A 110,600-nucleotide genomic window follows, 5' to 3' on the forward strand; every position below is an offset into this window, starting at 1 on the left:
CGTCATGGCGCCGCTCACAGCGCCAGCCCCCGGCGCGCCAGCTCGGCGCTGGCCTGCGACACGCGGTCGATGGCGGCCTGGCCTTCGAGCCAGGCGGCCAGCTCGGTCAGGCCGCCGCTCAGGTCGACCTGCGGTGCATAGCCCAGCACCCGCCTGGCCTTGTCGATGTCGGCATAGCAGTGGCGGATGTCGCCGGTGCGGTACTTGCCGGTGATCTCGGGCGCGATGTCCTCGCGGCCCACGGCGCGGGCCACGCGCTCGGCCACCTCGCGCACGGTGTAGGGCACGCCGCTGCCGAGGTTGAACACCTCGCCGGCGGCGGCCTCGCTCTCCATCGCCAGGCGGCAGCCGCGTGCGATGTCGTACACGCTCACGAAGTCGCGTTGCTGCAGCCCGTCCTCGAAGATCTGCGGCGCATTGCCGTTGAGCAGCCGCGCCGCGAAGATGGCCAGCACGCCGGTGTAGGGATTGGAGAGCGCCTGCCGCGGCCCGTAGGCATTGAAGAAGCGCAGCGCCACGGTCTTGAAGCCGTAGGCGCGGCCGGTCATCAGGCACAGCCGCTCCTGGTCGTACTTGGACAGCGCATAGACCGAGGCCAGGGCCGGCGCCTTGCTCTCGGGCGTGGGGGCCGGCACCAGGGCGCGACCCTGCGCGTCCTGCCACTCCCACTGGCCGGCACGCAACTGCGCCAAGGGCCGCTCGCCCATGTCGCGCACCTGGCCGTCGGCATCGCGGTACAGGCCTTCGCCGTACAGGCTCATGCTGGAGGCCACGATGAGCTGCTCCACCGGCTTCTCGATCAGCGCCTCCAGCAGCACCGCGGTGCCCAGGTTGTTGGTGCGCGTGTAGTGCGCGATCTCGTACATGCTCTGGCCCACGCCCACCGCGGCGGCGAAGTGGTAGACGGTGTCGATGCCCTGCAGCGCCGCGCGCACGGCCTGCGGGTCGGTCACGTCGCCCACCCTCAGCTCCACCGCGGCGTCCAGGTACTCGGGCCGTCCCCCGCCGTCGCCATGCACCTGCGGCACGAGGCTGTCGAGCACCCGCACATGGTGGCCGCGGGCGAGCAGCTCGTCCGCGAGGTGGGAACCGATGAAACCGGCGCCGCCGGTGATCAGCACGTTCTTGGGCATGAAGGCCTTTCTCGTCGTCTTGCCCCGCTGGAAACGGCGACGGCGCCGAAGGGCGCCGCGGCAGGCGGGCCGGGTGCGTGCCCCCACTGCGAAAGCCAGCGTGGAGCGGGGGGCGCGCGCGGCCTTGTCGGCCAACTTCCGGGGTGCCGTAGGTGGGACGCTGGACCGCCCCGCAGCCCGCGCAGCCAGGTAGAAGCCGGCGCTAATCTGGCCGCGAGCCCAGGTCGCCGTGCGCGCCCTGACGGCTTGCATTGCGCAGCGCGCACAACCAACCAGGCACATCGCAAATGGACCCCAACTCGAAGATCCGCGTCGCCATCGTCGGCGCGGGCAACTGCGCCTCGTCGCTGGTGCAGGGCGTGCAGTTCTATGGCGGCATCGAGCCCGCGGGCTTCGTGCCCGGCCTCATGCATCCGGTGCTGGGCGGCTGGCGGGCGCAGGACATCGAATTCAGCGCGGCCTTCGACGTCAGCGCCCACAAGGTGGGGCTGGACCTGTCGGAGGCCCTGGCCGCGCCACCCAACAACACGATCCGCTTCGCCGAGCTGCCGTGGCTGGGCGTGCCCGTGCACCGCGGCCCGGTGGCCGACGGCATCGGCGCCTACCTGGCCGACGAGGTGCCGGTGGCCCCGGGCCAGCCGGCCGACGTGGCCCAGGTGCTGCGCGACACGCGCACGCAGGTCGTCGTTTCCTACCTGCCGGTAGGATCGGAACAGGCCACGCGCTGGTATGCCCAGCAGGCGCTGGATGCGGGCTGTGCCTTCGTCAACTGCGTGCCGGTGTTCCTGGCCTCCGACCCGCTGTGGCAGGCCCGCTTCGCGGCCAAGGGCCTGCCGCTCATCGGCGACGACATCAAGTCGCAGGTGGGCGCGACCATCGTGCACCGCGTGCTCACCGACCTGTTCCGCAAGCGCGGCGTGCGGCTGGACCGCACCTACCAGCTGAACTTCGGCGGCAATGCCGACTTCCTCAACATGCTCGAGCGCGAGCGGCTGGTGTCCAAGAAGATCTCCAAGACCCGCGCGGTGACCAGCCAGCTGGGCAATCCCATGGAAGGCCGCAACGTGCATGTGGGCCCCAGCGACCATGTGCCCTGGCTGGAAGACCGCAAGTGGTGCCACATCCGCATGGAGGGCACGGCCTTCGGCAACGTGCCGCTGACCTGCGAGGTCAAGCTGGAGGTGTGGGACTCGCCCAACTCGGCCGGTGTGGTGATCGACGCCGTGCGCTGCGCGCGCCTGGCGCTGGACCGTGGCATCGGCGGCGCGCTCATCGCGCCGGCGGCCTGCTTCATGAAGTCGCCGCCGCAGCAGTTCACCGACGACGAGGCGCACGAGCTGGTCGAGGCCTTCATCCGCGGGCAGGCGGCCGGATGCGGCGCGGCGCGCGGCGATGTGCCGGCCCTCGCCACCGACGATGCCGCGGCGCCCGCGGCCCAGCCGGAGGGCGTGCAGCCGTGATCGAAGCCGTCAAGTTCTGGAACGAGCCCAACAACAAGTCGCACTGGGACCTGGAGCTGGACCCGCAGTGGCGGGCCTTCTCGGCCATGGTGCGCGCCGCCGCGCCCGCGGTGCGGGCCGAGAACCCGGCCCTCACGCGCGTGCTGGGCGGCATCTCGCCCATCGACCCCGGCTTCATGTCGCACCTGGTGGGCATGGGCACGATGGAAGACCTGGACGCGGTGGCCGTGCACGGCTTTCCGCTGGACTGGAACCACTGGCCGCTGGATGCCTGGCCCGAGCGCCTGGCCGAGATCCAGGCCGTGGTGCCGCTGCCGGTGTGGGTGACCGAGGTGGGCGTCTCCAGCTTCGGCGCGGAAGAGGTGCAGGCCTTCGGCCTGGCGCGCACGGCGCAGCTGCTGGCGGGCCGCAGCCCGCGCATCTTCTGGTATTCGCTCTACGACCTGCCCAGGGCCTGGCCCGCCACCACGCGCCACCGCGAGGCGGAAGGCTCCAGCTACTACCGCCACTTCCACATGGGCCTGCTGCGCGAGGACGGCAGTCCCAAGCCCTCGGCCGCGATCTTTCCGGCCTACACGCCCGAGTTCGGCATCTGCCAGTGGTTCCACTTCGAGGACCACCGGCTGGACGATGCGGTGCGCTGGCTGCGCCGCCTGGGCGTGCGGCGGCTGCGCACGGGCCTGAGCTGGGCCGACAGCTTCCGGCCCGGGGCCGATGCCTGGTTCGACCGGCAGATGCGGGCGCTGGAGGAGTTCGAGCTGACGATCACCTTCTGCTTCACGCCCGAGCACCGCGGCGTGGCGCCGCACCACAGCAGCCCGCCGCTGGAGGCGGGCGAGTACGCCGAGTTCTGCGCCCGGATGGTCAAGCGCTATGCGCCCGGCATGCGCATGGCGGGCAGCGGGCCGAGCGCCGTCGCGCCCGCGCTGCGGCTCGCCGGCTCGGCCTGAAGGGTTCGCGCATCGGACGCCGCCCCGGCCGGCGCGGGGCGGCCCAGGCGCTGGGCGAAGTGGCCGATGGTGCGCTGCAGGCCTTCGGCCAGCGCCACCTGCGGCTGCCAGCCCAGCAGCTCCTGCGCGCGGGCGATGTCGGGCTTGCGCTGCAGCGGGTCGTCCACGGGCAGGGGCCGTTCCACCAGCGGCGAGTGCGAGCCCGTGAGCTGCAGCACCTGCAGTGCCAGGTCGCGCACGCGGAACTCGCCGGGGTTGCCCAGGTTGACCGGCGCAGGTCCGCAGTCGTCGCAGTCCATCAGCCGCATCAGGCCTTCCACCAGATCGTCCACGTAGCAGAAGCTGCGCGTCTGCGAGCCGTCGCCATGCAGCGTGATCGGCTCGCCGCGCAGGGCCTGCACGATGAAGTTGGACACGACGCGCCCGTCGTCCGGCTGCATGCGCGGGCCGTAGGTGTTGAAGATGCGGGCGATCCGCACGTCCACGCCGCGATGGCGGTGGTGGTCCATGAACAGCGTCTCGGCCGCGCGCTTGCCCTCGTCGTAGCAGCTGCGCGGGCCGATGGGATTGACGTGGCCCCAGTAGGCCTCGGGCTGCGGATGCACCTGTGGATCGCCGTACACCTCGCTGGTGGAGGCCTGCAGGATGCGGGCGCCCTGGCGGCCGGCCAGGGCCAGCAGGTGGCGCGCGCCCAGCACGCTGGTCTCCAGCGTGCGCACCGGGTCCTCCTGGTAGGCGGGCGGCGAGGCGGGACAGGCCAGGTTGAAGATGCGGTCCACCTCCAGCTGCAGTGGCTCGCGCACGTCGTGCTGCATGAGCTCGAAGCGCGGATGTGCGAGCGCCCACGCGATGTTGGCGCGGCGGCCGGTGCTGAAGTCGTCGGCGCAGACCACGCGGTGGCCCTGGCGCAGCAGCCGCTCGCACAGGTGGCTGCCGAGGAAGCCGGCGCCGCCGGTCACGAGGATGCGAAGGGACGGATCGGGTCGCGAGGGCGTGGCGTCGGGCAGCGGCATGGAGGAGGGGCGATGGAAGGTGGCGTGGAGCCGGGCGGGTCAGCGGCCGATGGCCAGGTAGTCGAAGCCTTCGCTGCGGATGGAGGGCTCGTACAGGTTGCGGCCGTCGAAGATCAGCGGCTGGCGCAGCGCGGCCTTGAGCGCGCTCAGGCTCAGGCTGCGGAAGATGCGCCATTCGGTCAGCACCAGCAGCGCATCGGCACCGCTGGCCGCCTGCATCGGGTCGTCGGCGAAGTGCAGCTGCGCCAGCAGCTCGGGCCGGTCGGCCAGGTCCTCGGCGATGGCGCGGCGGGCCTGCTCGGTGGCCACGGGGTCGTAGGCCACCACGCGGGCGCCGCGGGCCAGCAGCGCGACGATCACGCAGCGGCTGGGCGCCTCGCGCATGTCGTCGGTGTTGGGCTTGAAGGAGAGGCCCCACACCGCGAAGCTGCGGCCCGTGAGGTCGGGGCCGAAGCGCTGCAGCACCTTGGCCACCAGGATCTGCTTCTGCGCCTCGTTGACCTGGCCCACGGCCTCGAGGATGCGTAGGCGCTGGCCGTGGTCGGCGGCGGTGCGCAGCAGCGCCCGCACGTCCTTAGGAAAGCAGCTGCCGCCATAGCCGAGGCCGGGGTAGAGGAAGGCATAGCCGATGCGCGGATCGGCGCCGATGCCGCGGCGCACCTGCTCGATGTCCACGCCCACGCGCTCGGCCAGGTTGGCCAGCTCGTTCATGAAGCTGATGCGCGTGGCCAGCATGGCGTTGGCCGCGTACTTGGTGAACTCGGCCGCGCGCAGGTCCATGGGCAGGATGCGCTCGCGCTGGCGGTTGAAGGGCGCGTACATCTCGCGCATCGCGGCGAGGGCCCGTTCGCCCGCCGTGCCTGGCTCCACGCCGATGACGATGCGGTCGGGCCGCATGAAGTCGTCCACCGCCGTGCCCTCCTTGAGGAACTCGGGGTTGGCCACCATGGCAAAGGGCACATGGTCGATGGCGCTGCCCGCGGCCGCGTCGCCCTTCTCGCGCCGGGCCTCCAGCTGCTCCAGCACGGCGGCGCGCACGCGCTGGGCGGTGCCCACCGGCACGGTGGACTTCTGCACCACCACCTTCCAGCTGCGCATGTGCCGGCCGATGGCGCGGGCCGCGGCCAGCACGTACTGCAGGTCGGCGGCGCCGCTCTCGTCGGGCGGCGTGCCCACCGCGATGAAGACGACGTCGCCATGGTGCACCGCCTCGGCCTCGTCCTGCGTGAAGCGCAGCCGGCCACCGGCCAGGTTGCGCGCCAGCATCTCGGGCAGGCCCTTCTCGTGGATGCAGGGCTCGCCGCGCGAGAGGCGTTCGATCTTGCCGGCATCGACGTCGAAGCACAGCAACTGGTGCCCGGCTTCGGCCAGGCAGGTGGCAGTGACCAGTCCCACATAGCCCGTTCCCAGGACCGTGATGTTCATGTTGTTGTGCGTGTGGTGAGGTGAGAAGAAGCTGCACCGCAAGGCGGTACGCCGGCCACGCTAGGACGGGGCTGCGGCGCGCATGTGGGACAAAGCTGACCACCTTGTGGGTCGCCAGTGCTTGCGCATGCATGGGCCCGCCCGCCAAGATCGGCGCCATGGATTCGCTGCGCCCTTCTCCTCATTTCGACTGGATCACGCCCCAACTGGCCGTGGGCGGCCACGTCCCGGTCGGCTTCTATTCCGAGCTCGCGAGCACCCATGGCGTGCGTGCCGTGATCGACCTGCGCGAGGAAGACCGCGATGACGAGGAAGCACTCACGCGGCACGGCGTGCGGCTGCTGCACCTGCCCACGCCCGACATGTGCAGCGTGGGCGATGCGCACCTGGACCACGGCATCCGCTTCGCCCAGGCCAGCCTCGATGCGGGCGAGCGCCTGTTGATCCACTGCCAGTGGGGCATCGGCCGTTCGGCCACGCTGGCGCTGTGCGTGCTGGTGGCGCGTGGCATGCCGCCGCTGCAGGCGCTGGCGGACATGAAGTCGCGGCGCGCGGTGGTCTCGCCATCGCCCGCGCAACTGGGCTGCTGGATCGCGTGGATGGAACGCCATCGCGACGTCGCGCCCGAGCCCTTCGCGGTGCCCACCATGGCGCAGTGCCAGCGCATCGCCTATGCGCACCTGATGGGCGGCACGGGCACCGGCACGGCCGACGCCGCGACGCGCGGCGCCCCCGACCGGTGAGGCGCCCGGCCCGGCCATGATCGTCTACGGCGACGGGCGGCGGAAGGAGCGTTCCGGGGCCAAGCTGGCGCGCGTGTGCATCGGCCTGCGCCGTGCACGCGCATTGCCGCCGGGCATCGTGCGGCATGCGCGGCTGGTGGAGGCGCTGATCGAGGCCGGTGAGCTGCTGCAGGGCGTGGCCGATGCGGTGGGCGACGAGGCGATGTCCCATGGCATGCCTCCGGGCGTGGCCAGCGCCACCCAGCTCACGCTGGCCCTGGCGCGCTGCTGTCTGCACAGCTGGTGCTACGGCTTTGCGCTGGCCCATGAGGACGCGGTGGAGGACGCCGTGCGCGACTGCGCCCGCCAGCCGCTGCCGGCCTGGATCACCGTGCACCGCTGCGAGGGCTATGCCTTCTATGGGCTCTACCCCGAGGGCCACGGCATGGCGGCGCTGCAGGTGCGCGAGTCCGGCGCGCTCTCGGGCGAGCGCACGCGCGTGGTGGGGCTGCGCAGCATCGGCACCAGCCTCGCTGCCATGGTGGCGGCCGGCCTGCGTGCGCCGGGCTTCGAGACACTGCGGCCGCAGGGCCATCCGTTCGACCGCCAGGCCGGTGCCTTGCCGCCGGCCGGCTGGGCCCCCGATGCCGCCCTGGTCGACGAGGGGCCGGGCCTGTCGGGCAGCAGCTTCCTGGCCGGCGTGGAGGCGCTGCGGCGCGCGGGCGTGCCGCCGCCGCGGGTGCATCTCTTTCCTTCTCACGGCCATGGCCCGGGTCCGGCGGCAAGCCCGCCGGCACGCCAGCTCTGGCGCGAGCAGCCGGTGCACTACCTGGGCTTCGACGACGTGGCCGGCGCCGCCGCCATGCCGCCGCACCGTGTGCTGGACTGGGTGCGCGACCCACTGCAGGGCGTGAAGGGGCTGGAGGGGGTGAAGGGCGACATGATCGACCTGTCGGGCGGCGCCTGGCGGGCCTGGCACGGCGAGGGGGCCGAGGCGCTGCCCGCGCAGGTGCACATGGAGCGGCTCAAGTTCCTGCTGCCGGCTGACGGTGGCGACTGGCTGCTGCGCTTTGCGGGCCTGGGCCGTGGCAGCCGCCTGGCCTGCGCGCGGCGGCACCTGCTGGCCCGGCATGGCTTCTGCCCGCCGGTGCAAGGCTTGTGGCATGGCTTCACGGCCGAGCGCTGGCTGGCCCATGCACCGCCGCTGCCGCTGTGGCCGGCGGCGCAGCAGCCCACCCGCGGCCTGCTGCTGGAGCGGCTGGCCGAGTACCTGGCCTTCCGCGGCACACGGCTGCCGGCACCTGCCACAGCCGGCGCCACGCGCGAGGTGCTGCTCGACATGGCGGGCCACAACATCGCCAAGGGCCTGGGCGACGAGGGCGCGCGCGCCTGGCAGGCCTGGCGCGGCGCACTGCCGACCGCCGCCCTGGCGATGCCGTTGCGCCGCGTGCTCACCGACAACCGGCTGCATGCGTGGGAATGGCTGTGGGACGGCCGCACGCTGCGCAAGACCGATGCGGTGGACCATGCCGTGGCCCATGACCTGGTGGGCAGCCAGCCGCTGGAGTGGGACGTGGCCGGTGCCACGGTGGAGTTCGGGCTAGATGCCGGTGAGCGGCACTGGCTGATGGGGCGATTGCGGGCGGCCGGGATGGCCGTGCAATCGACACTGCTGGCGCTGTACCTGCCGCTGTATGCGGCCTTCCAGCTGGGTGCGTTCACCATGGCCCTTCAGGCCGCGCCCGACGCGGAGAAGGCCGCGCTCGCGCGCGAGGTGCGCCGCTATGGGCAATGGGTGCGGCGCGTGCTGGGCTGATGCGGGTGCGTCCGCGCCTGCTCAACCCGCAGCGAGCATCCCGCGTTCCTCGATGAAGCGCACCACCTGGGCCAAGCCGTCCTGCGTCTTGAGGTTGGTCATCACGAAGGGCTTGCCCTTGCGCATGCGCACCGTGTCCGCTTCCATCACGCCCAGGTCGGCGCCCACGTGCGGCGCCAGGTCGGTCTTGTTGATGACGAACAGGTCGCTCTTGGTGATGCCGGGGCCGCCCTTGCGCGGGATCTTCTCGCCGGCGGCCACGTCGATCACGTAGATGGTCAGGTCCGACAGCTCGGGGCTGAAGGTGGCGGCCAGGTTGTCGCCGCCGCTTTCCACGAACACCACGTCGGCATCGGGAAAGTCGCCCAGCATGCGGTCGATGGCCTCGAGGTTGATGGAGGCGTCCTCGCGGATGGCGGTGTGCGGGCAGCCGCCCGTCTCCACGCCCAGGATGCGCTCGGCCGGCAGCGCGCCGGCCACGGTGAGCAGGCGCTGGTCTTCCTTGGTGTAGATGTCGTTGGTGATGGCGATCAGGTCGTACTGCGCGCGCATCGCCTTGCAGAGCATCTCCAGCAGGGTGGTCTTGCCCGAGCCCACCGGGCCGCCGATGCCCACGCGCAGGGGCGGCAGTTTCTTGGTGCGGTTCGGAACGTGGTGCAGGGCGGTCATGGTCTTGTTGCGTGAAGGTGGGGAAGGGCCGTCGGGCCTAGCTGCGGAACAGCCGTGAATACTGCGTCTCGTGCCGCGCCGACAGGATGGCCAGCATGGGCGAGAAGGACTGGCGCCGTTCGTCGGGCAGGACCATCGCGGCCTCGACCGCGGCGGGGATCTCCTTCGCCAGCCGCGCCAGGATGCGCTGGCCGGCGCTCTGGCCCAGCGGCACGGCCTTGATGGCGGCGGCGCTCATGTTCTCGGCCCAGCCGAAGGCGAAGGCCAGACAGCCGTCCTGGGCGCTGGCACCCGCGCGCGCGGCCGCGAAGGCGAAGGCCACGGGGTAGGTGGGCGGCAGCTCGGCGAAGCAGGCGGCGGCATCGGCATGGTGCAGCTTGAGCCATTCGACGAAGGAGCGGCCCATCTGCTCGGTCTGCAGCAGGAACTCGGCGGATTCGCGCGTCTGCCTCACCCAGTCGTTGAGCGACTGCACGCGGGCCAGGTCGCCCGCCGACCAGGCGGCGATGGCCTGGGCCACCACCGACAGGTCGCCGCGCGCGAGGCTCAGGTGCAGCTGGCCTGCCAGCCAATCGGCCGCGGTGGCCTCGTCCTTGACGCCGGCCCATTCGATGGCGGCCTCGAGCCCTTCGGAATACGAGAAGCCACCCACGGGCAGCGCGGGCGAGGCGAGCCAGATCAGTTGCAGAAGGCTGTGTGGGGCGAGCGGCATCATGGCGTGACGATGGCCTGCTTCGAAGGCCCAGCGCCGTTGGCTGTTTCTCCCTCTCCCCTCGTGGGAGAGGGCCGGGGAGAGGGGGCGGCCCGCACGAGGGGGCTGCGTGGGTGGGGCGCGGGCCGCCCCCTCTCCCCAACCCCTCTCCCACGAGGGGAGAGGGGCGCGAACGGGGGCTGGCTGCGGCGCACGTGCGCCTCAGTGCGAATGGTCATGGCCGCAACCGGGCCCATGCACATGGCCGCCCTGTGCCTTGCCGTGGTCGTGGCCTTGGCCGTGCTCGTGGTCATGGTCATGGTCATGGTCATGACCGCCGTGCGCATGCGCATGGTCGTGGTCGTGGTCGTGCCCACCCCCGTGCGCATGCCCATGGTGATGGTGCGAATGCCCATCGTTGGTCACATGCCCGCCATAGGCGCCGCCCTCGGGCTCGAAGCTTTCTTGCACCTCGTTCACGATCAGGTGCATGGCGCGCAGCATGTCGGCCAGCACATGGTCGGGCTCGATCTTGAGGTGGTCGGGCTGCAGCTCGATGGGCACATGGCGGTTGCCCAGGTGGTAGGCGGCGCGCACCAGGTCGAAGGGCGTGCCGTGGGCCGTGCAATGGGTGATGCGCAGCACCGTCTGCGGCGCCGCGATCACGCGCACCAGCGAGCCGTCTTCCACCACCAGGATGTCGCCGCCGCGCACGGCCGTGCCGCGCGGCAGAAAGACGCCGATGCGCCGGCCCTGCGAGTCGGTGGTGTCGAAGCGGCTCTTCTGGCGCACATCCCAGTCGAGTTCGATCGTGGCGGCGCGCTTGACTAGCACGGGCGCGAGGCCGCGGCCCTGGGGCATGAGTTTGTTGGCGGTGAGCATGGTGGTGTGGAGAATGCCGTCCGATCAACGGACACAGGCAGTGAACGTGTACGAAACGCGCATTGTCGAAGTGAACGGCGAAATGATCGTGCCGCTGCCGCAGGAGATGATCGGACGCTGGAATCTGGAGCCAGGCATGGCCCTGGAGTACACCTGGGAGGGTCGCTCGCTTCTGCTCAAGCCGCCCAGCAGCGAGGCGCCCGCCGAAACCTCACAGACATGAGGCCGCGCCTGGTCTGCGCTGGGCCGGCCCCGAAAGCGGGCAGGGCGCCGAGCGGCCCCTTGCCTGCGCCTTCTCTTCAGAACAGGAAGTAGCGCTGCGCCATCGGCAGCACCTTGGCCGGTTCGCAGGTCAGCAGCACGCCGTCGGCGCGTACGGCGTAGGTCTGGTGGTCGATCTCCATCACCGGCGTCAGGCCGTTGTGGATCAAGTCCTTCTTGCGGATGTTGCGGATGTTCTTGACCACGCCCAGCGTCTTGGCCAGGCCGTAGCGACGGCCGACGTCGGCGTCGTAGGCGGCCTGCGATACGAAGGTCAGGCTGCTCCTGGCCAGGTTGCCGCCGAAGGCGCCGAACATGGGCCGGTAGTGCACCGGCTGCGGCGTCGGGATGCTGGCGTTGGGGTCGCCCATCGCCGCCATGGCGATGCTGCCTCCCTTGATGATGCAGAAGGGCTTCACGCCGAAGAAGGCCGGCTTCCAGATCACGATGTCGGCCCACTTGCCCAGTTCGAGGCTGCCCACCTCGTGGCTGATGCCGTGCGAGATGGCCGGGTTGATCGTGTACTTGGCGACGTAGCGCTTGGCGCGGAAGTTGTCGTTGCGCGCGCTGTCCTCGGGCAGGCTGCCGCGCTGCGCCTTCATCTTGTGCGCCGTCTGCCAGGTGCGGATGATGACCTCGCCCACGCGGCCCATGGCCTGCGAGTCGCTGCTCATCATGCTGATGGCGCCCATGTCGTGCAGGATGTCCTCGGCCGCGATGGTTTCCTTGCGGATGCGCGATTCTGCAAAGGCCAGGTCCTCGGCGATGGCGGCGTCCAGGTGGTGGCACACCATCAGCATGTCCACGTGCTCGTCCAGCGTGTTCTGCGTGTACGGCATGGTGGGGTTGGTGGACGAGGGCAAAAAGTTGGCCTCGCCCACCACGCGCAGGATGTCCGGCGCATGGCCGCCGCCCGCACCCTCGGTGTGGAAGGCGCACAGCGCGCGGCCCTTGGTGGCGGCGATGGTGTCCTCGACGAAGCCCGACTCGTTGAGCGTGTCCGAATGGATGGCCACCTGCGTGTCGGTGGCCTCGGCCACCTCCAGGCAGTGGTCGATGGCCGAGGGCGTGGTGCCCCAGTCCTCGTGCAGCTTCAGGCCGATGACGCCGGCCTCGATCTGCTCGTGCAGCGGGCCGGTGCGGCTGGCGTTGCCCTTGCCCAGGAAGCCCAGGTTCATCGGAAAGGCGTCGGCCGCCTGCAGCATGCGCTCGATGTGCCAGGGGCCGGGCGTGCAGGTGGTGGCGAAGGTGCCGGTGGCCGGGCCGGTGCCGCCGCCGAGCATGGTGGTCACGCCGCTGGCCAGCGCCTCTTCGATCTGCTGCGGGCAGATGAAGTGGATGTGGCTGTCGATGCCGCCCGCGGTGACGATGTTGCCTTCGCAGCTGATGACCTCGGTGCCCGGGCCGATGACGATGTCCACGCCCGGCTGGGTGTCGGGGTTGCCGGCCTTGCCGATGGCGGCGATGCGGCCGTCCTTGAGGCCGATGTCGGCCTTGACGATGCCCCAGTGGTCGAGGATGAGCGCATTGGTCAGCACCGTGTCGACGGCGCCTTCGGCGCGCGTGCGCTGGCTCTGGGCCATGCCGTCGCGGATGGTCTTGCCGCCGCCGAACTTGACTTCTTCGCCGTAGCCGCCGGCACGCAGCGTGTAGTCCTGCTCGACCTCGATCACGAGGCCGGTGTCGGCCAGGCGCACGCGGTCGCCGACGGTGGGGCCGAAGATTTCCGCGTAGGCGCGGCGCGAAATGTGGGCCATCAGAGTTTTCCTTGCACCAGGCCGCGGAAGCCGTAGACGATGCGGTCGCCCGCGAAGTCGACCAGCTCAACGGTGCGCTGCTGGCCGGGCTCGAAGCGCACGGCGGTGCCCGAGGCGATGTTCAGCCGCATGCCGCGCGCGGCCTCGCGGTCGAAGTCGAGGGCGCCGTTGGTTTCGGCGAAGTGGTAGTGGGAGCCGACCTGGATCGGCCGGTCCGAGCCGTTCTTGACGACGACGGTGAGCGTGCGGCGACCGGGGTTGAGGTCGTGGTCGCCCGCGTCGATGAGCAGTTCGCCCGGGATCATGGGTGTGCCCTTTCGATCAGGCGACGCCGCCCAGCAGGGCCAGGCCGAACAGGCCGACGGCGGCACCGGCGATGCGCGGCAGCCAGCGGGTGGCATGGCGCAGCGCCAGGCCCAGGCCGATGCCCGCGGCATGCAGGCCGACGGTGGCCAGCAGCATGCCGGCCAGCGTGGCGACGGCGCCGCCGTGCTCGGCCAGCTCGCGGCCATGGGCGATGCCGTGGAACACGGCGAACACGCCCACCAGCGCGGCGGCGGCCGGTGCCGGCAGGCGGCGCTGCGTGGCCACCAGCAGGCCCAGCACCAGCAGCGAGGCGGCGATCATGGGCTCCACCGCCGGCAGCGAGAGGCCAGCCAGGCCTGCCAGCGCGCCGGCCAGCAGCATGCCGGCAAAGCCGATGGGCGCGGCCAGCAGCTCGCGGCGGCTGTTGGCGGCCAGGGCGCTCCACAGGCCCACGGCCACCATGGCGGCCAGGTGGTCCAGGCCGGTCAGCGGATGCACGAAGCCGGCGACGAAGCCGTGGTGCGCGCCGGCATCGGCGCCGGTGTGGGCCAGCGCGGGCAGGGCGGCCGTGGCGGCCAGGGCGGTGGCAATGCGAAGGAGCAGGGGGCGGGCAGTGCGCATGGGCGTCTTTCGGAGGAATCGGGGAAGAAGAGCGGGTCGGGCCGGGCAGTGCAGGGCGGGCCGGGGGCTCATTCGATGGGCTGGTGCACCGTCACGAGCTTGGTGCCGTCGGGGAAGGTGGCCTCGACCTGGATGTCCGGGATCATCTCGGGCACGCCTTCCATCACGTCGGCGCGGGTCAGCACCTCGCGGCCTTCGCTCATGAGCTGGGCCACCGTCTTGCCGTCGCGGGCGCCTTCCATCACGGCCGCCGAGATCAGCGCGACGGCTTCGGGGTAGTTGAGCTTCAAGCCGCGGCCCTTGCGCCGCTCCGCCAGCAGGGCGGCGGTGAAGATCAGCAGCTTGTCTTTTTCTCTGGGCGTGAGTTCCATGGTTCGCTTTGCTCTGGTGTCCGTGCGGCGACGGGCGGCCGCATGCCGGCAGGAAGGGCCGGGCGCCGCATGATAGGCAGCGTCAACGCGTTGCAACAGTCGTGCCTTGCTCGGCATGAAAGCTGCACTCTGCCGCCTGTGAACGCCGACGCCTCACCCCTGCCCGCCGCGCCCGACGCCGACGACGCGCCCCAGCGCATCGTCAAGGTCCGCCGCGACTACAACAGCTGGGTCGGCAGCGAGACGCTGGAGGACTACGCCCTGCGCTTCACGCCGCAGCGCTTTCGCAAGTGGTCCGAATGGCGGGTGGCCAACACGGCCTTCGGCGCCGCCTCCTTCCTGATCCTGGAGGCCGTGGGCGCCACGCTGCTGGTGCAGTTCGGCTTTGCCAATGCCTTCTGGGCCATCGTGGCGACGGGGCTCATCATCTTCCTGGCCGGCCTGCCGATCAGCGCCTATGCGGCCCGCTACGGCGTGGACATGGACCTGCTGACCCGCGGCGCCGGCTTCGGCTACATCGGCTCGACCATCACTTCGCTGATCTACGCGAGCTTCACCTTCATCTTCTTCGCGCTCGAAGCCGCGGTCATGGCCTATGCGCTGGAGCTGGCGCTGGGCATTCCGCCGGCCTGGGGCTACCTGGTGTGCGCGCTGGTGGTGATTCCGCTGGTGACGCACGGCGTCTCGGCCATCAGCCGCCTGCAGGTCTGGACGCAGGCCATCTGGCTGCTCATGCTCGTGGTGCCCTTCGCCTTCGTGCTGGCGCGCGATCCTGGTGCATTTTCGGGCATCACGCACTATGGTGGTGATCGTGGTGGCGCTTCCAGCTTTGGATTGCACGGATTTGGTGCCGCATTGACCGTGGGCATCGCCCTCATCACCCAGATGGGGGAGCAGGCCGACTACCTGCGCTTCATGCCGGCGCGCACCGCCGCCAACCGCGGGCGGTGGTGGGCGGCCGTGGTGGCCGGCGGCCCGGGCTGGGTGGTGCTGGGCGTGGCCAAGATGCTGGGCGGCGCCCTGCTGGCCTACCTGGCCATCACCCACATGGTGCCCACCGAGCGGGCGGTGGACCCGAACCAGATGTACCTGGCCGCCTACGAATACGTCTTTCCGCAGTACGGCTGGGCGGTGGCGGCCACGGCGCTGTTCGTGGTCATCTCGCAGCTCAAGATCAACGTCACCAATGCCTATGCCGGCTCGCTGGCCTGGAGCAACTTCTTCTCGCGCGTGACGCACAGCCACCCGGGCCGGGTGGTGTGGGTGGTGTTCAACGCCTTGATCGCCTTCATGCTGATGGAGATGAACGTCTTCGAGGCCCTGGGCGACGTGCTGGGCCTGTACGCCAACATCGCCATCGCCTGGATGATGGCCGTGGTGGCCGACCTGGTCATCAACAAGCCGCTGGGCCTGTCGCCGCCGGGCATCGAGTTCAAGCGGGCCTACCTGTGGGACATCAACCCGGTGGGCGTGGGCGCCATGGTGCTGGCCTCGGGCGTGTCGATCACGGCGCACCTGGGCGTGTTCGGGCCGATGGCGCAGGCCTTCTCGGCCGTGATCGCGCTGGGCACGGCGCTGGTCGCCTCGCCGCTGATCGCCTGGGCCACGGGCGGGCGCTTCTACCTGGCGCGGCATCCGGGGGCGCCTGCCGCCGCTGCGCCCGCTCCCTCCAGCGGCGCCAAGGCTGTTCCCCCCTCCCCCCCTGGGGGTGGGCAGGGGTGGGGGCCAGCTCAGGCGCAGCGCTCATCACTGGGCGCAGTGGCCCCCATCCCCGCCTTCCCCCAGCGGGGGAAGGCGCAACAGCCATCGGCGTCGCGGCAGCGGGCCCATCGCATCCACTGGGTCGCCCCCGAAGCCACCTACCAGCGCCTGGCCCCCCGCCGCTGCGTCATCTGCGAGCGCGAGTACGAAGGCCCCGACATGGCCCATTGCCCGGCCTACCAGGGCGACATCTGCTCGCTGTGCTGCACCCTCGACGCCCGCTGCGGCGACCTGTGCAAGCCGCATGCGGGCCTGTCGGCGCAGTGGTCGGCCGTGCTGCGCTGGCTGCTGCCCCGGCGCGTGTGGCCCTACCTCGACACGGGCCTGGGCCACTTCCTCATGCTGATGCTGATCGTGGTGCCGCTGCTGGCCGCCGTCTTCGGCGTGCTCTACCAGCAGGAGCTGCGCGGCATCGGCGACTGGATCGACAGCGGCGGCGCGCCCTCGGTGGCCGCGGGTCGGGCCGCCGGCAGCGAGGCCGCGCAGGCCCTGGGCTCGGGCTTTCTCAAGGCCTACATGGCGCTGCTGCTCATCGCCGGCATCGTGGCCTGGTGGCTGGTGCTGGCGCACCAGAGCCGCAAGGTGGCGCAGGAGGAATCGAACCGCCAGACCCGCCTGCTGATGCGCGAGATCGAGCTGCACCGCCAGACCGACCGTGCCCTGCAGGCCTCGCGCCAGGCCGCCGACGAGGCGCGCCAGACCGCCGAGGCCGCCAACCAGGCCAAGAGCCGCTACATCAGCGCCATCAGCCACGAGCTGCGCACGCCGCTCAACAGCATCCTGGGCTACGCGCAGCTGATGGGGCAGGACCCGTCGGTGCCGCCGCACCGCCAGCAGGCCGTGGCCGTCATCAAGCGCGGCGGCGAGCACCTGCTCTCGCTCATCGAGGGCACGCTCGACCTGGCCCACATCGAGGCCGGCAAGCTCACGCTGCAGGCCCGGCCCATGGCCTTCGGCGACATGCTGCAGTCGCTGGCCGACATGTTCGAGCTGCAGGCCGCGGACAAGGGCCTGCGCTTCGTCTTCGAGCCGGCCGCGCAGTTGCCGGCCGTGGTGCGCGCGGACGAGCGCCGCGTGCGGCAGATCCTCATCAACCTGCTGGGCAACGCCATCAAGTTCACGGCCCGGGGCCAGGTCACGCTGCGCGCCGCCTATGCCCGCGAGTTCGCCACGCTGGAGGTGGAAGACACCGGCCCTGGCCTGAGCGCGGACGAGATGGACCGCATCTTCGAGCCCTTCGCCCGCGGCGATTCCCGCGGCAGCGCCCCCGGCGCCGGCCTGGGCCTGACCATGGCCAAGATGCTCACCGACCTGATGGGCGGCGAGATGAAGGTCAGCAGCACGCCGGGGCAGGGTGCGCTGTTCCGCGTGCGGCTGTTCCTGCCGCGGGTGCACGAGGCCATGGCCGGCACGCTGGGCCACGGCGCCGCCATCGGCAGCACCAGCCTGGCGGCGGGACCGGCGACCGAGCTGCCGACGCCGCGCCGTGGCTACGAAGGCCCGCGCCGCCAGCTGCTGGTGATCGACAACGAAGAGGCCGACCGCGACCTGCTGGTGCACCTGCTGCAGCCCCTGGGCTTCGAGCTGCGCACCGCCGCCAGCGGCCACGACGCGCTCGACCTGCTGGCCGCCGGCTACCGGCCGCACGCCGTCTTCGTGGACCTGGCCATGCCGGGCATCGACGGCTGGGAGACCATCCGGCGCGCGCGTGCACTGCTGGCGGCCGGGCGCGGCGCCGGCCATGACGCCCAGTTCGCCATCGTCTCGGCCAACGCCTTCGACAAGCGCCTGGAGAACGACGTCGGCATCACGCCCGAGGACTTCTTCGTCAAGCCGGTGCGCCACAGCGAGCTGCTCGACTGGATCGGCCGCCGGCTCGACCTGCGCTGGACGGCCGACCCGGCCACGGCCGCCGCGGCGCAGCCCGCCGTGCCGGCCGCCATCGTCGCCCCGGCGCCCGGGCGCCTGCGCGCCCTGGAAGAGGCCGTCCAACTCGGCTACCTTCGCGGGATCATGACCAAGCTCGACGACATCGACGCCGCCCAGCCCGAATGCGCGGCCTGGACGGCGCAGCAGCGCACGCTGGCGCGGCAGTTCCGCTTCGACGACATGGGCCGCGCCCTGGCCGAAGCGCTGGAAGCTTCCTGAGACCATGAACGGCATCGGCATCGACGACCTCTCCGACGGCGGCAGCGCCTCCGCGCCCGCCATCTCCCCCCTGGCCGCCAGCCTGCGCGAGAACACCGCCCGCGGCGACCTCGTGCTGGTGGTCGACGACGTGCCCGACAACCTGGCCGTGCTGCACGACGCGCTGGACGAATCGGGCTACACCGTGCTCGTGGCCACCGACGGCCCCACCGCGCTGGCCCGTGCGGCGCAGGCCCATCCGGACATCGTGCTGCTCGACGCCATGATGCCGGGCATGGACGGCTTCGAGGTGGCACGCCGCCTCAAGGCCGATGCGGCCACGGCCGACATCCCCATCGTCTTCATGACCGGCCTGACCGAGACCGAGCACCTGGTCGCGGCGCTGGAGTCGGGCGGCGTGGACTACGTCACCAAGCCCATCAAGCCCAAGGAAGTGCTGGCCCGCATGAACGTGCACCTGCAGGGCGCCCGCCGCGCGCGCCAGCAGGCCCAGCAGGCCGGCCAGGCCCGCAACGCCCTGGACGCCTTCGGCTACGCCAGCATCACCGTGCGCATGCCCGAGGGGCGGCTGATCTGGCAGACCTCCTTGGCGCGCGAACTGCTGATGCGCTACTGCGGCACCGAGGCGCCCGCCACGCCCGCCGCCATCGTGGCCTGGCTGCAGCGCCACCTGCCCCAGGCCCAGCAGGCCGGCGCCGAACCTCCGCCCCTGGAGATTGGCCAGCAGGCCGCCAGCCGCCTGCAACTGCGCGTGCACCGCCAGACCGGCGACGCGGACGGCACCGCCAGCGCGACGGTGCCCGGCGCGGGCGACTGGCTCATCATCATCCGGGAGCTGTCCGATACGGCGGTGATCGAGGCCATGAGCCTGGCCCTGAAGCTCACCGCCCGCGAGGCCGAGGTGCTGTACTGGGTGGTCAAGGGCAAGACCAACAAGGACATCGGCGAGATCCTGGGCGCCAGCCCAGCCACCGCCAAGAAGCACCTGGAGCGGGTGTATGTGAAGTTAGGCGTGGAGACCCGCACCGCGGCGGCGGGGGTGGCGATCAAGCGGATTCGGGAGATTCAGCCGCATTTTGAGGTGTGAGGCTATCAAGATGCTCTCCACACCAATCTATGCGCCATGCTGAAGTACGTTCAAAGGCCTTGGTGGTCGAAGGCCCTAGTTGCACCGCAGATGATTTGCTGAGTTCGGCAAGCGGAACTGGACGGGTAATGTAGCCGGTGAAAATAGAGAGAGCGAGACAAGAAATGTTGACGAATATCGTTGCCGTCCCGGCGCCGTTCGGGGTCGGAAGCTGGGGTAAGAACAGAATAATATAAATTATCGCAGTGGCAAAGGTCATTGCGATAAATAACGACGGTGGAAGCCTGAGAAATATTGCAAGCGCTGGGAGTGTGAAAAGAGCGGATACAAATGGGCTTTGTCGACTACCGCCGGAGCAAAGTATCAAATAACTCACCAAGAGTATATCTAAAAAAATACCAAGGCGATCGAAGTGGTAGCCGATACAGTATTGATTCCAACGCCCTGAAAAATCGGGCTCCAGATTGAGTAAAGTTCCTCCGACACCAACAATGTCGCAAGAGAAAATAAGGCGATGAAAAGGAGCGGTGATCGACGAAGGCCGCGGGCGGCTAAACCAGAAAACCTATCGCTCATCCCAGCCGAATAATTTGACCTGCGGTCATGAAGTGATGCAGCTACAGCAAGGAGAGAAATAAAAAGTAGCTGTATCAGTATCGTCGCAGCGGCAACGTTGAGTGGTTTGATTGTTTGTTCAAGTTGCATTAACGTTCCCCTCCGTTGTAAGATAATTCTTAGAAAACAGGGGTCAGCGTTAGGTATTGACCAAATTTAGTTTAGGTAGCTTCCATGCACTAAATCGCGTCATTTTTAGGGAGAGATTTCGCTTCAATTTATCCAAAAATGGTTTCACGCGCAGTTCATTTCTTGCATTCGATGAGCCATCATCTGTGCTAATTATATTGATTGCGATCTCGGCGTAAAGTTCGATTGCCTTTCGCGCATATTTGGCGAGCGCCGATTTAAAGTCCGGTGACGTCATCCTCTTCAGCGTTAACTTGCTCATGTCAGACCCGGAGTTCTCGATAAGCACATTAGCGACATATATGCCCCAAGGTGTGCCGTGTATTCCCAGTATTGCACGCATTACCGGATCATCTTTTGCCTCTGTTGCCGACAGCATGTGAGAGCGCTCGGCCTCGATCTCTTGAGCTATTAACCAAGCAAGCAAAACCCGCTCCGGCTTCAGGCTTCGTGGGAATATGCTCTTATATGAGCGATCGAAAAGTTCTGCCTTTTTTGCGACCGCTTCTAATATTGTTTCATCCGACATCGCAGCCAGATATTGTGTAATTCTGTCGAGTTCGATGCGTTTGGAATTTTTTACCGTTTTCGCCCCTTCCTGCTTTGGGGCGTATAAATAGTCAATTGTCGCTAATGCAGTACGAAGACTTTCTTGTATTGGGTCTAAAAGACGTACGGCGGCAAGTTTTACCGGGTTCTGAGTATTGTTATACCTAACAATATCAGTTAATAATGCCTTTTTCGCACCGACAATTCTGACAAGGACTTGAGATTTTCCGGCATCAGTGGAACCTTCGATTGCCTTGGATAAACTTACGGTGGTCTGGCAGCCGTTAACAATTGAGAATCTTGTAATAGCGTATCTCGTAGAAGTTTCGCTTTCAAAATCATCTGCCACAATGGTGATCCCATTATTCAGGGCCCAAAATTCGCCCGGGCGTTCCCTGGCAGTCTCAACTATTTTTTCGTTAATGCCTCCTTTTCTTTGACCAATAAACAGGCGCACATTGCCTTCGAAGAGTTGGTTCTTATATTTGGCATGCAGTCGTACTAGTTCTGAAGCCGGAACTGCCCCAACTATTGCGTGGCCAAATTCCCCTTTGACGTCTACTACTGGACCATTGAAGGTTATAGTGTCACGACCGACATTTCGATCTGCCGCTCGCGCGACAACAAATTTATCGTATAGTGACTCCTGATATTCATAGAAAAAATTTGAATCGTTGTAAACTCTAGACCGTGTGGTGGACTCAAGATGGCGAGCGATTTGATCAGATTTAGATGCTAGCGTAACTAAACCAAAAACTAGAGAAAAAGATTTAACGTCGACTTCACTTAGACGCTCGAAAATATCTTGTCGGCCGCTGTGCTTGAACGATACTGGGTCTTTGATACTTGAAACTGCTGCTAGCAGGGCGTTCCACTTTTTTATGCCAGCTGTTCTTTCTGGCCGGTCAGAAACGTAGCCCTGCAAGACATAAACAGTCTCTTGATCCTCATCAATATAAATAAAGTCGCAGCCGCCATCTTCTGGCCCGTCTACTGATGCAGCGTCGATCGCTTCATCTTCATCAATGCCGAGCAGCGTAGATGCATACCAAGCGGTAATTGCTTTATCACGAGGGATGCCGCCGCGCTTTGCTACGGAATCGACGGCTTGAAGTAGCTCTTTCCGCGGGTCTGAGCTTGATGTGCCTGAGACTCCGCCGTAAGTAGTTGCCATTTCGTCCTCCGAACTGCTAGATGCTGAGGAGTCTAACCAAAAATCCAGCTGTTTCTGTAGCGCAAGTAGAGCAAATAGGCTAGTGCAGCAGACCCTGGCAAGGGAATGCAGTATTGGCAGCGCTGGCTATCTCTGCTAGAGGCAGGGTCTTGCATCCCGATTACATCCACTGACCGCCGACGCCCTCATCACGTGGCGATCTCATATTGCCCCGAGCGCGTTCTGGATTGAATCCTGTGCAGTCAGTTACCGCCAAGTCGAATTCTCCAAGTGCCTAATAGTCCCCTGCCGCGGCTGACAGCGCAACTGCCAAGGTGGACTATGTATGGTTACACGGCGTCGGTCCTCGGATTAAGAGCCGGGTTGCGCGCCCGAGCCACTTTAACTTCACCGACTACAGGCAAAAATTGAAAGACGACGTGGGTGCAGGATCAGCCCGAGGCTTATGCAGAAGTGGCCGTAGTGAGCGGAGTGCTGAGTTCCATCGCGACCCGCTGGATTTCTAAGTCATGCATGCCGAGGCTAGCCAACGCATCGACCGTGTGCTGAAAGTAATCCCTGCAGGTCCCCAAAGCTCCCCGCCCACTGGCGATATACCGCGCCACCTCCCCCGGCTCCATCCGCCCCGCATACCGCGGATGCGCCCGGTTCGCGACAAAGGTCAGCATCCGCCGCCGCTCCCCCTGGCACTCGGCCGTCACCCAGCGCGCGGCATAGGCCCCCGACAGCATCTCCCGCCGCCACACCAACTGCAGCTCGCTGCGCACCTGCTCGGCCGCGATGCGCAGGGCGATGCCGCGGCAGGCGCCGCCGCGGTCCAGGGCCAGCATCAGGCCGGGGTGTTCGACGGAGCCGCGGGCCATGTACAGCCACAGGCAGAAGCGCCGGCCCCAGCCGCGCACCAGGGCGGGCGCGGCGTCGATGTGGTGGATGGCGGGGTTCCACATCAGCGAGCCGTAGCCGAAGAGGTAGAGGTCGTCGGCCGGGTCGTGGCTCGCCAGGGTGGCGTCCAGGCAGGCGTCCAGCTCTTCCTGGGTGCGCAGCCGCACGTCGGGCGGGGCGCAGGCCTTCAGGGCGGCCATCACGGAGCCGTCGAACAGGCTCTCGCGGGTGAAGGGTTGACCGGCAGGCGCCGGAGGCAGCGGGCTGAGGCTGGCGGGCATGGCGTTCGATTGTGCGACGGGCGGGCTGACCGCCAGCATGTTTCGTGCGCGCCCGCCCGCCCGTTTGCTCACTCCAGCTTGACGCCGGCGTCAGTCACCACCTTGGTCCACTTGGGAATCTCCTTGGCCAGCAGCTCGCCGAAGGCCTCGGGCGTGCTGGCGACCACCTCGACGCCCTGGTCGCGGAACAGCTTGACCACCTCCGGGTCCTTCAGCACGGCCACGATGTCGCGGTTGGCGCGCTCGACGATGGGCTTGGGCACGCCCGCCGGCATCTGCATGCCGAACCACACGATCACTTCGTAGCCGGGCACGCCGGCCTCCTGCACCGTGGGCACCTCGGGCAGCAGCGCCGCGCGGCTGGCGCCGGTCACGCCGATGGGCTTGAGCTTGCCGGCCTTGATCTGCTGCATCAGGTTGGGCACGTTGTCGAACAGCACGTCGATCTCGCCGCCCAGCATGGCCATCACCGCCGGGGCGCTGCCCTTGTAGGGCACGTGGGTCATCTTCGTGCCCGTCATGCTCATGAAGAGCTCCATCGACAGATGGTTGGACGAGCCCGAGCCGGTGGAGCCGTAGTTGAGCTTGCCGGGGTTCTTCTTGGCGTAGGCGATGAGTTCGCGCACGTTGGTCACGCCCTGCAGGTCGGGCCGCACGACCAGCGCGTTCTGCGTGGAGCCGGCCCACACCAGCGGCTGGAAGTCGGCCGTGGCGTTGTAGGGCAGCTTGTTGCCGTACAGCGCGGGCAGGGCCGAGAAGGGAAGGGGCGTGATGAGGATGGTGTAGCCGTCCGCCGGCGACTTGGCGGCCAGGTTGTTGCCCAGCACGGTGTTGCCGCCCGGGCGGTTGTCCACCACCACCGACTGCTTCCAGGTGCGATTGAGGCGGTCGCTCACGGTGCGCGCGAGCGTGTCGTTGAAGCCGCCCGGCGTGTACGGCACGATGATCCGCGTGGGCTTGCTCGGGTAGTCGTCGTTGGCCCAGGCGTGGCCCACGGCCAGGGTCAGGGGGGCTGCGGCCATGGCCCGCAGCAGTTGGCGCTTGTCGAATTGCATGGCTTGTCTCCGTTGTTCGTCGTCGTTGTCGTGATGCCGGTTGCGCACCGGCGGGCGGGGTGGCGGCTGCGGCGTGGGTCAGAACTTCACGACATAGCCCGGGCCGTCGACCATGGGGTACTTGTCGAAGATCGACTCGTCTACCTCGATGCCGATGCCGTGGCCGCGCGGCGGTTCGACGCAGCCGTCGTCGCCGATCTGGAAGGTGCTGCCGAACATGTCGCGGAAGGGGTTGAAGTGCGACACACAAGCCTCGAAGTAGCCGGCGTTCTCGGTGGCCGCTAGGAAGTGCAGCGTGGCCGCATGGTTGAGCCCGGTGGCCGAGCTGTGGGCATGCAGCGGAATGCGGTAGGCCGAGGCCATGGCCGCGATGCGCACGCCTTCGGTGATGCCACCGCTCTTCGACAGGTCGGGCTGCCACACCTGCACGGCGCGCGCGTCGAGCATCTGGCCGAACTCGAAACGGGTGAAGTGGTTCTCGCCGGCCGCAATGGGCACCAGCGGCGAGATCTTGGCGGCTTCGCGGTACGAGGCGAAGTCGTTGCAGGCGAAGGGCTCCTCCAGCCAGCCCGCCTGGATCTCGGCCAGCACGGGCATCACGCGACGCACGTCGGCGATGGTGTAGGCGGTGTTGGCATCGGTGAGGATGTCGATGTCGTCGCCGAGCACCGCGCGCACCTTGCGCAGGCGCGCGACGTCGTTCTTGACGGTGTCGCCGATGCGCAGCTTGACGGCCTTGTAGCCCTGCGCCACATAGGACTGCGCTTCTTGGGCCAGCGATTCCGGGCTCTGGTAGCCCAGCGCGATGCCGCCCGCGTAGGCCGGAATGCGGCGGTGCGAGCCGCCGAGCAACTCGTACAGCGGCATCTTGGCGGCCTTGCCGCGGATGTCCCACAGCGCCATGTCGATGCCCGACAGCGCCAGGCAGGTGCCGGCGCCCAGCCCGTGGCTGGACAGCTGCATGCGGTGCACCCGCTGCCAGGCGCCCACCACGTCGGTGGCGTTCATGCCCACCAGCAGCGGCTGCAGCGTGTTGTGGATCAGGCTCACGATGGCGCCGGGGCTGCGGCCGGGATGCGCCTCGCCGTAGCCGGTGATGCCCTCCGAGGTCTCCACGCGCACGATGATGCAGTCGCGCTTGAGCGTGCTGCCGATGCCCATGGTGACGGTCTTGCCCTCGGGCAGCCGGTACGACAGTGGAATGGCGGTGATGCGGGTGATCTTCATCGGTTGTCTCCTGTTCTGGATTGGGGTGGGCGGCTTCAGCGGCCGGCCTGGGGCTCGGCGTCGAAGGCCGCGGGATTGACGATGTTGGGTGGCCGCTCGCCGCGCAGCAGCACGGCGGCCAGGGTGTCCACGGCCATCAGGCCCATGGCCCGCTCGGCCTCCTGCGTGATGCCCGCCAGGTGCGGCGTCAGCAGCACGCGGGGGTGATGGCGCAGGCCACTGTCGGCGGGCAGTGGCTGGGTCTCGAAGACGTCGAGCACGGCACCGCCAAGGGGGCCATGGGCCAGCGCCTGCACCAGGTCTTCCTCACGCACGACGGGGCCGCGGCCCACGTTGACCAGCACTGCGCCGGGCCGCGCATGGGCCAGAACGTCGGCGTCGACCATGCCGCGGGTCTGCGGCGTGAGCGGGCACGCCACCACCACGAAGTCGCTGGCCTCGAACAGCGCCGGCAGCGACAGCGCCTGCATGCCCGCAGGCACCTTGGCGGGCGTGCCGGTGCACACCGCCACCGCCATGCCGAAGCCCTGCTGTGCGATGGCGGCGATGCGCTGGCCGATGGCGCCAAAGCCGATCAGGCCCAGCGTGCGGCCCCGCAGTTCGAAGGTCCGGGCGCCGGCCTGGGCCCGCACCGCCCAGTCGCCTGCGCGCACGCTGGCGTCGAAGTCGGCCAGCTGCCGGGCGTGCGCGAGCAGGGCGGCAAACACGTATTCGGCCACCGCATTCGCATTGACGGCCGGCGTGTTGCCCACGGGAATGCCGCGCGCGGTGGCGAGCTCGATCGGAATGAAGTCCAGCCCCACGCCCTGGCGCATCACGCAGCGCAGGCGCTGAGGGCGGTCGAACAGGTCGGCCGGGAGCAGTCGCCGCACCACGATGCCGTCGAAGCGGTCGATGGCGTCGCGCAGCCAGGCGTCGCTGGCTTCACGCACCACGCCGTCGGGAATCTGCTCGGCCTCGGCCCACTGCGTGAGCTGTGCAAAGGCGTCGGGATGCAGCGGGTCGGTCAGCAGGACGCGAGGTGGACTCATGGCGGAGGCGTTGGCGGGTGCAGGGCCTGCCGCACGCCGAAGGTGCCTGCAGGGTGGGCGGCGGCGGTGTCCGTGCGGAGCCGCTCGCCAGATTTTTGCCAAAGTTGTGTGATGAATCTATCAGACAACTTTGCGCGCGGACCCCGTGTTTACCTTGGGGCGGAGGGCTTGCCCGCCTTGGCTGTCGCGGGCGATGCCGTGCCCAGCTTGGCGCGGGCCACGCGGCGTGCGGCGGCCCGGCTGTCGCCGGTCCAGAAGTCCTGGCCCGCCTGCTCGATGCGCCCTGCGGTGTTGTGCATGTGCATGAAGGCGGCGGTGCGGGCCGCCGCGGCATCGCGTGCCTTGATGGCGGCGCAGATGGCCTCGTGCTCGGCCTGCACCTGCGCGGCCAGGTCGGTGCGCCGCGCCTCATTGGAGCGGGTGAGGCGGATCGCGTCGTGCAGTGCACGCGTGAGCATGCCGAGCAGTTCGGTGTAGTGCGGGTTGTGGGCGGCCCGGGATATGGCGATGTGGAAGGCCAGGTCTTCCTCCACGCCGTCGCGGCCTTCCTTCTCGGCGCGGGCAATGGCGCGCAGCGCCTGCTGGATCTGCGTCATCTCGGCGCCGGTGCGGCGCTCGGCGGCCAGCGCGGCCATCTCGGCCTCGATGCCACGGCGCAGCTCCAGGATGCGCAGCACGCCCTGAGCGGGCGGCTCGGCAGTCGTGGCGCTGCCCTGGCCCAGGCGGAAGGCATCGGCGGCCTTGGGGTCGCGCACCACCGTGCCGCTGCCCTGGCGCGTCTCCACCAGCCCTTCGGACTTGAGGCGCGAGATGGCCTCGCGGATCACGGTGCGGCTCACGCCGTACTGCTGGGTCATGGCCAGCTCGGTGGGCAGGCGCGTGTTGGCGGGGTAGACGCGGGCACGGATGTCCGCCGCGATCAGGCCGGTCACCCGGTCGGCCAGCGTGCCTTCGGCAGCGCGGGAGGTCGCATCGTCTTGGATCGGGAAGGCCATGATGAGGGCAGGCAGGTCGGGGGCCGAAGAATAGCACCGGCGCTTCGTGCTTGACAGAAGTGATGTGACGTATTTGTAATACAACTTGAGCGCGAAACGGCGATGGCCGGCGCAACGAAGAACCCAGAGAGACAGTCATGAACCTTCCCGAGCGGCCCCGGGCCTTCCTCTGCCGACGCTTCACCCCCGCCGTCGAGGCGGCCCTGGCCGAGCGCTTCGAGCTGGTCGTCAACGACGACGATTCGATTCTTTCCGCCGCGCAGATCCCGGCGCGTGCGCAGGGCTGCCACCTGCTCTTCGTGACGGCCACCGAGCCGGTGACGGCCGAGGTCATCGCCGCGCTGGCGCCCTCGCTCGCCGTGGTGGCCACGCTGTCGGTGGGCCACGACCACATCGACCTGGCCGCCGCCCGCGCCCACGGCGTGCAGGTGCTGCACACGCCCGACGTGCTCAGCGATGCCTGCGCCGAGATCGCGCTGATGCTGCTGCTCAATGCCTGCCGCCGCGGCTTCGAGGCCGACCGGCTGGTGCGCAGCGGCGCCTGGCAGGGCTGGGCGCCCACCCAGCTGCTGGGGATGGGGTTGGTCGGGCGGCGCCTGGGCATCTTCGGCATGGGCCGCATCGGCCGCGCCATCGCCGAACGCGCGCGGGCTTTCGGGCTGGCCATCCACTATCACAACCGCTCGCGTCTCGTGGCCGAGCTGGAGGCGGGGGCCACCTACCACCCGACGCTGGAAGACATGCTCCCGGGCATCGACATCCTCATGATCGCGGCGCCCGGTTCGCCGGCGCTCAAGGGCGTCTTCAACGCCGAGCGTCTGGCACGCCTGCCGGCGGGCTCGGTGGTGGTCAACATCTCCCGCGGCGATCTGGTCGATGACGAAGCGCTGATCGATGCGCTGCGCCGTGGCCACATCCGCGGCGCGGGGCTCGACGTGTTCGCCAACGAGCCCCACGTGCACCCCAGCTACCGCGGGCTCGACAACGTCTTCCTTTCGCCGCACATCGGCAGCGCCACGCACGAGACGCGCGATGCCATGGGCTGGCTGCTCATCGACGGCATCGAGGCGCTGCGTGCCGGCCGTACGCCCGACAACCTTCTGCGCTGACCCTTTTCATTCCAAGCACGCACCATGAAGCTCCAACACACCCAACTCTTTCGCCAGCAATGCCTCGTCGGCGGCCGCTGGGTCGACGCCACCGACGGCGCCACGTTGACGGTCACCAACCCCGCGGACGACAGCACGCTTGGCACGGTGCCGCGACTCGGCGCCGCCGACGTTCGCGCGGCCATCGATGCCGCCAACCAGGCGCTGCCGGCGTGGCGCGAGACCAGCGCCAAGGAGCGATCGCGCCTGATGCGGCGCTGGTTCGACCTGTGCATGGCGCACCAGGACGACCTGGCCATGATCCTCACGCTGGAGCAGGGCAAGCCGCTGGCCGAGGCCAAGGGCGAGATCGCCTACGGCGCCAGCTTCATCGAATGGTTTGCCGAAGAGGCCAAGCGCGTCTATGGCGACGTGATCCCGGCCGCCAGCATGGACCGGCGCATCGTGGTGCTCAAGCAGCCCGTGGGCGTGGTGGCGGCCATCACGCCGTGGAACTTTCCCAACGCGATGATCACGCGCAAGGCCGGCGCCGCGCTGGCGGCCGGCTGCACCATCGTCATCAAGCCCGCGTCGGCCACGCCCTACTCGGCGCTGGCCCTGGCGCAACTGGCCATGGAAGCGGGCATTCCCGCGGGCGTGCTCAACGTGGTCACCGGCTCGGCCTCGACCGTGGGCGGCGAGCTCACGGCCAACCCGGTAGTGCGCAAGCTCTCCTTCACCGGTTCCACCGAGGTGGGCAAGACCCTGATGGCGCAGTGCGCCGGCACGGTCAAGAAGGTGTCGATGGAACTGGGCGGCAATGCGCCCTTCATCGTCTTTGACGATGCGGACCTCGACGCCGCCGTGGCGGGCGTCATGGCCTCCAAGTTCCGCAACGCGGGGCAGACCTGCGTGTGCGCCAACCGCATCTTCGTGCAGTCGGGCATCTACGAGCGCTTCACCGCGCTGCTGCGCAAGGCGGTGGAGGCGCAGGTGGTCGGCAACGGCCTGACGCCCGGCGTGCAACTGGGGCCGCTGATCGATGACGCGGCCGTGGCCAAGGTGCGCGAGCACATCGACGATGCGGTGACCCTGGGCGCGAGCATCGTCACGGGCGGCACGCCGCATCCGCTGGGCGGGCGCTTCTTCACGCCCACCATCCTGGCCGAGGTGTCGCCGAAGTCCCGGCTGATGCAGGAAGAGACCTTCGGCCCGGTGGCGCCGCTGATCCGCTTCGAGACCGACGACGAGGCCGTGGCCATGGCCAACGACACGCCCTTCGGCCTGGCGGCCTACTTCTACACGCAGGACTACGCCCGCGCCTGGCGCGTCGCCGAGGCGCTGGAGGTGGGCATCGTCGGCCTGAACGAAGGCCTGATCTCCACCGAGCTGGCGCCCTTCGGCGGCATCAAGGAATCGGGCGTGGGCCGCGAAGGCTCCAAGTACGGCGTGGACGACTACGTCGAGATCAAGTACGTGTGCGCCGGCGGCCTCGGCCGGCCCATGCCGCGCTGAGTGCGGCGCATCGTGTGCAGAGACCCCCAAGGAGACATCGAATGAAAGACAGGAAGATCGGCCTGATCGGCGTGGGCCTGATGGGCCACGGCATCGCCACCAACATCGTGCGTCATGGCCATTCGCTGGCCGTGCTGGCGCATGCGGGCAACCAGCCGCTGGACGCCCTCGAGGCGGCAGGGGTGCGCATCGTGGGCAGCGCACGGCAACTCGCGGCCGAGGTCGACGTGCTGCTGCTGTGCGTCACCGGCTCGCCGCAGGTGGAGGCCGTGCTGCTGGGCGACGACGGCGTGCTGCAGGGCCTGCCGCCGGGCGGCATCGTCATCGACTGCTCCACCGCCATCCCGTCGTCCACCGAACGTCTGGCCGGCGTGGTGGCCGAAGCCGGCGGGCGCTTCATGGACGCCGCCATGACCCGCACGCCCAAGGAGGCCGCGGAAGGCCGGCTCAACCTGCTGGTGGGTGCGCCGACCGCGCTGTTCGACGAATGCCGCCCGCTGCTGGCCTGCTTTGCCGAGAACATCACCCACTGCGGCCCGGTGGGCGCCGGCCACCGCATGAAGCTGCTGCACAACTACGTGTCGCTGGGCTCGGTGGCGTTGATCGCCGAGGCCGCGGCCTGCGCGCAACGCGCGGGCGTGGCGGCGGAGGTGTTCGTCGAGGTGCTGGCCAAGGGCGGCGGTGGCGGCACGGCACTGGAGCGGCTGCGGCCCTTCCTGCTGTCGCAGGACCCGAGCGGCCTGCGCTTCAGCATGGCCAACGCCTTCAAGGACCTGAGCTACTACACCACCATGGCCCGCGACAGCGGCGCCGCCGACACGATCGCCGAAGGCGTGCGGCAGACGCTGGAGACGGCCGTGGCGCATACCGGCGGCCAGCGCCTGCTGCCCGAACTGGTGGCCGTGCTGGCCGAACACCAATCGACCTGACCTCAGAGGAGAACGAGAACCCATGTCCCCCTATCGGATCGCCACCATCGACGGCGACGGCATCGGCCCCGAGGTGTGCCAGTCGGCCACCCGCATTCTTTCGGAGGCCTGCGGCAGTGCACTGCTGGACTTCGTCCGCTGCGACGGTGGTGCCGCGCACTACGCACGCACGGGGCAGGTGCTGCCCGAGGACACCTTCGCGCTGTGCCGCGACTCGGCGGCCATCCTGCATGGCGCAGCCGGGCTGCCCGGTGTGACCTATCCCGATGGCACCGAGGTCGGCAACGACCTGCATCTGCAACTGCGCTTCCGGCTCGACCTGTATGCCAACGTGCGGCCCGTGCGGCTCTGGCAGGGCGTGAAGTCGCCGCTCGCCGGCTGGCAGGCGGGCCAGATCGACTACGTGATCGTGCGCGAGAACACCGAGGGCCTGTACGCCAGCCGCGGCGGCGGCATCAACCTGCGCGGCGAGGTGGCGACCGACACCATCGTGGTCACCCGCAAGGGCGTGGAGCGCGTGGCCCGCTTCAGCTTCGGCCTGAGCCGCAAGCGCCAGGGCGCGCCGCGCGACGGCAAGCGGCGGGTGACCGTCTGCGACAAGGCCAACATCCTGCGCAGCTATGCCTTCTTCCGCGCCGTGTGCGAGGAGGTGGCCCGCGAGCATGAGGACGTCGAGATCGACTACGCCTATGCCGACGCGATGACGGTCCACCTGGTCAAGCGGCCCGACTTCTACGACGTGATCGTGGCCGAGAACATGTTCGGCGACATCATCTCGGACCTGGGTGCCGCCACCATCGGCGGCATGGGGCTGTCGCCCTCCGCCGAGCTGGGCGAGCACCATGGCCTGTTCCAGGGCGCCCATGGCTCGGCGCCCGACATCGCGGGGCAGAACCTGGCCAGCCCGCTGGCGACGATCCTCTCGGGCACGTTGATGCTGCAGTGGCTCGCGGAGCGCCATGGCGACGAGCGCCTGGCCGTCGCGGGCCGCCGCATCGAGACCGCCGTCGGCGAGGTGCTGGCCCATGGTGACGCGGTGCCGCGCGACCTGGGCGGCTCCGCCAGCTGCACCGAGGTGACCGAGGCCGTGCTGCGCCGCATGGCGCGGGCGCCCGCCTGAGCCATCGCCTTTCACTTCCAGAACAAGAACGGAGACCTTTCATGCGCAAGACCCCCATCCTCTTCCTGGCCGCAGCGCTGACCTGCCTGGCGAGCGCACCGGCGCGCGCGGAGGGCGCGCCCATCACCATGATCGTGACCGTGCCGCCCGGCGGCTCGTCCGACGCGCTGGCCCGGCTGGCGGCCACCGCGCTGGGCAACCGGCTCAAGCAGTCCGTGGTCGTCGAGAACGTCACCGGAGCGGGCGGCCTGGTCGGCATGCAGCGCTTCCTCAAGGCCAGGCCCGACGGCAGCACGCTGCTGTTCATCAACCAGTCGCTCACCATCCTGCCGCACCTGTACAAGCAGGCCGGCTACTCGGCCGTCGGCGATGTGGCGCCGGTCGGCATCGTGGCCAAGGTGCCGATGGTGCTGTCGGTCAGCAATGCCAGCGGCATCCAGGATCTGTCCAGCCTGATCGGCCGGATGAAGAGCGCGCCCGGCACGCTCAACTTCGGCTCGGGCGGACCGGGCACCACGGCCCACTTTGCGGAGGCGCTGTTCCTGCAGCAGGCCGGTGTGCAGGGGCAGCTCGTGCAGTACCGCGGCACGGGGCCTGCGCTGACCGACCTGATGGCCGGCACCATCCACGCCGTGATCGACCAGACCGTGACGATGCTGCCGCTGCACAAGGATGGGCGCGTGCGCGCGCTGGCCGTCTCGGCGGCGGCGCGGGTGCCGCAGGCGCCCGATGTGCCCACCTTTGCCGAGGCGGGCCTGCCCGCCTTCGATCTGGCGATCTGGAACGGCGTGGTGGCGCTCAAGGGCACGCCGGCCTCGACGCTGCGGCGCATCGAGCAGGCGCTCTCCGACGCGGTGGCCGAGCCCGAACTGCGCGCCCGCCTGGAAAGCCTCGGCGCCCAGGCCCCATCGGCCGAGGAGCGTGGACCGCAGCACCTGCGCCAGCTCATCGAGCAGGATGCGGGCCGCGTGGAGGCTTTGGCGAAGACGGGCGTCTTCGTGGCCAACTGAGGGGCGCCCAATCGGCGCTCGAAACGAAAAAGCCCCGCGGCGTCCGACCGTGGGGCCATGGGTCCGCTGCCGCAAGGGCAGCGGGTGCCTGCCGGGGAGGTCTATTCCTCGACGAAGGCCTCTTCCCGCTTGGCCTTCACCGACGGCAGCAGCACGATCACCAGCAGCAGGGCAGAGGCCGCCAGCAGGAAGGCCGAGATGGGCCGCGTGACCAGCACGCTCCACTCGCCGCGCGACAGCAGCAGGGCGCGCCGCAGGTTCTCTTCCATCATCGGCCCCAGGATGAAGCCCAGCAGCAGTGGCGCCGGCTCGCACTTGAGCTTGAGGAAGGCATAGCCCACCACGCCGAACACGGCCACCATCCACACGTCGAAGGTGTTGTTGTTCTCCGAGTACACGCCCACCGCGCAGAACAGCACGATGGCCGGGAAGAGCCACTTGTACGGAATGGTCAGCAGCTTGATCCACACGCCGATCAGCGGCAGGTTCAGGATGATCAGCATCAGGTTGCCGATCCACATCGAGGCGATCAGGCCCCAGAACAGCTCGGGGTTGCTGGTCATCACCTGCGGGCCGGGCTGGATGTTGTGGATGGTCATGGCACCCACCATCAGCGCCATCACCGGGTTGGGCGGAATGCCCAGCGTCAGCAGCGGGATGAAGGAGGTCTGCGCACCGGCGTTGTTGGCCGACTCGGGACCGGCCACGCCGCGGATGTTGCCCTTGCCGAAGGGCACCTCGCCCGGGGCGCGGCGCATCTTCTTCTCCAGCGTGTACGAGGCGAAGGACGACAGCAGTGCGCCGCCGCCGGGCAGGATGCCCAGGGCCGAGCCCAGCGCCGTGCCGCGCAGCACCGCAGGCGTCATGCGCCTGAAGTCGGCGGCCGTGGGCCACAGGCCCTTGACCTTGGCCGTGAACACCTCGCGCTGCTCGGCCGGCTGCGACAGGTTGCCGATGATTTCGCCGTAGCCGAACACGCCCATGGCGATGGCGATGAAGCCGATGCCGTCGGTCAGTTCCGGGATGTCGAAGCTATAGCGGGCCACGCCCGAGTTCACGTCCGTGCCCACCAGGCCCAGGGCCAGGCCCAGCAGGATCATGGTGATGGCCTTGAGCAGCGAGCCGGAGGCCAGCACCACGGCGCCGATCAGGCCCAGCACCATCAGGCTGAAGTACTCGGCCGGGCCGAACTTGAAGGCCAGCTCGGTCAGCGGCGGCGCGAAGGCGGCCAGGATGATGGTGCCCACGCAGCCGGCAAAGAAAGAGCCCAGGCCGGCGGCGGCGAGCGCCGGTCCGGCCCGTCCCTGCCTGGCCATCTGGTAGCCGTCGATCACCGTGACCACCGACGAGGATTCGCCGGGCAGGTTGACCAGGATGGCCGTGGTGGAGCCGCCGTACTGCGCGCCGTAGTAGATGCCCGCCAGCATGATCAGCGCCGACACCGGTGGCAGCGCATAGGTGGCCGGCAGCAGCATGGCGATGGTGGCGACGGGGCCGATGCCCGGCAGCACCCCGATCAGCGTGCCCAGCAGGCAGCCGAGGAAGGCGTAGACGAGGTTCTGGAAGGTGAAGGCGACGCCGAAGCCGATCGCCAGGTTATTGAAGAGATCCATGAGGCCCGTGTTCTTGTATGTCTCTGGAGAAAGGTGGGATCAGGCGATGAACGTGGGCCAGACCGGGAACTGCAACTTGAGTGCGACGACGAAGGCGAGGTAGCTGCCCACCGCCAGGATGGTGGCCAGCACCAGCGAGGACTTCACGCTGAAGTGGTCGCCCGCCAGGTTGGCGATGAAGGTGAGCGCATAGATGGCCACGATCAGCCCCATGGGCGGCAGGCCGATGCTGGGCAGGCCGCCCAGCAGCACGCCGAAGGCCAGGTTGGCACTGATGATGAAGACGAGCGGCCGCCAGGCGATGCGGCCGATGGGCTCGCCGTCTTCCGTGTCCACCGTCATCGCCTTGAGCGTGATCAGCGTGCCCATGATGGCGATGAGCACGCCGACGATGAGCGGAAAGTAGCCCGGGCCCATGCGGGCGCCGTCGCCCACCGTGTACGAGGTGGCGCCCCAGGCGAACGCCACGCCGAAGGCGCAGAACAGCGCGCCCGAAAAGAAATCTCTCTGACTCTTGATCTTCACCCTGCAGGTCTCCTTGATCGTTGATGAGCAATCCGCGCACGGCGGAGGGCCCGCCATGGCAGGCGGGAAAGCGCGGGCGATCGTAGGAAAGGGGGCGTGCGCCGTGGGTTACCGAAACATTGCCATTCGGCAATGTGGGCGCGGGCGCACGGGCGGCTTGCTGGGCCGCTTGCGCATCAGACGTGCAGGATGCGGTCGCTGTAGAGCGCCACGAGCGGGTCGTGCGTCAGCAGGTGCATGGGTTCGACCAGGGCCTGAGCCACCAGCAGGCGGTCGAAAGGATCCTTGTGGTGCGCGGGCAGCGTTTCCACTTCGATGATGTGTTCGGGCTTGATCGGCAGGAGCTGGTAGCCCGCCTCGCGGAAGTAGGTCCATGCCTCTTCGCTGCTGACCGGCATGTCGCCCCGGCCGAGCGAGTGTTTGATGGCAATCTCCCACAGGGATGCGACGCTCACCCACACCGTGGCCCGAGGCGACACGATGCGCTCGCGGGCGGCAGAAGGAAGGCGGGGGCTGTCGGCGATGGCCCACAGCGCGATGTGGGTGTCCAGCAGCAGGTTCAAGACTTGGTCTCGCCAGTGAACAGCGCGGCCACTTCGGCGTTGTGCGTGTCGATCGAGTCAGGTACCTTGAACTTGCCCTTTGCCACACCGATGCGCTTTTGCACGATGGGCTCGTCCACGGGCACGAGCTTGGCGACCGGCCGACCGTGCCGGGCGATGACGATCTCGCTCTCCGTGCCGGCCTCGATGGCCTCGACCAGCCGCGACAGCGAGGATTTGGCTTCGAACATGTTGACGGGTTGCATGGCGGACATCCTGGGTTAGCCAACCTTAGTCTAAATTGCTCGCCATGTGGTCACAAGGCCGGATCAGTTGTGTGATGGAGAGCCGATTGGCAGCGCCAGCCGCATCCGCAGCCCCGGCTGCGCGCCCTCCGCCGCCAGCCGGCCGCCATGCAGGGCGGCGACGGCGCGCACGTTGGCCAGGCCCAGGCCGTGGCCGGGCAGCTCGGGCTGGAGGCGGGTGAATCGCTCGCCGATGCGGGCCAGGTCGGCCTCGGGCACGCCGGGGCCGTCGTCCTGCACGTCGACGATGGCCTGGCCGGCGGCCATCGCGGTGCCGATGCGCACGGTGCTGCCGGGGCCTCCGTACTTCAGCGCGTTGTCCACCAGGTTGGCGATGGCGCCGGCCAGCAGGTCGCGGTCGCCGTCCACCCAGGCCTCGTCCGTGGGTTCGCGCAGCAGGTGCGCGCCCTGGCTCTCGGCGACGGCCTCGTACAGCTCCAGCACGTCGTCGGCGATGGTGTGCAGGGCCACGGGCGCGAAGGCGCGGCGGCGGGCGCCGGCCTCGGCCTCGGCGATCTGCAGCAGCTTCTGGAACACGGTGCCCAGGTCCTGCAACTCGTGCACCGCGCGGTCGATGGCCTCGCGGCGCGCCGCATCGTCCGCGCTGGGCGCCTGCGCCGCCTGCAGGCCCAGCAGGGCGCGGGTAAGCGGCGTGCGCAGCTCGTGCGCGATGGTGTTGGAGACATGGCGCACGCCTTCCATCAGCGACTCGATGCGGTCGAGCATGGCGTTGATGTCCTGGCCCAGGCGCGCGAATTCGTCGTCGCCCGTGGCCATGTCCACCCGCTCGGCCAACCGGCCTTCCTCGGCGATGCGGCCCGCCGTGCGGCGCACCCGGCCCACGGCCTGCTCCAGCTCCTGGCGGAACACGAAGACGCCACCCACCAGCAGCAGCAGCGCGATCAGGCCCGCGGCGGCGCTGGCGCTGACGACCAGCGATTCGAGCGCGTCCTGGTCGCTCAGGTCATGCCCGACGACCAGCAGCGCGTCGCCCGGCAGCCGGCGCACGGCCAGGTAGCCGGTGATGGTGGTGCCGCCCCGTTGCGCGCGCTGCTGGCCGTCGCGGTTGCCGGTGGCGTCGGCCGGCGGCGCATCCAGGTTGCCGGCCAGGCGCGTGCCGTCCGGCTGCCACAGGCCGAAGAGCTCGGTGTCGGATTGCCGGCCGTCGTCCAGCGCGCGGCCGATGGCGGCGGCCACGGCCTCCAGGCCCTGCTGCTCGGCCCGTGCCTGCATCTGCGTGGTGGTGACACCCACTTGCCGCGCGATGCGCTGGTGCAGCACGCCCACGGTCTGCAGGTAGACGATGGCCAGCGCCGCCATCATGGTGATGGCCACGAGCACGGCGTACTGGAAGGCGAGCCGGAAGCCCACCGAGGCCCACAGGCGGCGCCAGGCCTTCATGGCTGCTGCACCGGATGCCACGCGCCGACGGCGTGCGATGGCGACAGGCGGACTTCCTCCCTCTCCCCTCGCGGGAGAGGGCCGGGGAGAGGGGGCGGCGGCGCTTGCGGAGGTCGTGCGTCGTGGGCACGCCCCCTCTCCCCAACCCCTCTCCCGCGAGGGGAGAGGGGCTCATACGGGCCCCCATGCTGCGCCATGTCAGTTCTGAGCCGGGTCGTCCGGGGCTGCCAGCCGATAGCCCACGCCGCGCTCGGTGTGGATCAGCGGCGGGCCGCCGGCACCGTCGAGCTTGGTGCGCAGGCGGCTGATCTGCACGTCGATCACATTGGTCTGCGGATCGAACTGGTAGTCCCACACGGCTTCGAGCAGCATGGTGCGGGTCATGACCTGGCCCGCGTTGAGCATCAGGCAGGCGAGCAGGCGGAACTCGCGCGGCTGCAGCGCCACCGGCTTGCCGCCGCGCTCGGCCTTGCGCGTGCCCAGGTCCAGCCGCAGGTCGGCCACCTGCAGCACGCGCTGCTCGGGGCCGGGTCGGGCGCGCCGCACCAGCGCCTCGGCGCGTGCCGCCAGTTCGGAGAAGGCGAAGGGCTTGGCCAGGTAGTCGTCGCCGCCGGCCTTGAGGCCGCGCACCCGCTCGTCGAGCGCGCTCAGGGCGCTGAGCACCAGCACCGGCGTGCGCAGGCCCAGGTTGCGCAGCGTGCCCAGGATGGCCAGCCCGTCGATGCCGTTGGGCAGCATGCGGTCGAGGATGACCAGGTCCCAGGCCTCGCCCGTGGCGCGCGCCAGCGCATCGGCGCCGTCGCGGCTGACGGCGACCGTGTGGCCCATGCGGCGCAGGCCGTCGGCGATGTAGCGGGCGTTGGCCTCGTCGTCCTCGACGAGCAGGCAGCGCCAGGGCAGGGTCTCGTTCATCCTGGCAGCTCGGCGCCTTCGACCATCAGCCGCAGCCGGCGCACGCCCTGCCATTCGTCGGCGTCGAGCCGGAAGGCCAGGCGCACGCGGGGCGGCAGCGGCTCGGTCTGGCCGAACCAGATGCCATCCACCGGCTGGCCGGCCAGGCGCAGCTTGAGCGACAGGTGCTTCTCGCCCACCAGCCGCTGCGAGACGACCTCGACCTCGTCGCTGAACGTGGGTGGCGCAAAGCCCTGGCCCCACACCTCGCGGTGCAGCGTGTCGACCAGCTCCACGCGCAGGTATTCGCGGGCGATGGGGCCGTCGGTCTCCAGCCGGCGCGTGAGCGTGGCGGCGTCCAGCCATTCGGCCGCGACCTGCGCCAGCGCCCGCTCGAACACCGGGAACTGCTCGCGCGCGATGGTGCAGCCGGCCGCCATGGCATGGCCGCCGAAGCGCAGCAGCACGCCGGGGTGGCGCTTGGCCACCAGGTCCAGTGCATCGCGCAGGTGAAAGCCGGGGATCGAGCGGCCCGAGCCCTTGAGCTCGTGCGACTTGCCCTCGGCCCCGCTGGCCGCGAAGACGAACACCGGCCGGTGGTGCCTGTCCTTGAGGCGCGAGGCCACGATGCCCACCACGCCTTCATGGAACTCGTCATCGAACACGCTGATGGCGGCGGGCATGCCGGCCGCGGGCCGGTCCTGGCCCTCGACGGCCTGCTGCATGCCGAACAGCGATTCGGCCAGGCGGATGGCCTGCTTGCGCATGCCGCCTTCGATGTCGCGGCGCTCGCGGTTGATGCCGTCGAGCAGCTTGGCCAGTTCGTCGGCGCGGCCAGGGTCGTCGGTCAGCAGGCATTCGATGCCCAGCGTCATGTCGGCCAGCCGGCCGGCGGCATTGATGCGCGGGCCCAGGGCAAAGCCGAAGTCGAAGGTGGTGGCCACCTCGGGCCGACGGCCGGCGGCACGGAAGAGGGCGGCCAGGCCCGGCGGCATGGCGCCGGCGCGGATGCGGCGCAGGCCCTGCGCCACCAGGCGGCGGTTGTTGGCGTCCAGCCGCACCACGTCGGCCACGGTGCCCAGGGCGACCAGCGGCAGTAAGGCATCGAGCTTGGGCTGTTGGGCACCCGGGGCGTTCCAGGCACCGCGCGCACGCAGCTCGGCGCGCAGGGCCAGCAGCACGTAGAACATGACGCCTACGCCGGCGATGCTCTTGCTGGCGAAGTCGCAGTCCGGCTGGTTGGGGTTGACCAGCACATCGGCTGCCGGCAGCTCGGCGCCGGGCAGGTGATGGTCGGTCACCAGCACCGCGAGGCCCAGCTCGCGTGCCCGGGCCACGCCTTCGACGCTGGCGATGCCGTTGTCCACCGTCAGCAGCAGCTCGGCGCCGGTGGCGGCCACGCGCTCGGCGATGGGCGGCGTCAGGCCATAGCCATCGGTCACGCGGTCGGGCACCAGGTACTGCACCTGGCGCGCGCCCAGCAGGCGCAGGCCGCGCAGGGCGACCGCGCAGGCCGTCGCGCCGTCGCAGTCGTAGTCGGCCACCACGCAGATGCGGCGGTCGGCGGCGATGGCATCGGCCAGCAGGCGGGCGGCTGCATCGGCGCCGCGCAGGCCGGCGGGCGGCAGCAGGCGGGCCAGGCCGTCGTCCAGCTCGTCGGCCGAGGCCACGCCGCGGGCGGCATACAGGCGCGCCAGCAGGGGATGCAGGCCGGCCTGTTCCAGCGCCCAGGCGGTGCGGGGCGGCACGTCGCGGGGAATGATCTTCACAGCGACCCCAGCACGGCGGCCACGTCGGGCGTGCGCTGCAGCCAGCGCTGCAGCAGGCCACGCTGGCCCTGGTAGCGGCGAGCCGTGCGGTCGCCGCACAGGGTCAGCGTCACGGGCTCGCCGGCCCGGCTGCGTGCCAGCCATTGCGCGATGGGGCCGGCGTCGAGCGCGGCCCAGGCGGCGGCCCAGGCCTCGCCATGGTCGTCGAGTGCGGCGGGGCGCAGGCGCTCGTCCACAGCGGGCTCTGCAGCTGGCGCATGCACGAGCGGCGCGCGGCCGGTGCCGCTGAACCACAGCGAATTGACCAGCAGCTGCCGCCGGTCGCCACGCGCGTCGTTCACCGGGTGGTTGTAGAGCAGCATCTGCATTTCGTTCTGCAGCCGCCGCAGCGTGCGGGCGCCATCGGCCATGGGCAGCCAGGCGTCCAGCGGCTGGCCGATGGCGCGGTCCAGCGAGGCCGTGGGTAGCGCGTCGAAGACCGGGCCGCTGGCCAGCCAGGTGCCCGGTGCGTCGGTGGTGAAGAGGTGGATCTCGTCCTCTTCGAAGAAGGGCCGCACGGCGGCCAGCAAGGCCTGCGATTCGGCCGGCTGCACGCCCAGGTGCAAGGGATCGATCAGCACCACCTCGCTCATGCCGGCCTGCCAGTGGCACAGCGTGACCCAGGCCCAGGCCTGGTCGGTGGCGCCGGGCAGGCCGGCGCGGCGGGCCGCCAGCGCGGCCCAGGGCAGGGTGCCGTCGGCGGCGGGGGGCAGGCCCAGCGCGGCGGCGCGGGCGCGCTCGTGCGGCGGGGTGAGGCTGTGCTCGTCGTGCACATCGGCCGCGGCCTCGGGCAGGCGGGCGAGCAGGGCGGCCAGGTTGGGCAGCTTCAGGCCCGGCAGGGCGGCCTGGCAGGCAGGCGTGCCGCGCCCGGCGAAGGGGACGATCAGGTGCAAGGGGGAGGAGGAAGCGGGATGCGCGTCGGCGGAAGGCGACATGCGCCGTATTGTCGCGTCCGACGCGGGGGCTCGCGGGCCAATGCCACAATGCCCGGCCCGGCTTCCCGGGGGCTTCGGGCGCCATGCGGCGCTGTCTACGCATCCATGGCTCTTCCCTACGAACTGCAGCTGGGCTGGCGCTATACGCGCGCTGGCCGGGCCACCCGCCGCAACGGCTTCATCTCTTTCATCTCGGGCGTTTCGATGGCGGGCATCGCGCTGGGCGTGGCCGCGCTGATCATCGTGCTGTCGGTGATGAACGGCTTCCAGAAGGAAGTGCGCGACCGCATGCTGGGCGTGGTCTCGCACATCGAGATCTTCTCGCGCGACGGCCAGGCGCTGCAGGATCTGCAGCCCATCATGGACGCGGCCCGCAAGAACCCCGAAGTGATCGGCGCCGCGCCCTTTATCGCCAGCCAGGCGCTGGTCGCCCGCGGCGAGGACATGAAGGGCGCACTGGTGCGCGGCATCGAACCCAGGCTCGAACCCGAAGTCACCGACTTCTCCAGCACCGCGCAGAAGGGCGCGCTCGACCGGCTGGTGCCGGGGCAGTTCGGCATCGTGCTGGGCGCGGAGCTGGCGCGTCAGCTCTATGTGCGCGACGGCGACCAGGTCACGTTGATCGCCCCCGGCGGCCAGGTGACGCCGGCCGGCGTGGTGCCGCGGCTCAAGCAGTTCACCGTGGTCGGCACCTTCGATTCGGGCCACTACGAGTACGACTCGGCCCTGGCCATGATCCACGAGCAGGACGCGGCCAAGGTCTTCCGCCTCGAAGGGCCCACGGGCATCCGCCTCAAGCTCAAGGACCTGAACCAGGCCCGCGAGGTGGCCGACGAGCTGGCCAAGACGCTGCCGGGCCAGTTCCTCATCCGCGACTGGACGCGCCAGAACAAGACCTGGTTCTCGGCCGTGCAGGTCGAGAAACGCATGATGTTCATCATCCTCACGCTGATCGTGGCCGTGGCCGCCTTCAACCTGGTGAGCACGCTGGTGATGACCGTGACCGACAAGCGCGCCGACATCGCCATCCTGCGCACGCTGGGCGCGAGCCCGAAAAGCATCATGGGCATCTTCGTGGTGCAGGGCGCCATGGTGGGCGTGATCGGCACCTTCGCCGGCCTGGGGCTGGGCCTGCTGGTGGCCTACAACATCGACATCATCGTGCCGGCCATCGAACGGCTGCTGCATACGCACTTTCTGCCGCAGGACATCTACCTCATCAGCCGCATGCCCAGCGACCCGCAGCGCAGCGACATCATGCCCATCGCCATCATCTCGCTGGTGCTGGCCTTCGTGGCCACGCTCTACCCCAGCTGGCGCGCCAGCCGCGTGAACCCCGCGGAGGCGCTCCGTTATGAATGACATCGTGCTCAAGGCGCGCGGCCTGACCAAGCGCTTCCACGAAGGCCGCATCGACCTCACCGTGCTGCACGGCGTGGACCTGGACGTGCGGGCCGGCGAGACCATGGCCATCGTCGGTGCCTCCGGCTCTGGCAAGAGCACGCTGCTGCACCTGCTGGGCGGCCTCGATTCGCCCAGCAGCGGCACGGTGGAGCTCAAGGGCCAGCCCATGGGCCGCCTGGACGCCGCGGCGCAAGGCCGGCTGCGCAACCGGTACCTGGGCTTCGTCTACCAGTTCCACCACCTGCTGCCCGAGTTCAGCGCGCTGGACAACGTGGCCATGCCCCTCAAGATTCGCCGCGAAACGCCCGAGAAGGCCGCGGCGGCCGCACAGGCCACGCTGACCGCGGTGGGCCTGGGCCAGCGCCTGTCGCACCGGCCGGCCGAACTCTCCGGCGGCGAACGCCAGCGCGTGGCCATCGCCCGCGCCCTGGTCACCCAGCCCGCCTGCGTGCTGGCCGACGAGCCCACCGGCAACCTGGACCGCAGCACGGCCGACACCGTGTTCGCGCTGATGCTTCAGCTGGCGCGCGAGCGCGGCACGGCGTTCGTGATGGTGACGCACGACGAAACGCTGGCGGCGCGGTGTGACCGCGTGCTGCGGCTGGTGCAGGGGCGGTTGGCGGACTGAGGTCCATTCGGCGGCACAGACGGCTAGGCGCTGGCCGTGCCGGCGCCATCTGGCTTGGAACGAGGGCGACGAGTCGCCGCTACGGCGGGAGAAGTACTCGGTCGATTACTTTCGGCGGATGGAGAAGGCCGCACCCTTCGTTTTCGCCGGTCAGTATCGCCAGTGCCCCGGCGCCGCCGGCCCATGTCGTCGAGTGGTGCCGTGGTTGGGACCTGGAATCTAGTGAAGGCAAGGGCAACCGCACCTTCGGCGTGAAGGCAGGGCGGCTTGTGCTGGCGGGCGCCCGCGTGAGCAGTTCGTGCCTGATAGGCGGATTGCCTTGATCAAGGTAACGGCGCGCAGCGATGGGTTGATGCTCCGGCAGGATTCTGGGCAAGCCGGCGTCTTTTACAAGGTTGCACTCGTCAAAACTGGACAGCCACGACCTGCATTTCCAACCTCGAGTCTGTCTACAAGGTCACTCGTGCCACGCCGCTGGCCAGCCAGATCAACGCCGGCACTAAGCTGATGATGCGCGCGGATCCCGGAACAGGCCGTTTACGGGCGACTGCCTGCGGTTCCTATTCGGCAAGTTCAGTGACCAAGTGGACGCCGCAGCCCGCGGGATTAATCAGCTTCTACCCGCAGTAGCGGGATTTACGCATGACACCATCAAGGCTTGTCCCTCTCTGGTGCTTTTGGAGCATTGTCGCCTAACCAAGGCCGTTTGATAGCCTCCATTAATAGCTCTTGTACGTTGATTGGGAACGAGTCATTAGGAGTAGGCGGGAGTTCCCGGTTGCCAAAAAGCTTCGTAGCGATGTCAGTCTTGATTTTGTGTTGCGTTTCTTCGGGAAGCGAGGCTATATAAGGCGATATTGCCTTTAGATCAAGTGAGGTTTGTAAATGCAAATACTGTTGTGCCCGATGCTTGCTTGATTCGCGCGCGAGATAGGCGGTAGGGGCAGACAGTAAAAACGCCAGAATGACTCTAAATATTGATTTTTCAGCATCAAAGTTTAGTTTCGTCGTTTCATAAAATGAATAGCCAAGAATACAAACAATAAGCGCCATGCATACAAGTGAGCCATTTCTCAGCCAATCAGCGGCAGATTTTTCAGATCGCGCGCTGCTTTCGTAGTCGCCCGCAATGACACGACCTGCAGCATGGCCTAAGATCTTGTCAAGTTGATCGTTTTTTGCCTTTATTTCTGCGAGTACATTTGCAAAAATAGTGTCGAAAGTTTCGAATTTCTCGGAATATGTAGCCTCAAGCTTATCAATCGCGCTCTCTTGCTTGCCTAGCCTTCCGTCAGCCTTTTCAATGCGATTGATAAGTCTACGTTCATAATCTTGGAGGCTTCCTAAAAGGCGTTCGTGAAATTCTTGAATCTCTTTCGCCGTGGGAGCGGTTGCATTTTCGACAGGAAGCTTAAGGTTAAGCACTCCGCTCATTTTGGAGATGATTGATTCAGTGATATCTATAAGCTCATTTGATTTTTGAGCTAGCTTTAGTGCATTATCCACATGCTCCTGAGTAACGGTTGATTTTTCACTCATGCGAAACAGCGATTTGGCTACTTGAGCGTAGTGGCGCGCGCTGGTTAGAATTAATAGTAGGTTGTTTGTCTCTTTGGTAGCACGAATATAATCGTCGTGCGCAACGTCAAACCGCTGAAGGTTCGGCGGACGATCTCCAAGCAAAGCCCCTTTAATCGTGTCTACTAAGATTCTTATCTGTTCGACGTAGTCGTTAATGCGGGCGAGTTCTTGATCCATTTGGCAGGAAATGATGGTTGGACGTTATGCGCAAATAGGGCATGCACCCCTCCTAGCATGGTCGCAGGACCGTGTAGCCGTCAACTCCTACCAACTCCCACGTGCCCGCGCCGATTTCCTGCTAGACCCGGATTGGGATGCGAGTCGCACCGTGAAGAAGGTCGGATGCGTTCAATCGGTCGCCTTGGCCCGCTCCAGCAGCAACCCCCGCAGCGTCTCCATCAACGGCGACCAGGCCGACCCTGGCCGCGACAGCAGCACCACGGCGCGCGGAATGCGCAGCGCCGCCACCGGCAACTGCACGAAGCGTTCGGCCGGCGCCAGTGGCATCAGCGAGCGGGGCAGCAGCGTCACCAGGTCGGTGGCGGCCAGCACCGTGAGGTTCATCTCCGACGAGAAGGGCACCTCGACCACGATCTGCGGGGCTGGCAACCCCTGGCGCGCGAAGACGGCGGTCACCGCCTGGAAGGCGGCCGAATGTTCGGGCCCCAGCATCCAGCCGTAGGCCGCCACATCCTTCAAGCCCGGCCGGGCCAGGCGCGTGAGCGGATGGCCCACGCGCACCAGCGGCAGCAAAGGGTCGCTGTCGACCTTGGTGCGCTCGGTGGGCAGCGGCAGGCCTTCATAGGCCGGCACCAGGGCCAGGTCCAGCGTGCCTTCCTGCACCTGCGCGGCCAGCGCGTCCGAGCGGTCCACGCGCAGCTTCACGCGCAGGCCCGGCCGCATCGCCAGCATGGGGCCGAGCACGGCCGCCATGCGGTTGCCGCCGGTGGTGTCGGTCACGCCGAGGCGCAGCAGGCCGGCCTGGCGGGCGCGCATCTCGTCGGCCAGCAGCACGGTGTCGGCGTACTCGGCCTGCAAGCGCCGCAGCTGCTCGGCCACCCGCAGGCCGGCCGAGGTCGGGCGCATGCCGCGCACGCTGCGCTCCAGCAGCTGCAGGCCGAACTCGCGCTCCACGCGCTGCATGGCCTTGGTGAGCGCCGACTGGGTCACGCCCAGCTCGTCGGCGGCCGATGAAAGCTGCCCCTCGCGGGCCACGGCGAGAAAGTACTGGATGTCCTGGATCGAGAGATTCATTCCTGGCGCTCATGGCATCACATGGGAGCAGGAATGCTAGAAGACGTCGAGGCGTCATAGATTGCAGGCCATCGAATCCCTTCCGTTCCCGATGGCCTCCCACGCTTCTCCCCACATCGTCCTCATCGTGGCCGACAACCTCGGCTGGGGCGAACTCGGCTGCTACGGCGGCGGCGCCCTGCGCGGCGCGCCCACGCCGCGCATCGACGCCCTGGCCCGCCAGGGCCTGCTGCTGCAGAACTTCAATGTCGAGAGCGACTGCGTGCCTACGCGTTCGGCCCTCATGTCGGGCCGCCATCCGATCCGCACCGGCTGCCTGCAGTCCGTGCCGCCGGGCCTGCCGCAGGGCCTCACGCGCTGGGAGGTGACGCTGCCGCAGCTGCTGTCGCAGGTCGGCTATGCCACCGCCCATTTCGGCAAATGGCACCTGGGCGACGTGGCGGGGCGCTTTCCTTCGGACCGCGGCTTCGACGAGTGGTACGGCATTCCGCGCACCACGGACGAAAGCCAGTTCACGTCCTCCGTGGGCTTCGACCCCAGCGTGGTCGACCTGCCCCACATCATGGAAGGGCGCGCGGGCGAGCCCTCGCGCGAGGTGAAGCTCTACGACCTGGAGGCACGCCGAGGCATCGACGCCGACCTGGTGGAGCGCTCCTGCGCCTTCATGCAGCGCAACGTGGCGGCGAAGCGGCCCTTCTTTTTGTACCTGCCGCTGGTGCACCTGCACTTTCCGACGCTGCCGCATCCGGACTTCGCGGGCAGCACCGGCAATGGCGACTTCGCCGATTCGATGGCCGAGATGGACCACCGCGTGGGCCAGATCGTCGACGAGGTGGAGCGCCTGGGCATTGCCGACGACACGTTGTTCATCTTCTGCAGCGACAACGGCCCCGAGTTCCGCGCGCCCTACCGCGGCACGGCCGGCCCCTGGCGCGGTACGTACCACACGGCCATGGAAGGCAGCCTGCGCGTGCCCTTCATCGCGCGCTGGCCCGGCCGCATCGAGCCGGGCCGCGTGAGCAACGAGATCGTGCACGTGACCGACCTCTTCACCACCCTCGCGGCCGTGGCCGGCGCGCCGCTGCCGCAGGACCGGCCCATCGACGGCGTGGACCAGCGCGCCTTCCTGTTCGGCGAGCAGCCCAAGTCGGCGCGCGAGGGCTTCCTCTTCTACATCAAGCAGGAGTTGCGCGCGGCCAAGTGGCGCGACTGGAAGCTGCACTTCTACTGGGAGCCCGAGGTCAACCAGGGCCAGGGCAAGCTGGAGTCGCCCTACCTGTTCAACATCACGCGCGACCCGAAGGAAGAGACCGATGTGCTGGTCTTCAACACCTGGGTCATGGGCCCGGTGCTGCGCATGATCCGCGACTTCAACGCCAGTGCGGCGGCGCATCCGCACACCCCGCCTGGCCAGCCCGACCGCTGAGCCGCACTCCTCGAACAACTTTCGGAAGCAAGCCCATGACCACCTCCACTGGCCGCCGCCACCTCCTGCGCCTTGCGGCGCTCGCTACTACCGCGACTCTCGCGCTAGGCGCCCATGCCGAGCAGCCCTGGCCCGAGGCCAAGCCCATCACCTGGATCGTGGGCTTCGTGCCTGGCGGCACGGTGGACGTGCTCACGCGGGCCTTCGCCAAGGCCGTGTCCGACCAGATCGGCCAGACCATCGTGATCGACAACGTGCCAGGTGCCTCGGGTGCGCTGGCGCTCAAGCAGGCGGCGCGCGCCAAGCCCGACGGCTACACGCTGGTGACGGTGCCGGGGCCCGTGCTCTTCGGCCAGCAGCAGCCGGAGGTGGGCCGCGAGCTGCAGGCGGTGGGCCTGCTGTCGCAGGGGCCCATCGTGCTGGTGGGCGGCGCCTCTCTGGCGCCGACCGACCTCGGTGCGCTCATCGCCGCCATGAAGAAGAACCCGCAGCAGTGGGACTACGCCAGCTCGGGCATCGGCACCGGCCAGCATCTGGCCGGCGAGCTGTTCAACCAGCTGGCCGGCACGCAGATGCTGCATGTGCCGTACAAGGGCGGCGGCCAGGCCGTGGTGGACGTCGTGGGCGGCCAGGTCAAGCTGGGCATGCTGGGCGTCACGCCGGTGCTGTCGCAGATCAAGGCCGGCCAGCTGCGCGCCTATGCCGTGACCACGCCCTACCGCATTCCCAGCCTGCCCAACGTGCCGACCATGAGCGAGGCCGGACTCAAGGGCTACGAGGCCACGCAGTACTTCGCCGTCGCGGGGGCCAAGGGCCTGCCCGAGCCGGTGGTGGCGCGGCTCAATGCCGCCATCGCCAAGGCGGCCGAGAGCCCGCAGGTGCAGGCGGCGCTGGAGGCGGGCGGCCAACTGCCCGGCCGCATGTCGCCGGCCGAGGCGCAGAAGTTCGTGCAGGACAGCCTGCGCAAGTTCGGCGACGTGGCCACCAAGGCCCACATCGTGCTGAACTGAGCGGCCGGGCTGCTCCGGGTCGCGGCGCCTCAGCCGCCGACCCAGGCCTGGACCTCGATCTCGACTCGGGCGCCGCCGTAGAGCTCGGCCTGCACGCAGGAGCGCGCGGGCAGGCCCTGTGTAAAGTGGCGCGCATATTCCTGGTTGAACGCGGCGAAGTCGCCGAGGTCGGCCAGCCAGATGGTGGCGCGCACCACATCGGCCATGCGGGCGCCGCAGTCGGCCAGGTTCTGGGCCACCCGTTCGAGCACAGCGCGTGTCTGCGCCTGGATGTCGCCTTCGATGATGCGGCCCTGGGCATCCATGGGCAGCACTCCTGAGACGAACAGAAAGCCGCCGGCACGCACCGCCTTCGAGAAGGGCACGGGCAGTGGGGTGGGAAAGCGTTCGATGGGCATGGTGGTGACGCCGTGCCTCAGTGGGATGGGGCCGCCTGGCGGCGGATGACCTGACCCTGGCGCGCGCCCGTGTGCTGGCCGCCCTGCCAGGTGATGGCGCCATTGACGATCACCGCATCGATACCTTCCGCGGGACGCGTGGGCTCGGCATAGTCGGCCGCGTCGCGCACGGTGCCGGCATCGAAGACCACGATGTCGGCGGCCTGGCCGGCCTCCAGCGTGCCCCGGCCGTGCAGGCCGAAGTTGCGGGCCGTGAGTCCGGTCATCTTCCAGACGGCGGTCTCCAGGGGGAACAGGCCGACGTCGCGGCTGTAATGGCCCAGCACGCGCGGGAAGGTGCCCCAGAGCCGAGGATGCGGCTTGCTGCCGACCGGGATGCCGTCCGAGCCGATCATCGTGTCGTCGAAGGCCAGGATGCGCTGCACATCGCCCTCGTCCATGAGGAAGTAGATGGCGCTGCCGGGCTGCAGCCGGCGGGCGGCCTCCACCCGGTCCACGCCCCAGTCGCGGGCGATGTCGTCCAGGTCGCGGCCGGCGCATTCCGGATGCGGCAGGCTCTCGGCGATCAGCACGCGGCCTTCGAGCATGCCCCGGTCCGCGCGGATCATGGTCGAGCCCGCCGTGTAGGGATAGCAGTCGAGGCACACGCGCTGGCGTTGCATGGCTTCGCGGATGAAGGGCAGCGTGACCTGCGACTTGCCGAAGTTGGGCGTGTTCTGCACCTTGTGGTGGGAGACGACCACCGGCACGTCCAGCGCGCGGCCGATGCGGAAGGTCTCTTCCAGCGAGGTCATCACCTGGTCGGACTCGTCGCGCATGTGGGTGACGTACAGGCCCCCGGCGGCAGTGAGCGGCCGGCAGACTTCGATGATCTCCTCCGTGGTGGCCTTCACCGCGGGTGGATAGAAGGTGCCGGTGGAGACGCCGATGGCGCCCGCGTCCATCGCCTCCTGCACCAGCGCGCGCATGCGTGCGATCTCCTCGCCGTTGGCCTCGCGGTCCAGCGCTGGCATGGTGACGGCGCGCAGGGTGGAGTGGCCGACCATCGCTGCCACGTTGACCGACGAGGGGCGGGCACGCAGCGCATCCAGGTAGTCGGCGAAGCGGGTGAAGCGCTCCTCGGCGGGCACGTCGATCAGGTTGAGGGGCATGGGCAGGTCCATGTCCCGCCGCAGCGGCGCAGCGCTGATGCCGCAGTTGCCGGCGATCACCGTCGTGACGCCCTGCGACACCTTGAACGGGATCTGCGGCTGCGACAGCACCGCCTGGTCATCGTGCGTGTGCGAGTCGATGAAGCCCGGCGCCACGATGCGTCCCGTGGCATCGATCTCCTGGGCGGCCCGATGGTCCGCCAGATCGCCGATGGCGCTCAGTCGGCCGTCGCGCACCGCCACATCGGCGCGGAAGCGGGGCGTCCGGCGGCCGTCGATGACGGTGCCGCCGCGGATGATCAGGTCGTGCTCACGGGTGCTGTCGGTCATGGTGCGGGGTGTGGAATGGGCAGGGTCAGCGGAAGTGGCAGGCCACCTGATGGCCGTCGCCGCGGGACGTGAGGGCGGGGGCCTGCTCGGCACACAGCGGCTGGGCCAGCGGACAGCGCGTGTGGAAGCGGCAGCCCGAGGGCGGATTGGCCGGGCTCGGTGGGTCGCCCTGCAGCAGGATGCGCCGTGTCGGCGTGCGCGGGTTGGGCACGGGCACGGCCGACAGCAGGATCTCGGTGTAGGGATGCCGCGGCTGCGAGAAGACGGCGTCGCGCGGGCCGATCTCGACGATGCGGCCGAGGTACATCACCGCCACGCGGTGACTGATGTGGCGCACCACGGCCAGGTCGTGCGCGACGAACAGGTAGGCGATGCCGAACTCCGCCTGCAGGTCCATCAGCAGGTTGACCACCTGCGCCTGCACCGACACGTCCAGCGCCGAGACGGGCTCGTCGCAGACGATGAGCTTGGGGTTGAGCGCCAGCGCGCGGGCGATGCCCAGCCGCTGGCGCTGCCCGCCGGAGAACTCGTGCGGGTACTTGGCCGTGGCCTCCGGGCGCAGGCCCACCTTCTCGAACAGCCAGCGCACCCGCTCTCGCCGCGCGTCGGCGGAGGACATGCCGAAGTTGCGAAGCGGCTCGGCCACGATCTCGCCGGCGCGCAGGCGCGGGCTCAGCGAGGCATAGGGGTCCTGAAAGATGATCTGCACGTCCCGCCGCCGCAGCCGCATCTGCTCGGGCGACAGCGCGAGCAGGTCCTCGCCGTCCAGTTGCACCGATCCCGAGGTGGGCTCGATCAGGCGCATCACCGACTTGGCGGTGGTGGTCTTGCCGCAGCCCGATTCGCCGACCAGGGACAGCGTTTCGCCGCGTGCGATGTCGAAGGACACCTCGTCCACCGCCTGGACCGGCGGTCTGGCGCGGCCCAGCCAGCGCCGCGGCGCCACATAGTGCTTGCGCAGGGCACGCACCGACAGAAGAGGCGCTGCGCCGGCGTTCGGAATCGCGCTCGTGGCGGTGGCAGTCATGCGGCGGGCTCCAGGGCATGGGTGGGCAGGCGTGCCTCCTGCACGGCAAAGCAGGCGACGGCGTGATCGGCGCCTTCGCGCACCAGGGGCGGCACCTCGTTGCGGCAGCGGTCCGCAGCCCACGGACAGCGGTCCGCGAAGGCGCAGCCGCGCCTGGGCGCCTGCGGCGAAGGAACCAGCCCGGGGATCTCGGTCAGACGTGCGCTGTGCGTGTTCATCGCGGGCATCGATGCCATGAGCGCACGCGTGTAGGGATGCAGCGGCCGGTCGAAGAGATCGACCACGTCGGCCTCTTCGACGGTGCGGCCGGCATACATCACGACCACGCGGTGGCAGCTCTCGGCCACGACGCCCAGGTCGTGCGTGATCATCACCACGCCCATGCCGAGCTCCTGTTGCAAGCGGCGGATGAGGTCGAGGATCTGGGCCTGGATCGTCACGTCCAGCGCCGTGGTGGGCTCGTCGGCGATCAGCACCTCGGGATTGCAGGCCAGGGCCAGCGCGATCATCACCCGCTGGCGCATGCCGCCCGACAGCTGGTGCGGGTACTCGTGCACGCGGCGCTCGGGCTCGGGAATCTGGACCAGCCGCAGCATCTCCACGGCGCGCGACAGGGCCTGCGCGCGGCCTGCCCCCTGGTGCAGCTGCACCGTCTCGGCGATCTGCCGGCCCACGCTGAGCACCGGGTTCAGCGAGGTCATCGGCTCCTGGAAGATCATCGAGATGCGGTTGCCCCGGATGGCGCGCATCTGCTTCTCGCTCAGCGTCAGAAGGTCGGTGCCGCGCAGACGCACCTGGCCGCGGATGCGGGCCGGCGGCGTGGCCAGCAGCCGCATGATGGACAGGGCCGTCACGCTCTTGCCGCAGCCCGACTCGCCCACCACGCCCAGGGTCTGGCCGGCGCGCACGGTGTAGCTCACGCCGCCGACGGACCGTGCGGGGCCGGTGAGCGTGTCGAAGTGGGTGTGCAGGTCCTGCACTTCCAGCAGTGTCTCGCCCACCGGCAGGCGGGGCTGGGGGGAAGCGGCTGTCATAGCTGGCGGGCCAGGCGGGGGTCCAGCGCGTCGCGCAGGCCGTCGCCCAGCAGGTTGATGGCCAGGACCGTGGCCGCCAGCAGCAGCCCGGGATATAGGATGATGTGGAAGGCCACGGCCACGAAGTTGCGGCCCTCGGCCATCATGTTGCCCCAGCTCGGCGTGGTGGAGGGCACGCCCACGCCCAGGAAGGACAGCGAGGCTTCGATGAGCACGGCGGAGGCCGCGACGAAGGTGGCCTGGACCACCACCGGCGCGACCATGTTGGGCAGCACATGCCGCACCAGGATGGTGGGCAGCCGTGTGCCCACGGCATGGGCGGCCTCGACGAACAGCTGCTCGCGCAGCGTGAGCGCCAGCGATCGCACCAGCCGGACCACGCGCGGAATCTCCGGAACGGTGATGGCGACGATCACCGTCGTCAGGCTGGCGCGCGTGATGGCCATCAGCGCGATGGCCAGCAGAATGCCGGGAATCGCCATCAGCCCGTCCATGACGCGCATCACCGGTCCCTCGGCCCAGCGCACGAAGCCGGCCACCAGGCCCAGGAACACGCCGGCCACGGTGGCCAGCACGGCCACCGACAGGCCGACGAGCAGGGAGACGCGCGCGCCCCACACCGCCCGGCTGTAGACATCGCGCCCCAGCGCATCGGTGCCGAACCAATGCTCGGCCGACGGCGCCTGCAGCCGAGCCAGCGGGTCGATGTCCTGCGGGTCGTAGGTGGCCAGCCAGGGCGCCGTGAACGCCAGCACCACCATGGCCACCAGCAGCAGCGCCCCCAGGATCAGCGTGGGGTGCTTGCGCGCCCAGCGAAAGCGCGGCACCTTGAAGGGCGCGTCGGCACCTGCGTTCGGCGGCGATACGCCCGCGGCGGAAGCCGTGGAGCTCATTTCATTTCTCCTGAGTGCTTCGCATGAAGCCGGCACGCGAACATCCCCCCCTCCAAGCCGAAGGCGCAAGAGATGGGGGAGCCGTGAAGCGGCATGGGGGGTGTCTCATCTCAATACCTGATGCGCGGATCGAAGAGCCGATAGCTCAGATCGATCAGCAGGTTGATCAGCACATACACCCCGGCCGACAGCAGAAGCACGCTCTGGATGACCGGGTAGTCGTGCCGCTGCACCGAATCGACCACGAGCCGGCCCACGCCGGGCAGCGCGAACACGGTCTCGGTGACCACCACGCCGCCGATGAGCAGCGCGATGCCCATGCCGACCGTGGTCGCGATGGGCACGGCCGCATTGCGCAGCGCATGCCCCAGCACCGGCAGCACGCCCAGGCCCTTGGCGCGGGCGGTGCGGATGTAGTCCTCCTGCAGCACTTCGAGCACGGTGGCCCGGGTCATGCGCGTGATGAGGGCGATGTACACCAGCGCCAGGTTCAGGCACGGCAAGGCGAGCGAGCGCAGCCAGGGAAGGACGCCCTCCGAGAGGGGCACATAGCCCTGCACCGGAAACCAGTCCAGCCGCACCGCCAGGCCATAGATGAGCAGGTAGCCGACGAGGAAGGCCGGAACGGAGAAGGACAGCACCGCGAACACCATCACCAGCCGGTCGATGAAGGCACCCGCCTTCCAGGCGGCCAGCGTGCCCAGCGGCACGGCCAGCAGCAGCGTGAGCGTGATCGTGAGCAGCGCGATCGACAGCGTCGGCTCCAGCCGCTGGGCCAGCAGCTGCGTGACCGGCACCTGCGTGAAGATGGAGGTGCCCAGGTCGCCCGTGGCCAATCGGCCCAGCCACAGCGCGAACTGCCGCCACAGCGGCTGGTCCAGGCCGAGTGCGCCCCGCAGGCGGGCGATGTCGTCCGCCGTGGCCAGGTCGCCGGCGATCAGCGCCGCCGGGTCGCCCGGCGACAGGTGGATCAGCAGGAAGACGACCACCGCCACCACCGCCATCACGGGCACGGTGGCCGCCAGGCGCCGCAGGATGTAGCCCATGCCGTATCAGCCCGCGTGCGTCACTTGTCGAGCTGCCAGACCAGCGGCAGACCGCCGCTGAGCTTCTCGACGCCCTTGAGCTCCTTGCGGGCCGCGATGGCGGGCGAGTACTGGCCCACGTTCACGTAGGGCAGGGCCTCCCAGGCGCGGGCGTGGAAGGCGTCGAGCGCCTCCTTGCGCCGGGCCGGGTCGGTGGCCTTCAGCCAGGCCATGCGCAGTTCGTCGAGCTTCTGGTCGCAGGGCCAACCGGGCAGGCTGTTGCCGCAGGCGGCACTGAGGTAGGCGTTGGTGATCGGCGAATCGGCGTCGAAGCCGCCGGCCACGGTCACGTACATGCTCCAGCCGCCGGCGTCCGGTGCCTCGCGCTTGGCACGCCGGGCGCCGATGGTGGCCCAGTCGGAGGTCTGCACGTCGACGTTCATGCCCAGGCTGCGCAGCGTCTGGGCGGCCATCAGGCCTTCGGCGTTGAGGTAGGTGACGTCGCTGGGCAGCAGCAGCACCACCTTCTCGCCCTTGTAGCCTGCGTCGGCGAGCATCTTCTTGGCCTGGGCCAGGTCGGGCGTGCGGAAGGGCTCGGCACCGGCGAAGCTCTCGTTGGTCCCGCCGCAGAGGAAGAAGCTCACGCAGCTGGTCAGGCGCATGTCGCGCGGGTAGCCCATCGCCGCCATGAAGCGCTCCTGGTTCACCGCCTTGGCCACCGCCTGGCGCACCTTGGGATTGTTGAAGGGCGGATGCAGCTGGTTCATGACCATCCAGCCCTGCCAGGAGCCCGAGGCCTGCACCTTGACGTTGGCGTCCGCACGCAGCGGCAGGATGTAGTCGGGCGGCACCTGCTCGATGAGGTCGACCTCGCCCTTCTGCAGCGCCGAGATGGCGCTGTTGGCATCGGGCAGGTACAGCCACTCGACGCGGTCGAAGGCCGACTTCTTGCTGCCCGCGAGGTTGCTGGCGGCCTCGGTGCGCGGCACGTAGTGCGGGTTGCGCACGAACACCGCCTTGTTGCCCGGCACCCATTCGTCGCGCTTGAACACATAGGGCCCGGAGCCCAGCACCTCGGAGATCGGCGAGGTGGTGGGCAGCTTGGCCAGCCGCTCCGGCATGACGACGGGCGGAAAGCCCGAGGGCTTGGAGAGCCCTTCCAGCACCAGGCCGAAGGGCTCCTTGAGCGTGAGCGTGAAGGTCGTGGCGTCCACGGCCTTCCATTCGGGCGAGGAGATCGCCGTCATCGCGCGGCCGATGCTGTCGCGCCCGGTCCAGCGCTGCATGGAGGCCACCGCGTCGGCGGCCGTGACCGGGCTGCCGTCCGAGAACTTGAGGCCGGGCCGCAGGGTGAAGGTCCAGAGCCGGCCGTCCTTCGAGGTGCTGTACTTGTCCACCATCTGCGGCTTCGGCACGCCCTTGTCGTCCAGGCCGAAGAGCATGTCGTAGACCATGTAGCCGAAGTTGCGGGTGATGTAGGCCGTGGTGAAGGTCGGGTCCAGGATCTTCACGTCGGCATGGGCCACGACCTTCAGCGTCTTGGTCTGGGCCAGGGTGGGCAGGCTGCACAGGCTGGCGGCGGCACCCAGGCTCAGGGCGGCGAGGGAGGCAAGCAGGCGTCGTTTCATCGTGGGGACTCCGGAAGGCAGGGAGGACGGGGAAGACGGAAAAGAGGGAAGGACGGGGCGCTTCGCCTTCAGTCGAGCGGCCACTTGGGCCGGCGCACCTTGCGGTAGGGCAGGGTGCGCAGATCGAGCGTCACGGCGCCGGGTGCGGCCGCGTAGATCACATGCCGGCCCACCTTCGAGAAGGAGGCGTAGAAGTGCTGCGACGACTTGACCACCACGATCTTCTTGGCCGCCAGGTTGCAGCCCAGCTGCGTGAAGGCATCGGTGCCCATGGCCTGGTTGCGCAGCGTGATCAGCAGGATCTCGATGCCGGCGGTCTCGACCAGCGCGCTGTCTCCGACCGGAAAGGGCGCGCCGCCCAGGCCGGTCATGACCATCTCGGGCATCACGGCCTTGACGGTGCAGTCGAGGTCCAGCGGGTCGCCGGACAGCGGGCCGATCTTGCCGCCGATGCGAAGGGGCAGCCGCGCGCCGGCGCCGGCCTCGAAGGCGATGCGCACGGCGATGGGGTCCCACATCGGGCCGACGGCGGCGTTGCCGATCCCGCGCTCGAGCATTCGGCGCAGGATGAAGGTGGCGTCGCCCGCGGCGCCGCCGCCCGGGTTGTCGGCACCGTCGGCAATGATCACCGGCCCGCCGTCGAAGGCCAGGGCCTCGTCCAGTGCGGTGTCGATGGCCGGGTAGGAGACGGCCAGCGCCTCGCGCATGCCGATCAGCTCATCGGCCAGCTGGCGGGCCAGCGACCGGGCCTTGGCGGCGTCCCCGTCGGCATAGACCAGCAGCTTGGTGCCCATGTCCGGCACGTCGCCCCAGGCAAAGCCGTGCGACACCGAGATGGACAGAATGCCGTCCCGGCCTTCCAGCGCCTGGATGCGGTCCACGAAGCCGCGCGCCGGCTGCCGCGAGGTGTGCATGGTGACGATCATGTCGCAGTCCACCACCGCCGCCACGGGCCGGATGCGGCCCTGCACCTGGGCGGCGCACAGGTCCACCAGTTCGAAGGCGCGGTCGAGCACATCGGTGTGGGGATATTCCTTGTAGGCGATCAGCAGGTCGGCGTTGTCGACCATGGCCGAGGTGAGATGGTTATGCGGGTCCAGCTCGGCGCCGACCACCACGTCGGGGCCGACGATGGCGCGCACGCGCGCCAGCAGGTCGCCCTCGCAGTCGTCGTAGCCGTCGGCGACCATGGCGCCGTGCAGGCCCAGCACGACCATGTCCACCGGGAGTGCCGCCTGAAGGTCGGCCAGCAGTTCATCGCGCAGGCTTTCGTAGGCCTGGCGCGTGGTGGTGCCGCTGGGCTGCGCCGCGGCGACCATGCCCTCTTTCAGGATCCAGCCGGCCTCCTTGCCGCGCAGCCGTGCGGCCCAGAGCGGGCCGGCGAAGAACACCATGGTGTCCGGGTGCTCACCGGCCTTGAAGTAGCCGCGGTCACGGAACGACGCCATGCCGGTGGGCATGGGGGCGAAGGTGTTGGTCTCGGTCGCGAGACAGGCACTGAAGACGCGCAGAGGGGGCATGGCAATGGGCTTTCAGGCAGTGGGCAGGGGGCGCAGGCGCCGGGGAGAGAGCATGTCGGCCGTCAGGCCGAAGGCCGCCAGGTGGGCCGGGATCGGCAGGCCCTGAAGCAGGGCCGCACAGGCCTCGCCCATGGCGGCCGAGGTCTGGATGCCGTAGCCGCCCTGGGCTGCAACCCAGAAGAAGTCCGGCGCCTCGGCGTCGAAGCCACCCACGAGGTCGCCATCGGGCACGAAGGAGCGCAGCCCGGCCCAGGTTCGGTTGGGCCGCCGGATGTGCAGCGTGGTCATGCGCTCGATGGCGTCGATGGCCAGGGCCACGTCCAGCTCTTCGGGCTGCACGTCGTGCGGGGGCACCGGATCGGCATTGGCGGGCGAGCCCAGCAGCACACCGGCATCGGGCTTGATGTACCAGGTCTCCGACGCGGCGATGGTCATGGGCCAGTCGTGCACGGCCATGCCCTCGGGCGGAGCGAAGGTGAAGGCGGTGCGGCGCCGCGGCTGCAGGCCCAGGCCGGGCAGCCCGGCAAGAACCGCCACCTCGTCGGCCCAGGCCCCGGCCGCGTTGACCAGCACGGGTGCGCTGCACCGATGGCGGCCTGCCTCCACCTGCCAGCGCCCGTCCGTGCGTGCGATGCGTTGCACCGGCGCATCGCAGAGCAGCTGCGCACCCTGGCGCCGCGCACCGCGCAGATAGCCCTGGTGGATGGCATGCACGTCCATGTCGGCGGCGTCGGGTTCGAGCACGGCGCCGATGACCTGCTCCGGCCGCAGCACGGGCACGAGCGCATGGGCCTCGCTGGCATCGAGCCTGCGCGCATGCGGGTTGGTGGTGCGCAGCACGTCCCACCATTCCTCCAGTGCCGCTTCGTCGCCATGGGTGCCCAGCACCATGGCGCCACGCGGTGTGAGCAGCGGGTGCTCCGCAAAGCCGGCAGGCGGCGCATCGAAGAAGGGACGGCTGGCGCGCGTGAGCGTGCGCACCTGATGCGTGCCGTAGCTTTCCATGAAGAGCGCGGCGGACCGTCCCGTCGAGTGGTAGCCGGGCTGGGATTCGGCCTCCAGCAACAGCACCCGGCCGTGTGGCGCGAGCCAGTACGCCACCGAAGCGCCTGCAATGCCGGCCCCCACCACGATGAAGTCGGCGGTCATGCAGGCAGCGGTGGAGGGTGGCGTGTCCGGCGGCATCGATGCAGTCTAGGAACAAATTTGCGTATACGCAAAAAGAATCTGGCGTCATTCCCAAGAAATTGGTGCAGACCCTGATCTCTGATTTGCGCTTACGCAAATTGCGGGCCAAGGGCGGGCGGCCTTGCTGTCACAATCCGCGGCAACCTGCCTCGTCCATGAAAGAGCCGCGCCCCCGTACCCCGGCACCACGTCCTGCCGCCAACAATCTCGATCGGGAAACCTTCGGCCGCCGCCTGCGCGCGGCACGCAAGCAGCTGGGCTGGACGCTGGCCCAGCTGGCCGAACGCTCGGGCGTGTCGATCACCACCATCTCGCGGGCGGAGCGCGGACAGCTTGCGCTGGGCTACGAGAATTTCGCCGCGCTGAGCGAAGCGCTGCAGATGGACATGGGCGAGATGTTCTCCAGCGCGCACACCAAGGCGGCGCAGTTCAGCGGCCCCCTCGTCACCCGTGCCGGGGAAGGCGTGGCCTATCGCGGCGAGAGCTTCGTCTACGAGTTCCTCAACTCCAGCGCGGTGGGCAAGAAGATGATTCCCGTGCTCGGCACGGTGTGCGCCCGGCGCTTCAACGGGCCCGAGGATTTCGCCCGTCATCCAGGGGAGGAGTTCGTCTATGTGCTCAGCGGCGCGGTGGACGTGTACTTCGAGACCGGGCAGAAGGTGGCCCTGGCCAAAGGCGATTCCCTGTACTTCGATAGCCGCATCGGGCATGCCTACGTCAGCACGAGCCGCCAGTTGGCGCGCACCGTGGGCGCGATGACGGCGGAGAGCGATTCGATGCAGCGGGCGCGCAACCTGCCCGTGCTGCAGGACGACGACGGCGCGGCCGCAGCGACGGATTGAGGCGGGGCGCAGCCTGCGCGGCCAGCGCTCGGCCGTTCAGGCCGCCGAGGAGCCCCGCACCACCAGCGTGCCGGGCAGCAGCAGCTCACGCGCCGGGCCTTCCAGGCCCTGCATGCGCTCGATCAGGCAGGTGGCGGCGGCGCGGCCCAGCTCGTCGGTGGGCTGGGCCAGGGTGCTGAGGCCCGGTCCCACCAGCGAGGCCCATTCGGGCTCGTCGAAGCCGATGAAGCCCAGCGCGTCGCCGAACTCCCAGCCCAACTGGCGCACGGCCTGCGCCACGCGCAGCGTGACCACCGAGTTGCCCGCCACCACGGCAGCGCGGCGCGGGGCGCGGGCGCGCTTGCGCAGGGCGCGCAGGGCTTCGCGCAGCGCCTCGTCGGCGCCCTCGGGGGCTTCGAACACCTCGCCCCGGACGCGCGGCGACGCCCCGGCATGCGCGTTCATGCAGTCGCGAAAGGCGGCGGCACGCTCGCGCCGGGTGCTCACGCCCTGCTGCGGCTCGGTCACGTACAGCAGCTCGCGCCAGCCGTGATCGATCAGGTGGCTGCAGGCCTCGGCCATGGCGCCGCGGTTGTCGATGGAGACGAAGTCGGCCTCCAGGCCGTCGTGCCGCCGGTCCACCAGCACGGCCGGCTTGCCGTGGGCGGCGATCGCCTCGACCACGCCGGCCCCGCGGCCCAGGGTGTTGAGGATGAAGCCGTCCACCTGGTAGCCGGCCAGGGCGTCGATGGCCTCGCGCTCGCGGCCGGCCTCGTTGCCGATGTTGAACAGCATCACCAGGTAGCCCGCGTCCTTGCAGGCCTTCTCGGCGCCGCGCAGCACGGCCACCGAGAAGGGGTTGGTGATGTCGGCCACGATCAGCCCGATGAGCCGCGAGCGGCCATGGCTGAGCGCCTGCGCCATCGGACTCGGCACATAGCCCAGTTCGGCGATGGCGGCCTCGACGCGGGCCGCGATGTCGGGGCTGAGCAGGCGTTCGCGGTGGTTGAAGAAGCGCGACACCGTGGCCTTGGACACGCCCGCCACGCGCGCGACGTCCGAGATGGTGGGGCGGCCCGGCCGCACGGCCGGCGGCGGTGTGCTCATGAAGCCGCAGTGTCGTACACCGCGGCGGGGCGGCGGCCCGCCAGCGCGTCGAGCAGGTTGCTCACTGCGAGTTCGGCCATGCCGTGGCGCGTCTCGTGCGTGGCCGAGCCGATGTGCGGCAGCGGCGTCACCTTGGGGTGGGTGCGCAGCGGCGAATCGAGCGGCAGCGGCTCGCGCGCGAACACGTCCAGGCCAGCCGCGCGCAGGTGGCCGCTGTCCAGCGCGGCCAGGAGGGCCGCCTCGTCCACGGTGGCGCCGCGGCCGCCATTGATGAAGACGGCGCCGGGCTTCATCTGCGCGAACAGGCCGGCATCGACCATGCCGCGGGTCTGCGGCGTGAGGGGCAGCATCGCGACCACGAAGTCGGCGCGGTCCAGCAACTGGGGCAGCGGCGTGTGATGCGCGCGGCCTTGCAGCTCGGGCGCCTGCGTGGCCAGGTCGACCGGGCGGCGGGCGTGGTACAGCACCGGCATGCCGAAGCCCAGGGCGGCGCGGCGCGCGATGGCCTGGCCGATGCGGCCGAAGCCCAGCAGCCCCAGCGTCTTGTCATGCACGTCGAAGCCGAAGAGGTCTTCGCCGATGTTCCGGTCCCAGCGGCCTTCGCGCACCAGCGTGGCGAGTTCGACCACGCGGCGGCTGGTGGCCATCAGCAGGGCGAAGACGGTGTCGGCCACGGTCTCGTCCAGCACGCCGGGCGTGTGGGCCAGCACGATGTTGCGCGCGTGAAGGGCGGCCAGGTCGTAGTTGTCCACCCCCACCGACACGCTGGAGACCACCTCCAGCTTCGGCGCCGCGGCGATCACGTCGGCGTCGATCGGAAAGCTGGAGCCGATCAGCCCCTGCGCTTCGGACAGGGCGGCATCGAAGGCGGCACGGTCCTTCCTGGGGTCGGCGAAGCTGACGTCGTGCGCGGCCTGCAGGCGCGCCATCTGGTCGGGCGGCAGGGCGCGGAAGACCAGGACCTTCTTGCGTGCGTCGATCACAGGCCGGCCTCCTGCAGCTGGGCCCGCGTGGGCAGGCCTTCGGTGTCGCCCAGCACCTGCACCGCGCGGGCGCCGATCCAGGCGCCACGGCGCACGGCCTCAGGCACGCTGCGGCCTTCGAGCAGGGCGCTGACCACACCGGCCGCGAAGCCGTCGCCGGCGCCCACGGTGTCGATCACCTGTTCGACCGGGAAACCGGGCACCTGGCCGCAGCCGGCGGTGGCGCTGTCGTAGTAGGCGCCGTCGGGCCCGAGCTTGACGACCACCAGCGAGGCGCCGGCCGCGCGGTAGAAGCGGGCGATGCCCTCGGGCGTGGCTTCGCCGGTCAGCAGCCGGCCTTCCTCCAGGCCGGGCAGCACCCAGTCGGCCTTGGCGGCCAGCGCGTTGATGCATTCGCGCATGCGCTCGGTGCTGGCCCAGAGCGTGGGGCGCAGGTTGGGGTCGAAGGAGATGCTGCGGCCTGCGGCGCGCATCAGGTCCAACGTGCGGTGGGCGGTGGGCAGCGTGGTCTCGGAGACGGCGGCAAAGACGCCCGTGGCATGCAGGTGACGCGCGGCGCACAGCCAGGCCTCGTCGATGTCCTCGGGCCGCATCTGGCTGGCGGCCGAGCCCTTGCGGTGGTATTCGACCGGCGGGTCGCTGCCGTCGGTAACGCGACCCTTGAACTGGAAGCCGGTGCGCTGCGTGGCGTCGCACACCACATGCGAGCAGTCGATGCCCTCGGCCTGCATGGTGGCCAGCAGTGAGCGGCCCATGGAATCGGTACCCAGACGGCTGGCCCAGCCCACCCTGAGGCCGAGGCGGGCAAGGCCGATGGCCACGTTGGTCTCGGCACCGGCGCTGCGCTTGTGGAAGAGCGTGGCGTTCTCGATGGGGCCGGGCTCGTCGGCCACCAGCAGCAGCATGGCCTCGCCGAAGGTGGCGACGTCGAAGGTGGGGGCGGTGGTCATGCGGGACGGTTCAGCGAAGGCTCGGGCTGGGGTGTTCAGGCGGCGGTGCGCAGCTGGCGCAGGGCGGTGATCTCGGCGCGCGTGACGGCCGTCAGGTCGTCGCCGATCAGCGGGTACTCGATGGCATGCGGCACATCGGCCGGGAGCGCGCGCAGCACGGCGCGCCAGGGCGCGGCCGATTCGGCCAGCGGCACGGCCACCCATTTGTCGGGCCGGCGCTGCACGCCCTTGGCATGCACGTAGCGCACGCGGTGGGCGAGGGCGCGGGCGGCCTCCAGCGGGCATTCGCCCAGCCAGTGCCAGTTGCCCATGTCGAAGGTCATGCCCAGGTCCAGGCCGGCGGCCTGCTGGGCGTCGAAGAAGGCCACGAGCGCGTCGAGCGTTCCGGCGGTGGGCGTCTGGTCGTTCTCGATCACCAGTTCCACCGGCGTGCGGGCCAGCGCCTCGCGCAGCGCTTCCAGGGAGTCGCGGCTGCGCGTGGCGTGGAAGCCGCCGATGGCCATCTTGAGGCGTGGCGCATCCAGGGCCACTGCGCGGGCCAGGCCGGTCTGTAGCGCGGTCGTGTCGAGCTGCCCGTCGGCGGTCCACAGGCCTTCGGGGCTGGAGTAGACCGCGGCATGGCCCTTGAGCGCCGCCAGTTCGGACGTGGCATTGCGCAGCAGCTCGCCGCGCACCTCGACGCTGTCCACGCCGGCTTCGTAGGCCAGGCCCGTGGCCCAGGCCTGGCCATGGCGGCCCACCTCGGCCGCGCCGAAGGAGGAAAGAGAGATCAGGACGGAGAACATCGGGTCAGGCGTCTGTGAAACTGCGTGCCTGCTGCAGCACATGAAAGGAGATGGACCTCCCTCTCCCCTCGCGGGAGAGGGCCGGGGAGAGGGGGCGGCGGCGCGACCAAGGAGCCAAGACCCTCGTGGTGCGGGCGCCCCCTCTCCCCAACCCCTCTCCCGCGAGGGGAGAGGGGCTCAAGAAGGGCGCGCAGGTACCCGTCATCTCAATGACCGGACGTCAGGATCTGGCCCAGGAACTGCCGCGTCTTCTCGTGCTGCGGGTTGCCGAAGAAGGCCTCCGGCGTGCCCTGTTCGAGGATCTGGCCGCCGGCCATGAAGATCACGCGGTCGGCCACGCTGCGGGCGAAGCCCATCTCGTGCGTCACGCACAGCATGGTCATGCCGTCGTCGGCCAGGCCGATCATGGTGTCCAGCACTTCCTTGACCATCTCGGGGTCGAGCGCCGAGGTCGGCTCGTCGAACAGCATGATCTTGGGAGCCATGCACAGCGCCCGGGCAATGGCCACGCGCTGCTGCTGGCCGCCGGAGAGCTGGCTGGGGTACTTGTGGGCCTGCTCGGGAATGCGCACCCGCGTCAGGTACTTCATGGCCACCGCCTCGGCCTCTTCGCGCGACATGCCGCGCGAGCGCATCGGCGCCAGCGTGCAGTTCTGCAGGATCGTGAGGTGCGGGAACAGGTTGAACTGCTGGAACACCATGCCCACTTCCGCGCGCACGGCGTCCACGTTCTTGCCGCCGGCCGTCAGCTCGATGCCGTCGACCGCGATGCGGCCCTTCTGCACTGTCTCCAGCCGGTTGATGCAGCGGATCAGCGTGGACTTGCCCGAGCCCGAGGGCCCGCAGATGACGATGCGCTCGCCGGTGCGCACCGACAGGTCCACGTCGGTGAGCACCTGGAACTCGCCATACCACTTGCTCACCCCTTCCATGCGGATGATGGGGTCGCCCAGTTCATGGGGCGCGGCCACGCTGCTGTTCATCGTTCGGCTGCCTTGTGCGTTCGGAAGAGGGAAGAAGCCAATCAGGAGTTGGGCAGGGCCGGGAAGTCGGTGCCCAGCCACTTCTGGTAGAGCTTGTTCAGCTCGCCGTTCTTCTTGTTGCGCTCGACGAACTCGTCCAGCGTCTTCTTCAGCTCGGGCTGGCCCGGGCGCATGGCGATGCCCATGACCTGCTGGCGCAGATTGAACTTGTTCTCGAAGTTGCTGCCGGCGCGCTTGGCGATCTGCGCGGCCACGGTGGTGGAGCAGCCGATGGCATCGACCTGGCCCGACATCAGCGCCTGCATGGCCGAGGCGTCGTCATCGAAGCGGCGGATCTCGGTGCCTTCGGGCGCCACGGCGGTCAGCGACACGTCCTGCGTGCTGGCGCGGGCCACGCCCACGCGCTTGCCCTTGAGGTCGGCGGGCGACTTCATCTCGACCTTGCTGCTGCCGTACAGCACGATGGTGGCAGCGGCGTAGGGCACCGAGAAGTCCACCTGCTTGGCGCGCTCGGGCGTGACGGCCAGCGAGGCGATCAGCAGGTCGACCTTGTTGGTCAGCAGGAAGGGAATGCGGTTGGGGCCGGTGACGGGCACGATGTTGGCCTTGACGCCCAGGTCCTTGGCCAGCAGCTTGGCCACGTCGGCGTCGTAGCCGTCGGGCTGGTTCTTGGCGTCGGTGGTGCCGTAGGGCGGAAAGTCCACCAGCATGCCGATGGTGATCTCGCCCTTCTTCTTGATGTCGGCCACGGACTGGGCCGAGGCCAGGGGAGCGAAGGCGGTGGCGCAGGCGGCCAGGCCCAGTGCCAGGGCGGCGCGGCGGTGCAGGCTGAGGTTCATGGAGGTCTCCTTGGGGTTGGACGGGACGGGATGATTGAAGAGAAGAAGGGCAGCGGTCATCGCGCCAGGGCCCGCGCGCGGCGGCGTTCCATGTGCGCAGCCAGCAGCGACAGCGGCCAGCAGATCACGAAGTACAGCGCCGCCACGGTGCTGAACACCTCCAGCGGCTGGAAGGTGGCGTTGTTGATGATCTGCCCGGCGCGGGTGATCTCGGTGAAGCCGATGATGGCCGCGAGGGACGTGCCCTTGATGATCTGCACCACATAGCCCACGGTGGGCGGCAGCGCGATCTTGAAGGCCTGGGGCAGCACCACGTCGCGCAGGCGGGCGGTGTACGACAGGTTGAGCGCCATGGCCGCTTCCCACTGGCCGCGCGGAATGGCCTGGATGCAGCCGCGCCAGATCTCGCCCAGGAAGGCCGCACTGTTGAGGATGAGCGCCGCGCCCGCGGCCACCCAGGGGTTGATGTCCAGCCCCAGCACCGGGGCGCCGAAGAAGATCAGGAACAGCTGCAGCAGCAGCGGCGTGCCCTGGAACACCTGGATGAACACGCCCGAGGCGAAGAGCGCCGCGCGGTTCTCGCTGGTCCGGGCCAGCGCGACGATCAGGCCCAGGATGGCGCCGCCGACGAAGGCGATGGCCGACAGGGCCAGCGTCCACTGGGCCGCTTCGAGGATGAACAGGAATTCGGGAAAGCCGAAGGTACGCATGATGGTCGTGTCCTTGTGCTGCCTTCAGCGGCGGTCGGGGTAGTGCAGGACGCGCTGGTAGATCAGCTTGAACAGCAGCGAGAAGAGCAGGGCCAGGCCCAGGTAGATGGCGGCCACGACGATGTAGATCTCGAAGCTGCGGAAGGTCTGCGACTGCAGCGTGGCGGCCACCGAGGTGAGGTCGTCGGCTGAGATCACCGAGACGACGGCCGAGCTCAGCATCAGCAGGATGAACTGGCTGGTCAGCGCCGGGTAGATGGCCTTGAGCGCCGGCTTGATGATGATGAAGCGGAAGATCTCCCAGCCCTTGAGGTTGAGCGCGCGGCCCGCCTCGATCTGGCCCTTGGGAATGGACTCGATGCCGGCCCGGATGATCTCGGTGGCGTAGGCACCCAGGTTGACCACCATGGCGGTGAGCGCGGCCATGTAGGGCGACCAGCGCACGCCGATGACCGGCAGCGCGAAGAAAAAGAAGAACAGCTGCACCAGGAAGGGCGTGTTCCGGATCACCTCGATGTACGCATTGATCAGGAAGCGCAGCGGCGCCGGCCCGCTGGTCTTGCCCCAGGCGCACACCACGGCCACGGCCAGGCCCAGCAGCGTGGCGGTGAGGGAGAGCTGCACCGTGATCCATGTGCCCTTGAGCAGCAGGGGCCAGGCGGCGAGCACGGCATCGAACTGGAACTGGTAATTCACGGCATGGGGCGCGTGGAGGCGCCGGTGTGTCTCCGATGACGGAAATTATGAAACCGGTTTCAGCGATTGCGATCAGGGTTTGCCCTGAGGGTGATTGCCCGCCTTTTTCCCTTCGGCGCGCCGTGGTCAGCCGCGCCGCCCGCGGAGCAGGGGACTAGGATCGGTCGTGTGATCTACCGACTCATCTATGCCAGCCGTGCACAGGTCTTCCGCTCGGAGGACGTGGCGGGCATCCTGCGCCAGTCGCGCGAGAACAATCCGGCTGCGGGCGTGACGGGCGCCCTGTGCCTGCTGGATGGCGTGTACATGCAATACCTCGAAGGCTCGCAGGCGGCGGTGGAGCATCTGTATGGCCGCATCCTGGACGACGAGCGGCACCGGCAACTGCGCCTGCTGGACCGTGGCCCAACACCCGCGCGTGTCTTCCCCCACTGGTCGATGGCCCTGCTGGACTGGGACGAGCGCATCCGCGCCGTCTTCCTGCGCCACGGCATGCCGCTGCCGCTGGACCTCTACGCCACGCCCTCCGACCAGGCCGCCGAGCTGTTCGGCGCGCTCGCCCGCACGCCCAGCTGGGTGCCGCTCTAAAGAGGGCTTGTCGTGCAGGAGCGGGTCATCGCCCTCCTCCTGCCGCGGGACGCAGCGCTAGATCATCGGCACGCCGCCGGTGACGGCGATCGTGGCGCCCGAGATGTAGCTCGCCTCGTCCGAGGCCAGCATCACGTAGGCCGCCTGCAGCTCCTTGGGCTGCGCGGGGCGCTTCATCGGCGTCTGCTGTCCGAACTTGGCCACTTGCTCGGGCGGCATGGTCGAAGGGATGAGCGGCGTCCACACCGGCCCCGGCGCCACGCAGTTGACGCGGATGCCCTGCTCGGCCAGCAGCTGGGCCAGGCCGCCGGTGAGGTTCTGGATCGCACCCTTGGTGGCCGCATAGGCCACCAGCGTGGCATTGGGCTTGTCGGCGTTGATGGAGGCCGTGTTGATGATCGAGGCGCCGGGCTTCATGTGCGGCACGGCCGCCTTGGCCAGGAAGAACATGGCGAAGACGTTGGTGCGGAAGGTGCGGTCGATCTCCTCCTCGGTCAACTCCTGCAGCGACTTGTGGCTCATCTGGAAGGCGGCGTTGTTGACCAGCACATCGAGCCGGCCGAACTGCTGCACGGCGGCATCGACCAGCGAACGGCAATGCGCCTCGCTGCGGATGTCGCCAGCGATGGCCAGGCACTGGCGGCCTTCGCGCTGCACCCATTCGCGGGTGACGCGGGCGTCGCTTTCCTCCTCGGGCAGATAGGCAATGAGCAGGTCGGCGCCTTCGCGCGCGAAGGCCAGCGCGACCGCGCGGCCGATGCCGCTGTCGCCGCCCGTGATCAGCGCCACCTTGCCTTGCAGCTTGCCGCTGCCGCGGTAGCTGTCCGCGCCGAAGTCGGGCTGCGGTGTCATGCGCGATTCCAGGCCGGGCGGCTGCTGGGGCAGCGTGGAAGTCTGGGGCGTGGGTTCAGTCATTGGAGGGCTCCTGGCGGGGTGGTGGGGCGCGGGTCGGGGAAGGCGGCGCGTTCTGGAAGATCTCTCGCCAGGTGTCCGGCGCCTCGACCTTCCACGTCTCGCGCAGCTGCTGCAGCAGCACCTGGTGCCGTGCCTCGCCCTGCGAGGCGGAGCAGTCCGCAGGCACGATCGGGTCCAGCTCGCGCATGCGGGCGTCCGACACGGACATCAGCACGCACTGGTCGCTGGAGACGCCGGCGAGCACCAGCCGTTGAACCTTCAGGTGCTGCAGCAGGAAGGGCATGGGCGTGCCGTGGAAGATCGAATGCTTGGGCTTGAGCACGAAGTAGTCGTGCGCGTGGGGGCGCATCAGTCGCGTGATCTCGGCGCCCGGCCCGTCCTGGGCCAGGGCCGCATCGACCAGCGCGCGGAAGTCGGAACGCCAGCGCCCGCGGTTGTCGTTGGCATAGATGACGGGCACACCGCGGTCGCGGCAGGCCTGGGCCAGCGCTGCGATCTCGGTGGCCACGCGCTGGGCATGCGGCAGCAGGTGCTCGGCGTCCGGAAAGTCCCAGCCACTGATCATGTCGATGATGACCAGCGCCAGGCCGTCTGGCGCCGGCGCATCCGCCTCGCGCCCCTTGCTCACTTCTTCTTGGCCGCCGGCGGCGGGGTGACGCCGGCGCCCAGCTCGGCACCGGTGGTGGGATCGATGTCGGTGCGCGACTGCGTGCGTGTGGCCATCGCGCGCAGCACTTCTGCATCGCCCTCGGGCAACTCCACCGAGGCCCAGCCCGTGCGGCCGTCCACGGGGCCCGAGTCCTGCGTCATCGGTACGAAGTCCCAGTCCGGGCCTTCGTTCCACGGGCCCTTGAGGTCGGCCTCGCCCTTGGACATGCGAAAGTACACGCTGGTGAAGCGCGGATCGCCCGGCAGCTTGCCCGGCGGGAAGTTGGGCTCGATGCTGTAGAGCGCCTTCTCGAAGGACTTCTGGTGCGCCACCTCGCGCGTCATCAGGAAGGTGAGGGCGTCCTTCACGCCGGGGTCCTCGGTGAGGTTGATGAGCCGCTCGTAGACGATCTTGGCGCGGGCCTCGGCCGCGATGTTGGAGCGCAGGTCGGCGGTGGGCTCGCCGATGGTGTCGACGTAGGCGGCCGTCCAGGGCACGCCCGCCGAATTGACGAGTGGGGCGCCGCCGCCGTAGAGCACCTGCGTGAGGTGGCTGTCGTTGCCGGCGCCGGTGATGGAGCGATACATCTCGCCCTGCTCGTCCACGCCTTCGGCCAGCCGGCCCTTGGCGCCCTTGTTGAGCATGCACACCAGGTTGCCGATCACTTCGAGGTGGCTCAGCTCTTCGGTCGCGATGTCGAACAGCATGTCCTTGCGGCCGGGATCGTCCTCTGCGATCGCCTGCGTGAAGTAGCGGCAGGCGGCTGCCAGCTCGCCCTGCGGGCCGCCGAACTGCTCCAGCATGAGGTTGGCGAGGCCGGGGTTGGGCATGCTGACATGCACGGTGTATTGCAGTCGCTTGTTGTGCGAGAACATGAAGAAGACTCCTGTGGGGTTGTGGGGTTCGAAGGGCCCTGCTTTTGCGATGGCGAGGGCGCCAGCGCACAGCGTTCGCAGCCACCCCGCCGAACCATGTAGGCAAAGGCCCAGCTGGGAGTGGGAGCGCACAGCCGACGGGCGGCAGGCCTCTCCGTCGGCCTGTGTCGCCGGTGCCGGCCTCGCGTCTCGCCGGCCCGGTGCGGCGACTCTTCCTACAGGGGCGCTCCGGGCCGGCCCCAGGGTGGCGGCTTCGACATCCGGCAAGGAGCAATCCCCATGAATCCCCACTCTGGCAAGGCTTTCGGCGTGGACCTGGCACGCGAGTCCGCCGCGGGCGAGGAAGACCCGGGGGCGTCGCTCGACGGATTCGACGCGGTCGGCGCTTCGGCCGATCCGCTTTCCTCCACCCCGACCAGGAGCTTTTCGATGACCCATCCCGCCGACCATCTGATGGACTGGCTGCGTGACGCCCATGCGATGGAAGAGCAGGCCGAGACCATGCTGCAGACCGCCAGCGACCGCCTGCAGAACTACCCCGAACTCAAGGCCAAGATGCAGGCCCACCTGCAGGAGACGCGCGAGCAGGCGCGCATGCTGCGCGAATGCATCCAGCGCCGCGGCGGTGACACGTCCAGCATGAAGGACGTCGCCGGCAAGATGAGCGCCATGATGCAGGGCCTGGGTGCCCGCATGGCCGACGACGAGGTGATGAAGGTGGCGATGAGCTGCTATGCCTTCGAGCACTTCGAGGTGGCCACCTACCGCATCCTGGTGGCGGCCGCAGACATGGCGCAGGACGCGCAGACCCGCCAGGTCTGCGAGGACATCCTGCGCCAGGAAGAGGCCATCGCCGCCTGGCTGGGCGAGCGCCTGGGCGTGCTGACGCAGGAGTTTCTGGAGCTGTCGCAGGGCGCGGGCGCCGATGCCAAGCGCTGAGGAACATCGCATCGCCGCCCCCCTTTGGGATGGCCGCTCAGAGACTGCCGTCAATGCGGCCGTGAGCGCGCCTAAGGGGCTTATCAGCCCTTGCGCGTCTTGCCCGGCCAGGGCGGGGGCTCGGTGTTGGGATCGGGCTTCATGGATTCGCGCACGCCCCAGGGTGCGGCGCCGTCGTGCTCCGCGGCCTCGGCGTTCTGACGCTTGTCCATCATGCGTTCGTGCGGACCGGGCTTGACGGTGTCACCATCCGGGTAGCCTTTGGCAGGCCCCAGGTTGCTGGCGGCGCCATCGGTGGTGGGGCGGGTGCCCTCGCCGCTGTCGGTGATGGGGGTGGTACTCATGGGTGGATGCTCCGGGTTGGGATGGAAGGAAGCTCGGCGGACGCTGCAGCCCATGGCCACATCGTCCGTCCCTGGGTCGCGCGCTAAGGGTTCAGCGTGGGGGGCCCATTGCCATGGGCCTGTAGGTGGCGGCGCAGCCACACGTGGGGGGCTGCCGCAGCCCCTGCGCGCACAGTCGCCTGCGGCAATTCCTACTGCGGCGCGCTGCCGCAAGACACAGCCTTCAGGCCATCGCCTCTTCCGGCCGTGGCGCCATTCGCGTCGATGCTCGGCCGGGGGCGCAACCCTTTCCAGGAACCCGCCTCATGAACCCCAACGAAGACCGACGCCGCGCCCCGCCCCAAGGTGTGGGCGAGGATCCCGTCCGCACCCTGGACGAAGGCCTGCGGCCCGATGCCGACACGCCGCCACAGAAGATCCCGATGCCCGTGCCGCCTGTGGTGGGCGATGCGCGGCATCCGCCCACCACCCAGCTCGATCAGGACGCCTCGCCGGCCGGTGACCGCGGCGAGGGCGCGCATCGCCATGCCGAAGACCTGCGTCAGGTCGGCGGCGTGCCGGACGCCTGAGCGCCACACCTCTCCCGTTCGGGCTGAGCTAGGCGAAGCCGCGGCGGTGAGCACCCCCACAAGGCCTTACCCGTCGCGCGAGCTTCATCGCGTCTTGGCCGGCTTCGGCGCCTGATTCGTCTCGGTGGTGGGGTTGCGGGATTCGGCCGCACGCTGGCCGCCGAGTCCACCCGGCTGTCCTACCCCGATCTCACGGCCATGGCCGCTGCTCGCCTCGGGTTGATCCGGGTTGGTCCGCCGGCCTTCTGTCCCGCTCGTCGGCGCTGCGCTTTGCGGGGGGCGGCTGGCTGGCGGGGGCACGGCGCGGCCCATGGAGCCCGGCGTGGCGCTGCCCTGGGGATTGCCGCGCGGGTTGCCGGAGTTCTGCGCCGCCGCTGGCAGGCCGGCCGCCAGCGCCCCCATCACGACGGCCGCTGCGGCCCAGCGTTCAATGCACGCCATGACCACCGCCCTGGCGCTGCTGCTTCTGGTTGCCGCTGCCTGCATGGTCCTCGCGGTCATGCCGGCTCTCGGGCGTACGCCGGCCTTCGTTGCGCGGCGTGGGGGGCTGCTTGCCAGTGGCGTTGTGCTCGGTGTGGCCGGGACGGCCGTTCTGCGAATTCGACATGGAAATGCTCCTTGGGTCGTAGGCCCGCCGCCCGAAGATGCGGGCGCCGCCGACCTCGGCGGGTGGGGACGGGTCAGTTCAGCTTATGGAGCTGCCAGCGGCCCCATGTCGGACAAGGACGGGCGCATCGTCAGCGGGCCGGGGCGGCGCTTCGCCGTGCGGCTGCAAGGCTTGCGGCAACACTTGCCGCAAGCGATGAGGCCCGATCGGGGCGGGCCCCGCCAGCCGGCCTACATGTCGCCAACACGCAGCTTCTTCTTTCATCCTCAGGCGGATGTCGCGGCATGGGAGTTGCCAGTACACCGTCATGCAGAGCACCCTTCATGCGGCCTCCGCGCCCACTTCCGCCTTTTCGCTGTCTTCCCGCCTCCCGCGCGCCTTGCAGCCGATCCGTGTCGGCGTGGTCGACGACCACCCGGTCGTGCGCACCGGCCTCAAGGCGCTGTTCGGCGCCGAGGACGACCTGCAGATGGTGTGGGAATGTGACCGGGCCCGCGGGCTGGCCCGCGAGCTGATCGCGCAGCAGCTCGATGTGCTGGTGCTCGACCTGGTGATCCCCGGTTCGAACGTGCTCGACGAGGTGGTCCGCTTGCGCATGCAGGCGCCCGATGTGGGCCTGGTGGTCTATACCGGGTTTGCGGCGGAGCAATACGCCTGCACGCTGGTGCGCGAGGGTGTGCGGGCCTTGGTCGACAAGGAAAGCGATCCTCACGAGCTGCTGCGGGCGGTGCGCGCCGTCGCACGCGGCGAGCGCTACATGTCGCCCACCATGGCCAACCTGTTGCTGGAGCACTGCGTGCCTGCCGATGGCCGCCACGAGGAGCCGCTCACCCGCCGCGAACTGCAGGTGCTGCTCAAGCTGGCCCAGGGCTGCGACCTGCAGCAGGCCGCTTCGTCGCTGTGCCTGTCGGTCAAGACGGTGGGCGGCTACCGGACCCGCATCCTGGAGAAGCTGGGCCTGCGCTCCAACGGCGAGATGACGCTCTATGCCATCCGCCACCAACTGATGGAGTGAGACCTGCGCCGGGCCGTGCTTCGCCGGGCCGTGCGCGCCGCCGGCGGGTCAGACCGGCGGATCGTTGCGTCCCGAGGCGAGGGCGGCGAGCCGGGCCCGGAAGGCCGCGAACAGATCGTTGAGCTTGCGCACCTGCCGCGCGATCACGCCGCGGGCCTCTTCCTGCAGCACCGGGTCGTCGGTGGCCCCGAGCAGTTCTGTGGCGGCGGCCATCGCGCTCAGCGGTGAACGCGCGTCGTGGTCGAACTCGCGCAGCAGCGCCTGCTGCGGCGATTCCGGCGGCGCAGGTGGGGTAGATGGCGGGGAGCGAGTGGTCATGTCAGTCTTCCATGGCGCTGTGCGCCACCCGTCTCGCATGAAACTGGCGCAGTGATACCGATCGAATGGCCGCGGAGCAGGCCGCACGCCAGGGCACCCGAGGAACTGGCTTTGCCAGGCCTCTGGGTGCGCCCCCCTCCAAGCCGAAGGCGCCAGAGAGGGGCTGAGGGCCGCGGCTCCAAGCCTGCCAGTGCAGGCTTGGACGTGCCCGAAGAGCAGCCGCCTCCGGCGGCCGCCCGGAGCATTGAAGCGGCATGGGGGGTGTCCTCACCTGAGCAGCCGACGCTTGGTCGCGTAGTAGGTCAACTCGCTGTTCGAGTGGAGGTCCATCTTGGCCATGATGCGGGCCTTGTGGGTGCTGATCGTCTTGGCCGACACGCACAGGGCGTCGGCGATGTGGGCCGGGCTGTCGCCCTGCGCGAGCTTCAGGAAGATCTGGAACTCGCGCGGCGTGAGCGAGTGGTGGGGCGCCGCCTCGCTGGTCTGGGTGCTGGAGCGCTGGGCCAGCACGCCCGCCATGTCTGAGGTGATGTAGCGCCGGCCGGCATGCAGCGCGCGGATGGCGGCCAGCACCTCGGAGGGGTCGCAGTCCTTGCCCAGGTAAGCCCGGGCGCCGTCGCGCAGCAGCGCGGGGCCGTAGTGCTCGGCAGGGTAGCCGGTATAGACCATCACGGCCACCCCCGAGGCGCGTTCGCGCAGGGTCGTCATCAGGTCCAGCGCGCTGTAGCCCGGCATCATCAGGTCCATGATCAGCACGTGGGGGCGCACGTCCAGCGCCAGCGCCCGCGTCTCGCGGCCATCGCGCGCCTCGCCCACGACCGTCATGTCGTCGCAGGAGGAGAGCAGGGCCCGCAGCCCCGAGCGCACCACCGGATGGTCGTCGGCGATGCCGACCCGGATCACGTGGGTGCCCCCCTCCGGCGCGGCCATCGCGGGCGCGCGCCTGGCGTGCCGGGGGAAACGGCGGAGGGTGGGAGGGCTGTGCCGAAAGCAGTTGTTCTGGAAGGTCTCACTCCATTGACTGCGCAACGGATGTGCCACGCCTGAATGGCGTAAAAGTAATAAATAAGTATTAAGTTCCGTGTATTGGGCGGGGATGGATCGGCAGTACTTGCCGCAATTTCTGCATCCGTCCGACAGCGCGGCGACGCGGGCTGCGATAGCGTCCAGGCCTGCGCGCACGAGTCCGCGCCGCATCGCGCGCGCCGGGCCGCCGCCAGAAAAGCACATCCGAGGAGTGGAATGGGACGAGCACTGATCGTCGAGGACGATGAGGACGTGGCACGCATGCTGGCGGCCCTGGTGGCGCGCGAGGGTCATCGCGTCTCCACCTGCGGCACCCTGGCCGATGCGCGGCGTGCGCTGGCGGTCTCGCCGCCCGACCTCATGCTGCTGGACGTGCACCTGCCCGACGGCAGCGGCTTCGAATTGCTCGAAGCGGCCCAGGCCAGCACCCATGACATCGAGGTGGTGCTGATCACCGGGCAGGCGAGCCTGGAGACCTCGATCCGGGCATTGCGCCTGGGCGCGGCCGATTACCTGGTCAAGCCCGTACAGGCGCAGCAGCTGCGGCACCTGCTGTCGCGGCTGATGCGGCCCTCGCGGCTGCGGGCCGAGGTGGCCGAGCTGACCGAGACCTGGCGCGAGACCGGCCGCTTCGGCGCGCTGATCGGACGCTCCGAGCCCATGCAGAGCGTCTACCTGCAGATCGCGCGTGTCGCGGGCTCGGCGGCGACGGTGTTCATCCAGGGCGAGAGCGGCACCGGCAAGGAGCTGGTGGCGCGCGCCGTGCACGACCTGAGCCGCCGCCGCGAGCAGTCCTTCCTGGCCGTCAACTGCGGTGCGCTGTCGCCGCACCTGATCGAGAGCGAGATCTTCGGCCACGAGCGGGGCGCCTTCACCGGCGCCGAGCGCCAGCACCGCGGCTTCTTCGAGCGGGCGCATGGCGGCACGCTCTTCCTCGACGAAGTGACCGAGATGCCGGCCGAGCTGCAGGTCAAGCTGCTGCGGGTGCTGGAGTCGGGCACCTTCATGCGGGTGGGCTCCACCGAGCTGCAGCAGACCGATGTGCGCATCATCGCGGCCACCAACCGCGACCCGCATGCGGCCGTGCGCGCCGGCGTGCTGCGCGAGGACCTGCTCTACCGCCTCAACGTCTTTCCCATCATCCTGCCGCCGCTACGCGCCCGCGGCGACGATGTGGAACTGCTGGCCCTGCACTTTGCGCAGCAGCTGCGCGTGCAGGAGGGGCTGGGCCGCCGCTTCACGCCCGAGGCCCTGCGCAAGCTGCGCGCCTACCACTGGCCCGGCAACGTGCGCCAGCTGCGCAATGCCGTGCAGCGCGCCTGGGTGATGAGCGTGGACGGCTGGATGTCCGACGAATGGATGCCGCCCGGCGCGGCCGATTCGTCGGCCGAGCTGGCGGCGGCCTCGGCGCCCATGCCGCTGGAGCCCCTGGCGCCTGCGCCGGGGCAGACGCCAGCGGCGCCGGGCTGGATCTCCGTGCCGGTGGGCACCTCGCTGGCCGAGATCGAGCGCCAGGCCATCGTGGCCACCTACCTGCACTGCGACCGCCACAAGGAGCGCGCCGCGGCGGTCCTCGGGATCAGCCTGAAGACGCTCTACAACCGCCTCAAGGCTTACAGCCTCTGAGCCGGCATGGCGGCAGGCTTGGCGGGCCCGCCCCACCATCCACCGAGAGGAACCGCATGGACGACCCTGCCCGCTCCCACGCCCCTCCGCCCGGCCCTCCTGGCCCGGCCGCTGCCACGGGCTCGACCGATGCGGCCGCCGCCGGCCAGCGCGTGCGCGAGCTGGAGCGCGAGATCGAGGCCCTGCAGCAGAGCCATGGCCAGCTGCTCAACCTGCTCGACGCCACCGCCATCGCCACCGTCTTCCTCGACCGCGAGCTGCGCGTCGTGCGCTATACGCCGGCGGCCTGCGCCCTGTTCCGCTTCATTCCCGGCGACCTGGGCCGGCCGCTGTCCGACCTGGCCACGCCGCTGCGCTATGCCGGCCTGATGGCCGACGCCGGCCGCGTGCTGCGGCACCTGACGCCCGTGGAGCGCGAGGTGGAGGCTGGCGCCGGCACCTGGTACCTGGCCCGTTTGCTGCCGCACCGCACCGGCGAGGGCCAGGTGGCCGGCGTGGTGCTGACCTTCGTGGACATCAGCGAGCTGCGGCTGGCGCAGCGGGCCCTGCGCGAGTCCGAGGCGCGCTTCGGCGCCATCGTCAACCAGGCCTCGGTGGGCGTGCTGCAGGCCGACGAGGCGGGCCGCATCTTCTTCGTCAACCGCCACTACGCGCGCATGCTGGGCTACGACGAGGACGAACTCGTCGGCACCCTGCTGATGGAGCTGATCCACCCCGAGGACCGTGCCGCCAGCATGGAGCGCACCGAGCGGCTGCTGCGCGACCGCCAGCCCTTCCAGATCGAGAAGCGCTGCCTGCGCAAGGACGGCTCGGTGCTGTGGATGCACAACAGCGTGGGCCTGCTCGACGCCCAGGGCGACGCCACGCCCTCGCTGGTGGTCGTCAGCACCGACATCGGCGAGCGCCGCCGCGCCGAGGACGCGCTGCGCGCCAGCGAGGAGCGGCTGCGCCTGATCGTGGAGAACGCGGTCGAATACGCCATCTTCTCCACCGACCTGCAGGGCCGCATCACCGGCTGGAACACGGGCGCCGAGCGCCTGCTGGGCTATTCGGAGCCCGAGGTCGCGGGTCGCTTCGCCGACCTGGTCTTCACCGAGGAGGACCGCGCCTCGGGTGCGCCGCGGCTGGAGCTGCAGGCCGCGCTGCGCGAAGGCCATGCCATGGACGACCGCTGGCATGTGCGCAAGGACGGCTCGCGCTTCTGGGCCAGCGGCGCGCTCATGCCCATGCGCGGGCCCGATGGCCTGGTGGGTTTCGTCAAGATCCTGCGCGACCAGAGCCAGCAGCGCGCCGCGCAGCAGGCCCTGGAGGCCGCCAACCGCAGCAAGGACCGCTTCCTGGCGGTGCTGTCGCACGAGCTGCGCAATCCGCTCGCCTCCATCCATGCGGCGGGCACGGCGCTGGCCGAGCCGGACCTGCCCGCGCCGGAGCGCGGCCGGGCCACCGACATCGTGCGGCGCCAGGCACAGACCATGAAGGTGCTGCTCGACGACCTGCTGGACGTCTCCAGCCTGCGCCTGGGCCGCATGAACCTGCGCAAGGGCTGGGTGCCGGTGCGCGTGCTGGTGGAGGCCGCGGTGGAGTCGACGCGCCACGGGCTGGACGATGCCGCCCATGCGCTCGCGGTGTCGGTGCCCGAGCCGGAGCTGCAGCTCTTCGTCGACCCCGTGCGCATGAGCCAGGTGCTGTCGAACCTGCTGACCAATGCCGTCAAGTACACGCCCGACGGCGGACGCATCGCGCTCGACGTCGCGCGGCACGGCGGGGAGCTCGTCTTCTGCGTCAGCGACAACGGCATCGGCATGGAGGCTGGCGTGGTCGAGTCGATGTTCGAGATGTTCGCGCAGCGGCCCTCGGAGCTGCGGCCCGGCGCCGGCGGGCTGGGCATCGGCCTTGCACTGGTGCGCAGCATCGTGGAACTGCACGGTGGCCGCGTCAGCGGCGACAGCACGGGCCCAGGCCAGGGCTCGCGCTTCACCGTGGCCGTGCCCATCGACGGGCTGCCCGGCGAGGTGCGGCCCGATCCGCAACCGCCCGCGAGCGCCACGGACGCCGCTGCCGCGGCGCGCCTGACCCGCGTGCTGCTGGTGGACGACAACGCCGACGCGGTCTGGCCTATCGCGCGGCTGCTGGGGCTGCGGGGCTTCGACGCGCAGGTGGCGCTGTCGGGCAGTGAGGCGCTGACCCAGGTGGTCCATGCGCCGCCGGACGTGCTGGTGCTCGACATCGGCATGCCCTCGCCCGACGGCTACGAGGTGGCGCGGGCGGTCAAGGCCATGCCCGACGCGCAGGACGTGCGGCTGATCGCCGCCACCGGCTGGGGGCAGCCCGACGATGTGGAGCGCACGCGCCGCGCGGGCTTCGATGCCCACCTGGTCAAGCCGCTGGACCTCGACGAACTCGTGACGGCGCTGCGGCGGCTGTGCCCCGGCACCTGAGCCAGTCGGACCGAAGCCGTCACATGGCCGACAGGGGCGGCCGCTCCGCGCCGACGCCGGGGTCGTGCCGCGGCACACACGATGCGGCATCGGCCGCCCCTGATGCGTGCCGCAAGGAACCACTCGGATGGATTGGATCGGTCTGCTTCAATGGCCCGCGTTCGCGGCCTCGGTCATCTCGGCCTGGCTCGTGGCTTCGAACGACAAGCGTCGGCGCAACACCGGCTTCTGGATCTTCCTGGCCAGCAACGTGATGTGGGGAGCCTGGGGCCTGCACACGCAGGCCTGGGCCCTCATCGCGCTCCAGCTGTGCCTGGCCGTGATGAACGTGCGCGGCCTGCGCAAGACCGAGACGGGCGACAAGGGAGATTGAGCGGACGGGCGGCGAGGGCAACGGTGGCCCGGCCCGTCCGGCCCGTTCAGCGCGAAGGCGCGGCGGAGGCCTCGATGAACTGCAGTTCGACCGCCGGCTCGCCGGGTCGCACGCCCAGCGACTGGTTGGCGGCCTCCTGGGCGCAGAGCAGGACGTCGATGGCCAGGTCCTCGGCCTCGCTGAGCGGGCAGTCGCCGGTGGCGCCCGACTGCTCCCAGTCGGCGAGCTTTTCCATGGCCTGCCAGGCGAACTGCGGCGCCACCCGTGTCACACGAAAGACGTCATGTGCGGCCTCCAGCGCCGTGCTGTGCTGGGCCAGCGTGCCGTCGGGCACGAGGACCTGCATCATCACGGCGGGGCGGGTGGCGGCGGCGGTGCTTCGGGCGTCCATCCCCGTATTGAAGCACGAGCGGCTGAACGTCAGGCGACTTCCTGCAGCGCCTCGCCCACGGCGTTGATCAGGCGGTCGATCTCGGCACGCTCGGTGATGAAGGGCGGCGCCAGCTGGATGGTGTCGGCGCCGTAGCGCACGTAGAAGCCCTTCTTCCAGCAGGCCATGGCGATTTCATAGGGCCGCTTGGCCGGCTCGCCGGGCACCGGTGCGATGGTGATGCCCGCGGCCAGGCCGAAGTTGCGGATGTCGGCGACGTGCTTGGCGCCCTTGAGGCTGTGCACCGCGGTCTCGAAGTAGGGCGCCAGCGCCTTCACGCGGCCGGGGCCGTCTTCAGCGATCAGCAGGTCCAGTGCGGCGATGCCGGCGGCGCAGGCCACCGGGTGGGCCGAGTAGGTGTAGCCGTGCGGAAACTCGACCAGGTAGTCCGGGCCGCCGGCGGCCATGAAGGTGTCGTAGATCTCCTTGGTGGCCACCACGCCGCCCAGCGGCTGCACGCCGTTGGTCACTTGCTTGGCGAAGTTCAGGATGTCCGGCGTCACGCCGAAGGCCTCGGCACCCGTCATGGCGCCGGCGCGGCCGAAGCCGGTGATGACCTCGTCGAAGATCAGCAGGATGTTGTTCTGCGTGCAGATCTCGCGCAGGCGCTGCAGGTAGCCCACCGGCGGAATCACCACGCCGGCCGAGCCGGAGAAGGGCTCGACGATCACGGCGGCGATGTTCGACGCGTCGTGCAGGGCGATCACGTCCAGCAGTCGGTTGGCCAGCTCCACGCCGCCCACTTCGGGCATGCCCTTGGCGAAGGTGCCCATGGCGGGCTGGGTGTGGGGCAGGTGGTCGGCTTCGACGCCCTGGCCGAAGGTCTTGCGGTTGCCGCCGATGCCGCCGACGGAGATGCCGCCGAAGTTGACGCCGTGGTAGCCCTTCTCGCGGCCGATCAGGCGGGTCTTGGTGCCCTGGCCCTTGGCGCGCCAGTAGGCGCGGGCCAGCTTGAGGGAGGTGTCGGCCGACTCGGAGCCGGAGTCGGTGAAGAAGACGTAGTCCAGCCCCTGGGGCATCAGCGCCTTGACCTTGTTGGCCAGCTCGAACGAGAGCGGATGCCCGAACTGGAAGGCCGGCGAATAGTCCAGCGTGGCCACCTGGCGGGCCACGGCCTCGCTGATCTCGTTGCGGCAGTGGCCGAGGCCCGTGCACCACAGGCCCGACAGGCCGTCGAAGATCTTGCGGCCATCGGCGTCGGTGAAGTAGGCGCCCTTGCCGCTCACGATGATGCGCGGGTCGGCCTTGAACTGGCGGTTGCCGGTGAAGGGCATCCAGTGGGCTTCGAGCCAGGCGGCGTCGGTGCGCACGGTGGGGGCCGGGGCGGGAGAGGCGAGGGTGGAGCTCATGGCGGCGGTAGGAAAGGTCGGGGGATGGGCAATGCCAGTCAGTCAACCAAAGTCCGTTCGGGCTGAGCTTGTCGAAGCCTGGCGCAGGCCCTTCGACAAGCTCAGGGCGGACGGGTCAACTGACTGGCATTGGGAATAGGCGTGATTGTGGCCATGCCGATACTGGCGAAAATGGACATTCATCACTGTTCACTTGACGATCCATGCAAGCAAGAAAGCCGCGTGCCGCCGCGCCCGCTGCGGCGGCGCCGCCGGTGACCCGGGGCAAGGCGAAGCCGGCCGGCGCCTCGGAAGAAGCCCGTCCGCGCGGCCGTGCCGTGCTGGGCCAGGTCAGCGACATGGACCTGCGCCTGCTGCGCGTGTTCAAGGCGGTGGTCGACTGCGGCGGCATGACCGCGGCCGAGCTGGAGCTGAACATCGGCACCTCCACCGTCAGCCGCCACGTCAAGGACCTGGAAACGCGCCTGGGCCTGACGCTGTGCCGGCGTGGGCGCACTGGCTTCGCCCTCACGCCGGAGGGGCAGAAGGTCTACGAGCAGACGCTGGGCCTGCTGGCGGCGGTGGACACCTTCCGCGGGGGCATCGACGAGATCCACGGTCGCATGGGCGGCGAGCTGGAGGTGGCGCTGTTCGACAAGACGGCCAGCAACCCGCAGGCCCGCATCGGGGAGGCCATGGCGCGCTTTGCCGAGCGCGCGCCCAGCGTGTCGCTGAACGTGCACGTGGCCTCGCTCAATGCCATCGAGCGCGGCGTGATCGACGGCCGCTTCCATGTGGGCGTGGTGCCGGCGCACCGGGCTTCGCAGAGCCTGGCCTATGCCGACCTGTTCGGCGAGACGATGCAGCTCTATGCCGGTCGCGGCCATCCCCTGTTCGAGGCCGACACCGACGCGCTGGACTGGGCCGACCTGCGCCGCCATGCCTTCGCCGGCCTGGGCTACCACTCGCCCAACATGGAGCTGAGCCACCGCGCACGTCTGACCCGGCGCGCCACCGGCTACGACCAGGAGGCCATCGCGCTGCTGCTGCTGTCCGGGCGCTACCTGGGCTTCCTGCCCGACCACTATGCGGCCGGCTTCGAGCGCGAAGGCCGGTTGCGGGCTCTGGCGCCGCAGCGCCTGGTCTACGACTGCCGCTTCGTCGGCGTGTGGCGCCGCTCGCCGCAGCCGGCGCGGGCCACGGCGCTGTTCGCGCAATGCCTGCAGGAGGCGCACGCAGCGGCGTCGTCGCCCCAATGAAAAAGCCGGCCAGGGGCCGGCTTGCGCAGGCGTGCGGGACGTGCCCGCGACTCCTTATTCGGGCTTGACGCCCGCGCTGCGCAGGCTGTCGCCCCAGCGCTGCGTCTCGTGCTGCACGAAGCTGCGCACTTCGGCGGGCGTCATGTTGCCGGCCGTCACGCCCTGCTCGGCGAAGCGGGTCTTGACCTCGGGGTTGGCCAGCGCGGTGCGCAGTTCCTTCTGCATGCGCTCCTGCACGGCGGCGGGCGTGTTGTGCGGGGCCATGAGCGCGAACCAGGTCGTCATCTCGTAGCCCGGCACGCCGGCTTCGGCCAGGGGCGGCAGGTTGGGGAAGATGGGCGAACGGGTGGCCGAGGTCACGGCCAGGGCGCGCACCTTGTTCGCCTTGATGTGGGGCGAGGCCGAGGGGCTGGTCTCCAGCGCCATCTGGATGTTGCCGGCCAGCAGGTCGGCCATCATGGGCGCACCGCCCTTGTAGGGCACGTGCGTGATGTCGGTCTTGGTGATGGCGCGGAACAGCTCGCCGGCCAGGTGCTCGGTGCTGCCGGGGCCGGCCGAGCCGTAGTTGAGCTTGCCCGGGTTGGCCTTGGCATAGGCGATCAGCTCGGGCACGGTCTTGGCCGGCACCGACGGGTTGACGATCAGCACGTTGGGCGTGGTGCCGATCAGGCCGATAGGATCGAAGTCGCGGCCGAAGTCGTAGGGCAGGCTCTTGTAGAGCGCCGGTGCCACGGCGTGGGCGATGGCGGCCATCAGGAAGGTGTTGCCGTCCGGCGTGGCGCGGGCGGCGATGCCGGCGCCCAGGGTGCCGCCGGCACCGCCGCGGTTGTCCACCACCACCGGCACGCCCAGCTGGGTCGACAGCTTCTGCCCCACGATGCGGGCCAGGATGTCGTTGGTGCCGCCGGCCGCGAAAGGCACGATGAGGGTGATGGGCTTGGAAGGCCAGTCGGCCGCCGCAGCGATGCCGGCAGCGCCGGTGAGGGTGGAAAAGGCCAGGGCGCTCAGCACGGCGCGGCGGGAGATCGATCGCATGGTCGGCGGGTCCGGAAAAGGAGGGAGAGAGGAAAGAAAAGAGCGCCGGCGCGGGCATGCGCGGCGCGGGTCCGACCACCGGGAGCGGCGGCCGGCCACCGGGGGGGCTCGCTCAGCGCGTGCCGCCCTTGGTCATCGGCACCAGGCCGGTCGAGCGGATGACCTCCGCGTTCTCGGGCGTGGCCAGGAAGCGCAGGAAGCGCGTGGCTTCGTCGCGGCGCGGGCTGCTGGCGACGACGGCGGCGGAGAACTCGGTCACGTACTGCACGTCGGCCGGCAGGTCGCCCACGATGTCGATGCCATGCACCGGCAGCAGTTCGCTGCGCTGCTGGCAGCCGAAGTCGGCTTCCTTGGACGCGATGATCTCGCCCACCGGCGTGGCCGGGATCTTGCGGCCCTTGCCGCGCATCTGCTCGGCGATGCCCAGCTTGGGCAGCATCTCGCGCTCGATGTACTCGCCGCTGGCGCTGTCGGACCAGGCCACGGAGCGGGCATTCAGCAGCGTCTGGCGCAACTTGTCGACGGTGCTGATGTCGGGTCGCGGCGCACCCTGGGGCACGGCGCAGGCGATGGTGGAGTCGGCCAGCACGACCTTGGAGCCCGGCACCAGCTGGCCGGTGGCCATCAGCTTGTCGAGCGCGTCGCCGACCATGATGACGACGTCGATGGGTTCCTTGCGGTCCAGTCGCTGGGGAATGGCGTTCTTGGTGGCGCCCATCGACGGGCCCCACTGCGAGTTGACCTCATGGTCGGGCTGCTTCTGCCACTCGGCCACCAGCTTCTTGTAGGCCGCCGCGAAGCCGCCGGAGGAGACGACGGTCAGGGGTTCGGCCAGGGCATTGCCGGCAAAGGCGAGGAAGAGGGCGGCGCAGGCGAAGCTTCGCTTCAGGCTTGTCTCGGTCATGTTCTTGGAGGATGGGTTGAAACCGGCCCGCATCGTCGGTGCCGCGCGTTGTTGCGACAAGTGCAACGTTCAATACACTTGTTGCGTGCCACGCATCAATTTCGATCTCCAGCAACTGCAGGCCTTCGTGGCGGTCGCGGACCGCAGCGGCTTCCGGGCGGCGGCGGAAGACCTTCACCTCTCGCCCGCCGCGCTCAGCCGCCGCGTGGACCGGCTGGAACAGCTGCTGGGCGCGCGCCTCTTCGAGCGCACCACGCGGGATGTGCGGCTCACGCGCGTGGGCGAGTCCTTCCTGTCGCGGGCGCGCATGGCATTGGACGACCTGGAGGCTGCGGTGCTGGGCGTGCACGAGATCGCCGCACGCCATGCGGGCCGCATCTCCATCGCCTGCGTGCCCACCGTGGCGACGGCGCGCATGCCGCAGCTGATCGAGGGCTTCAGCCGCCGGCTGCCGCAGGTGCGGGTGCGGCTGATGGATGGCGGCATGGACGAGGTGGCGGCCGCCGTGCGCACGGGTGAGGCCGACCTGGGCCTGGGTTTCAGCGGCGTGACCGACCCGGCGCTGAACTTCGAGCCCCTGCTGGAAGAGCGCTATGTGCTCGCCGTGCGCCGCGACCATCCGCTGGCGCGCAAGCGCTCGCCGAGCCTGGCGATGTTCGCCGGCGAGCGCTGGGTGGCGGTGGCGCGCACCAGCGGTAACCGGCGCCTGATCGATGCCGGCCTGGGGGCCGACCAGCGTCCGCCTCCGGCTTGGCTGGAGGTCGGCCATGTGAGTGCGCTGCTCGCGATGGTGGAGGCGGGCCTGGGGGTCGGGCTGGTGCCCGAGTTGGCATTGCACCCGCGCCACACGACGCTCAAAGGCCTGCGCCTGGCGGATGTGCCGCTGAAGCGCCGCATGGGCGCGCTGACGCTGGCCGGCGCCACGCCGTCGCCGCTGGCGCAGCGCTTCCTGGCGCATCTGCGCAGCGCCTGGCGCGAGATTCCGCAGGCCGCGCCGGCCGCCGACGCGGCATCCGGTTGATCCAACTCAAACACGCGGCGAAAGCCGCGGGCGCCGCATCGACATGCGGTGGACTCAGGTCAAGAATCCGCCGTTCTTCGTCTTTCCGCCCCGGCGCCGGCCCCGTGCCCATCGAGCTCTACCGCGACGCGCAGCATGCCTGCCTGATGTTCACCGACTTGGTCCGCGACGGCGGCGAGGCGGTGCAGTGCAACCAGTTCCTGCTGATCGACCAGGGCGTGGGCGCGATCATCGATCCGGGCGGCAACATCGCCTTCAACGAGCTCTTCCTGGGCATGACGCGGCATTTCCCGCCCAACCGACTGAGCTATCTGATCGCCTCGCATGCCGACCCCGACATCATTGCCTCGCTGGACCGCTGGCTGACCACCACCTCGGCGCAGCTGGTGATCTCGCGCATCTGGGCGCGCTTTGCGCCGCACTTCGCCAAGAGCGGCAAGACGACGGAGCGTGTGCTGTCGGTGCCCGATGCGGGCGGGCGGCTGCGGTTGGGAGGCAGCGAGTTGTGGCTGCTGCCCGCGCACTTCCTGCATTCGGAAGGCAACTTCCAGTTCTACGACCCCGTGAGCCGCATCCTGTTCTCGGGGGATCTGGGCGCCTCGATGGTGGGCGGTACCGAGGCGCAGACGCCGGTGACGGACTTCGCCCGCATCCGCCCGCACATGGAAGCCTTCCACCGCCGCTACATGGTGTCCAACAAGGTGATGCGGCTGTGGGTGCGCATGGCACGGCAGCTGGACATCGCACTGCTGGTGCCGCAGCACGGCGCGCCGCTCGCGGGGCCGGCCATCGGCGCTTTTCTGGACTGGGCCGAATCCCTGCAGTGCGGGATCGACCTGCTGGGGCAGGACGCCTACCTCGTGCCGTCGGGCGTGTTGGGATAGGCGCCCTGCACCGCCTCAGGCGGCGGCTTGGTCGCCTCCTTCGGGGCGGATCTTTCCGGCCTCCACATACTGGTCGTACTGCAGGCGCGGCATGGCCGTGGTGCCCACGGTGCCGGGCTCGGATTCCCACGACAGGGTGACGCTGTCGTCGGCTTCCAGTATCTCGACCCGGCCTTCCGGGATCTCGATGGGCGCGCCGTCGCCGGGCGTGAAGGTGACGTGGCCATGAATGGTGGCAAATCGGGGCATTCGTTTCTCCTCGGACGATGGTTCGGGCGGGCCTTCCACTGCGGCCCGCCTCGCCGCGGATTGCATCAGGGCGGGGGCCGGATGCCGTGTCGGACGGCGGCGCATGCTGCAGCGCGGCAGGGTCGCTTTCCTGGCTGAGGCCGGCCGAAGGCTTCAGGCCTCGATGAAGAGCGCCGGGTCGACCATCGTCCGGTTGAGCATCACGCCCCAGTGCAGGTGCGGCCCCGTCACGCGGCCGGTGGCGCCCACGGCGCAGAACGCGTCGCCGGTGGCCAGGCGGTCGCCCACCTTGGCGTCGATGCGGCTGAGGTGGCAGTACATGCTCAGCAGGCCGCCGCCATGGTCCAGCCACACGGTGCCGCCGTTGAAGAAGTAGTCCCCCGTGTCGATCACCCGGCCGGGCAGCGGGGCGCGCACGGGCGTGCCGGTGCCGGCGGCGATGTCCATGCCGCTGTGCGGATTGCGGGCCTGGCCGTTGAACACGCGGCGCAGCCCGAAGGAACTGGAGCGGCGGCCGGGCACCGGCACCGCCATGGCCAGTTCGGCAGGCAACGGGTCGCTGAAGATGGCCATCACGCCGGCCTGATGGTCGCGCTCGCGCTCGTAGCGGGCCTGGTCCGCGGCGGAGAGGTCGACGGTCTTGGGCGCCACGGTGAGCCGCTGCTCGGCATAGCGCTTGGGCGCGATGGCATAGGCGATGCGGCGGCTGCCGCCCGCCTCGTCGACCCGCACATGGGCCTCGCCGGGCTGCGCGGCCAGCGGTATGCCGACGATGGCCGTCCAGGCGATGGCGTCGCCCACCACCAGCACCGGCAGGCCCGCTTCGGTCTTCACGCGCGGCCGCTGGTTGGCGGGGCCCAGCGGCAGGCGTGCCACGCCGCCCGGCACCTGCAGCGAGCGTGGCCGCACGGCGGGCTCAGAGGTGGCGGACACGGGCCGCGCGGCCTGCGCAGCAAAGGGCGTGGACAGGGGCAGGGCGCACAGGCCCAGCAGCGTGCGGCGGCGGTTCGGAAATCGAAAGTCTTGGGTCATGGGCAGGATGGACAGGCGAGCGGCCTGGCGGCCGGGCAGGCATGGAGCCTACCTGTCTGCGATACCCTTGCCGGCGCCTGCGTTCCTTCCTGCGTCCATGTCCACGTCACTTCGCCGGGTTCTGCTGACGGGCTTCGAGCCCTTTGGCGGCGATGCCTTCAACCCTTCGTGGGAAGTCGCCCGCGCGCTCGACCGGGAAGTGCTGGCGCCGGGCGTGGTGGTCGAATCCGCCTGCCTTCCCTGCGTGTTCGGAGAGGCAATTGCCTCTCTGGACGAGCACCTGGGCGCAGGTGCGCCGCCCCTGATGGTCGTCGCGCTCGGCCTGGCGGGCGGGCGGGCCGGCCTCACGCCCGAGCGCGTCGCGATCAACATCGACGACGCCCGCATTGCCGACAACGACGGCCGCCAGCCCGTGGACCGGCCCGTGGTGCCCGGAGCGCCGGCCGCCTACTTCTCGCGCCTGCCGATCAAGGCCATGGTGCGGGCACTTCAGGCCGCGGGCCTTCCTGCGGCGGTGTCGAACACGGCGGGCACCTTCGTCTGCAACCACCTGTTCTTCGCGCTGATGCATCGGCTCGCCACCCGCCCGGCGCTGGCGGGCGTGCGTGGCGGCTTCGTGCACCTGCCCTGGTTGCCGACGCAGCTGGCGGAGCATCCGGGCGAGCCGGCCCTGGCGCTGGCCGACCAGGTCGCGGGTGTGCGCCTGCTGCTGCGCACCGCACTGCGCGTCGACACGGACATCGTGGAGGGCGGCGGCGCCCTGCATTGAGGCGCCCAGGCCGGGCGCGGAGCGCTGGCCGGACAGGAGTGACTGCGGTGGTGCGTCGCCGCTCCCGGTCCCGGGCAATGCGTACAGAGACCCCGCTCAGCGCGCCCCGTCGCGGCCCACCGTCGCCCGCGCCATGGCCATGGCCCAGAAGCGCGACAGGGCCCGCGTCGGCTGCTTGTGCCGGTGCAGCACCAGGTGGCATTGCCGCCGCAGCGGCGGCAGCGCGGTCTGCAGCGCCACCAGCCGGCCGGCGGCCAGCGCCTCCTGCACCACCCAGCGCGAGAGGCAGGCCACGCCCAGCCCTTCCACCGCGGCCTGCTGGATCGCCTCGGAGCTGCCCAGCTCCAGGCTGCGGGCATGGGCGCCCAGGTGCGGCAGCAGCAGCTGGTCGGTGACCTCGCGCGTGCCGGAGCCGGGCTCGCGCAGCAGCCACAGCGACTCGCGCAGGCGGCGCATGGGCACGCGCGCTGTGTCGTCCGCGGTGCCGAAGGTGCCAGGCGCGGCGACCAGCACCATCTCGTCCTGAAGCCAGGGCGTGCTGGCCAGGGCGGGCAGGCGGTTGGGGCCTTCGATCAGGCCCACGTCCAGCTCGAAGGCGGCCACGGCCTCGCACACGGCCTCGGTGTTGCCGATGCGCACGCGCGCCTGCCAGCCGGCCGGTGCCGCCTGCAGCTGCGCCCCCAGAAAGTCGCGCAGCAGCGCCGGCAGCACATGGTTGCCCAGCGTGGTGCTGGCGCCGATGCGCAGCGCCAGCGCGTCGGCGTCGCCGCCCTCGTGGGCCAGGCGCTCGATGTCGGCGGCGGCGTCCAGCAGCGCCAGGGCGCGTGGCAGCACGCGGCGGCCATCGTCGTTGAGCACCAGGCGCTTGCCGGTGCGGTCGAACAGGCGCAGCCCCAGCAGGCGTTCCAGCTCGTTCAGGGCCGAGCTGGTGGCCGACTGCGACAGCGCGATGGCCTGGGCCGCCGCCGCTGTACTGCCGGTCTGGGCGACGGCGGCAAAGACGCGCATCTGGCGCAGGGTGAGGCGGGGCATGTCCATGGGCGGGGGTCTCATCGAGCGATCCAGTCGCTCGATGCTAGCCAGATTACCCGTTGGACGGGTCGAAGGCCGCTGCCTAGAGTCGATGCCATTCCCACTGACACAGCAGCCTGCCATGAACATCGAGGCCCATCCCCTTCCTGCACACGCCCTGCCGGCCGCAGCGCCGGTGTCCTGGGGCGCGCGCCATCTGCCCGGCCTGGCCCTGGCCGGACTGCTGGCCGCCGGGGGCATGGTGCTGGGGCAGATCCCGGCGCTGGCGCACAGCGGCCTGAGCGCGCTCACGCTGGCCATCGTGCTGGGCATGCTCGCCGGCAACCTGGTGCCGGCGCACTGGCATGCCCGGCCGGGGCCGGGCATCGGCATGGCCAAGCAGCAGTTGCTGCGCCTGGGCGTCGTGCTCTACGGCCTGCGCCTGACGGTGCAGGACATCGGCCACGTCGGCCTGGCGGGCGTGCTGGTCGACGCGCTGATGCTGGCTTCCACCTTCGGCATCGCCTGCTGGGTGGGCCTGCGCTGGCTGCGCATGGAGCGCGAGACGGTGATGCTGATCGGCGCCGGCAGCGCGATCTGCGGCGCCGCCGCCGTGATGGCGACCGAGCCGGTGGTGCGCGGCCGGCCCGCGCAGGTGACGGTGGCCGTGGCCACGGTGGTGGTCTTCGGCACGCTGGCCATCTTCACGTACCCGGCGCTGTATGCGCTCAACCAGCACTGGGCGCTGGTGCCCGGGGGGCAGCACGGCTTCGGCCTCTATGCGGGCGCCACCATCCACGAGGTGGCGCAGGTGGTGGCCGCCGCGCGCGGCATCGGCCCCGAGGCGGCCGACACGGCCGTCATCGCGAAGATGGTGCGCGTGATGATGCTGGCGCCCTTCCTGCTGATGCTGGCCGCCTGGCTGGGCCGCCGGCGGGGAGCCAGCCACTCTGAAGAGGGCCATGGGGACGGCCCCGCGCCCGCCGCCCGCCTGGCCGTGCCCTGGTTCGCCTTCGGCTTCGTGGCGGTGGTGCTCTTCAATTCGCTGCACTGGCTGCCGGAGGGCGCCGTGCAGGCGGCCAATGCGCTGGACAACCTGCTGCTCGCGATGGCGATGGGCGCCCTGGGCTTCACCACGCGGCTCGGCGCCATCCGGCAGGCCGGCCCCCGCCCGCTGCTGCTGGCCGCCTTGCTGGCCCTGTGGCTGGTGGTGGGAGGCGCAGTGGTCAGCCGGCTGGTGCTGGGCGTGAACTGAGAAGCACCCCCCATGCCGCTTCGCGGCTCCCCCCTCTCTGGCGCCTTCGGCTTGGAGGGGGGCGCACCCAGAGGCCTGGCGAAGCCAGTTCCTCGGGGCCCTGGCGTGGCCTGCTCCGCGGCCATTCGATCGGTATCACTGCGCCAGTTTCATGCGGCCCAGTGGCGCGTAGTGCGGTGAAGCAGCTGAGATGAGGTGCCCGGCTCACCGTCCTCGCCGCGTAGCGCAGGCGACGGCGCCTTGCCCGATGGGCGGGCACACTGGGCGCGGGCTTCGGCATGAAAGCCCGCCGCTCGCCGGACACCGCCTTCCGCCGGCGGAACGCCAACAACCAGGAGACACGCGTGACCCTTCCATCCTCCCTTCGAATGTCCGCCCTGTGCCTCGCGGCGCTGGGTGGCGCCGCCCAGGCGCAGAACATCGGCAGCTTCCGCGATTCCGCCCAGTCGGCTTCGCGCTATGCCGAGGCCAGCCTCGCCGCCACCGGCGACTGTGCGCGGCTCGGCCAGCAGGTGAGCTCGGTCGAGGGCACGCGGCTGACCGTGCTCAGCGCCACTGCCACGCCCGCCGCGCAGGGCGTGCCGGACTTCTGCCGCATCGTCGCCATGCTCGACCCCGAGGTGCTGGTCGAGGTGGCGCTGCCCATGCGGTGGAACGGCCGGCTCTACATGCGCGGCAACGGCGGCTATGCCGGCGAGCGCATCGACGCGCCCAGCCGCGTCGCGCTGCGCGACGAGGCACTCAAGCGCGGCTTCGTCGCCGCACAGACCAACACCGGCCACGATGCCATCGCGCAGCCGCTGGGCAGCTTCGCGCAGAACGACCTGGCCAAGCTGGTCGACTACAGCTTCCGCGCCGTGCACCTGACGGCGCAGGCCTCCAAGGACCTGGCCGCGGCCTTCTACGGCCGCAAGCCGGCCAAGTCGTACTTCGATGGCTGCTCCACCGGTGGTCGCCAGGGCCTGATGTCGGCGCAGCGCTATCCGGCCGACTTCGACGGCATCGCCGCCGGCGCGCCGGTGCTCAACTTCACCGGCACGATGTACGACTACGTGTCGTATGCGCCGCTGATCGCCAAGGCTGGCTTCACCGGGGCGCAGCTGTCGCAGATCGGCCGCGCCATCGTCGCCAAATGCGATGCGGTGGACGGGCTGAAGGATGGCGTGATCGCCGATCCGCGCCGCTGCGTCATCGACCCGAGGGCGGACTTTCCAGGCCTGAGCGAGGCGCAGGTCGCCGCGCTGGAGGCGGTGCACCGCGACATGCAGCACCAGGGCAAGGCCGTGTTCCCGGCCTGGCCGTGGGGTTCGGAGGCGCCCGATGCCAGCGGCATCAGCGGCTGGGCGGAATGGTTCGTCTCGATGCCGCGGGCCCCGGCTGCGACCTCCGGCGCGCAGGCTCTGCCCGGCGGCGAGACACGGCAGAGCGCCTATGCCCAGACCTTCCTGCGCTACTTCGCCGACCAGCCCGCCAGCCGGCCCGATGCCGACTGGCGCAGCTTCGACCTGGACCAGGGCTTCCGCGCCACCGGCTTCATCAGCACGCTGGTGGACGCGCGCAACCCCGACCTGAGCGCCTTCGCAGCCCGCGGCGGAAAGATGATCACGTACCACGGCTGGGCCGACCCGGCCCTCAATCCGATGATGAGCGTGGGCTACCACGAGGAAGCGGCGCGCGCCACGCCCAAGCTCGACGACACCTATCGCGTGTTCATGGTGCCCGGCATGCAGCACTGCAACGGCGGCGACGCGCCGAACGTGCTCGATGCGGTGACCGCCGTGATCGACTGGACCGAAACCGGCCGCGCGCCCGCCGCGCTGCTGGTCACCCAGCGCCGCGCCGACGGCAGCGAACGCAGCCGGCCCGTGTGCGCCTATCCGAAGGTGGCGCAGTACCTGGGCGGCGATGCCGACAAGGCGGCCAGCTTCGCCTGCCGGTGAGCGCTGGCCAGGGCGCCGCTGATCAGCAGCAGCGCCCCTTGCCCGCGCCGTAGCGCGCCTCGAGCCGCTCGCGGAAGAATTCCTCGTAGCTCATCGGCGCCCGGTCCGGATGGGTCTGCGCCATGTGCGAGAGGTAGGTGTCGTAGTCGGGCAGGCCCACCATCAGCCGCAGCGACTGGCGCACCGAGCGGGCGATGTAGCGCCCGGCCTCGGGCAGGGTGGCGAGGCTCACCATGGCGCGCACATGCCGGTCAATGGGCGCCGGCCGCACGGGCGCCCGCGGCCATCGGCTCGTAGGGCGTCTCGTGCACCGTCGGCCGGTTGGCGGTCCGGGCCGACAGGCAGGCGCGCACGGTGTAGACCAGCACGCTCAGCACCACGAACATGAAGAGGGCGCACAGCCCGGCGTCGAGCCGGTCGTTGAACACGATGCGGGCCATCGCCTCGGGCGTCTTGGCCGGCGCCACCAGCACGCCGTTGGCGATGCCCTCGGTGTACTTCGCGGCATGGGCCAGGAAGCCCACCTTCGGGTCGGACGAGAAGATCTTCTGCCAGCCCGCCGTCAGCGTGCAGGCCAGCAGCCACACGGCCGGCGCGGCCGCCACCCAGGCATAGCGCTCGCGCTTCATGCGGAACAACACCACCACGCCCAGCAGGAGCGCCACGGCCGCCAGCATCTGGTTGGAGATGCCGAACAGCGGCCACAGCGTGTTGATACCGCCCAGCGGATCGACCACGCCCTGGTACAGGAAGTAGCCCCAGGCCGCCACCGTCAGCGCCGTGGCCAGCAGGTTGGCCGGCAGCGAGTCGGTGCGCTTGAGCACGGGCACGAAGCTACCCAGCAGGTCCTGCAGCATGAAGCGGCCGGCACGGGTGCCGGCGTCCACCGCCGTCAGGATGAACAGGGCCTCGAACAGGATCGCGAAGTGGTACCAGAAGGCCATCATGGCCTGGCCGCCGATCACCTGGTGCAGGATGTGCGCCATGCCCACGGCCAGCGTGGGCGCGCCGCCGGCGCGGCCCAGGATGGTGTGCTCGCCGACGTCCTTCGCGGTCTGCGCCAGTATCTCGGGCGTGACCATGAAGCCCCAGCCGGAGATGGTGGCCGCGGCCTGCTGGGCCGTGCTGCCCACCAGCGCGGCCGGGCTGTTCATGGCGAAGTAGATGCCCGGCTCGATGCACGAGGCCGCCACCAGCGCCATCACCGCGACGAAGGACTCGGCCAGCATGCCGCCGTAGCCGATGAAGCGGGCATGGCGCTCGTTGTCCAGCATCTTGGGCGTGGTGCCCGAGGAGATCAGCGCATGGAAGCCCGACACCGCGCCGCAGGCGATGGTGATGAACAGGAAGGGGAACATCGAGCCCGACCACACCGGGCCGTTGCCATTGGCGAATTGGGTGAGCGCGGGCATCTGCAGCTGCGGCATCACGATCACGATGCCGATGGCCAGCGCCACGATGGTGCCGATCTTGAGGAAGGTCGACAGGTAGTCGCGCGGCGCCAGCAGCAGCCACACCGGCAGGCTGGCGGCCACGAAGCCGTAGCCGATCAGCATCCACGTCAGCGCCTTGCCGTCGAAGGTAAACATGGCGGCCCAGGCCGCGTTCTCGCTCACCGCCTGCCCGCCGAAGATGGCGGCCATCAGCAGCACGAAGCCGATGACCGAGACCTCACCGATGCGGCCCGGGCGGATGTAGCGCAGGTACAGGCCCATGAACACCGCCACCGGCACCGTGGCCGCCACTGTGAAGGTGCCCCAGGGCGATTCGGCCAGCGCCTTCACCACGATCAGGGCCAGCACCGCCAGGATGATGATCATGATCATGAAGGTGCCGAAGAGGGCGATCATGCCGGGCACGGTGCCCATCTCCTGCTTGACCAGGTCGCCCAGCGAGCGGCCGTCGCGGCGGGTGGATATGAACAGCACGATGAAGTCCTGCACCGCGCCGGCGAACACGACGCCGGCCAGCACCCACAGCAGCCCGGGCAGGTAGCCCATCTGCGCCGCCAGCACCGGGCCCACCAGCGGCCCCGCGCCCGCGATGGCCGCGAAGTGGTGGCCGAACAGCACGTTCTTGTCGGTGGGCACGTAGTCCAGCCCGTCGTTGTGCCGGTGCGCGGGCGTCTTGCGCGAGCCGTCCAGCCCCAGCACCTTGTCGGCGATGAAGAGGCTGTAGTAGCGGTAGGCGATGAGGTAGGTGCAGACGGCGGCGGTCACGACCCACAGGGCGTTGACGCTTTCGCCGCGCGTGAGGGCGACGGTGGCCAGCGCGAAGGCGCCGACGACCGCCACCACGAGCCACACGAGGTGGCGGCGGAGGCTTTGCATGTGCGTTGTCTCTCGAGGGTGAAAACCCATCGAGTGTCGGAAGCGGCGCCGCGCGGCGCATCCGTTGCAGTGCGTGGAGGAGGTGCGAGGGAATGCCTAAGGGACAACCCTCGCCAAGTTGGGTGCTAACTTGTAGCGGGGCCTATGATTGGTTTGGTGCGTCCGCATCAAGCGGAATATGTTATAGGACCCTTATGGCTGGGAAACGACATCACTTTATCCCTCGATTTCTGCAGAGTGGGTTTGCGAGCCACGTTGTCGGCGACTCAGTTTTTGCCTGGGTTTTCAGGGCACAAAGAAAGCCATTCAACACAAACATTATCAACATTGGAGTTGAAGGGCAGTTCTATTCCAACGGCGACGACAATGAGGTCGACGATTTGATCACCGAAGCAGAGGCGGGGTTTAGCCGCCTTGTGACTAGCTTGCGAAGTAATCGCGAAGCGGCTATTTCTAACTCTAGCGCGATTGGGGAATTAATCGCTCACTTGGAAATAAGAACGCGACAATTGCGTGAGGGCTTCCTTGATCTGGCCGAAGCGCTTAGTAGCGAGATTTTAAGCTTCATTGAAGACGAGCAGAGGCTTGAAGAATACCTGCGGCGAAAATTCGAAAGGGAGCCGGAATATCTAAATAGTATGTTAAAGGAGGAACTTGAAAAATCAGGTGTCCCCGGTCATTTGTCGGAAGAGGCTGCAGAATTGCTTAAGCCTTTGATCGAGCAGCTAATGCCGGCTTTTGTTGCGGGCATAAAATCCCACGCCCTGACGTACAAAGAACAAGTTCTTTCGAAAATGAGGGATGCGGCCAAGAAGGGACATTTGAAAGCTTTGAAGGAGTCAGTGGCTCCGCATAGAAAAAAGGAAATTTATCAGGATTTCAATTACCAGGTTTATTTTTTCAATGAAGGATTTCTTCCTTTGGGTGACTCCATCGTATTTTTCGAGACTAAAGGCGACCGAAGATTCAAGCCGTTTGCGGATTCTACTGATCTTGTAGAGTCGATATATTTGCCACTCTCTTCCAAATCTATTTTAGTTGGTCGCCGGCAACATAAGGAAGGTAACGATTTAACATTGGAGAAAATATCTTCTGCAATTGTAGGTTGCTCGAGAGAGTGGTTTATCTGTGCCAGCGAAATAATAGAAGAAGACTTGCAAAAAGAAATTGGTAAATTTAGTCACATATTGACCAACGAAGAGGTTGATAACCTATTATCAGAGGTTTTCGATAATCAGTGAATTGAAAATTGAGGAAGATTTTCGATTTCCGCTCAATTTCCAAATGAGCGCGTGTGCTCCACCGCATAGCGGATCAGCTCCGCCTGCCCCTCGATCCCCAGCCGGCGCTTGATGCTCTGCCGGTGCGCGTCCACCGTGCGCACCGACAGGCCCAGGTCGCGGGCGATCTGCTTGCTGGATTCGCCGCGGCCGATGGCCGAGAGGATCTCGCTTTCGCGCGGGGTGAGCAGCGGCCGCGGCGCCTGGTTGCGGAACAGCTTTTTCGACACCGCCGGGCTCAGGAAGGTGCCGCCGGCGGCCACGGCCTCGATGGCGGCCACGATCTCGGAGGCCGGCGCGTCCTTGAGTACATAGCCCTGGGCGCCGGCCTGCAGGGCCCGCTGCACGTACTCGGGGTTGTCGTACATGCTGAGCATGACGACGTGCGGCGGCGCCGGCCGGGCCAGCAGCAGCGCGGCCAGCTCGATGCCGTTCATGTCCTTCATGCCGACGTCCACCAGCATCAGGTCGGGCCGCGCGGCATCGACCTGGGCCAGGGCCTCGGCGGCGCTGCCGGCCTCGCCGACGATGCACAGGCCGGGCAGCGCCTCCAGCCGGGCGCGCAGGCCATCGCGCACCAGCGGATGGTCGTCGACCAGGAACAGGCGCACGGGCGTGGCGGGGGTCATGCGGAGTCTTCCTTGAAGGCGCGCGGCAGTTCGGCCGTCACGCGGGTGAGGCCGGGCGTGGACTGCAGGCGCAGGTGCCCGCCGGCCGCTTCCATGCGCTCGCGCATGTGGCGCAGGCCCAGGCCCCGGTGCGGGTCGGCCTGCGCCGCCTCCACATCGAAGCCGAGCCCGTCGTCCGCCACCGTGAGGCGCACGAGCCCGGGGTCGAAGTGCAGGTGCAGGTCGACATGGGCCGCGCCGGCATGCTTCTGGACGTTGGTCAGCGCCTCCTGCGCGACGCGGAAGAGGGCGGTCTTGGCCTCGGCCGACAGCTCGCCGGCCTCGCCCGTGACCTGCAGCGCGACCGCGGGACCGGCGCCGCCGGCCTCGTCCACCAGACGCTCCAGCGCGGCGGGCAGGCCCAGGGTGTCGAGCAGCGCGGGCCGCAGGCGGTGCGAGATGTGGCGCACTTCCAGCAGCGCCTCGCCCAGGCGCTGCAGCGCCCGCGCGAGCAGTGGCGGCACCGGCCGGCCTTCGCGCTGCAGGCCGTCCACGGCCGACTCGACCAGCAGCTTGGCCGACACCAGCGTCTGGCTGGTGCCGTCGTGCAGCTCGCGGGCCAGGTGGGCGCGCTCTTCTTCCTGCGACTGCACCACGCGCCGCGCCAGCTGGCGCAGCTTGGCCTCGGCCACGCGGTGCTCGCTGAGGTTGAGCAGCAGGCCGCCCGCGCTCACGGCCGCGAGCGAGAGCGTGGCGATGGCCGCGATCCACAGCAGCGTGCCGCTGACGTTGCCGCTGGTCTGCTGGTCCAGCGCGTCGAGCGTGGCCTGGATGTCGTCCAGGTACAGGCCGGTGCCGACCATCCATTGCCAGCGGTCCAGCGCCTGCACATAGCCCAGCTTGGGCGCCAGACCGCCTGCCGAGGGCTTGCGCCATTCGTATTCGACATAGCCGCCGCCGGCCCGCGCGCGGGCGATCAGGTCGCGGATGGTGTAGCGGCCCTGCGAATCGCGCAGGTCCCACAGCGACTGGCCGACCAGCTCGGGCTGGCGCGAATGCATCAGCACGTGGCCCTGCAGGTCGTAGACGAAGAAGTAGCCGTCGTTGCCATAGTCCAGCGTGCCCAGCAGGCGCAGCGCCTCCTGCCGTGTGGCGGCATCGTCGCCGCGCTGGTAGAGCGGGCGGATCACGCTCAGGCCTAGGTCCACGTAGCTGCGCAGTTCGCCGCGGCGCTGGGCCATGTGGCTCTGCTCGATCAGCAGCCGCTCGCGCCGGTACAGGTCGCGCGACTGGTGCTGCAGGCCGAAGGCGACCAGGCCCAGGGCCGCCAGCAGCGGCAGCACGGCCAGGGCGATGATCTTGGTGCGCAGGGTCATGGGCGGCGGCGGGGTGGGCTGCGGCGCGTCGGTGCAGCAGTTCGGGGCGCTCGGGGCACCGGCGCATCGAGCACCGGCGGCACGTCCAGTGCCTCCCAGGTGCCGGCCGCCAGCCCGTCGAGCACGAAGGGGCCGATGGCGACGCGGATCAGCCGCAGCGTCGGCAGGCCCACCGCTGCCGTCATCCGCCGCACCTGCCGGTTGCGGCCTTCGCGGATGGCGAGCTCGATCCAGTCGGTGGGAATGTTCTTGCGCTCGCGGATCGGCGGCTCGCGCGGCGGCAGCTGCGGTGGCGGATCGAGCCGGCGCGCGCGCGCCGGCAGCGTCGGCCCGTCGTTGAGCACGACACCGTGGCGCAGCTGCGCCAGCGCCTCGTCGGTGCCCAGGCCCTCCACCTGCACCCAGTAGGTCTTCTCCATCTTGTGTCGCGGGTCGGCGATGCGGGCCTGCAGCGGGCCGTCGCTGGTCAGCAGCAGCAGGCCTTCGCTGTCGGCATCGAGCCGGCCCGCCGCATGCACGCCGGGCAGGTCGATGAACTCCTTGAGTCCACGCCAGCGCCCCTCGGGCGTGAACTGGCTGAGCACACCATAGGGTTTGTGGAAGCGGATGAGGCGTGGGGACGGCGCAGTCATGGACGGCGGCGAGCATAGCCCCGCCTTCGAGTCCGGTCGCCGCCATGGCGCAATCGTCCGCGGCCCTCTTCGCGGCGAAGCGCATTGAGGCGCCGGGGCGTCAGCTCAAGTGCCGCAGGCGTGCATCCATCAGCGCCGAGAAGCGCGAGAACCACACCGCATTGGCCGGCGACGGATGCGGCAGCGGCGCGAGCGTGACGGGGTGCGGGACGCCGCCGTGCGCGTAGCCGACTTCCAGCGTGCGGGCATAGCGCTCGTCGCCCAGCGCCCAGAAGTCGTCGAGGGCCGCATTCACCGCTGGAGGCTGCCCGATGCCGAACCAGAAAAAGGCCTCGCGGCCCAGCGCGATCACGGTGCGCCGGCCACCGCGGCCCTGCCACAGGTCGATGAGCAGCTCCGCCATCAGCGGCTGGAAGCGCCGCTTGACCGCCATCGACCAGGCCTTGTTGCCCACCGGCTTGTAGGGCGCGGTGTTGAGCCAGAACACGCCCGATCCGGCCTCGATGGATTCCGCGAAGTCCGGCGCCGGCGCGTCTGGTCCATGCCGCTGCCGGTGCAGCGCCGCCCGCACCAGTTGCCCGCCCTTGCCCAGGAAGGGCTGCCCCTGCTGCGCCTCGGTGCGCCCCGGGTCGCGACCGAAGATGCACAGCGCCGCGTCCCGCGGCCCCAGCCCGATGACCGGATCGCGCCAGTCGCGGCCGGCGGATTCGTAGGCCTCGCGGTCGATGCCGGGCAGGTCCTGCGCCAGGCGGCGGAAGGCGGCGTGCTGGGCGGCTGAAATGCGGGCGCAGGTCATCGTTCGCTTAAGGGATAGGCATCGAGGCGAGGCGGCAGGAACGCTGGTCAGACCGCCTGCCAGGGGTTGAAGACCTGCACCGGCATGCCGGCGAAGTCCCGCGTGTTGCGCGTGACCAGCACCAGGTCATGGACGAGCGCCGTGGCGGCGAGCAGGCTGTCGATGGCCGGCACGGGGCGGCCAGCCTCTGCGACCAGCCGGCCCCAGCGGTCGGCAACCGCGGCGTCGATGCCCAGGATGCGGCCCGTGAAGAAGAGCGGCAGGTCCACCTCCAGCCAGTCCGCCAGCACCTGGCGCCGTGCGGGCTCCGGCACGCCGTCGATGCCCTTTCGTATCTCGCCCAGCGTCAGCACGCTGAGGTACAGCGTCGTGGGTGGCCGCCTGGCGAACCAGCTGGCCACGTTTGCATCGGGCACGCGCCGCCGCAACTCGGACAGCGCGTTGGTGTCGACCAGGTAGCTCACGACTCAGAATGCCGTGTCGCGCGTGGGGCTGGGGTCGCGGTCGAACACCAGCTCGTCCTGGCCCGCCAGCGGCGAGCGCTGCATGAAGTCCAGCAGAGAGCCCTGCGCCTGAGACAGACGGTCAAAGGTCTGGCGGGAGACGACCACCGCCACCGACTTGCCGTGCACCGTGATGTCCTGCGGCTGTTCCTGGGCGGACTTCACCAGCTCGGACATGCGCGCCTTGGCGTCCTGCATCTGCCATGTCTGCATCGTTTTCTCCCATTCTGACCAGAAAGGTCAGATTTTAGGCGGCGTTGCAGGCCCTCCATGCAAAAGGGCCAGTCTGCGGACCGGCCCTTGCCTGCTGCGTATCGGTCGAGGCCGATCACGAAGCGCTCACTTCCCCCAGCTGTCCTTCAACCCGCTCGTGCGGTTGAACACCAGCCGCCCCTCGGCCGAGCCCTTGGCGTCGACCACGAAGTAGCCCAGGCGCTCGAACTGGTAGTTCGTCTCGGCCGCGGCGCCGGCCAGGCTGGCTTCGACATAGCCCTGCACGGTGCTCAGGCTGGCATCGTTCAGCTCCTCGGCGATGTTGTCGGCGCCGCCGGGCTGCTCGGTCTTGAACAGGCGCTCATACAGGCGGACCTCGGCGGGCACGGCGTCATGCGCGCCCACCCAGCCGATCACGCCCTTGACCTTCACGCTGTCGGCGCCCGGCGTGCCGCTCTTGGTGTCGGGCAGCACTTCGGCCAGCACCTTGGTGACCTTGCCGTCGGCGTCCTGCTCGAAGCCCGTGCATTGCACGACGTAGCCGTACTTCAGGCGCACCTTGTTGCCGTCGATGGCCTGCTTGCTGGCGTTGGTGTGCGGCGGGTAGAGGCGGCGGTAGCCCTTCTCGGGCACGGCCTGGAAGTCCTCGCGTTCGATCCACAGCGTCTTGCCGAAGGTGAAGTGGCGCTGGCCGGCGGATTCGTCGTGCGGGTTCACCGGGGCGTGGCAGGGCTCCAGGTGGCCGGCGCCCATGGTCGCGTCCCAGTTCGTGATCTCCAGGGCCAGCGGATCGAGCACCGCCATGGCCCGCGGCGCGACCGGATCCAGCGCATCGCGCAGCGCGGCTTCCAGCGCGGCGTACTCGGTCCAGGCGCCGCCCGACTTGGTGGTGCCGCTGCGCTCGCAGAAGAGCTTGAGTGCCTCGGGCGTGTAGCCGCGGCGGCGCAGGCCGGCCAGGGTAGGCATGCGCGGGTCGTCCCAGCCGTCCACATGGCCTTCTTCCACCAGCTGGCGCAGCTTGCGCTTGCTGGTGATGACGTGGGTGACGTTGAGGCGGGCGAATTCGTACTGCCGCGGCGGCGGGGCGGTGAGCAGGCCGCCTTCGATCAGGCGCGCCATCAGCCAGTCGTAGAAGGGGCGCTGGTCTTCGAACTCCAGCGTGCAGATGCTGTGGGTGATCTGCTCCAGCGCGTCCTCGATGGGGTGCGCGAAGGTGTACATCGGGTAGATGCACCACTGGTCGCCGGTGTTGTGGTGCGTGGCGCGGCGGATTCGGTAGAGCGTGGGGTCGCGCAGGTTGATGTTGGGGCTCGCCATGTCGATCTTGGCGCGCAGCACGGCGGCGCCATCGGCCAGCTCGCCGTTCTTCATCTGGCGCAGGCGGGCGAGGTTCTCTTCCGGTGTGCGGCTGCGGAAGGGGCTGTCGGTGCCGGGGGTGCCGAAGTCGCCACGGTTGGCGCGCATCCGCTCGGGCGTCTGCTCGTCCACGTAGGCATGGCCGGCCGTCACCAGGTGCTCGGCCGCGCGGTACATGAAGTCGAAGTAGTTGCTGGCGTAGTAGATGTGGTCCTGTGCGGCGCCGGGCTGCGCGGGCATGTCGGCCAGGGCGGTGGAATAGCCCATCCACCGGATCGCCTCGCGGATGGAGTCGACGTATTCCTGCTCTTCCTTCTCGGGGTTGGTGTCGTCGAAGCGCAGGTGGCACACGCCGCCGTATTCCCTGGCGAGCTCGAAGTTCAGCCAGATGCTCTTGGCATGGCCGATGTGCAGGTAGCCGTTGGGCTCGGGGGGAAAGCGGGTGCGGATCTTCGCCGGATCGGGCATGCCGGCCTGGTGGAAGGGCCCGTCGCCCGGGCCACCGCCCCAGCGGCGCGAGTCATAGGTGCCCTGTTCCAGGTCGGTTTCGATGACGTGGCGCAGGAAGTTGCTCGGGGCGGCCGGGGCCGCGTGCGCGGCAGCCTGCTTGCCGCCGTTGTTCTTGTTGTCGCCGTGCGGGGCAGTGGGAGAAGTCATCGGGGAATTTTATGGGTGGGCCGGCGTCGATGGTTTCGCCGCGCTGCAGCGCAAGTGGCGCCCACGATGCCGGAGGGGTTACGTCTGGCAACCAACGTCACGTTCACGGGTGAACCTTTCCGGGGCTTTGGCCGTTCTATGGGTCAGGTGGACGGCAGTTTTGCGAATGGCGTCCTTCCCCAGTTTTTCCAGGAGATCGAGATGAATGTCTCTCGCACGGGCTTCTTCAAGTTGGCGGCGGCTGCCGCCGTTGCGGCGGGTGCCCTGTTTGCCGCTTCCAGTGCCAGCGCCCAGGTGAGCTGGTCGCTGGGCGTGTCGGCGCCAGGCGTGGCCGTGGGCGTGGCGGCGCCGCCGCCGGCGTATTACGGCCCCCCGCCGGCCTATTACGTGGCGCCCCCGGCCCCGGTGTACTACCGCCCGCCGCCGCCGGTTTACTACCGCCCGCCGCCGCAGGTGGTGTACGAGCCGGCACCGGTGTACTACGGCCCCGGACCGTACTACTACCGCCACCATCACCACTGGCGTTGATGGCAGCGGATCGGCCCCAAGGGCCGATCCGTGCAGCGCCCCAAGCCGCCTCGCCGCTTGCCGGCAGGCGGCTTTTTCGTGGGCGCTCGCACGCGCCTGCACCACGTGCTACATCGCCCGGAACAGCGGCGCGTAGAGCCGGCTCACGGGCAAGGGCTCATCCGGGCGGCCTCGCAGCGTCAGCTGCATGCGGCCGGCTTCGTCTCGGTGGACGGCATCCACGGCATCGGCCCGCACCACCACCGCGCGGTGGATCTGCCAGAAGCGCTGCGGATCGAGCTGCGGCAGCAACTGCTTGAGCGGCGTGCGGATCAGGTGTTCGGCGTCGGCCGTCAGCACCCGCACGTACTTGTCGGCGGCCTCGAAGTACAGCACCTCGTCCACCGGCACCATGCGCACGGTCGTGCCGCCCGCATTGCTGGCCGCGATGAACTTGAGTGGCGCCGATTCCCCGCGCGGCGGCGAGGCGGCGCCCAGCAGGTCGCGCCACTGCGCCAGCGCCTGCTGCGGCAGGGCGGCGGGCGCCGCCAGCCGCGCCTGCAGGCGGGCGACGGTGCGCGCGAGCCGCTGGGGCTGCACCGGCTTCATCAGGTAGTCCAGCGCCTGCGCCTCGAAGGCGCGCGCGGCGTATTCGTCGTAGGCGGTGACGAAGACCAGTTGCGGCATCGGCGCCTCGTCCGAAGGCCAGCGTTCGGCGATCTCCTCGGCGGCGGCCAGTCCGTCCTGACCGGGCATGCGGATGTCCATGAACAGCACGTCGGGGCGCAGCCGCAGCGCCTCTCGGGCGGCGCTCAGGCCGTCGCCGGCCACGGCCGCGATCTGCAGGGCGGGCCAGGCACGGGCCAGCTCGGCCTGCAGGGACTGGGCAAGGAGCGGTTCGTCTTCGGCGATCAGGGCGGTGGGCATCGGCAGGGCGTTGTCAGGCGGAAGCGGGCAGGGGCAGGGTGACGGTGGCGCGGGTGCCGCCGCCGGGCGGCGCGGCCAGCGTGAGCGTGCCGCGCTCGCCATGCAGGGTGCGCAGGCGCTCGCGCACCTGCGTGAGGCCGAAGCCGCCCGTGGATGCCGCGCCGTCGTCCGACGGCTGCGGGCCTGCGCCTTCGCCAGGCCGGCCATCCGGTGCCGTGGCCAGGCCCGCGCCAGTGTCGATGACGTCGATGACGAGGTCACCGTCCTCGCGCCGGGCCAGCACGCGGATCTCGCCGCCTTCGACCTGGGGCTCCAGCCCGTGGCGAATGGCGTTCTCGACCAGCGGCTGCAGCAGCAGCGGGGGCACCGGCACCTCGCGCAGCTCGGGCGGCAACTCGAGCGTGCAGCGCAGGCGCGGCCCCATGCGCACGGCCATCAGCGCCAGGTAGTCGGCCAGGCGGTCGAATTCCTGCGACAGCGGATGCAGCGTGCTGCGCGAGCCGCCCAGCGTGGCGCGCAAATAATCGTTCAGGCGGTCCAGCATGGCGACGGCGCGCTCGGGGTCGGTGACGATCAGCACGCGCAGGTTGGCCAGCGTGTTGAAGAGCATGTGCGGCTCCAGCTGGGTCTCCAGCAGCTTGAGCCGCGCCTCGCTGGCATCGCGGGCCGCCGCGGCAATCTCGGCGGCCATGGCGGCCGACTTGCCCTTGACGTGGAAGTAGAAGGAGCCGATGGCGCCGGCCGCCACCGTGATGTACAGGCCGATGATGTTCTTGTTGGCCGGGCCGGCGTCGCTGTCGCCGGGCCCGATCAGCCAGTAGGCCACCTCGTCGCCCACGTAGAAGCCCACCAGGATGCCGCTCACGGTGAGGACCATGCCGCGCCAGCCCTTGGGCCAGCCGCGGCCGCCCTCGGGGTTGCCATGGCAGTGGCGTGGGTCGACCAGGTAGCGGCCTGCCTCCATCGTGGCCCAGCAGAGCGTGCCGATGCAGACCGAATAGACGAGCTGGATCAGGTAGCTGCGCGTGGGCCACATCAGCGTGGTGAACACCGTCACCACGCAGCACAGGGCCAGCACATGCAGGTAGTGGCGCAGGAGGCTGCGCAGCAGGACGGTCATCGGCGAAGCGCCGTGGCCCGGCGGCCGGCCTCCAGGTGCTGCATCCGCGGGCTCGCTCATGGCGCCGGCAGTGGTGGCACGATCGCGACGTCCGTCGCCGGGCCGTGCGGGGCGGGGGCCGTGGGCACGGCCGGCGCGGCCAGCCTGGCATGGCGACGCAGCTCTTCCGTCGTTTCGCCTCCACCCGGGCGCCAGCCCGGCGGGCGCCACAGGTAGCCCAGTGCCTCGTCCACCGTCTTCGCGCCGCGAAGGTCGCGCCACAGCGCGCGCCAGCCGTCGAACTCGATGGCCAGCAGGTTGTACGAGGTCTGTGGCTTGACCAGGCCGTAGCGCGGCTTCACGTCCTCGCGCTCGGCGATGTAGGTGCCGAACAGGCGGTCGAACACGATCAGCACGCCGCCGTAGTTGCCGTCCAGGTATTCGAGGTTCGACGCATGGTGCACGCGGTGCGCCGAAGGCGTGTTCAGCACCCATTCCAGCGGGCCCAGGCGCGGGATCCAGGTGGCATGGATCCAGAACTGGTAGAGCAGGTTGAGCGTGAACATCAGCAGGATCAGCCGCGGCGGCGCGCCCAGCAGCGGCGCCAGCAGGAAGAAGGCCAGGACGCCGGTGAGCTTGCCCGTCCAGCCGAAGCGGTAGGCCGCCGACAGGTTGAGGTCGTTGGGCGAATGGTGGATGGAATGCGTGCACCAGAACCAGCGCACCCGATGCGCCGCGCGGTGGTACCAGTAATAGCAGAACTCCTGCAGCAGGAAGGCCGCCACCCAGCCCGTCCAGTGGTCCAGCGGCAGGGTGAACAGCCGGTGCGCATGGAGCCAGTCCATCCAGCCCACCCAGAAGGCCAGCGGCAGCAGCCAGCGCAGGGGGTATTCGCGCACCAGGAAGTCGACCACCGACAGGCCGGCGGACTTCCAGTCGTAGGCCGGCCCCAGGCCGCGAGCATGACGCCAGGACAGCACTGCGGCCTCCAGCAGCGAGGCCACCAGCACCGTCACGACGGCGAACTTGAGGATGAGCAGAAGAACCGGCATGGCGGCGCGCTCCGGGCTGGGATCAGGGGGGCGGCCCGACTGTCAGGCCATCAGCTCGTACGGGCCGCCGCGCTGCAGGGCGCGCTGGTAGGCCGGCCGGGCATGGATGCGGTCGAGCCAGGCGAGCAGCCGGGGCCGGCTGCCATCCAGGCCGCCGCGGGCGCGGGCCGCCTCGACCGGGAAGCTCATCTGGATGTCGGCCACGCTGAAGTACGGGCCGGCGAACCAGTCGCGCTGGGCCAGTTCGGACTCCATGAAGTCCAGGTGCTGGCGCAACTGCGGCTGCACGAAGCTGGCCAGGGCCTTGTCGGCGATGCCGCGGGCGATGGGCTTGACGAAGAAGGGCATCTTCGCGCCCTTGATGCGGTTGAACACCAGCGTGAGCAGCAGTGGCGGCATGGCCGAACCCTCGCCGTAGTGCAGCCAGTAGCGGCAGCGCAGGGCCTCGGGGCTGCCGGGCTCGGGCAGCAGGGCGGCGGCCGGGTAGCGCTCGGCCAGCGTCTCCAGGATCGCGCCGGATTCGGCCAGCACGCTGCCGTCATCGAGCGTGACGACCGGCGCCTTGCCCAGGGGGTGCACCCGCTTGAGCTCGGGCGGCGCCAGGCCGCTGGCGGGGTCGCGCTTGTACTGCACGATCTCGTAGGGGAGCTGGAGTTCTTCCAGCAGCCACAGCACGCGCTGCGAACGGGAATTTTCGAGGTGGTGGACGGTGATCATGGGGCGCGATGTTGCCTCAGAAAGCATGCGGGGATGGGGCGTCAGCGGCCGGTGCGGGCCAGCCGCTCCCGCTCGCGTTGCACCATGTGTGCCATCATCGGATTGCCGGGCGCGAAGACCCACACGCCCAGGCCGTGGAAGAACAGGCCCAGGCCCCAGCCCAGCAGCGGAAAGACCGCCCAGTGCCGGCCCTGCGCCAGCGACAGCACGATCAGTCCGAGGTTGACGAGCGCATAGACGGCGGCGTGGGCGAACCAGCCCAGCTTGGCCCGGGCACGGCGATGCGCCAGGGCATCGAGGGAGGCGGAAGACGGTTCGGGGCGCATGACGGGTCCGCTTCAATCGTGGGGACGCCGATCAGGCCAGCGATGCCGTGCGGTCGGCGCTGATCGCCAGGCGCCACAGGCGCAGGGCGCCGCCCGCGAAGATGCCGCTGAACAGGCCGTACAGGGCACTGATGCCCAGGGCGAAGCCGCTGTCCTGCGCAAGGCCGGGGTGGAGGACCAGCGTCACGCCGACGACGTACTTGGTCAGGAAGATGCCCAGCATCCGCACCAGCGGCCAGGGGCTGCCGGGCAGCAGGAACTCGCGCAGCTCGGGGTCGTACTGGGTGCGCGGCGACAGCGGCCGGGCCTGCATCCAGAGGCCGCTGGCGGCGGCAGCGATCACCCAGGCCACCAGGGCCAGCAGGCCGGCCTGCGAATGGCCGAAGGCCGAGGCCACGCCATAGAGCGCGAAGCCGACCAGGGCCAGCGGCAGCACGGTGACGCCGGCCAGGCTGACCTCGCGCGTCACCAGCTGGCGCGCGCCGCGCCAAGCCAGTAGCGCGAAGACGGCGAACACCCAGGTGGGGGTGTGCGCGACGATCTGGAAGAGCATGGAATCGGTGAGCATGGAAACTCCTTGAGTGAGGTCAGGTGGGTGAGGGCCGCCGGCAGGCAGGCTGCGATGGAGTGGACTGTGCCGGCGGCCCGGGCCCGCCGCCACCGGCCTGCGATGAACGGCGCCAGCGCGGCGCGAAACGGCCGGATGGCGGCGCCAACGGCAGCCGGCTGCGCCGCACACCGCCCCACCTGAAGTCGCCCGACGGGTCGCCCACCGACAGCCGCGAGGCTTTACCGCCGCTTTACGGTCGCTCCCACATCGCAGCTACGATTTCCCGCTCTACTCGCGGCACGCCCAGCCGCACGCTTGTCACGCATCCATGGACCCTCGCCACACTCCCCCTTCCGAGACTTCGAACGCCGCAGAGCCGGTGGTGCCGCCCGCGCGGCCTCCGGGGCGGCGCAGCCGCTGGCTGGGTGGCGCGGCGGTGCTCGTGCTGGTGGCCGGCCTGGTGGGACTGGGCTGGTACCTGGTGCACCGCCCGGCGGCCGAAGGCAGCGCCGGCTTCGGTGGGCCGCCGGGCCGCGGTGGTCCTGGAGGCCCAGGGGGGCCGGGCGGTCCGGGAGGGCCAGGTGGCGCGGGCGGCGGCTTCGGCAGCGTCACCGTGGGCCATGCCGTGGTGCGCAGCATGCAGTTGCCGATCACGCTCGACGCGCTCGGCACGGTCACGCCGCTGGCGACCGTCACGCTCAAGCCGCAGGTCGGAGGCGTGCTCACCGAGGTGCTGTTCACCGAGGGCCAGACGGTGCGCAAGGGCCAGCTGCTGGCCCGCATCGATCCGCGCCCCTACCAGCAGGCGCTGGACCAGGCGCGCGGAACGCGGCTGCGCGACGAGGCGCAACTGGCCGCTGCCCGCGTCACGCTGGAGCGCTACCGCACGCTGCTCTCGCAGGACTCCATCGCCCGCCAGGACGTGGACACCCAGGCCGCCCTGGTGCGCCAGCTCGAAGGCACGGTGGTCAGCGACAAGGCCGCCGAGGCCAGTGCGCAGCTCAACCTCGACTTCACCCGCATCACTGCCCCGGTGACGGGCCGCATCGGCCTGCGTGCCGTCGACCCGGGCAACTACGTGGCGGCCAATGCGACCACGGGCGTCGCCGTCATCACGCAGATGAACCCGATCGACGTGCAGTTCTCGGTGCCGCAGGACCGCGTGCCCGAGATCCAGGCGCAGCAGGCCACCGGCGCCAGGCTGCAGGCCACGGCGCTGGACCGTACCCGCAGCGACGTGCTGGACCAGGGCCTGTTCTCCACGCTCGACAACGTGGTGGACGTCGGCACGGGCACCGTCAAGGCCAAGGCCCGCTTCGACAACACGCAGGCCAGGCTCTTCCCCAGCCAGTTCGTGAACCTGCGGCTCACGCTGCGCACGGTCGACGCGCTGGTGGTGCCGGTGACGGCAGTGCGCACCGGCCCCAACGGCCCCTATGTCTACGTGATCCGCGACGACCGGACGGTGGAGGTGCGCGCCATCAAGCGGGGCGAATCCACGCCGGACGTGATCGCCATCACCTCGGGCGTGCAGGCGGGCGAGAAGGTGGTGACCGAGGGCGGCGATCGGCTCAACGAGGGCTCGCGGGTGCAGCTGCAGGGTGAGCGGCCGACCGCCGGCCCGCGCCAGGGCAGCCAGCGTCGCCGCGGCGCCGAGGGCGTGGGCGGCCCGGCTGGCGCAGCATCGGCACCGCAGGGCGCTGCTTCCGCTCCCGCGGGTGGCGCCCCTGTACCGGCGACGGCTCCTTCCGTGCCAGGTGCCGCCGCGCCCGCGCGTGCGCCCGGTGCCAATGCTGGTGGGCCAACTTCGGCATCCGGCAGCGCCGCCCCGTCGCCCGCAGCCGCGGCGCCCACCCTGCCCACGCCCGAGCAGCGCCAGCGCATGCTCGATGCGGCCAGCGACAACCCCGAACGCCTGGCCCGCATCAAGGCCCTGCTCGACGGACTGGACAAGGGCGACCCCGAGGCCATCGAGCGCTGGCAGCGCCTGCAGCAGCGCCGCCGCGAAGGCGGTGGCGGTGGCGGCGGTGAAGGCCGATGAATCCCTCGCGTCCCTTCATCGAGCGGCCGGTCGCCACCGGGCTGCTGATGCTGGCCATCGTGCTGGCCGGCCTGGTGGGCTTGCGCTTCCTGCCGCTGGCGGCCCTGCCGCAGGTGGACTACCCGACCATCCAGGTGCAGACGCTCTACCCGGGCGCGAGTCCCGAGGTCATGAGCCGCACAGTCAGCGCGCCGCTGGAGCGCCAGTTCGGCCAGATGGCCGGCCTCAACCGCATGAGCTCCACCAGCGCGGCGGGCGTGTCGCTCGTCACGCTGCAGTTCGACCTGGACCAGACGCTGGACGTGGCCGAGCAGCAGGTGCAGGCCGCCATCAACGCGGGCGGTTCCTTCCTGCCCACCGACCTTCCCGCGCCGCCGGTCTATGCCAAGGTCAACCCGGCCGACGCGCCGATCATGACGCTGGCGGTCACGGCCGACACCCTGCCGCTGACCGAGGTGCAGAACATCGTCAACACCCGGCTGGCGCAGAAGATCAGCCAGGTCAGCGGCGTGGGCCTGGTCACGCTGGCGGGCGGCCAGCGGCCGGCCGTGCGCATCCAGGCCAACACGCAGGCGCTGGCCTCGGCCGGCATCGGGCTGGACACGCTGCGCAACGCCATCGCCGCCGCCAATGCCAATGGCGCCAAGGGCAGCTTCGACGGGCCGCAGCGGGCCTACACCATCAACGCCAATGACGCGCTGCTCACCGCGGCCGACTACAAGAAGCTGATCGTCGCCTGGAAGAACAACGCGCCGGTGCGGCTGTCGGATGTGGCGCGCGTGGTCGACGGCGCCGAGAACGCGCAACTGGGCGCCTGGGCCGGCCTCAAGGACGACCAGCCCCAGGCCAACGGGGCCGGCGACGGCTCGCTGCGCCAGTCGATCATCGTCAACGTGCAGCGCCAGCCGGGCGCCAACGTGATCTCGACCGTGGATGCGATCCGCGCCCGCCTGCCCGAGCTGCAGGCGGCCATGCCGGCCAATGTGCGGGTGGAGGTGCTGTCGGACCGCACCTCCGGCATCCGCGCCTCGGTCGAGCATGTGCAGATGGAACTCGTGCTGGCCGTGGTGCTGGTGGTGCTGGTCATCTTCCTGTTCCTGCACAGCCTGCGCGCCACGATCATCGCCAGCATCGCAGTGCCCATCTCGCTCATCGGCACGGCCGGCGTGATGTACCTGCTGGGCTATTCGCTCAATAACCTGAGCCTGATGGCCATGACCATCGCCACCGGCTTCGTGGTGGACGATGCCATCGTGATGATCGAGAACATCGCCCGCAAGCTGGAGGAGGGCGAGCCGCCCTTCAAGGCCGCGCTCGATGGTGCTTCGCAGATCGGCTTCACCATCATCTCGCTCACGGTGTCGCTGATCGCGGTGCTGATTCCGCTGCTGTTCATGCAGGACGTCGTCGGCCGGCTGTTCCGCGAATTCGCCGTCACGTTGGCCATCACCATCCTGATCTCGGCGGTGGTCTCGCTCACGCTGGTGCCCATGATGGCCGCGCGCTGGCTGGAGCCCGAATCGAAGAGCGGCGGCCGGCTGGGCCGCACGGTGCAGCGCTTCTTCGACCGCGTGATCGCCCGCTACGACGTGGGGCTGGGCTGGGTGCTGCGCCACCAGGGCCTGACGCTGGTGGTGGCCGTGGGCACGCTGGCACTCACGGCGCTGCTGTACGTGGTCATCCCCAAGGGCCTGTTCCCGACACAGGACACCGGCCAGCTCCAGGCCCGCATCGAGGCCTCGCAGGACGTGTCGTACGAGCGCATGGCCCAGCTGCAGGAGCGTGCGGCCGCCGTCGTGCTGGCCGATGCCGACGTGCAGAGCGTGAGTTCGGTGGTGGGCGTGGACGGCGCCAGCAACATGGCGCTCAACACCGGCAGCATGCTGATCAACCTGCGCCGCAGCCGCGACGCGCAGGAGGTGGTGATGAACCGGCTGACCCAGGCGGTGCGGTCGCAGGTGGCGGGCGTCCGGCTCTACCTGCAGCCGACGCAGGACCTGACCATCGACGCCGAATCCGGCCCCACCGAATTCCGTGTGGCGCTGGAGGGTTCGGACACGGCCACCGTCAACGACTGGGCGAAGAAGCTGGTGGCGCGCCTGGGCAACGAGCCGCTGGTGCGCAATGCCACCACCGACGCCGGCGCGCAGGGCCTGGCCGCCTATGT

At 69.5% G+C, this 110,600-nt stretch carries 108 protein-coding genes (2 of these 108 cut by a window edge); 34 read left to right on the forward strand and 74 right to left on the reverse strand.

Annotated elements, in window-relative coordinates:
* Window positions 1-6, reverse strand: partial view of an NAD-dependent epimerase/dehydratase family protein gene (locus tag L0984_RS21905; RefSeq protein ID WP_234196391.1) — the 5' portion only. Its footprint begins 1,143 nt before the window's first position; only the first 6 of its 1,149 coding nucleotides appear in the window; the start codon lies at window positions 4-6; its stop codon lies off the left edge, out of view.
* An 8-nt stretch (window positions 7-14) separates the two neighbouring features.
* A complete protein-coding gene (locus L0984_RS21910; RefSeq protein ID WP_234196393.1) occupies window positions 15-1,133 on the reverse strand; it encodes an NAD-dependent epimerase/dehydratase family protein in 1,119 nt (372 codons plus the stop codon).
* A 287-nt stretch (window positions 1,134-1,420) separates the two neighbouring features.
* Between L0984_RS21910 and L0984_RS21915 the strand changes: the two genes are divergently transcribed.
* Both L0984_RS21915 and L0984_RS21920 read left to right on the forward strand, forming a co-directional pair.
* A complete protein-coding gene (locus tag L0984_RS21915; protein WP_234196395.1) occupies window positions 1,421-2,593 on the forward strand; it encodes an inositol-3-phosphate synthase in 1,173 nt (390 codons plus the stop codon).
* Window positions 2,590-3,543 (forward strand): beta-xylosidase, encoded by a 954-nt coding sequence (locus tag L0984_RS21920; protein WP_234196397.1) that lies wholly within the window; start codon window positions 2,590-2,592, stop codon window positions 3,541-3,543. Before L0984_RS21915 ends, L0984_RS21920 begins: the two co-directional genes overlap by 4 nt.
* Here L0984_RS21920 and L0984_RS21925 read toward each other — a convergent pair.
* Both L0984_RS21925 and L0984_RS21930 read right to left on the reverse strand, forming a co-directional pair.
* Window positions 3,465-4,556 (reverse strand): UDP-glucuronic acid decarboxylase family protein, encoded by a 1,092-nt coding sequence (locus tag L0984_RS21925; RefSeq protein WP_234196398.1) that lies wholly within the window; start codon window positions 4,554-4,556, stop codon window positions 3,465-3,467. The genes L0984_RS21920 and L0984_RS21925 overlap by 79 nt on opposite strands.
* A 39-nt stretch (window positions 4,557-4,595) precedes the next feature.
* Window positions 4,596-5,981: a UDP-glucose dehydrogenase family protein gene (locus L0984_RS21930; protein ID WP_234196400.1), complete on the reverse strand. Its 1,386-nt coding sequence runs from the start codon at window positions 5,979-5,981 to the stop codon at window positions 4,596-4,598.
* A gap of 158 nt (window positions 5,982-6,139) precedes the next feature.
* On the opposite strand from L0984_RS21930, the gene L0984_RS21935 reads away from it, so the two are divergent.
* A complete protein-coding gene (locus tag L0984_RS21935) occupies window positions 6,140-6,724 on the forward strand; it encodes a protein-tyrosine phosphatase family protein (protein WP_234196402.1) in 585 nt (194 codons plus the stop codon).
* Window positions 6,725-6,740: 16 nt separating this feature from the next.
* A complete protein-coding gene (locus L0984_RS21940; protein ID WP_234196404.1) occupies window positions 6,741-8,519 on the forward strand; it encodes a hypothetical protein in 1,779 nt (592 codons plus the stop codon).
* 21 nt (window positions 8,520-8,540) lie between these two features.
* Here L0984_RS21940 and ureG read toward each other — a convergent pair whose 3' ends face one another.
* From ureG to ureE, 3 genes are all read right to left on the reverse strand, one after another.
* Window positions 8,541-9,188: an urease accessory protein UreG gene (gene ureG, locus L0984_RS21945; RefSeq protein ID WP_234196406.1), complete on the reverse strand. Its 648-nt coding sequence runs from the start codon at window positions 9,186-9,188 to the stop codon at window positions 8,541-8,543.
* Window positions 9,189-9,225: 37 nt separating this feature from the next.
* Complete coding sequence (locus L0984_RS21950) at window positions 9,226-9,900, reverse strand: urease accessory protein UreF (RefSeq protein ID WP_234196651.1); 675 nt, start codon at window positions 9,898-9,900, stop codon at window positions 9,226-9,228.
* A 201-nt stretch (window positions 9,901-10,101) separates the two neighbouring features.
* A complete protein-coding gene (gene ureE / locus L0984_RS21955) occupies window positions 10,102-10,761 on the reverse strand; it encodes an urease accessory protein UreE (protein ID WP_234196407.1) in 660 nt (219 codons plus the stop codon).
* 40 nt (window positions 10,762-10,801) lie between these two features.
* Here ureE and L0984_RS21960 point away from each other — a divergent pair, with 40 nt between their 5' ends.
* Window positions 10,802-10,984 (forward strand): hypothetical protein, encoded by a 183-nt coding sequence (locus L0984_RS21960; protein ID WP_234196409.1) that lies wholly within the window; start codon window positions 10,802-10,804, stop codon window positions 10,982-10,984.
* Window positions 10,985-11,060: 76 nt separating this feature from the next.
* Here the strand turns inward: L0984_RS21960 and ureC are convergent, their stop codons facing one another.
* The 4 genes from ureC to L0984_RS21980 form a co-directional block, all read right to left on the reverse strand.
* Entirely contained in the window at window positions 11,061-12,779 is a 1,719-nt protein-coding gene (ureC, locus tag L0984_RS21965) for an urease subunit alpha (RefSeq protein WP_234196411.1), read from the reverse strand.
* Window positions 12,779-13,084, reverse strand: coding sequence for an urease subunit beta (locus tag L0984_RS21970; protein ID WP_017761531.1), 306 nt, complete (start codon window positions 13,082-13,084; stop codon window positions 12,779-12,781). Before L0984_RS21970 ends, ureC begins: the two co-directional genes overlap by 1 nt.
* Before the next feature lie 16 nt (window positions 13,085-13,100).
* Window positions 13,101-13,706, reverse strand: coding sequence for a HupE/UreJ family protein (locus L0984_RS21975; protein WP_234196414.1), 606 nt, complete (start codon window positions 13,704-13,706; stop codon window positions 13,101-13,103).
* A 68-nt stretch (window positions 13,707-13,774) separates the two neighbouring features.
* Window positions 13,775-14,077 (reverse strand): urease subunit gamma, encoded by a 303-nt coding sequence (locus tag L0984_RS21980; RefSeq protein WP_017762114.1) that lies wholly within the window; start codon window positions 14,075-14,077, stop codon window positions 13,775-13,777.
* Between the two features lie 69 nt (window positions 14,078-14,146).
* Between L0984_RS21980 and L0984_RS21985 the strand changes: the two genes are divergently transcribed.
* Both L0984_RS21985 and L0984_RS21990 read left to right on the forward strand, forming a co-directional pair.
* On the forward strand, window positions 14,147-17,986 hold the full coding sequence (locus L0984_RS21985) for a hybrid sensor histidine kinase/response regulator (protein ID WP_370646133.1): 3,840 nt from the start codon (window positions 14,147-14,149) through the stop codon (window positions 17,984-17,986).
* Between the two features lie 4 nt (window positions 17,987-17,990).
* On the forward strand, window positions 17,991-19,073 hold the full coding sequence (locus L0984_RS21990) for a response regulator transcription factor (RefSeq protein ID WP_234196418.1): 1,083 nt from the start codon (window positions 17,991-17,993) through the stop codon (window positions 19,071-19,073).
* Window positions 19,074-19,460: 387 nt separating this feature from the next.
* Here L0984_RS21990 and L0984_RS21995 read toward each other — a convergent pair whose 3' ends face one another.
* From L0984_RS21995 to L0984_RS22025, 7 genes are all read right to left on the reverse strand, one after another.
* Window positions 19,461-19,778, reverse strand: a complete 318-nt coding sequence (locus L0984_RS21995) for a hypothetical protein (RefSeq protein ID WP_234196420.1) — start codon at window positions 19,776-19,778, stop codon at window positions 19,461-19,463.
* 49 nt (window positions 19,779-19,827) lie between these two features.
* Window positions 19,828-21,540, reverse strand: a complete 1,713-nt coding sequence (locus L0984_RS22000) for an AIPR family protein (protein WP_234196422.1) — start codon at window positions 21,538-21,540, stop codon at window positions 19,828-19,830.
* A gap of 443 nt (window positions 21,541-21,983) precedes the next feature.
* Window positions 21,984-22,703 carry a gamma-glutamylcyclotransferase gene (locus tag L0984_RS22005; protein WP_234196424.1) on the reverse strand — a complete coding sequence of 240 codons (720 nt, stop codon included), beginning with the start codon at window positions 22,701-22,703 and terminating at the stop codon, window positions 21,984-21,986.
* Window positions 22,704-22,771: 68 nt separating this feature from the next.
* Complete coding sequence (locus tag L0984_RS22010; RefSeq protein ID WP_234196426.1) at window positions 22,772-23,758, reverse strand: Bug family tripartite tricarboxylate transporter substrate binding protein; 987 nt, start codon at window positions 23,756-23,758, stop codon at window positions 22,772-22,774.
* Between the two features lie 78 nt (window positions 23,759-23,836).
* Window positions 23,837-24,985 (reverse strand): mandelate racemase/muconate lactonizing enzyme family protein, encoded by a 1,149-nt coding sequence (locus tag L0984_RS22015; RefSeq protein ID WP_234196428.1) that lies wholly within the window; start codon window positions 24,983-24,985, stop codon window positions 23,837-23,839.
* A gap of 35 nt (window positions 24,986-25,020) precedes the next feature.
* Window positions 25,021-26,016 carry an NAD(P)-dependent oxidoreductase gene (locus tag L0984_RS22020; protein WP_234196430.1) on the reverse strand — a complete coding sequence of 332 codons (996 nt, stop codon included), beginning with the start codon at window positions 26,014-26,016 and terminating at the stop codon, window positions 25,021-25,023.
* 149 nt (window positions 26,017-26,165) lie between these two features.
* Entirely contained in the window at window positions 26,166-27,011 is an 846-nt protein-coding gene (locus tag L0984_RS22025) for a FadR/GntR family transcriptional regulator (RefSeq protein WP_234196432.1), read from the reverse strand.
* 137 nt (window positions 27,012-27,148) lie between these two features.
* On the opposite strand from L0984_RS22025, the gene L0984_RS22030 reads away from it, so the two are divergent.
* From L0984_RS22030 to L0984_RS22050, 5 genes are read left to right on the forward strand one after another with little or no spacing between them, the layout of a single operon-like run.
* Window positions 27,149-28,120, forward strand: a complete 972-nt coding sequence (locus L0984_RS22030; protein WP_234196434.1) for a 2-hydroxyacid dehydrogenase — start codon at window positions 27,149-27,151, stop codon at window positions 28,118-28,120.
* A gap of 24 nt (window positions 28,121-28,144) precedes the next feature.
* Window positions 28,145-29,614, forward strand: a complete 1,470-nt coding sequence (locus L0984_RS22035) for an NAD-dependent succinate-semialdehyde dehydrogenase (protein ID WP_234196435.1) — start codon at window positions 28,145-28,147, stop codon at window positions 29,612-29,614.
* Window positions 29,615-29,655: 41 nt separating this feature from the next.
* Window positions 29,656-30,543 carry an NAD(P)-dependent oxidoreductase gene (locus tag L0984_RS22040; protein ID WP_234196437.1) on the forward strand — a complete coding sequence of 296 codons (888 nt, stop codon included), beginning with the start codon at window positions 29,656-29,658 and terminating at the stop codon, window positions 30,541-30,543.
* 22 nt (window positions 30,544-30,565) lie between these two features.
* Window positions 30,566-31,663 carry an isocitrate/isopropylmalate dehydrogenase family protein gene (locus tag L0984_RS22045; protein ID WP_234196439.1) on the forward strand — a complete coding sequence of 366 codons (1,098 nt, stop codon included), beginning with the start codon at window positions 30,566-30,568 and terminating at the stop codon, window positions 31,661-31,663.
* 41 nt (window positions 31,664-31,704) lie between these two features.
* Entirely contained in the window at window positions 31,705-32,673 is a 969-nt protein-coding gene (locus L0984_RS22050) for a Bug family tripartite tricarboxylate transporter substrate binding protein (protein ID WP_234196441.1), read from the forward strand.
* Between the two features lie 101 nt (window positions 32,674-32,774).
* On the opposite strand, the gene L0984_RS22055 is transcribed toward L0984_RS22050, so the two are convergent.
* The 8 genes from L0984_RS22055 to L0984_RS22090 all read right to left on the reverse strand — a co-directional run bounded on the left by L0984_RS22055 (window position 32,775) and on the right by L0984_RS22090 (window position 40,693).
* Complete coding sequence (locus L0984_RS22055; RefSeq protein ID WP_234196443.1) at window positions 32,775-34,286, reverse strand: tripartite tricarboxylate transporter permease; 1,512 nt, start codon at window positions 34,284-34,286, stop codon at window positions 32,775-32,777.
* A gap of 39 nt (window positions 34,287-34,325) precedes the next feature.
* On the reverse strand, window positions 34,326-34,811 hold the full coding sequence (locus L0984_RS22060; protein ID WP_234196445.1) for a tripartite tricarboxylate transporter TctB family protein: 486 nt from the start codon (window positions 34,809-34,811) through the stop codon (window positions 34,326-34,328).
* Window positions 34,812-34,987: 176 nt separating this feature from the next.
* A complete protein-coding gene (locus L0984_RS22065; RefSeq protein ID WP_234196447.1) occupies window positions 34,988-35,374 on the reverse strand; it encodes a type II toxin-antitoxin system VapC family toxin in 387 nt (128 codons plus the stop codon).
* Window positions 35,371-35,619, reverse strand: a complete 249-nt coding sequence (locus L0984_RS22070) for a type II toxin-antitoxin system Phd/YefM family antitoxin (protein WP_234196448.1) — start codon at window positions 35,617-35,619, stop codon at window positions 35,371-35,373. The genes L0984_RS22065 and L0984_RS22070 overlap by 4 nt, the downstream gene beginning before the upstream one ends.
* A gap of 63 nt (window positions 35,620-35,682) precedes the next feature.
* Window positions 35,683-37,059 (reverse strand): sensor histidine kinase, encoded by a 1,377-nt coding sequence (locus L0984_RS22075; protein ID WP_234196449.1) that lies wholly within the window; start codon window positions 37,057-37,059, stop codon window positions 35,683-35,685.
* Window positions 37,060-37,257: 198 nt separating this feature from the next.
* Window positions 37,258-37,971 carry a response regulator transcription factor gene (locus tag L0984_RS22080; RefSeq protein WP_234196451.1) on the reverse strand — a complete coding sequence of 238 codons (714 nt, stop codon included), beginning with the start codon at window positions 37,969-37,971 and terminating at the stop codon, window positions 37,258-37,260.
* Window positions 37,968-39,719 (reverse strand): single-stranded-DNA-specific exonuclease RecJ, encoded by a 1,752-nt coding sequence (recJ, locus tag L0984_RS22085; RefSeq protein WP_234196453.1) that lies wholly within the window; start codon window positions 39,717-39,719, stop codon window positions 37,968-37,970. Before recJ ends, L0984_RS22080 begins: the two co-directional genes overlap by 4 nt.
* The gene (locus tag L0984_RS22090) at window positions 39,716-40,693 is read right to left on the reverse strand and encodes a hypothetical protein (RefSeq protein WP_234196455.1); all 978 of its coding nucleotides are present in this window, start codon (window positions 40,691-40,693) and stop codon (window positions 39,716-39,718) included. Before L0984_RS22090 ends, recJ begins: the two co-directional genes overlap by 4 nt.
* Before the next feature lie 105 nt (window positions 40,694-40,798).
* Here L0984_RS22090 and L0984_RS22095 point away from each other — a divergent pair, with 105 nt between their 5' ends.
* Together L0984_RS22095 and lolD are read left to right on the forward strand one after the other, a co-directional pair.
* Complete coding sequence (locus tag L0984_RS22095) at window positions 40,799-42,055, forward strand: lipoprotein-releasing ABC transporter permease subunit (protein WP_234196456.1); 1,257 nt, start codon at window positions 40,799-40,801, stop codon at window positions 42,053-42,055.
* Complete coding sequence (lolD, locus tag L0984_RS22100) at window positions 42,048-42,725, forward strand: lipoprotein-releasing ABC transporter ATP-binding protein LolD (protein WP_234196458.1); 678 nt, start codon at window positions 42,048-42,050, stop codon at window positions 42,723-42,725. The genes L0984_RS22095 and lolD overlap by 8 nt, the downstream gene beginning before the upstream one ends.
* A gap of 651 nt (window positions 42,726-43,376) precedes the next feature.
* Here the strand turns inward: lolD and L0984_RS22105 are convergent.
* Window positions 43,377-44,483: a hypothetical protein gene (locus L0984_RS22105; protein WP_234196460.1), complete on the reverse strand. Its 1,107-nt coding sequence runs from the start codon at window positions 44,481-44,483 to the stop codon at window positions 43,377-43,379.
* Window positions 44,484-44,654: 171 nt separating this feature from the next.
* On the reverse strand, window positions 44,655-45,560 hold the full coding sequence (locus tag L0984_RS22110) for a LysR family transcriptional regulator (RefSeq protein WP_234196462.1): 906 nt from the start codon (window positions 45,558-45,560) through the stop codon (window positions 44,655-44,657).
* A gap of 91 nt (window positions 45,561-45,651) precedes the next feature.
* Between L0984_RS22110 and L0984_RS22115 the strand changes: the two genes are divergently transcribed.
* Both L0984_RS22115 and L0984_RS22120 read left to right on the forward strand, forming a co-directional pair.
* The gene (locus L0984_RS22115; RefSeq protein ID WP_234196464.1) at window positions 45,652-46,986 is read left to right on the forward strand and encodes an arylsulfatase; all 1,335 of its coding nucleotides are present in this window, start codon (window positions 45,652-45,654) and stop codon (window positions 46,984-46,986) included.
* A gap of 35 nt (window positions 46,987-47,021) precedes the next feature.
* Window positions 47,022-47,996 carry a Bug family tripartite tricarboxylate transporter substrate binding protein gene (locus tag L0984_RS22120; protein WP_234196466.1) on the forward strand — a complete coding sequence of 325 codons (975 nt, stop codon included), beginning with the start codon at window positions 47,022-47,024 and terminating at the stop codon, window positions 47,994-47,996.
* Between the two features lie 29 nt (window positions 47,997-48,025).
* On the opposite strand, the gene L0984_RS22125 is transcribed toward L0984_RS22120, so the two are convergent.
* The 9 genes from L0984_RS22125 to L0984_RS22165 all read right to left on the reverse strand — a co-directional run bounded on the left by L0984_RS22125 (window position 48,026) and on the right by L0984_RS22165 (window position 58,151).
* Complete coding sequence (locus tag L0984_RS22125; protein WP_234196468.1) at window positions 48,026-48,394, reverse strand: RidA family protein; 369 nt, start codon at window positions 48,392-48,394, stop codon at window positions 48,026-48,028.
* 17 nt (window positions 48,395-48,411) lie between these two features.
* The gene (locus L0984_RS22130) at window positions 48,412-49,875 is read right to left on the reverse strand and encodes an N-acyl-D-amino-acid deacylase family protein (protein ID WP_234196470.1); all 1,464 of its coding nucleotides are present in this window, start codon (window positions 49,873-49,875) and stop codon (window positions 48,412-48,414) included.
* Between the two features lie 25 nt (window positions 49,876-49,900).
* The gene (locus L0984_RS22135) at window positions 49,901-50,902 is read right to left on the reverse strand and encodes an ABC transporter ATP-binding protein (protein ID WP_234196472.1); all 1,002 of its coding nucleotides are present in this window, start codon (window positions 50,900-50,902) and stop codon (window positions 49,901-49,903) included.
* Window positions 50,899-51,936 (reverse strand): ABC transporter ATP-binding protein, encoded by a 1,038-nt coding sequence (locus tag L0984_RS22140; protein WP_234196474.1) that lies wholly within the window; start codon window positions 51,934-51,936, stop codon window positions 50,899-50,901. The genes L0984_RS22135 and L0984_RS22140 overlap by 4 nt, the downstream gene beginning before the upstream one ends.
* Window positions 51,933-52,829 carry an ABC transporter permease gene (locus L0984_RS22145; protein ID WP_234196476.1) on the reverse strand — a complete coding sequence of 299 codons (897 nt, stop codon included), beginning with the start codon at window positions 52,827-52,829 and terminating at the stop codon, window positions 51,933-51,935. Before L0984_RS22145 ends, L0984_RS22140 begins: the two co-directional genes overlap by 4 nt.
* 110 nt (window positions 52,830-52,939) lie before the next feature.
* Entirely contained in the window at window positions 52,940-53,875 is a 936-nt protein-coding gene (locus tag L0984_RS22150; RefSeq protein ID WP_234196478.1) for an ABC transporter permease, read from the reverse strand.
* Between the two features lie 20 nt (window positions 53,876-53,895).
* The gene (locus L0984_RS22155) at window positions 53,896-55,482 is read right to left on the reverse strand and encodes an ABC transporter substrate-binding protein (RefSeq protein WP_234196480.1); all 1,587 of its coding nucleotides are present in this window, start codon (window positions 55,480-55,482) and stop codon (window positions 53,896-53,898) included.
* A gap of 68 nt (window positions 55,483-55,550) precedes the next feature.
* Entirely contained in the window at window positions 55,551-56,993 is a 1,443-nt protein-coding gene (locus L0984_RS22160) for a M81 family metallopeptidase (RefSeq protein WP_234196652.1), read from the reverse strand.
* 21 nt (window positions 56,994-57,014) lie between these two features.
* Window positions 57,015-58,151 (reverse strand): NAD(P)/FAD-dependent oxidoreductase, encoded by a 1,137-nt coding sequence (locus L0984_RS22165; RefSeq protein ID WP_234196482.1) that lies wholly within the window; start codon window positions 58,149-58,151, stop codon window positions 57,015-57,017.
* 194 nt (window positions 58,152-58,345) lie between these two features.
* Between L0984_RS22165 and L0984_RS22170 the strand changes: the two genes are divergently transcribed.
* The gene (locus L0984_RS22170) at window positions 58,346-59,032 is read left to right on the forward strand and encodes a helix-turn-helix domain-containing protein (RefSeq protein WP_234196653.1); all 687 of its coding nucleotides are present in this window, start codon (window positions 58,346-58,348) and stop codon (window positions 59,030-59,032) included.
* 36 nt (window positions 59,033-59,068) lie between these two features.
* On the opposite strand, the gene L0984_RS22175 is transcribed toward L0984_RS22170, so the two are convergent.
* The 8 genes from L0984_RS22175 to L0984_RS22210 form a co-directional block, all read right to left on the reverse strand.
* On the reverse strand, window positions 59,069-60,118 hold the full coding sequence (locus tag L0984_RS22175; protein ID WP_234196483.1) for a LacI family DNA-binding transcriptional regulator: 1,050 nt from the start codon (window positions 60,116-60,118) through the stop codon (window positions 59,069-59,071).
* Window positions 60,115-61,101 carry a 2-hydroxyacid dehydrogenase gene (locus tag L0984_RS22180; RefSeq protein WP_234196485.1) on the reverse strand — a complete coding sequence of 329 codons (987 nt, stop codon included), beginning with the start codon at window positions 61,099-61,101 and terminating at the stop codon, window positions 60,115-60,117. Before L0984_RS22180 ends, L0984_RS22175 begins: the two co-directional genes overlap by 4 nt.
* Window positions 61,098-62,051, reverse strand: coding sequence for a sugar kinase (locus L0984_RS22185; protein ID WP_234196487.1), 954 nt, complete (start codon window positions 62,049-62,051; stop codon window positions 61,098-61,100). The genes L0984_RS22180 and L0984_RS22185 overlap by 4 nt, the downstream gene beginning before the upstream one ends.
* A gap of 35 nt (window positions 62,052-62,086) precedes the next feature.
* Window positions 62,087-62,836: a sugar phosphate isomerase/epimerase family protein gene (locus tag L0984_RS22190; RefSeq protein WP_234196489.1), complete on the reverse strand. Its 750-nt coding sequence runs from the start codon at window positions 62,834-62,836 to the stop codon at window positions 62,087-62,089.
* A 206-nt stretch (window positions 62,837-63,042) separates the two neighbouring features.
* Window positions 63,043-63,819, reverse strand: a complete 777-nt coding sequence (locus L0984_RS22195; protein ID WP_255697552.1) for an amino acid ABC transporter ATP-binding protein — start codon at window positions 63,817-63,819, stop codon at window positions 63,043-63,045.
* 41 nt (window positions 63,820-63,860) lie between these two features.
* Window positions 63,861-64,658 carry a transporter substrate-binding domain-containing protein gene (locus tag L0984_RS22200; RefSeq protein ID WP_234196491.1) on the reverse strand — a complete coding sequence of 266 codons (798 nt, stop codon included), beginning with the start codon at window positions 64,656-64,658 and terminating at the stop codon, window positions 63,861-63,863.
* 56 nt (window positions 64,659-64,714) lie between these two features.
* A complete protein-coding gene (locus L0984_RS22205) occupies window positions 64,715-65,368 on the reverse strand; it encodes an amino acid ABC transporter permease (RefSeq protein WP_234196493.1) in 654 nt (217 codons plus the stop codon).
* Window positions 65,369-65,392: 24 nt separating this feature from the next.
* Window positions 65,393-66,064: an amino acid ABC transporter permease gene (locus tag L0984_RS22210; protein WP_017761095.1), complete on the reverse strand. Its 672-nt coding sequence runs from the start codon at window positions 66,062-66,064 to the stop codon at window positions 65,393-65,395.
* Between the two features lie 168 nt (window positions 66,065-66,232).
* On the opposite strand from L0984_RS22210, the gene L0984_RS22215 reads away from it, so the two are divergent.
* Window positions 66,233-66,652, forward strand: coding sequence for a BLUF domain-containing protein (locus L0984_RS22215; RefSeq protein ID WP_234196495.1), 420 nt, complete (start codon window positions 66,233-66,235; stop codon window positions 66,650-66,652).
* Window positions 66,653-66,709: 57 nt separating this feature from the next.
* On the opposite strand, the gene L0984_RS22220 is transcribed toward L0984_RS22215, so the two are convergent.
* From L0984_RS22220 to L0984_RS22230, 3 genes are read right to left on the reverse strand one after another with little or no spacing between them, the layout of a single operon-like run.
* Window positions 66,710-67,567 carry an SDR family oxidoreductase gene (locus L0984_RS22220; protein WP_234196496.1) on the reverse strand — a complete coding sequence of 286 codons (858 nt, stop codon included), beginning with the start codon at window positions 67,565-67,567 and terminating at the stop codon, window positions 66,710-66,712.
* Window positions 67,560-68,195: a cysteine hydrolase family protein gene (locus L0984_RS22225; RefSeq protein WP_234196498.1), complete on the reverse strand. Its 636-nt coding sequence runs from the start codon at window positions 68,193-68,195 to the stop codon at window positions 67,560-67,562. Before L0984_RS22225 ends, L0984_RS22220 begins: the two co-directional genes overlap by 8 nt.
* Entirely contained in the window at window positions 68,192-69,091 is a 900-nt protein-coding gene (locus L0984_RS22230; RefSeq protein WP_234196500.1) for a manganese catalase family protein, read from the reverse strand. Before L0984_RS22230 ends, L0984_RS22225 begins: the two co-directional genes overlap by 4 nt.
* Window positions 69,092-69,370: 279 nt before the next feature.
* Between L0984_RS22230 and L0984_RS22235 the strand changes: the two genes are divergently transcribed.
* Window positions 69,371-70,030 (forward strand): ferritin-like domain-containing protein, encoded by a 660-nt coding sequence (locus L0984_RS22235; protein ID WP_234196502.1) that lies wholly within the window; start codon window positions 69,371-69,373, stop codon window positions 70,028-70,030.
* 83 nt (window positions 70,031-70,113) lie between these two features.
* Here the strand turns inward: L0984_RS22235 and L0984_RS22240 are convergent, their stop codons facing one another.
* The gene (locus L0984_RS22240) at window positions 70,114-70,374 is read right to left on the reverse strand and encodes a hypothetical protein (protein ID WP_234196504.1); all 261 of its coding nucleotides are present in this window, start codon (window positions 70,372-70,374) and stop codon (window positions 70,114-70,116) included.
* 305 nt (window positions 70,375-70,679) lie between these two features.
* Here L0984_RS22240 and L0984_RS22245 point away from each other — a divergent pair, with 305 nt between their 5' ends.
* Complete coding sequence (locus L0984_RS22245) at window positions 70,680-70,943, forward strand: hypothetical protein (RefSeq protein ID WP_234196506.1); 264 nt, start codon at window positions 70,680-70,682, stop codon at window positions 70,941-70,943.
* A 427-nt stretch (window positions 70,944-71,370) separates the two neighbouring features.
* Here L0984_RS22245 and L0984_RS22250 read toward each other — a convergent pair whose 3' ends face one another.
* Window positions 71,371-71,550 (reverse strand): hypothetical protein, encoded by a 180-nt coding sequence (locus L0984_RS22250; protein WP_234196507.1) that lies wholly within the window; start codon window positions 71,548-71,550, stop codon window positions 71,371-71,373.
* Between the two features lie 379 nt (window positions 71,551-71,929).
* Here L0984_RS22250 and L0984_RS22255 point away from each other — a divergent pair, with 379 nt between their 5' ends.
* Entirely contained in the window at window positions 71,930-72,565 is a 636-nt protein-coding gene (locus L0984_RS22255) for a response regulator (RefSeq protein WP_234196509.1), read from the forward strand.
* A gap of 48 nt (window positions 72,566-72,613) precedes the next feature.
* Here L0984_RS22255 and L0984_RS22260 read toward each other — a convergent pair whose 3' ends face one another.
* Window positions 72,614-72,883, reverse strand: a complete 270-nt coding sequence (locus L0984_RS22260) for a hypothetical protein (RefSeq protein ID WP_234196511.1) — start codon at window positions 72,881-72,883, stop codon at window positions 72,614-72,616.
* A gap of 267 nt (window positions 72,884-73,150) precedes the next feature.
* The gene (locus L0984_RS22265) at window positions 73,151-73,813 is read right to left on the reverse strand and encodes a response regulator (protein WP_255697554.1); all 663 of its coding nucleotides are present in this window, start codon (window positions 73,811-73,813) and stop codon (window positions 73,151-73,153) included.
* A 312-nt stretch (window positions 73,814-74,125) separates the two neighbouring features.
* Between L0984_RS22265 and L0984_RS22270 the strand changes: the two genes are divergently transcribed.
* From L0984_RS22270 to L0984_RS22280, 3 genes are all read left to right on the forward strand, one after another.
* Window positions 74,126-75,535: a sigma-54-dependent transcriptional regulator gene (locus L0984_RS22270; RefSeq protein WP_017758139.1), complete on the forward strand. Its 1,410-nt coding sequence runs from the start codon at window positions 74,126-74,128 to the stop codon at window positions 75,533-75,535.
* Window positions 75,536-75,591: 56 nt separating this feature from the next.
* A complete protein-coding gene (locus L0984_RS22275) occupies window positions 75,592-77,973 on the forward strand; it encodes a PAS domain S-box protein (RefSeq protein WP_234196513.1) in 2,382 nt (793 codons plus the stop codon).
* Window positions 77,974-78,100: 127 nt separating this feature from the next.
* The gene (locus L0984_RS22280; RefSeq protein WP_234196515.1) at window positions 78,101-78,346 is read left to right on the forward strand and encodes a hypothetical protein; all 246 of its coding nucleotides are present in this window, start codon (window positions 78,101-78,103) and stop codon (window positions 78,344-78,346) included.
* A gap of 46 nt (window positions 78,347-78,392) precedes the next feature.
* Here the strand turns inward: L0984_RS22280 and L0984_RS22285 are convergent, their stop codons facing one another.
* Both L0984_RS22285 and L0984_RS22290 read right to left on the reverse strand, forming a co-directional pair.
* Entirely contained in the window at window positions 78,393-78,737 is a 345-nt protein-coding gene (locus L0984_RS22285) for a hypothetical protein (protein ID WP_234196517.1), read from the reverse strand.
* Window positions 78,738-78,766: 29 nt separating this feature from the next.
* On the reverse strand, window positions 78,767-80,125 hold the full coding sequence (locus tag L0984_RS22290; protein WP_234196519.1) for an aspartate aminotransferase family protein: 1,359 nt from the start codon (window positions 80,123-80,125) through the stop codon (window positions 78,767-78,769).
* 338 nt (window positions 80,126-80,463) lie between these two features.
* Here L0984_RS22290 and L0984_RS22295 point away from each other — a divergent pair, with 338 nt between their 5' ends.
* The gene (locus tag L0984_RS22295) at window positions 80,464-81,363 is read left to right on the forward strand and encodes a LysR family transcriptional regulator (protein ID WP_234196656.1); all 900 of its coding nucleotides are present in this window, start codon (window positions 80,464-80,466) and stop codon (window positions 81,361-81,363) included.
* Between the two features lie 54 nt (window positions 81,364-81,417).
* On the opposite strand, the gene L0984_RS22300 is transcribed toward L0984_RS22295, so the two are convergent.
* Both L0984_RS22300 and L0984_RS22305 read right to left on the reverse strand, forming a co-directional pair.
* Window positions 81,418-82,398 carry a Bug family tripartite tricarboxylate transporter substrate binding protein gene (locus tag L0984_RS22300; protein ID WP_234196521.1) on the reverse strand — a complete coding sequence of 327 codons (981 nt, stop codon included), beginning with the start codon at window positions 82,396-82,398 and terminating at the stop codon, window positions 81,418-81,420.
* A 112-nt stretch (window positions 82,399-82,510) separates the two neighbouring features.
* Window positions 82,511-83,302: a substrate-binding domain-containing protein gene (locus tag L0984_RS22305; protein ID WP_234196524.1), complete on the reverse strand. Its 792-nt coding sequence runs from the start codon at window positions 83,300-83,302 to the stop codon at window positions 82,511-82,513.
* 85 nt (window positions 83,303-83,387) lie between these two features.
* Here L0984_RS22305 and L0984_RS22310 point away from each other — a divergent pair, with 85 nt between their 5' ends.
* The gene (locus tag L0984_RS22310; RefSeq protein WP_234196526.1) at window positions 83,388-84,323 is read left to right on the forward strand and encodes a LysR family transcriptional regulator; all 936 of its coding nucleotides are present in this window, start codon (window positions 83,388-83,390) and stop codon (window positions 84,321-84,323) included.
* Window positions 84,324-84,427: 104 nt separating this feature from the next.
* Window positions 84,428-85,207, forward strand: a complete 780-nt coding sequence (locus L0984_RS22315; RefSeq protein ID WP_234196528.1) for an MBL fold metallo-hydrolase — start codon at window positions 84,428-84,430, stop codon at window positions 85,205-85,207.
* A 15-nt stretch (window positions 85,208-85,222) separates the two neighbouring features.
* Here the strand turns inward: L0984_RS22315 and L0984_RS22320 are convergent, their stop codons facing one another.
* Both L0984_RS22320 and L0984_RS22325 read right to left on the reverse strand, forming a co-directional pair.
* Entirely contained in the window at window positions 85,223-85,456 is a 234-nt protein-coding gene (locus L0984_RS22320; RefSeq protein ID WP_234196530.1) for a hypothetical protein, read from the reverse strand.
* A 153-nt stretch (window positions 85,457-85,609) separates the two neighbouring features.
* Complete coding sequence (locus L0984_RS22325; protein WP_234196532.1) at window positions 85,610-86,488, reverse strand: peptidoglycan DD-metalloendopeptidase family protein; 879 nt, start codon at window positions 86,486-86,488, stop codon at window positions 85,610-85,612.
* Between the two features lie 97 nt (window positions 86,489-86,585).
* Between L0984_RS22325 and pcp the strand changes: the two genes are divergently transcribed.
* Window positions 86,586-87,257 (forward strand): pyroglutamyl-peptidase I, encoded by a 672-nt coding sequence (gene pcp, locus L0984_RS22330; protein WP_234196534.1) that lies wholly within the window; start codon window positions 86,586-86,588, stop codon window positions 87,255-87,257.
* Between the two features lie 96 nt (window positions 87,258-87,353).
* Here the strand turns inward: pcp and L0984_RS22335 are convergent, their stop codons facing one another.
* The gene (locus tag L0984_RS22335; protein ID WP_234196536.1) at window positions 87,354-88,295 is read right to left on the reverse strand and encodes a LysR family transcriptional regulator; all 942 of its coding nucleotides are present in this window, start codon (window positions 88,293-88,295) and stop codon (window positions 87,354-87,356) included.
* 115 nt (window positions 88,296-88,410) lie between these two features.
* Between L0984_RS22335 and L0984_RS22340 the strand changes: the two genes are divergently transcribed.
* Together L0984_RS22340 and L0984_RS22345 are read left to right on the forward strand one after the other, a co-directional pair.
* Window positions 88,411-89,523 carry a YeiH family protein gene (locus L0984_RS22340; protein ID WP_234196538.1) on the forward strand — a complete coding sequence of 371 codons (1,113 nt, stop codon included), beginning with the start codon at window positions 88,411-88,413 and terminating at the stop codon, window positions 89,521-89,523.
* A 344-nt stretch (window positions 89,524-89,867) separates the two neighbouring features.
* On the forward strand, window positions 89,868-91,463 hold the full coding sequence (locus tag L0984_RS22345) for a tannase/feruloyl esterase family alpha/beta hydrolase (RefSeq protein WP_234196539.1): 1,596 nt from the start codon (window positions 89,868-89,870) through the stop codon (window positions 91,461-91,463).
* Between the two features lie 22 nt (window positions 91,464-91,485).
* Here the strand turns inward: L0984_RS22345 and L0984_RS22350 are convergent, their stop codons facing one another.
* A complete protein-coding gene (locus L0984_RS22350; RefSeq protein WP_234196540.1) occupies window positions 91,486-91,698 on the reverse strand; it encodes a YbdD/YjiX family protein in 213 nt (70 codons plus the stop codon).
* Window positions 91,699-91,714: 16 nt separating this feature from the next.
* On the reverse strand, window positions 91,715-93,793 hold the full coding sequence (locus tag L0984_RS22355) for a carbon starvation CstA family protein (RefSeq protein ID WP_234196541.1): 2,079 nt from the start codon (window positions 93,791-93,793) through the stop codon (window positions 91,715-91,717).
* 194 nt (window positions 93,794-93,987) lie between these two features.
* Here L0984_RS22355 and L0984_RS22360 point away from each other — a divergent pair, with 194 nt between their 5' ends.
* Window positions 93,988-95,034, forward strand: coding sequence for a DUF4238 domain-containing protein (locus L0984_RS22360; RefSeq protein ID WP_234196542.1), 1,047 nt, complete (start codon window positions 93,988-93,990; stop codon window positions 95,032-95,034).
* A 32-nt stretch (window positions 95,035-95,066) separates the two neighbouring features.
* On the opposite strand, the gene L0984_RS22365 is transcribed toward L0984_RS22360, so the two are convergent.
* From L0984_RS22365 to L0984_RS22395, 7 genes are all read right to left on the reverse strand, one after another.
* The gene (locus L0984_RS22365) at window positions 95,067-95,702 is read right to left on the reverse strand and encodes a response regulator (protein WP_234196543.1); all 636 of its coding nucleotides are present in this window, start codon (window positions 95,700-95,702) and stop codon (window positions 95,067-95,069) included.
* Window positions 95,699-97,057: a cache domain-containing protein gene (locus tag L0984_RS22370; protein WP_234196544.1), complete on the reverse strand. Its 1,359-nt coding sequence runs from the start codon at window positions 97,055-97,057 to the stop codon at window positions 95,699-95,701. The genes L0984_RS22365 and L0984_RS22370 overlap by 4 nt, the downstream gene beginning before the upstream one ends.
* Window positions 97,054-97,689, reverse strand: coding sequence for a pseudouridine synthase (locus L0984_RS22375; protein ID WP_234196545.1), 636 nt, complete (start codon window positions 97,687-97,689; stop codon window positions 97,054-97,056). Before L0984_RS22375 ends, L0984_RS22370 begins: the two co-directional genes overlap by 4 nt.
* A 100-nt stretch (window positions 97,690-97,789) precedes the next feature.
* The gene (locus L0984_RS22380; protein ID WP_234196546.1) at window positions 97,790-98,485 is read right to left on the reverse strand and encodes a uracil-DNA glycosylase family protein; all 696 of its coding nucleotides are present in this window, start codon (window positions 98,483-98,485) and stop codon (window positions 97,790-97,792) included.
* 47 nt (window positions 98,486-98,532) lie between these two features.
* Window positions 98,533-98,949, reverse strand: a complete 417-nt coding sequence (locus tag L0984_RS22385; RefSeq protein ID WP_234196547.1) for a type II toxin-antitoxin system VapC family toxin — start codon at window positions 98,947-98,949, stop codon at window positions 98,533-98,535.
* A 3-nt stretch (window positions 98,950-98,952) separates the two neighbouring features.
* Complete coding sequence (locus L0984_RS22390; protein WP_234196548.1) at window positions 98,953-99,201, reverse strand: type II toxin-antitoxin system Phd/YefM family antitoxin; 249 nt, start codon at window positions 99,199-99,201, stop codon at window positions 98,953-98,955.
* A gap of 126 nt (window positions 99,202-99,327) precedes the next feature.
* Window positions 99,328-101,214 (reverse strand): glutamine--tRNA ligase/YqeY domain fusion protein, encoded by a 1,887-nt coding sequence (locus L0984_RS22395; protein ID WP_234196549.1) that lies wholly within the window; start codon window positions 101,212-101,214, stop codon window positions 99,328-99,330.
* A 201-nt stretch (window positions 101,215-101,415) separates the two neighbouring features.
* Between L0984_RS22395 and L0984_RS22400 the strand changes: the two genes are divergently transcribed.
* Window positions 101,416-101,742 (forward strand): hypothetical protein, encoded by a 327-nt coding sequence (locus tag L0984_RS22400; RefSeq protein ID WP_234196550.1) that lies wholly within the window; start codon window positions 101,416-101,418, stop codon window positions 101,740-101,742.
* Between the two features lie 108 nt (window positions 101,743-101,850).
* Here L0984_RS22400 and L0984_RS22405 read toward each other — a convergent pair whose 3' ends face one another.
* From L0984_RS22405 to L0984_RS22430, 6 genes are read right to left on the reverse strand one after another with little or no spacing between them, the layout of a single operon-like run.
* Window positions 101,851-102,648, reverse strand: a complete 798-nt coding sequence (locus tag L0984_RS22405; protein ID WP_234196551.1) for a LytR/AlgR family response regulator transcription factor — start codon at window positions 102,646-102,648, stop codon at window positions 101,851-101,853.
* A 13-nt stretch (window positions 102,649-102,661) separates the two neighbouring features.
* Window positions 102,662-103,768: a sensor histidine kinase gene (locus L0984_RS22410; RefSeq protein WP_234196552.1), complete on the reverse strand. Its 1,107-nt coding sequence runs from the start codon at window positions 103,766-103,768 to the stop codon at window positions 102,662-102,664.
* Between the two features lie 56 nt (window positions 103,769-103,824).
* Entirely contained in the window at window positions 103,825-104,799 is a 975-nt protein-coding gene (locus L0984_RS22415; RefSeq protein ID WP_234196553.1) for a sterol desaturase family protein, read from the reverse strand.
* 42 nt (window positions 104,800-104,841) lie between these two features.
* Window positions 104,842-105,516 carry a glutathione S-transferase family protein gene (locus L0984_RS22420; RefSeq protein WP_234196554.1) on the reverse strand — a complete coding sequence of 225 codons (675 nt, stop codon included), beginning with the start codon at window positions 105,514-105,516 and terminating at the stop codon, window positions 104,842-104,844.
* A 41-nt stretch (window positions 105,517-105,557) separates the two neighbouring features.
* The gene (locus L0984_RS22425) at window positions 105,558-105,842 is read right to left on the reverse strand and encodes a 2TM domain-containing protein (protein WP_234196555.1); all 285 of its coding nucleotides are present in this window, start codon (window positions 105,840-105,842) and stop codon (window positions 105,558-105,560) included.
* Window positions 105,843-105,873: 31 nt separating this feature from the next.
* On the reverse strand, window positions 105,874-106,410 hold the full coding sequence (locus L0984_RS22430) for a DUF6622 family protein (protein WP_234196556.1): 537 nt from the start codon (window positions 106,408-106,410) through the stop codon (window positions 105,874-105,876).
* A 310-nt stretch (window positions 106,411-106,720) separates the two neighbouring features.
* Between L0984_RS22430 and L0984_RS22435 the strand changes: the two genes are divergently transcribed.
* Both L0984_RS22435 and L0984_RS22440 read left to right on the forward strand, forming a co-directional pair.
* Complete coding sequence (locus L0984_RS22435) at window positions 106,721-108,433, forward strand: efflux RND transporter periplasmic adaptor subunit (RefSeq protein WP_255697556.1); 1,713 nt, start codon at window positions 106,721-106,723, stop codon at window positions 108,431-108,433.
* On the forward strand, window positions 108,430-110,600 hold the 5' portion of the coding sequence (locus L0984_RS22440; RefSeq protein WP_234196558.1) for an efflux RND transporter permease subunit. The gene runs 1,000 nt beyond the window's last position; only the first 2,171 of its 3,171 coding nucleotides appear in the window; it begins with the start codon at window positions 108,430-108,432; its stop codon lies off the right edge, out of view. The genes L0984_RS22435 and L0984_RS22440 overlap by 4 nt, the downstream gene beginning before the upstream one ends.

The organism is Pseudacidovorax sp. NFM-22 (genome assembly GCF_021401245.1).
GTDB lineage: Bacteria > Pseudomonadota > Gammaproteobacteria > Burkholderiales > Burkholderiaceae_C > Xenophilus.

Excerpts from the sequence above, each read along its gene's own strand:
- L0984_RS21910 (WP_234196393.1), bottom strand. The coding sequence starts at position 1,133 with ATGCCCAAGAACGTGCTGATCACCGGCGGCGCCGGTTTCATCGGTTCC.
- L0984_RS21915 (WP_234196395.1), top strand. The coding sequence starts at position 1,421 with ATGGACCCCAACTCGAAGATCCGCGTCGCCATCGTCGGCGCGGGCAAC.
- L0984_RS21925 (WP_234196398.1), bottom strand. The coding sequence starts at position 4,556 with ATGCCGCTGCCCGACGCCACGCCCTCGCGACCCGATCCGTCCCTTCGC.
- L0984_RS21930 (WP_234196400.1), bottom strand. The coding sequence starts at position 5,981 with ATGAACATCACGGTCCTGGGAACGGGCTATGTGGGACTGGTCACTGCC.
- L0984_RS21935 (WP_234196402.1), top strand. The coding sequence starts at position 6,140 with ATGGATTCGCTGCGCCCTTCTCCTCATTTCGACTGGATCACGCCCCAA.
- L0984_RS21940 (WP_234196404.1), top strand. The coding sequence starts at position 6,741 with ATGATCGTCTACGGCGACGGGCGGCGGAAGGAGCGTTCCGGGGCCAAG.
- ureG (WP_234196406.1), bottom strand. The coding sequence starts at position 9,188 with ATGACCGCCCTGCACCACGTTCCGAACCGCACCAAGAAACTGCCGCCC.
- L0984_RS21950 (WP_234196651.1), bottom strand. The coding sequence starts at position 9,900 with ATGCCGCTCGCCCCACACAGCCTTCTGCAACTGATCTGGCTCGCCTCG.
- ureE (WP_234196407.1), bottom strand. The coding sequence starts at position 10,761 with ATGCTCACCGCCAACAAACTCATGCCCCAGGGCCGCGGCCTCGCGCCC.
- ureC (WP_234196411.1), bottom strand. The coding sequence starts at position 12,779 with ATGGCCCACATTTCGCGCCGCGCCTACGCGGAAATCTTCGGCCCCACC.
- L0984_RS21970 (WP_017761531.1), bottom strand. The coding sequence starts at position 13,084 with ATGATCCCGGGCGAACTGCTCATCGACGCGGGCGACCACGACCTCAAC.
- L0984_RS21975 (WP_234196414.1), bottom strand. The coding sequence starts at position 13,706 with ATGCGCACTGCCCGCCCCCTGCTCCTTCGCATTGCCACCGCCCTGGCC.
- L0984_RS21980 (WP_017762114.1), bottom strand. The coding sequence starts at position 14,077 with ATGGAACTCACGCCCAGAGAAAAAGACAAGCTGCTGATCTTCACCGCC.
- L0984_RS21985 (WP_370646133.1), top strand. The coding sequence starts at position 14,147 with ATGATAGGCAGCGTCAACGCGTTGCAACAGTCGTGCCTTGCTCGGCAT.
- L0984_RS21990 (WP_234196418.1), top strand. The coding sequence starts at position 17,991 with ATGAACGGCATCGGCATCGACGACCTCTCCGACGGCGGCAGCGCCTCC.
- L0984_RS21995 (WP_234196420.1), bottom strand. The coding sequence starts at position 19,778 with ATGCAACTTGAACAAACAATCAAACCACTCAACGTTGCCGCTGCGACG.
- L0984_RS22000 (WP_234196422.1), bottom strand. The coding sequence starts at position 21,540 with ATGGCAACTACTTACGGCGGAGTCTCAGGCACATCAAGCTCAGACCCG.
- L0984_RS22005 (WP_234196424.1), bottom strand. The coding sequence starts at position 22,703 with ATGCCCGCCAGCCTCAGCCCGCTGCCTCCGGCGCCTGCCGGTCAACCC.
- L0984_RS22010 (WP_234196426.1), bottom strand. The coding sequence starts at position 23,758 with ATGCAATTCGACAAGCGCCAACTGCTGCGGGCCATGGCCGCAGCCCCC.
- L0984_RS22015 (WP_234196428.1), bottom strand. The coding sequence starts at position 24,985 with ATGAAGATCACCCGCATCACCGCCATTCCACTGTCGTACCGGCTGCCC.
- L0984_RS22020 (WP_234196430.1), bottom strand. The coding sequence starts at position 26,016 with ATGAGTCCACCTCGCGTCCTGCTGACCGACCCGCTGCATCCCGACGCC.
- L0984_RS22025 (WP_234196432.1), bottom strand. The coding sequence starts at position 27,011 with ATGGCCTTCCCGATCCAAGACGATGCGACCTCCCGCGCTGCCGAAGGC.
- L0984_RS22030 (WP_234196434.1), top strand. The coding sequence starts at position 27,149 with ATGAACCTTCCCGAGCGGCCCCGGGCCTTCCTCTGCCGACGCTTCACC.
- L0984_RS22035 (WP_234196435.1), top strand. The coding sequence starts at position 28,145 with ATGAAGCTCCAACACACCCAACTCTTTCGCCAGCAATGCCTCGTCGGC.
- L0984_RS22040 (WP_234196437.1), top strand. The coding sequence starts at position 29,656 with ATGAAAGACAGGAAGATCGGCCTGATCGGCGTGGGCCTGATGGGCCAC.
- L0984_RS22045 (WP_234196439.1), top strand. The coding sequence starts at position 30,566 with ATGTCCCCCTATCGGATCGCCACCATCGACGGCGACGGCATCGGCCCC.
- L0984_RS22050 (WP_234196441.1), top strand. The coding sequence starts at position 31,705 with ATGCGCAAGACCCCCATCCTCTTCCTGGCCGCAGCGCTGACCTGCCTG.
- L0984_RS22055 (WP_234196443.1), bottom strand. The coding sequence starts at position 34,286 with ATGGATCTCTTCAATAACCTGGCGATCGGCTTCGGCGTCGCCTTCACC.
- L0984_RS22070 (WP_234196448.1), bottom strand. The coding sequence starts at position 35,619 with ATGCAACCCGTCAACATGTTCGAAGCCAAATCCTCGCTGTCGCGGCTG.
- L0984_RS22075 (WP_234196449.1), bottom strand. The coding sequence starts at position 37,059 with ATGAAGGCCTGGCGCCGCCTGTGGGCCTCGGTGGGCTTCCGGCTCGCC.
- L0984_RS22080 (WP_234196451.1), bottom strand. The coding sequence starts at position 37,971 with ATGAACGAGACCCTGCCCTGGCGCTGCCTGCTCGTCGAGGACGACGAG.
- L0984_RS22090 (WP_234196455.1), bottom strand. The coding sequence starts at position 40,693 with ATGTCGCCTTCCGCCGACGCGCATCCCGCTTCCTCCTCCCCCTTGCAC.
- L0984_RS22095 (WP_234196456.1), top strand. The coding sequence starts at position 40,799 with ATGGCTCTTCCCTACGAACTGCAGCTGGGCTGGCGCTATACGCGCGCT.
- lolD (WP_234196458.1), top strand. The coding sequence starts at position 42,048 with ATGAATGACATCGTGCTCAAGGCGCGCGGCCTGACCAAGCGCTTCCAC.
- L0984_RS22105 (WP_234196460.1), bottom strand. The coding sequence starts at position 44,483 with ATGGATCAAGAACTCGCCCGCATTAACGACTACGTCGAACAGATAAGA.
- L0984_RS22110 (WP_234196462.1), bottom strand. The coding sequence starts at position 45,560 with ATGAATCTCTCGATCCAGGACATCCAGTACTTTCTCGCCGTGGCCCGC.
- L0984_RS22115 (WP_234196464.1), top strand. The coding sequence starts at position 45,652 with ATGGCCTCCCACGCTTCTCCCCACATCGTCCTCATCGTGGCCGACAAC.
- L0984_RS22120 (WP_234196466.1), top strand. The coding sequence starts at position 47,022 with ATGACCACCTCCACTGGCCGCCGCCACCTCCTGCGCCTTGCGGCGCTC.
- L0984_RS22125 (WP_234196468.1), bottom strand. The coding sequence starts at position 48,394 with ATGCCCATCGAACGCTTTCCCACCCCACTGCCCGTGCCCTTCTCGAAG.
- L0984_RS22130 (WP_234196470.1), bottom strand. The coding sequence starts at position 49,875 with ATGACCGACAGCACCCGTGAGCACGACCTGATCATCCGCGGCGGCACC.
- L0984_RS22135 (WP_234196472.1), bottom strand. The coding sequence starts at position 50,902 with ATGACTGCCACCGCCACGAGCGCGATTCCGAACGCCGGCGCAGCGCCT.
- L0984_RS22140 (WP_234196474.1), bottom strand. The coding sequence starts at position 51,936 with ATGACAGCCGCTTCCCCCCAGCCCCGCCTGCCGGTGGGCGAGACACTG.
- L0984_RS22145 (WP_234196476.1), bottom strand. The coding sequence starts at position 52,829 with ATGAGCTCCACGGCTTCCGCCGCGGGCGTATCGCCGCCGAACGCAGGT.
- L0984_RS22150 (WP_234196478.1), bottom strand. The coding sequence starts at position 53,875 with ATGGGCTACATCCTGCGGCGCCTGGCGGCCACCGTGCCCGTGATGGCG.
- L0984_RS22155 (WP_234196480.1), bottom strand. The coding sequence starts at position 55,482 with ATGAAACGACGCCTGCTTGCCTCCCTCGCCGCCCTGAGCCTGGGTGCC.
- L0984_RS22165 (WP_234196482.1), bottom strand. The coding sequence starts at position 58,151 with ATGACCGCCGACTTCATCGTGGTGGGGGCCGGCATTGCAGGCGCTTCG.
- L0984_RS22170 (WP_234196653.1), top strand. The coding sequence starts at position 58,346 with ATGAAAGAGCCGCGCCCCCGTACCCCGGCACCACGTCCTGCCGCCAAC.
- L0984_RS22175 (WP_234196483.1), bottom strand. The coding sequence starts at position 60,118 with ATGAGCACACCGCCGCCGGCCGTGCGGCCGGGCCGCCCCACCATCTCG.
- L0984_RS22185 (WP_234196487.1), bottom strand. The coding sequence starts at position 62,051 with ATGACCACCGCCCCCACCTTCGACGTCGCCACCTTCGGCGAGGCCATG.
- L0984_RS22190 (WP_234196489.1), bottom strand. The coding sequence starts at position 62,836 with ATGTTCTCCGTCCTGATCTCTCTTTCCTCCTTCGGCGCGGCCGAGGTG.
- L0984_RS22195 (WP_255697552.1), bottom strand. The coding sequence starts at position 63,819 with ATGAACAGCAGCGTGGCCGCGCCCCATGAACTGGGCGACCCCATCATC.
- L0984_RS22200 (WP_234196491.1), bottom strand. The coding sequence starts at position 64,658 with ATGAACCTCAGCCTGCACCGCCGCGCCGCCCTGGCACTGGGCCTGGCC.
- L0984_RS22205 (WP_234196493.1), bottom strand. The coding sequence starts at position 65,368 with ATGCGTACCTTCGGCTTTCCCGAATTCCTGTTCATCCTCGAAGCGGCC.
- L0984_RS22220 (WP_234196496.1), bottom strand. The coding sequence starts at position 67,567 with ATGACTGAACCCACGCCCCAGACTTCCACGCTGCCCCAGCAGCCGCCC.
- L0984_RS22230 (WP_234196500.1), bottom strand. The coding sequence starts at position 69,091 with ATGTTCTCGCACAACAAGCGACTGCAATACACCGTGCATGTCAGCATG.
- L0984_RS22235 (WP_234196502.1), top strand. The coding sequence starts at position 69,371 with ATGAATCCCCACTCTGGCAAGGCTTTCGGCGTGGACCTGGCACGCGAG.
- L0984_RS22240 (WP_234196504.1), bottom strand. The coding sequence starts at position 70,374 with ATGAGTACCACCCCCATCACCGACAGCGGCGAGGGCACCCGCCCCACC.
- L0984_RS22245 (WP_234196506.1), top strand. The coding sequence starts at position 70,680 with ATGAACCCCAACGAAGACCGACGCCGCGCCCCGCCCCAAGGTGTGGGC.
- L0984_RS22250 (WP_234196507.1), bottom strand. The coding sequence starts at position 71,550 with ATGTCGAATTCGCAGAACGGCCGTCCCGGCCACACCGAGCACAACGCC.
- L0984_RS22260 (WP_234196511.1), bottom strand. The coding sequence starts at position 72,883 with ATGACCACTCGCTCCCCGCCATCTACCCCACCTGCGCCGCCGGAATCG.
- L0984_RS22265 (WP_255697554.1), bottom strand. The coding sequence starts at position 73,813 with ATGGCCGCGCCGGAGGGGGGCACCCACGTGATCCGGGTCGGCATCGCC.
- L0984_RS22270 (WP_017758139.1), top strand. The coding sequence starts at position 74,126 with ATGGGACGAGCACTGATCGTCGAGGACGATGAGGACGTGGCACGCATG.
- L0984_RS22275 (WP_234196513.1), top strand. The coding sequence starts at position 75,592 with ATGGACGACCCTGCCCGCTCCCACGCCCCTCCGCCCGGCCCTCCTGGC.
- L0984_RS22280 (WP_234196515.1), top strand. The coding sequence starts at position 78,101 with ATGGATTGGATCGGTCTGCTTCAATGGCCCGCGTTCGCGGCCTCGGTC.
- L0984_RS22285 (WP_234196517.1), bottom strand. The coding sequence starts at position 78,737 with ATGGACGCCCGAAGCACCGCCGCCGCCACCCGCCCCGCCGTGATGATG.
- L0984_RS22290 (WP_234196519.1), bottom strand. The coding sequence starts at position 80,125 with ATGAGCTCCACCCTCGCCTCTCCCGCCCCGGCCCCCACCGTGCGCACC.
- L0984_RS22295 (WP_234196656.1), top strand. The coding sequence starts at position 80,464 with ATGGACCTGCGCCTGCTGCGCGTGTTCAAGGCGGTGGTCGACTGCGGC.
- L0984_RS22300 (WP_234196521.1), bottom strand. The coding sequence starts at position 82,398 with ATGCGATCGATCTCCCGCCGCGCCGTGCTGAGCGCCCTGGCCTTTTCC.
- L0984_RS22305 (WP_234196524.1), bottom strand. The coding sequence starts at position 83,302 with ATGACCGAGACAAGCCTGAAGCGAAGCTTCGCCTGCGCCGCCCTCTTC.
- L0984_RS22320 (WP_234196530.1), bottom strand. The coding sequence starts at position 85,456 with ATGCCCCGATTTGCCACCATTCATGGCCACGTCACCTTCACGCCCGGC.
- L0984_RS22325 (WP_234196532.1), bottom strand. The coding sequence starts at position 86,488 with ATGACCCAAGACTTTCGATTTCCGAACCGCCGCCGCACGCTGCTGGGC.
- pcp (WP_234196534.1), top strand. The coding sequence starts at position 86,586 with ATGTCCACGTCACTTCGCCGGGTTCTGCTGACGGGCTTCGAGCCCTTT.
- L0984_RS22335 (WP_234196536.1), bottom strand. The coding sequence starts at position 88,295 with ATGGACATGCCCCGCCTCACCCTGCGCCAGATGCGCGTCTTTGCCGCC.
- L0984_RS22340 (WP_234196538.1), top strand. The coding sequence starts at position 88,411 with ATGAACATCGAGGCCCATCCCCTTCCTGCACACGCCCTGCCGGCCGCA.
- L0984_RS22350 (WP_234196540.1), bottom strand. The coding sequence starts at position 91,698 with ATGGTGAGCCTCGCCACCCTGCCCGAGGCCGGGCGCTACATCGCCCGC.
- L0984_RS22355 (WP_234196541.1), bottom strand. The coding sequence starts at position 93,793 with ATGCAAAGCCTCCGCCGCCACCTCGTGTGGCTCGTGGTGGCGGTCGTC.
- L0984_RS22360 (WP_234196542.1), top strand. The coding sequence starts at position 93,988 with ATGGCTGGGAAACGACATCACTTTATCCCTCGATTTCTGCAGAGTGGG.
- L0984_RS22365 (WP_234196543.1), bottom strand. The coding sequence starts at position 95,702 with ATGACCCCCGCCACGCCCGTGCGCCTGTTCCTGGTCGACGACCATCCG.
- L0984_RS22370 (WP_234196544.1), bottom strand. The coding sequence starts at position 97,057 with ATGACCCTGCGCACCAAGATCATCGCCCTGGCCGTGCTGCCGCTGCTG.
- L0984_RS22375 (WP_234196545.1), bottom strand. The coding sequence starts at position 97,689 with ATGACTGCGCCGTCCCCACGCCTCATCCGCTTCCACAAACCCTATGGT.
- L0984_RS22380 (WP_234196546.1), bottom strand. The coding sequence starts at position 98,485 with ATGACCTGCGCCCGCATTTCAGCCGCCCAGCACGCCGCCTTCCGCCGC.
- L0984_RS22390 (WP_234196548.1), bottom strand. The coding sequence starts at position 99,201 with ATGCAGACATGGCAGATGCAGGACGCCAAGGCGCGCATGTCCGAGCTG.
- L0984_RS22395 (WP_234196549.1), bottom strand. The coding sequence starts at position 101,214 with ATGACTTCTCCCACTGCCCCGCACGGCGACAACAAGAACAACGGCGGC.
- L0984_RS22400 (WP_234196550.1), top strand. The coding sequence starts at position 101,416 with ATGAATGTCTCTCGCACGGGCTTCTTCAAGTTGGCGGCGGCTGCCGCC.
- L0984_RS22405 (WP_234196551.1), bottom strand. The coding sequence starts at position 102,648 with ATGCCCACCGCCCTGATCGCCGAAGACGAACCGCTCCTTGCCCAGTCC.
- L0984_RS22410 (WP_234196552.1), bottom strand. The coding sequence starts at position 103,768 with ATGACCGTCCTGCTGCGCAGCCTCCTGCGCCACTACCTGCATGTGCTG.
- L0984_RS22415 (WP_234196553.1), bottom strand. The coding sequence starts at position 104,799 with ATGCCGGTTCTTCTGCTCATCCTCAAGTTCGCCGTCGTGACGGTGCTG.
- L0984_RS22420 (WP_234196554.1), bottom strand. The coding sequence starts at position 105,516 with ATGATCACCGTCCACCACCTCGAAAATTCCCGTTCGCAGCGCGTGCTG.
- L0984_RS22425 (WP_234196555.1), bottom strand. The coding sequence starts at position 105,842 with ATGCGCCCCGAACCGTCTTCCGCCTCCCTCGATGCCCTGGCGCATCGC.
- L0984_RS22430 (WP_234196556.1), bottom strand. The coding sequence starts at position 106,410 with ATGCTCACCGATTCCATGCTCTTCCAGATCGTCGCGCACACCCCCACC.
- L0984_RS22435 (WP_255697556.1), top strand. The coding sequence starts at position 106,721 with ATGGACCCTCGCCACACTCCCCCTTCCGAGACTTCGAACGCCGCAGAG.